The organism is Alsobacter sp. (genome assembly GCF_059501845.1).
On record NZ_JCACDK010000001.1, the window covers coordinates 167,698 to 277,418 of the forward strand.

A 109,721-nucleotide genomic window follows, 5' to 3' on the forward strand; every position below is an offset into this window, starting at 1 on the left:
CAGGCCGACCTGGTACACTGCCGTCCCGACGATGCACCAGGCGATCCTCGCCCGGGCCCCGCGCAATGCCGGCATCATCGCGGCGACGAAGCTGCGCTTCATCCGGTCCTCCTCGGCCTCGCTGCCGCCCCAGGTCATGACGGCGCTCGAGGAGACCTTCGGCGCTCCGGTCATCGAGAGCTACGGCATGACCGAGGCGAGCCACCAGATGACCTCGAACCCTCTGCCGCCGCTCGTGCGCAAGGCGGGTTCGGTCGGGCTCGCGGCGGGCCCGCAGGTGCGCACCGCAGATGAGAGCGCGGACACGTTGCTGCCGGACGGATCTCTGGGCGAGATCGTGATCTCCGGCCCGAACGTGACACCGGGCTACGAGGCCAATCCGGCAGCGAACCAGAGCGCCTTCTTCGAGGCCGAGGGCCAGCGCTGGTTTCGCACCGGCGACCAGGGCCGGTTCGACGAGGAGGGCTTCCTGCGGATCACGGGGCGCCTGAAGGAGATCATCAACCGCGGCGGCGAGAAGATCAGCCCGCTGGAGGTCGACGAGGTGTTCATGGACCATCCGGCCGTGGCGCAGGTCGTCACCTTCGGCATTCCCCATGACAGGCTCGGCGAGGAGGTGGGGGCGGCCGTCGTGCTGAAGCCGGAGACGAGCGCCACCGAGCAGGATTTGCGCAGCTTCGTCGCCGAGCGGCTCGCGGACTTTAAAGTGCCGCGCAAGCTCGTGATCCTGGACGAAATCCCGAAGGGAGCAACGGGAAAGCTGCAGCGGATCGGACTGGCGCAGAAGCTGGGGCTGACTGCTTAGGTCGAGAAGTCCGACACCTCGCGATCCGCGGGCGGCGCGGCTTTGCATGATGCCGTTTGCGGCCTGCCCAGAAGGACACGGATAGTCCGATGAAGATCTGCATCTACGGCGCCGGCGCGATCGGCGGGTTCATGGCCGCCAAGCTCGCCAAAGCGGGGGCGGAGGTAAGCCTCGTGGCGCGCGGGCCGCATCTCCAGGCGATGCGGGAGAAGGGCCTGACCCTCATCGAAGAGGGCGAGCGCTGGACCGTGCCTGTCCGCGCGGCCGAGAATCCCGCCGAACTCGGCGAGCAGGACTATGTCGTCGTCACGCTGAAGGCCCACTCCGTTCCCGGGGCCGTGCCCTCCATGCAAGCCCTTTTCGGACCGGACACTACGGTCGTGATGGGCGTCAACGGCGTCCCGTGGTGGTACTTCTACAAGCTCGGCGGCCCCTTTGAGGGGCGGCGCCTGCACGCCGTCGATCCCGGCGACGCGCAGTGGAACGGGATCGGCCCGGAGCGGGTGCTGGGCTGCGTCGTCTACCCGGCGGCGGAGGTCGTGGAGCCGGGCGTGATCCTGCACGTCGAGGGAAACCGGTTCAGCCTGGGCGAGCCGTCCGGAGAGAAGACCGAACGGTCCGAGACCCTGTCGAAGCTCCTGGCCGCGGCCGGCCTGAGGGCTCCCGTCCGGCCGAAGATCCGGGACGAGATCTGGGTGAAGCTCTGGGGCAACCTGTCGTTCAATCCGATCAGCGCCCTTACCCTTGCGACGCTCGACGTGCTGTGCGCCGATCCCGGCACGCGCGCGGTGGCCCGCAACATGATGCTCGAGGCGCAGGCCATCGCCGAGAGTCTCGGCGTCAAGTTCCCCATCGACGTCGAGCGGCGGATCGACGGCGGCGCGGCGGTGGGCGCGCACAAGACCTCCATGCTCCAGGATCTCGAGCGAGGCCGTCCGCTGGAGACCGACGCGCTCGTGACCGCAGTGCAGGAGATGGGAGCTCTGGTCGGCGTGCCGACCCCTACGATCGACACCGTGCTCGCGCTCGTCAGCCTGAAGGCGAGGACGGTTCAAGGCGGGTCCGTCCGGGATCCGGCCCGGCCCTGAAGGGGGCCCGGCATGGTGATGCCCCTGATCCTGGCCCGCGGTCCGGGACGCTGCGTGAGGCTGGACCCGCGCGGGCCCATGCCGCCAGTCTCTGACGCTGCCCAGGACGGGCAGAACGTCCGTGCTGATGCCAGGCTTACCTCACCCGCGGGCTGAGCATGACGATCTCGCGGATCTCCACCGGCCGGGCGAGGAGTTCGTCGGCGTGGTCCATCAGCGGCTTGAGATGGGACTGCGTGAGGTGCCAGTCGAGATCCGCGCGGCTGACCCAGTTCTCGTAGAAGATGAATGTGCATGGATCCTTGGCGTCGACATGAAAGTCATAGTCGAGGCAGCCGGGCTCGGCGCGGGTCGGTTCGACGAACCCCGCCAGGATCTCCTGCAGGCGCTCGCGTGTCTCGGGCTTGGCGACGACGGTACCGATGATCGTGCAGCCGGGCTTCATGGTCGTGGTCCTTCTTGCTCGAGGTCTCGATCAGGTGACGGCGCTCAGCGCCGGGCCTGGCTCAGCGCCACGGCCAGGATGATGATGCCGCCGCGGGCGATGAGTTGCTGGCTGAACTCCAGGCCCATCAGGATCAGGCCGTTGTTGATGAGGCCGATCATGAGGGCGCCGACGATCGTGCCGACGACGGTTCCCGCCCCGCCGAAGAGGCTTGTGCCCCCGAGCACGGCGGCGGCGATGACGGAGAGCTCGTCGCCCTCGCCGAGCTGGAAGCGGCCGGATTGCAGGCGGCCCGCATACAGCATGCCGGCCAGCGCCGCAGCCATCGACGAAATGACCAGGACGCGCAGCTTCACCGAACGCGTGTCGATCCCGGAATAGCGCGCGGCCGTCTCGCCGCCGCCCGTGGCAAGGACCCGCCGTCCGAAACTCGTGCGGCGCAAGACGATGTGGCCGATGACGCCCAGGACGAGCATCCAGATCAGGAGCACGGGGATGGCTCCGATCTTTCCACCGCCGAAGACCCAGGAGTATCCGGGGTTGATGATGGGGACCGCGGCCGTGTTGCTGATCCACATCGCGACGCCCTTGGCGATGCCCATCATGGCAAGCGTCGTCAGGAAGGACGGGATGCCGATGCGTGTCGTCAGGAGCCCGTTGACGAGGCCGACGACGAGCCCGGTGCCGAGGCCGGCGACGATGCCCGCAAAGGGCCCTCCGACGTCGATGGCCATGGCGGTGACGACGGAGGAGAGGCCGGCGACGGCGCCGATCGAGAGATCGATCTCGCCTGCCGACAGGACGTAGGTCATGGCAATCGCCATCACGGCGATCATGGCGGTCTGGCGAACGATGTTCAGGAGATTGTTCGGGTCGAGAAAACCCTTGTCGTGCAACGCCAGCGCGAACAGGGCGAAGATCACGACGAAGCCGATATAGATGATGTTCTGCCGCCAGTTGCCGAGGCCCGTGCGCTGCACGAGGGACGTGGCGGGCGAAAGCGCCTCAGTGGCCATGGCGAAGCTCCGGTGCTGGGGGACGCAGGAAGGGCGCGTCGGCGGCCTTGCGGGTGACGGACTGCTGGACGGCGATCTGGAGACGGCGCTCGGCCGCCTGGAGCCGCAGAACCGGGTCTTCATCGTCCGGACCGGCGTCGTCGAGGTCGCGCCGCTCGATCATCCCGGCGATGCGGCCGCCCGCCATCACCGCGATGCGGTCGGATGCGGCGAGGAGTTCAGAAAGCTCCGAGGAGATCATCAGGACGGCCTTGCCCGAGCGGGCGAGCTCTCGCACCAGGCCGATGATCTCGGCCTTGGAACCGATGTCGATGCCGGCCGTCGGCTCGTCGAGGACGAGGATGTCGGGTTCGGTGGCGAGCCATTTGCCGATGACGACCTTCTGGGCGTTGCCGCCGGAGAGGGTGCGGACAGGCGCGTCGCGCGACGCCGTCTTGACGCGCAGCCCCGCAATCTGCCGGTCGGTCAGGTCCCGGGCCTTCTTCCTGTCGAGGAAGGCAAAGCGGGACAGGCGGTCGACGACCGCCATGGTCATGTTTGTGGCGACGGAATGGGCCGGGATGAGACCCTGGCGCAACCTGTCCTCCGGCACCAGGGCAATGCCGCGCGCGATCGCGTCGGCCGGGTTGCGTAAGACGACGCGGGTGCCGTTCACCAGGACTTCGCCGGCCACGAGGGGATCGATCCCGGCGATCAACCGCGCGAGCGCCGAGCGGCCCGAGCCGAGGAGCCCGGCGACCCCGACCACTTCGCCCCGGTGGACGGTGAGGTCGATGTCGCGTGGCTTCTCGCGGCCGCAAACGCCCCTCAGCTCCAGCAGGGCTTCGCCCCGCGTGGCATCGCTGCGCGCCACGTCCGACAGACCGCGCGAGCGCTTGCCGACGATGTGCTCGATCATCGCCTCGAGCGGCAGGTCGGCAAGGCTGGCCGTGATCACCTTGCGGCCATCGCGCAGGATCGTCGCGCGGTCGGCAATGCGCGTGATCTCGTCCATGCGATGCGAGACGTAGATGATGGCCACGCCGTCCGCCTTCAGGCGACGCAGGAAGGCAAAGAGGCGGTCGACATCCTCGGCCGACAGCGCCGTTGTGGGTTCATCCAGGATGAGGACCCTGGCATCCTGCGAGATGGCCTTGACGATCTCGGTCAGTTGGCGCTGGCCAGCACCCAGCGAGCCGACGAGCGCGTCGGGATCGACCGATGCGCCAAGTGCCTCGAACCAGCGCTTGGCCCTCGTCACGGATGCGGCATCGTCGATCAGCCCGAGACGGGTGCGCGTCTCCCGGGTCAGGGCGATGTTCTGCGCGACGCAGAGCGTCGGGACGAGGCTCATCTCCTGGAAGATCATGGCGATCCCGGCCTTGCGGGACGTTTCCGGGTCGCCGTCGCCGAGCCTCACGCCGTTGGCCTCGACATTCCCCTCGTCGGGAACATGGACGCCGTTCAGCACCTTGAGGATCGTCGATTTTCCGGCGCCGTTCTCGCCGAGGAGGGCGTGGATTTCCCCGGCTTCGACCTCCAGGTCGACATCGACGAGGGCGCGGACGCCCCCGAAGGCTTTCGACACGCCGCGCATGGTGACGGCGTGGGCCGCCGCTGCACGGGTCACGGCAGCACCTTCACCCACTGGCCGCACTCTCCGGACGCGAGCAGGGCGTCGGCGATGCGGTTGATGCGATAGCCGTCCTCGAAGTTCGGCGAGGGCTGCTGGCCGGAGACGATCGCGGCCCAGAAATCATGCGCCTCGATGATCTTCGTCTCGGTGTAGCCGATGCCGAGCGCCGGGATCGGCCATAGCGCCGCGCCATAGGGGTGCGCCGGGCCGGTGAAGACGGTGCGAAAGCCGCGCGCGTCCGCCGGATCGTCGGCGAAGAACACCTGGAGCTGGTCACGCTTCTCGTAGTCGAAGGTGATCGAGCCCTTCGTGCCGTGGATCTCGAAGGTCAGAAAGTTGTTGCGGCCCCAGCCGTTGCGGGTGGCCTCGAGCGAGCCGACCGCACCATTGTCGAAGCGCAGGAGCGAGACGACCTCGTCATCGACATCGACCGGGGCGCGTTCGACGTTCGAGCGCTTCTCCGACGCGCCGAGCTTGTCGAAGCCGCCCGACTGCACCGGCCGCGCCGGTACGATCGTGCGCACGATGGCGCTGACCTCGCTGATCTCGCCGACGAGATAGCGGGCGATGTCGACGACGTGGGTGCCGATGTCGCCGACGGCCCCCGACCCCGCTACCGCTTTCTGAAAGCGCCAGGAAAGTGGTCCGTCCGGATCGGCCGACCAGTCCTGGAGATAGGTGCCGCGGAAATTGAGGATCTCGCCGATGCGGCCGTCCTCGATGTATTTGCGGGCGAGAGCGATGGCTGGCGTGCGACGATAGTTGAAGGCCACCATGTGGATCACGCCGGCCTTGCGGACCGCGTCCAGCATCGTCTTCGCCTCGTCGCCGGTGCGGGCGAGCGGCTTTTCCGAGAGGATGTGCTTGCCCGCCTGGGCGGCCGCGATGGCGATCTCGGCATGGCTGTCGTTCGGCGTCACGATGTCGACGGCATCCACGTCCGGCCGAGACACGGCTGCGCGCCAGTCGGTCGTCCATTCCTCGAAGCCGAACCGCTCCGCAGCCTCGCGGGCAAGCGCCTCGGTGACGTCCACCACCACTTTGCGCACGGGAATGGCCGGCGCCGGCCAGAAGAACATCGGCATGCCGGCATGGCCAAGGGCATGAGCCTTGCCCATGAAGCCGCCGCCGATCATTGCGAGGTTGAGAGGTTTGGTCATGGTGTCACCTGGCGAGAAGAATGGTCTGGCGAAGGAAGGAGCCGGCGGGCGCGACAGCGCCGCGCCGGCCCAGGCGTCGCGCCCGGGAGGGCGGCGCGGCGCTCAGTTCATGCTGCCCTTGATCTTGGACGTGGCCTCGGTGCGGTAGACGGTCTTCCACGCGTCGAGGAGGTTGTCCTTAGTGACGGGAAGCGCGTTGAGGGCCACGAAGTCCGGGGCCTTCTTGCCGAGCAGGCCGTAGCCGGCGAGCTTGGCCTCGGTCACGCCCTGATCGAAGGGACGCTGGGCGCCCAGACCCTTGACGAAGCCGCCCTTGGCGATGTCGATCGCGACATTCTCGCCGAGGTCGATCGTGGTGATGACGAGATCGTCCCGCCCGGCATTGCGGGCAGCCGAGATGACGCCCTCGGCCGGCACGTCCCACACCGCCCAGATGCCGTTCAGACCGGGGTTGGAGGTGAGGATGGCGGAGGCTGCCTTCTCGGCGTCGCCCGTGAAGTCCGGTCCGCCAATGCCCTGCTCGGCGACGATCTTGATGTCGGGATAGTTGTCGGCGATCGTCTTCTTGAACGCCGTGTAGCGCTGCTTCGTCACGAAGAAGTCGGCGGCGTGGAAGACGAGGCCGATCTTGCCCTTGCCGTTCAGGGCCTCAGCCATCAGGTGGGCGGCGGCGACGCCGTTGCCGTAATTGTCGGCCGATACGACGCTCACATAGTCCTGCCCGGCCTTCATGCCGGGTGGCACGTTCTCCATGAAGACGATCTTTGTGCCCGCGGCGGCGGCCGCCTTGTAGGCTCCTGCAGTTGCGGCGGGGTCGGTCGGCACGGAGACGATGATCGTCGGCTTCTGCGCCATCACCGTCTCGATGTCGGCGACCTGCTTCTCCGGCTTGAAGCCGGCATCGGTCACCGCGATGACCTTGATGCCCATCTTACCGAACTGGTCCTTGAGGCCCTCGACCTGGGCACGCGACCAGTCATTGCCGCCATAGTGCATGACGATCGCGGCGGTCGCGTTCATCGCCTTGATCTTTGCGATCTCGTCGTCGCCGAGGACGACCGAGGAGGCCGGCGAGGGCTGCTCGCCGAGTGGGCCGGTCGAAAGCACCTTTGTCTGGAGTTCGGCGAGCGCCGCCTTGGGGTCGGCGAAGGCGCTGGTGGAGAGGACGGTTCCGGCGAGCAGGGCCGCCGCCAGAACCGCTCTGCGGGTGACGTTGTTCATGGACGTGTTTCCTTCCCTCTGGTGATCGGCCGACAGGGCGGCCGCTTTCCGTCAGCCGAGCAGTTCGGCGAGGACTTTTCGGCTGCGGGCCGCGCCTTCGGCGGGATCCGGCCATGAGTCGAGTTCCGCGGTGATCCAGCCGTCGAAGCCGGTTTCGAGCAGCGCCCGGACAACGGCGCGGTTGTCGAGCGACCCGGCGTCGAGCGGCGTGAAGGCGAAGGGATCGGGCTGGAAGCCCTTCAGGTGGACGTAGCTGATGCGGTCGCGCAGCTCGCGCACTTGCCTCGCCGGGTCGCCGCCCGCGGCGGCCAGGTGGGCGGTGTCCGGGCAGAAATCGATCGAGGTGTGGTGGAAGACCTCGGTCACGGCCTCGGGGCCCTCCACGATGGTCGTGAGGTGGGGATGGTAGTGGGGGCGAAGCCCTGCCTTGCGGGCGATGGCGACGACCTTCTCCAGCGCAGCGCCGAGGCGCTCGATGTCGCCGGGCCTGGTTCCGCCCGCCCGCTTGGCCCCGCCGCCGACGACCAGATGCTCCGCGCCATGCCGCGCCGCCGCGTCCGCCGCGCGTTCGATGCGCGCCAGCTCCTCGGGGAGGATGTCATCGAAGATGAAGTTGCCGCCCGAATAGGCCGCCACCAGCTTGACCCCGGCCGCGTCGAGGGCACGGGTCAGATCCGCGGGACGATCGGCGTAGTCGAGGAGATTTCCGTCGAACAGCTCCACCCCGGTATAGCCGGCGGCACCGATATCGCGGATGGCGCGCTCCATGTCGCCAAAAGTCCGATAAGTCAATTGCGTGATGGACGTCACGCCGACGGCGTTCCCGCCGAGCGCGCCCCAGCAGTTGGCGTGATATGCCAGCTGTATAGCCATGACCGTTTCTCCCGTCCGAAGGCAAGTGACGTCGCGTTCTGCCAGGAATACTGGCAGATGAGCTTTCCGCACTGGTGCCTTCGCTTGATCCCCGGCAGTTTGTATTCTGCGGTGGTGATTGAGCATTGGACCCGGCGGCCCTTTTGGTCAATCGTCCTTTTGCCGAAAAGGCCGCCACCTTTTGCTGGAAAAATCAGAACCCTTTGCGGGAAAACGTTTTTTGATTAGGATCGAGACCCCGTGTGACGAGAGGATTGGGGAACTCTTGAGGCCTGAAGGGACAAGATCGAACGACGGCGCCTCGCCGAGCGGGCGCGGGCGGGGACGTCCCCGGGTCGTGGACGTGGGACAGGCGAGCCTTGCTGCCGTGTTCTCCACTGTCCGCGACGGCGTCGCCACGACCCGCCCGGCCGTGGAGGAGGCGACCGGCTTCAGCCGCGCGGTCGTCGTCGAGCGCCTGGCGACGCTGGAAGCGTTCGGCCTTCTCGGACCCGGCGATCTCGCGGCTTCGACGGGAGGCCGCGCTGCGCGGAACCTTCGCTTCAGGGCCGAAGCCGGCCTGATCCTTCTCGCCGTTATCGACCGGTCCTCGCTCGCAGTCGGTCTCGCCGATCTCGACGGCATCATCCAGATGGAGCACCACGAGGCCCTGGACGTCTCGGCTGGACCGGAGGCCCTCCTCGACCGTCTCACCATGCTGTTTGTCTGGCTGGGCGAAGAACAGGGGGGCAGGAACGCCGTGTGGGCAATCGGGCTCGCGGTGTCGGGCGCAGCCGCCGCCGACCTCGGTGGAGCCGGGGAGGCCGCCATTTTCGCGTCCGATCCCTCCGATCCCTGGTCCGCCGGCGATCTCGCCTGCGAGCTCGCTGCCCGCTTCGGCGCCCCTGTCTGGGCCCGCAGCAGCACCCAGATGATGACGATGGGCGAACTCCTTGCCGGCACCGGGGTGGGAATACGGGACCTGCTCTTCGTCAACCTGTCGCGCTCGGTCACCGCCGGGGTTGTCTCGGACGGCCGTCTGCACCGCGGCGCGCATGGCGCCACCGGTCTCATCGGCCACATGCCGACCGGCGAAGAGAGTGACGTTCCCTGCCGGTGCGGCATCAAGGGCTGCCTCGAATCCCTTGTCGGCAGCGACGCCGTGGCACGCGAGGGCGCCAGGGCCGCGGCCGACGGACGGAGCCCCTATCTCGCGCAGGTGGTGAAACGCGGCGACCCCATCGTGGCCGCCGATGTCGGGCAGGGTGCGCAGGTCGGTGATGCCTTCTGCGCCGAGTTCATGTCGCGCTGCGGGCGTCTCCTGGGCGCCGGCCTCGCCCCCCTCGTCAACCTCCTGAACCCCGCGCTCGTCGTCCTCGGGGGCAGCGTGCCGCAGACGGGCGACGTGCTGCTGGCGGCGGTTCGGGAGTCCATTTACCGGCTGTCGCACCCGCGGGCGACGCGCGAGCTGCGCATCCTGCGCTCCCAGATGGGCGGAACCGCGGGGCTCATCGGCGCCGGCCGGATGGTCGCCGACGCCCTTTTCGCTGCCGAATTTCTTCCCGACTGGATCGCGCTCGGCACGCCGCGGCGCCTTCCCAGTGTGCAGGCGCGCATCGATGCCTCGCGTGCCGCCCGGCGCCGCCCGCCTTCGCTGCCGGTCAGCGGGCAGGCGGCTGCGTCATGAGCTTGCGCGCCGCGGCAAAGACGGCGAACGTAACGGCGCCGGTCGAGGTGCTCCGGGATCCGGTGGAACGATGACCATCAGCGGGCTGGGACCCAGGGGTGAACGCGCGGTCTCCGCTGAGCAGATCGCGCTCACACAGGCCGAGCGCGATGCGGCGCTGGCGGCGCGCTTCAGCGTCGCCGTGGTCTTGCACACGACAACGAGCGACTGGTCCCGACAGGAACTCGCCGGCATCGTCACCACCCTCGGCGTGCATGGCGCTGCCGTGGTCGACGTCGTGGATTGCGGCTTCGATCGCGAGCGGCAGGCCCAGCAGCTGCGCCGCCTCGCAGGGGAGAGCGTGGACGCCGTCATCAGCATCCCCGTCGGCAACGTGTCCGTGGCGGACGCGCATCGCGCCGTGAGCAGGGCCGGCAAGCGTCTCATCCTGCTCGACAATGCGCCGACCGGCCTGATGCCCGGCACCGACTATGCCGCCGTGGTCTCGGCTGACAATTTCGGGCTCGGCGCCATCGCGGCCGAGCTTCTCTCGCCCTATGTCCCGGAGGAGGGCGTGGTCGGCATCCTGACCTATGCGACGGATTTCTTCGCCACCAACGAGCGCGAGATCGCCTTTCGCAAATGGGTCGCCGCAAACCGTCCGGACGTCACCCTGGTGCGTGGCCGCTTCGGCAAGATCGGCGAGGCGGGTGCGGCCTTCGACTCGTTGATCCTGGAGAACGACGACCTTGAAGGCCTCTTCGTCGCCTGGGACGTGCCGGCCATGAATGCACTTGCCGCCGTGGCTGCGACAGGCCGGCGCCTTCCCGTCACGACCGTGGATCTCGGCAATGCCGTCGCCGCAGAACTTGCCGACGACGGCGCACTCAAGGGTGTCGCCGCCCAGCGTCCCTACGAACAGGGGTCCGCGGCTGCGCTCGCCACGCTCATGGCCCTGACCGGCCGGCAGCCGCCCTCCTGGATCGCCCTTCCCGGCTTCGCCGTCACCCGCGAGAACGTCGTGGAAGCCTACCAGGTCGTCTGGCACCAGCCGGCACCGGCGGCCCTGCGCAAGCTAAGGCGGGAGTGATGGCAGTCATCGCGAGCGCGATGAGCCTCTAGAAAGCTCCCCCTAGGCTGGCGCGTCAGAAAAAATTTGGCAGTGAATGGGGCCACAAAGGCCCTGTCCGGGTACTGCTGCGCCGCAGCCAGCCTTTCCGTTCGAGCTGCCGCAGCACCCGGTGCCGCCCTGTAAACTCGCTGCAGCGTCACCTCAGTTCGCGTGCGGGTTTGGCTCCGCCGCAGGCGTCACCGGCTGTCGCGCTTGGCTTGCGAGACGCTGGCGGCCTTGCGCTGGCGGCCGAGTTCCATGGGGCGGGCGAGATCCTCGCGGCGTCCGCTTGCGACGTTGCGCATGCCCTGGTGGGCGTGGCGGCTGTTGGGCAGGGCCGTGCTTTGGCTTGCCTGCTTCATATCGAGCGCCTTGCGCGCGTTCTCTACGAGGGTGGCAGCGGCGGCGAGGCGGCGGCGGCGCTCGATCTCGCTGTTGAGCCTGCGCATCGCCATGGCCAGGACCTCGACCTTGAGATGTGAGCCGCTGTCGGATCGCGACGCTTCGGCACCCCTTGGGGCCGCCTTGCCGCGCATCTCGCGCCGGCGCTGGAAGGCCTGGGTGCGGGCCTTCTCACGGGCGCCGCGGAGCAGCTTGGCGAGATCGAGCAACTCCTGGTCGCTCAGGTCCTGCACGGCGGGATGATGCGATTTTTCCACCAGCTCACGCTCGCCGTCGTTCAGGGCACGGGCTTCTTCCTTCTGTGAAATGGCCATTGTGTCCCCGGAGTTATCGGCGGCACCCGTCGGCCGCTCCCACAATCATAGGTTGTGCCCCAGCTCGAGCCAAGCCCGGCGGGCTACGCCCTGGCGACCGGCGTGCTCCGGACCGCGTGTACGAGGTGGCTCCTTCGTCCGTCGCAAACGCCCGACAACGAACCCTTCTGCAGACGGCCGCGTTTGAAGCGTGGTCCGTGCAGGAGATCCAGATGCCGCCTCAGAGCGCCCCCATACCTTTCCAACCGTCCTTCGAGCAGGTCGAACCCGAGGCCGAGGCGAAGGTCGCCGCCGAACTCGCCGAGACGATGCTCTCCATCAGCCGCAAAACCTACGCCGATGGCGGTCACGGCCTGCGGAGCGTGCACGCCAAGAGCCATGCCCTGCTGCGCGGGTGGATCGACATTCTCCCGGATCTTCCTGCCGCCTATGCGCAGGGGCTTTTCGCCACGCCCGGGCGGCACGCGGTGGTGCTGCGCTTCTCCTCCGTGCCTGGGGATATCCTGCCAGACAGCATCTCGACGCCGCGCGGCCTTGCCATCAAGGTGCTCGACGTTGCCGGCGAACGCCTTCCAAGCGACGAGGCCGCGGACGTCCAGGACTTCGTGCTCGTCAATGCGCCGGCCTTTGCGGCTCCCTCGCCGAAAGCCTTTCTGGCAAATGCGAAGCTGCTTGCGGCCACCACGGACCGGGTCGAGGGCCTGAAGAAGGTCGTGGCCACCGTCACGCAGGCGACCGAAAGGGTGGTGGAGGCGTTCGGCGGAGAGAGCGCACTCTTGAAGACGCTGGGCGGCGAACCGCAGACCCATCCCGCCGGTGAGACTTACCACAGCCAGACACCGCTGCTGTGGGGCGAATACTTCGCCAAAGTCTCGGTCGCACCTGCTTCTGACCGTCTCAGGGCGCTCACGGGGCAAAGGGTCGCCGTCGGGGACGACCCCGATGGGCTCCGCCACGCCCTTGTCGAGCTGTTCGCCACCCATGGCGGAGAGTGGGATTTGCGGGCACAGCTGAGCACCGACCAGGACGCGATGCCCGTCGAGGACGCATCTGCGGTTTGGCCCGAGGAGAATAGCCCTCACGTTCCGGTGGCGCGGATCACGGTCGACGCCCAGGATGCGTGGACACCGGCCCGCTCCGGGGAGATCGACGACAGGATGGCTTTCAGCCCGTGGCATTGCCTCGCCGCGCACCGGCCGCTCGGGGCGGTGAACAGGGCGCGTCGCGTCGCCTACCCCCGTTCCGCGGCCTTCCGCATGGCGCCTGACCGGGCTTGATCCTCGTTTCGACAGGCGGGTGAGGCGCACAGCCGGACGCGGGTGGACATGATCCCCCGCGTCTTCGCGCCAACCCGGTCTCGCCACGTCCCCGGCCAGATTGTCCCCTCAGGTTGCGGCCCCTTTGGTGATTCACAGAGCGTTCGCATGCATGTCCGCTTCCTTGCTGCCTGCTTCACGGCAGCTTTCTCGTCCGTGCTCTTGGCTGGCGGACCGGCCAGGGCCGATGATTTCGAAACGCAGGCAAAGGCTGCCTTCGCCCCGGTCGTGAAGGAGTTCGACATTCCGGGGCTGGTGGTGGGCGTAACCCGCGATGGCGAGCACCGCTTCTATGCGACCGGCCTGTCGTCGCGTGCGGACGGGCGGCCCGTAACCCCCGACACGCTGTTCGAACTCGGCTCCATCAGCAAGCTCTTCACCGCGACGCTTGCGGCCCTGGCGGAGGTCAGGGGGACGCTGCGCCTCGACGACACCGTCGCGCGACACGTGTGTGCCGGTGCCTGCCGGATTGGAAACGGCCTGTCCCTGATGGACCTCGCCACGCATCACTCCGGCGGGCTGCCCCTGCAGGTGCCGGATACCGTGCCGGACGTGCCGGCTCTCGTGGACTGGCTGAAACACTGGACGCCCGCACAGACGGGGGCGCGGAGCTACTCCAACATCAGCATCGGATTGCTCGGCCATATCTCGGCAAAAGCGCTGGGGATGAGCTACAGCCAGGCGGCGGAGTCCATCCTGTTCCCGGCGTTCGGCTTGCAGAACACCTGGATCACGGTGCCCGAGCGGGCCATGCCGGACTACGCCTTCGGCTATGACCGCAAGACCGAACGGCCGATCCGCGTCTCGCCGGGCGTCCTGGATGCGGAGGCTTACGGCGTCAAGTCCACGGCCCGCGACATGCTGAAGGTGCTCGACGCGGAACTCGGCCTCGGTGAGATCCCGGCCGAGTTGAAGACCGCGATCGCCCGTACCCAGCAAGGCCAGTTCAGGACGGAATGGTTCACGCAGGACATGGTGTGGGAGCAGTATCCCTGGCCAACCAGTCTCAACGCGCTCCTGGCCGGCAATGGGACCGACGTGATCCTAAAACCGCAGCCAATGGAGGCGATCAGCCCGCCTTTGCCGCCGCAGACGAACGTCCTTCTCGACAAGACGGGATCGACGAACGGTTTCGGAGGCTATGTCGCGCTGATCCCGGGCCAGAAGCTCGGCGTCGTCGTTCTCGCCAACAGGAATTACCCGAACGATGCGCGGGTGAAGGCGACATACCAGCTCATCGAGGCGCTCCTGGCGCGGTGAGACAGAGCAGGCCGTGGCTGCGCGTGAGTGTCAGGCCACGGCCGCTCCCTGACCAGCCTAGCCGTCAGAAGCGTCGCGCCCGATGTATGGCCGATGACATTCTCCTATTTTGTAAATATTGACATGTCGAGTTTCGTACTTTAATTGGGAGTGCATGACCGACGAAGCCCTCACTCTCTCCCAACTCGCCGAGCGCAGCGGCGTGGAGGCGCGCACCCTGCGCAGCTGGATGCAGCAGGGTGTCATTCCCGGTCCGGAAAGTGCCGGACGCAACGCCCGTTATGCGGCCTCGACGTTGACACGCGTGCTGGCCGTGAAGGCCATGCGCGAAGTTTACGGCCTGTCGCTCGGCGAGATCCGGCGCGATCTCCTGGCCGCCGACGAGGGCCGGATCGCCGCCTATGCGGCGATGGCAGCGAGCGGAGCCCAGCCGGACGCCCGTTCGGCGTCAGTGCAAGAGGACAGGAGCCCGCCGAAGCCTGCGTCGCCGCCCGATCCTGCTCCTCCTCCGGCGGCGTCGTCGGCGGCCGACTACCTTCGCAGCCTGCGCTCGTTAGGGGTCTTCGGCAGCGCGCCAGGGGCCGCGCCTCCGGGGCCGAAAGCCGGCAGGGCGCTCGCCACGCATTCGTGGTCTTCCGCCGCACCGCTCCGGCACCGGGCGTTGCCAGTGGACAGCAGCGAGGCCGACGGCCCGGCTCCGGCACCCGCATCCCCGACCGGAGAAGAGCCTCACCAGGTCTTCGGCCCGAGCGGTAGCGGTTCGCGCCTTGCCAAGCTGGCCAAGGCCCTGACGCGCATCGCGGGCGCGCGCCCCACCCGCCGCAAGGCCCGCGGCGAGGTGCGCCTCCACATCCCTATCACCCCGGACCTCGACCTCGTCGTTCGTGGGAACCACTCACCCGAGGAGATTGCCCGCTTCGAGCAGGTGGCCGACCTCCTCAGAACAATCCTGACCGGAGGGAGCGACCATGACTGAGACCCTGACCTTGAAGGCTGCCGCCGACCGCTCCCTCGCCTGGGCCGAGGGCAATTCCGTGCGCTACATCGTGGCGACCGTCGAGGCCGCCAAGCCGGCCGAGACGGCGCACAAGCAGGCACCCAAGGTGAACCTGGCGCTCGTCATCGACGCCTCCGGCTCCATGGGTGGCGACAAGCTCGCCAACGCCAAGGCGGCCGCGCGCGGCGTCGCCGAGCGACTGCGCGAGGGCGACCGGCTCACGGTGGTGAGCTTCGCGGAAGACGTGATCGTCCACGCCGACGCGGTGCCGGTCTCCCCCGCGAACCTGCCCGGCATCCTCGACGCGATCCGGGCGCTGGACACGCGCGGCATGACCAACCTATCCGAGGGCTGGCTGACCGGAGCCGAGAAGGTGGCGCTCGCCGCGACCCCGGGCACGCTCAACCGCATCATTCTGCTCTCGGATGGCCAGGCGAATGCCGGCATCACGGCACCCGACGACCTCGCCACCCATGCCGCCGAGCTCGCCAGGCGCGGCATCGCCACGAGCACGGTCGGGATCGGCGACGGTTACGCGATCCCGGTGCTGCAGGCCATCGCCGAGCATGGCGGCGGACGCCTGCACGATGCCGAGCACGGGGCCGAGATCGTCGAGGTGCTGATGGGCGAACTCGGCGAGATCGGCGACGTCGCGGCGCAGAACGTCATCGTCACCCTGTCCGTCCCGGCCACTGCCCGCGCCGCCCTCGTGGGCTCGGCCCCGGTGACGGTCGGGGCAGGGACGCTCGCGGTGTTCGCCGGCACGCTGCTGGCGGGCCGTGCGCGGCAGTTCGTCTTCCGGGTGACGTTGCCGGCCGGGCCCATCGACGACACCCTGCTCTTCGGCGTGACCGCGCGAGGAACGTCCCCGGCCGGAGACGCCATCGAGGCCGCCTCAGCGGAAGTGCCCTTCACCTTCACCGAAGGCGCCCGCAACAGCCGGCAGTCCCGTGACGCCGACGCCACCATGACCGCCGTCCGGGCCTGGCACGCCGACATCGTGCGCAGCGCCGCGCGCATGAACCGTGAGGGCGACCGGCGCACAGCCAAGGCCTATATCGAGCGGGAACTCCGCCATTTCGAGCGCTACGCCGAGGGGCTTCCGGCAGCCCTGGACCTGCTGCGCGAAATCGTGCTCCTGAGGCAGAATGCGGACCGCACCTGGGACGAGCGCACCCGCAAGGAGATGGAGATGAGGTCCTACGTCGTCGCCAGCGCCGGCGCCGATTATCGCTCTACACCGCGCGCGAGCTGGTCGGAGCGGATCAGGAAGACTGCGCCGCGTGAGTGAACGCGAGTCGAGACCGCTCCCGTCGAATGGTACCCGGCCTATACGTCGGGAACGCTGGCGGCCAGGTCGAAGCCTGGTCGACCCGTGGGGTCTCAGGCCGTCTTGCGCGTCTTGACGTAGCGGTCGAAGGCCACGGCGGCGATGATGATCAGGCCGATGATCACCTGTTGGATGTAGGAAGAGACATTGTTCAGGACGAGGCCGTTGACCAGCACGCCGATCAGGGTGGCACCGACCACCGTTCCGGCGATGGAGCCGGCGCCTCCGAAGAGGCTCGTGCCGCCGATGACGACGGAGGCGATCACCGTCAGCTCATAGCCGATGCCGGCCACCGCCTCGGCCGAGTTGAGGCGCCCGTCGAGGACGAAGCCTGCGAGGCCGGCGAAGAAGCCGACGATCACGTAGACGGAGAGGATGATGCGGTCGACGTGCAGACCCGAAAGCCGAGCCGCCTCCGGATTGCCGCCGACGGCGTAGACGTGGCGGCCATAGCGCGTGTGCCGCAGAACGATGTGGCAGATGACGGCGCAGGACAGGAAAAGCACGACGGGAACTGGCACCGGCCCGATCAGACCCTGACCCCACCAGCGGATGTCGCGCTCGAAGCCGGAGATCGGCCCGCCTCCGGAGAACCAGAGCGTCATGCCGCGAAAGGCCGACAGGCCGCCGAGCGTGACCACGAAGGGCGGCACTTTCAGGCGCGTGATGCCGATGCCCTGCAGCAAGCCGCAGAGAACGCCGATGCCGATCGCCGTCAGCATGGCAAGGTACCACGGATTTCCCACAGCCTCGGTCGCATCCAGCGAGAGCGTGTTGCCCGTCGAGCCCTTGGCGACAGCGGCGGCGATGATGCCGGACAGGGCGAGAATGGAGCCGACGGAAAGATCGATCCCGGCCGTCAGGATCACGAAGGTCATGCCGAGCGCGATCAGCCCCGTAATCGAGATCTGCCGCATGACGTTGAAGAGGTTGGTCGGATCGAGGAATCGCGGCTCCAGCAGGGCGAAGACGATCATCATTCCGAGCAGAAAAATCAGCGGCGCGAAGCGGCCGAGCGTCCCCAGCTTGAACCGGGGCGACTTTCCGCCGGCCCCATCCGCCTCGACCCTGCTCATCGCGCCGTCTCCTTCGATCCCGCCGGACGCATCACGCCGCCGCCCCGTTCGTCCCGCCGTCGAGCGTCATCAGCGTCATGAGCTGCTCCTGCGTCGCCTCCTGCGGTGACAGCTCGCCGGTGAGACGGCCTTCCCGCATCGTGACGATCCGGTCGGCGATGGCGAGCACCTCCGGAAGTTCGGAGGAGATCGCGATCACCGCGATGCCGCGCGATGCAAGCTGGTCCAGCAGCTCGTGCACCTCGGCCTTGGCGGCGACGTCGATGCCGCGCGTCGGCTCGTCGACGATGAGGATCCTGGGGTCGAGCGCCAGCCAGCGGGCGAGCACGATCTTCTGCTGGTTGCCGCCGGAAAGATTGCCCACGATCTGGTCCGGCCCGGTCATCCGCACATTCATGGTGGCCTTGAACCTCGCGAGCTCGGCAGCCTCCTTTGTCTCGTCCATGAACCAGGCCGGGCTGAAGCGCTCGAGCGACGCGACGGAGAAGTTGCGCCGGATTGCCTGCTGCAGGAACAGCGCCTGTTGCTTGCGGTCCTCCGGCACGAGGCCGATGCCGTGGCGGATGGCGTCGCGCGGCGAGCGGATGACGACGGGCTGACCGTCGATCTCGATGCGGTCCACCAGAGCGGGATCGGCGCCGAACACGGCACGGGCAAACTCGGTCCGGCCTGCTCCCACGAGGCCGGCTATGCCGAGGATTTCGCCCCCGCGGACGTCGAGATCGATGCCCTTCAGCCTGATAGCGTGAGACGACCGGCCCTGGCCGGCGCTGCGCAGGCCCCGCACCGACAGACGCACCGGACCGGCCTGGTGGCGCACCGCGGGCCGGCGGTAGAGGTCACTGGCCGCACGCCCGACCATCAACTCGATGATGGTCGGGATCGTCAGCCCCTCGCGGTCCCGCACTGCGGCGAGCCGGCCGTCCCGCAGGATGGTGAACCGGTCACAGATGGCCATCGCCTCCTCGAGGCGATGGGTTACGAACATGATGGAGACGCCCTGGTCGCGCAGCGTCCGCATGATCGTCAGCAGGCGGGTGACCTCGGCCTCCGACAATGCCGATGTCGGCTCGTCCATGATGATGAGGCGGGCTCGGACGGACAGGGCGCGCGCGATCTCGACCATCTGCTGCTCGGCGACGGAGAGATCGGAGACGAGAGCCTCGGGGTCGATGTCGAGGCCGATGCGGCGCGTCAGCTCGCGCGTGTCGGCGCGCATCTTCGGCCAGTCGATGAATCCCCCGAAACGTTGCGGCTCGCGGCCGATGAAGACGTTCTCGGCGACCGTCAGCGTCGGAACGAGGTTGAACTCCTGGTAGATCGTGACGATGCCCAGCGCCTGGGCGTCGAGCGGCCGGGCAAGCGTGACCTGCTGCCCGTCCCAGATCACCGACCCCGCGTCCGGCGTCTGCGCCCCGGACACGATCTTCAAAAGGGTTGATTTTCCCGCGCCGTTCTCGCCGAGAAGGCCATGCACCTCTGCACGCCCGACATCGAAGGACACGTCGTCGAGCGCGAGCACGCCGGGAAATCGCTTTGTCAGGCGATCCAGGCGAAGGAGAGCGGGGGCTTTGTCGTTCATCGGCCCTCGCGCGACGCGATGGTCGGAAAGGGGGCGGGAGCCACGAAGGCTCCCGCCCGCGGGATCAGCTCATCTCCCCGACGCGCTCGGCCTTGTCGAGATTATCCTTGGTGATGGCGATCGGCGTCAGCAGCTTGACCTGCGACTCCGGCTTCTTGCCGTCGCGCACAAACGCCACCGCGATGCGCATCGCCTGGCGGCTCTGCTCGCCCGGGAACTGCTCGATGGTGGCCGCCATCGAGCCGTCCTTGACGGCCTTCAGCGCCTCGGGAAGCGCGTCGAAGCCGTAGATGGCGACACCCGTCAGGTTGCGGGCCTTCACTGCCTCGATGGCGCCGAGCGCCATGTCGTCATTGGCGCAGACGATCACGTCAGGCTTGCCCTTGCCGGCGATGCCGGCCTCGGTGACCGGAAGGGCCTCGGCGCGCGAGAAGTTCGCGGTCTGCTCGAAGATGATCTGGTACTTGTCCTTGGCCTTGTCGAGGACGTTGTGCAGGCCCTTGTTGCGGTCGATCGCCGGACCCGCGCCGGGCTGACCCTGCAGGTGGAAGATCTTCGCGCCATTCGGGAAGGCCTTCATGATGGCCTCGGCCTGGGCCTCGCCGCCCTTCACATTGTCCGCGCCGACATGGGCGAGGATACCCGGGACGTTGCGGACTTGGCGGTCGATGGTAACGACGGGCACGCCCGCGCCGACGGCCTGCTCAAGCGCCGGGGCCATGGCATTCACGTCGAGCGGCGAGATGACGATGGCGTCGACCTTCTGGGTGACGGCAGCCTCGACGTCGCCGGTCTGCTTGGGCACCTGGTTCTGGCCGTCGGTCTCGATCAGCTTGATGTCACCGAGCGTCTTGGCCTCGGCCGCAAGCTGCTTCTGCATGTGCACGAAGAAGGGGAAGGACAGGCTCGGCAGCGAGGTCGCGACTGTCAGCGACTTGGCGGCGAAAGCGCGATGGGCGGTGAGCGTCGCCACGGCAGCGATGCCCGTGGAGGCCAGGAAGTGCCTCCGGGTCAGACGATTGGCCATGTTTGGTTTCCTCCGCGGACTCGGCCCGGTTGATCCGTGCCGATTTCTGTAGGCGGGCAGCTTCCACGCACGAGGAGTCCATTGTCAACGCCAAGTCACGGGTACCCCTGCCATGCGACAGGCGCGTTCCACGCGCTGCGCTCCAAACGGGGGCAGTCGCTGGCAATGCCCGCAGCGCGACGCATGTCCGGCCGTGCAAGACGTCGCAGGAGAGACGGCGAGCAAGTTGCCGCGCTTGCCTCGGCTCCCGCGTGCCGGGCCATCTCCCGGCAATCGTCAAGCTTGCCTGCGTTAAGTGAGGATCGAGGTCACGACTGGGTAACCGTCCGTGGAACTTTGCCTCTCTCAACGGCCCCGATAGCGCATAAGGCGCTCGATATGCGTAGCTTTAAACGTCGCAATTAAGTGCCGGGTAATTCGCGGCGCTGATGGTGGTCCCGCCGCCAGGAAGGCGGTTTCGAAACTAGAAGGTTTCCCACCATGTCTGACATCACTCTCTCCTCACGCGTCCGCACGAACCTGCTCGCCCTGCAGGGCACGTCGGACCTGATGTCCATCACCCAGGGCCGTCTGGCCACGGGCAAGAAGGTGAACTCCGCTCTCGACAACGCCTCCGCCTTCTTTCAGGCGCAGGGCATGTCAGACCGGGCCAGCACGCTGAGCGGTCTGCTTGACGGCATCAGCACCGGCGTCAGCACCATCCAGGCTGCATCGAAGGGTCTCGATTCCATCTACAAGGCCCTTCAGGCGGTTCAGGGCGTCGTTGACAAAGCGAAGGCTGAGACTGACACCACTAAGCTAACGGGCTACCAGACGCAGATTGATGATCTGCTTTCGTCAATCGACGACACGGCCACGGATTCGACCTTCAACGGTGTGAACCTCCTGGCCAGTGCAACTCTGACCGTTAACTTCAACGAAGACGGAAGCTCGAAGATTGCCGTCGCGGGCATCGACGGTAGCGCCACTGGACTGGGCGCCTCCGCTGTCGTCAAGGCTGGTGCTACCTTGGCTGTTTCGGACTTCACTGATATCGAGGCTGACATCAAGACTGCGCAGTCTGCGGTTCGTAGCGCTCAGTCTAGCTTCGCAAACAGCCTGACGATCATGCAGAATCGTCAGGACTTCACGAAGTCGCTGGTGAACACGCTGAAGACCGGCTCGGACAACCTGACCAACGCCGATACCAACGAGGAGGCCGCGAACCTGCTCGCCCTGCAGACCCGCCAGCAGCTGTCGCAGACCGCTCTGTCGCTGTCGAACCAGGCCGACCAGGCTGTGCTCCGCCTCTTCGGCTGACGCTTCGGTCCATCACGAAAATCAGGGCGGCGGGGCAGAAGCCTCGCCGCCTTTTTCTTTGCCGGTCCTTAACCCTCAACGTGCGTGATGGGGTTAGGAGATTGCGCAATGGCCTTGCATGTCGAGCTCAAGCCCTTCGAGCGGTTCAACCTGAACGGCGCCGAGGTGGCCAACGGACCTCATCGGGTCCGGCTGCAGATCGAGTCCGGCGCGCGCATGCTGCGCGAGAAGGACATCATGCTCGAGCAGGATGCCACGACACCCGCCAAGCAGCTCTATTTCGCCCTGCAGAATGCCTACCTGAAGGACAGGTGGTCCGAGCGTCAGGCCGAAATCGCCGGGATGCTTCCGTCGCTCACCCGGTACAAGTCGTTCAGCACGTCGGACGTCGTTGCCAGGCTGTCCGAGGGCGACCTCTATCGCGCCCTTCGCGCCGTGCGCCAGCTGATCCAGGCGGAAGAGGACGGGTTCCTCAAGACTGGCTCCTGATCCGCACACCGCTTGCCGGATCGAACAGGCGGAGTTCGCCCGCCTCCACCCGGACGAAGACCTCCTCGCCCGGCGCCAGCGGCTGGCGGTCGGTGGTGAACAGCTTTATCACGTGCGGTCCAGCCTCCAGGTGGATGATCGTGCTCGCCCCCGTCGGCTCGACCAGCAGAACCGTCGCGGGCAGGCCTTCGCCGCGCGGGACGAGGCTGAGGCGTTCGGGGCGCAGGCCGAGTGTCACGTCGCGCCTCCCTGCGGCGGCGCTCCCCGTGCCGGGAAGCCGCGCGAGCACTGCGTCGCCAAGTCGTACTTCGACCTCGTCGCCGGTCGGGACGAGCGAAGCGGGAAGGAAGTTCATGGCGGGCGAGCCGATGAAGCCGGCCACGAAGACGTTGGCGGGATCGTCGTAGAGTTCGAGTGGTGTGCCGACCTGCTGAACCACGCCGCCGTTCATGGCCACGATCCGGTCGGCCATGGTCATGGCCTCGATCTGGTCGTGCGTGACGTAGACGGACGTCGCGCCGAGGTCGCGGTGCAGCTTGCGGATCTCGAAACGCATCTGCTCGCGCAGGCGGGCGTCGAGGTTGGAGAGAGGTTCGTCGAACAGGAAGGCCTTGGGGTGGCGCACGATCGCGCGTCCCATGGCGACGCGCTGGCGCTGCCCGCCGGAGAGCTGGCGCGGCTTGCGCTCCTGCAGCGCTTCCAGCCCGAGCTTCGCTCCCGCCTGCCTGACGGCGGCGGCAATCTTGTCGGCGGCCGTGCGCTTCAGGCGCAGGCTGTAGCTCATGTTGTCGCGCACGGTCATGTGCGGGTAGAGCGCGTAGGACTGGAACACCATGGCGATGTCGCGGTCCTTGGGCGGCAGGTCGTTGACGGTCCGCCCCGCGATCCTGATCTCGCCGGAGCTCAGCTCCTCCAGGCCGGCGATGAGCCGCAACAATGTGGACTTGCCGCAACCGGACGGGCCGACGAGCACCACGAACTCGCCTGACTGGATGGCGAGGTCGACCCCCTTCAGCACGGTGACGTCGCCGAAACTCTTGCGTACGTCGACGATATCGATGGCTGCCATGACGCCTCTCAGCCCTTGACCGCGCCGGCCGTGAGGCCCTGCACGAGATGGCGCTGGATCAGGAAGAAGAAGATGCAGACGGGAATGAGGGCGAGCACGCCCGCCGCCATCATCTGCCCGAAGTCGACCGAGAACTTGGAGACGAAGGTGAGCAGGCCGACCGGGAATGTCGTCGCGTCCTGCTTCGAGTTCAGCATCAGCGCGAAGAGGAGCTCGCTCCAGGCGGCGGTGAAGACGAAGCCGAGCGTGGCCGCGATGCCGGGCAGCGTCAGCGGCAGGATGATCTGGCGCAGCGCGGTGAAGCGCGTAGCTCCGTCCGTCATCGCCGCCTCTTCCAGCTCCTTCGGGATGCCGTCGAAGAAGGACTGCATGAGGAAGGCCGCGAAGGGTACGTTGTAGGCGGTGTAGATGATCACGAGCCCCGTCAGACTGTTGGTCAGCCCGAGCGGCGAGAAGATGCGGAAGATCGGCGCAATGATCATCACCAGCGGGAACATCTGGGTGACGAGCATCAGCCCCACCAGCCAAAGCTTGCCGCGGAACACGTAGCGGGACAGGGCGTAGCCCATGCCGGCCGCTGCCAGCGTCGTGAAGATGGCCGTTCCGGCCGAGACGATGACGCTGTTGCGGAAGAAGAGCGGGAAGTCCGTGTGGCGGATGACGGAGACGTAGTGCTCAAGGCTGGCCTGCGACGGCCACATCCGCACGCCCTCGGAATAAAGCAGCTTGTTCGGCGTCACAGACACCTTCAAAAGCCAGTAGAGCGGGAACAGCGCCAGCGCTACGTAGAAGGCGATGACCACGTAGTGGAAGGTCCAGAACAGGGCCTTGCGTCCAGGCGATCCGCGCATGGCTCAGCTCGCCCGGATCAGGCGCTGGCGCACGATCACCAGCACCAGCGCATAGGCCAGCATCAGGACCAGCAGCACGGTGGCGATGGCGGAGGCATAGCCGAAGTCGAGCCGCTGGAAGGCCTGCGTGAAGATGTAGCTCGCCACGATCTGGGTGGAGTCCGCCGGGCCGCCGCGTGTCATCACGACGATCAGGTCGGCTGCGTTAGCGATCCACACGGCGCGGAGCAGCACCGTGATGACGATGGTCGGCGCGAGATACGGCACGGTGATCGAGACGAAGCGCTGGAACGGGCCCGCCCCGTCGATCTCCGCGGCCTCGTAGACGTCCTTCGGGATGGACTGGAGCGCCGCGAGCAGGGTGATGGCGAAGAACGGGATGCCCCACCAGACGATGGCGACGATCGGGCCCCACAGCGCGTGGTCGGGGTTCGACAGGATATTCTCCGGAGAGCTGGCCAGCCCCAGGGCCACCGCCCAGTGCGGCAGCGGGCCGACGACCGGGTTGAACAGCCAGGCCCAGTTCAGGCCGGAGAGAAAGGTCGGCACTGCCCAGGGAAGGAAGACGAGTGCCTGAACCACGGCGCGGCCGGGGAAAGGGCGGTTCAGCATCAGCGCCAGGATGAGCCCGAGCACGAACTGGAGGACGACGGAGACGAGGGTCCACTCCACTGTGTTGCGCAGGGCGTTCCAGAAGTTGGGGTCGGTCCACAGCGTCTGGAAATTCTCGAGCCCGACGAAGTCGCCGCTCATCGGGTCGAGCAGCTGCATGTTGCGGAAAGCGTAGGAGAGGCCGATCCCGAGCGGCACCAGGAGCACGCCGGCGATCAGCAGCAGGGCAGGGGAGGCGTAGACCCAGGGCTCGACGGCAAGCGCGAGCCAGCGCCGTCCGCCCTTCTGTACCGCCCTGGCCTTCGCCGCCGCCATCGTTTTGTCCACTCGTGTGCGTGAGATGCGGTGCGCCGGAGGGCCCGGCGCACCGCTGGCTTCACTTCTTGGCTGCGAGGTACTTCTGCTGCGCCTTGGTGAGGTAATCGGCCCACTGCTTGGCCATTGCCTCGGGCGTGACCTGGCCGAGCAGCGCCTGCTGGGTCGTCTTCACCGCGATCGAGTCGGCGAAGAAGGCGAACTCGGACAGGTAGGTCGGCATCACCGTCGGTACGACGTCCTTGTCGGCGAGTTCCTCGAACCAGCCCTTGAACTTGGGATCGGCGTAGAAGGGATCCTTCTCGGCGCCCTTGTAGATCGGCAGCGCGCCGATCTTCTTGTTCCAGGCGATGTTGCCTTCCGGGCCCGCCAGCGTGGCGATCAGCTTCCAGGACAGGTCCTTGTCCTTCGACGAGGCGAACATCGACCACGAGCCATAGCCCAGCGTCGGGAAGGCCTTGCCGCCGGCGCCCTTGGGCATGGGAGCGACGTCGTAGTCGTCCTTGTTCATGCGCTCGGCGATGGCGATCAGGGCGTCGGGATCCTGGTCCAGCATGGCGCAGGTGCCGGAGTAGAAGCCCGAGACGATCTCGTTGAAGCCCCAGTTGACGCTGTCCTTCGGAGCCGCGCCGGACTTGTAGAGGTCGGTGAGCACGCTCATCCCCTTGACCCAGCCGGGCTCGGAGAGCGTCGACGTGCCATCGGCCTTGAAGAAGGTGTTGTCGCCGTTGGCGGTGGCGCCGAACATGATCCAGCCGTTCAGGCCGCCGGGGCCGCCGCGCAGGCAGTAGCCGTACTTGCCCGGCAGAGCCGAGACCTTCTTGGCGGCATCGACGAACTCGTCCAGCGTCTTCGGCGGGCCGGACAGTCCGGCTTCCTTGAACAGCTTCTTGTTGTAGAACATGGCCCGCAGGTAGAAGCCGTAGGGCAGGGCGTAGGCCTTGTCGCCGACGTAGCGGCCCATCTGCAGGGCGCGGTCGTTCAGGTCCTTGGTGTGCTCCCACTTGGCGAGCCACGGCTCCAGGCTCTCCAGCATGCCCTTGTTGGCATAGAGCGCCTGCCAGCGGTCCGGCATCTCGACGACGTCGGGCGTGTCGCCGGCCGAGACCATGGTGGCGAACTTTTCGAACGCCTGGCCCCAGGGCAGCGAGGTGATTTCCACCTTCACGCCGGGATTGGCCGTCTCGAAGCCCTTGACGATCTCCTTCAAAGTCTCCGTGCGCTCGGGGCTGGTGATCACCTCGACAAGCTTCAGCGTCGTGTCGGCACTGGCGGGCACCGCCAGGAGCAGCGAGGCCGTCGCCGCCAGCAGGATCTTTCTGAACATCGTCCTTCCCCTTCGTCCTCTTCGTTGTCAGGCCGGACTGGCCCTTGGTGCGGATCGGCGCGAGCCCACCCGGTTCCGGTCACCGCCTCGCGGCGGCAATCCCCTGGTCGATATCGCTCCACAGCGCGTCCGCGCCTTCCAGCCCCACATGGATGCGGACGGAGCGCTCGGGAACGCCGAAATCCACGGCCGAGTTCGGACCGGCGGCCTGCCCCCGCGTCACCATCGCGGGAACGACGAGGCTTTCGTGCCCGCCCCAGCTTACGCCCATCTTGAACAGGCGCAGGGTGTCGCAGAACCGGGGAATGTCGACGCTCTCGTCGAGTGCGAAAGAGAACAACCCCGACGTGCCCGACAGGCCCGGAGGGAGCGTGTTTCCGAGGCCGGGGTGATACACCTTCGTGACGTTGGGATGGGAGGCAAGCCGCCGGGCGACGGAAAGGCCGGCGTCGCGGTGTGCCTGCATCCGCAGCGGCAGTGTCCGCAGGCCGCGCACCAGCAGCCAGGCGTCGAACGGCGCCAGCTTGGCTCCGAGGTAAGGGTGGACGCTGGTCCGGATACGCTTGATCAGGTCGGCCCGGCCGGCGGCCACGCCCGCGACGACGTCGCTGTGGCCGCCGAGATACTTCGATGCCGAGTGCACGACGATGTCGACGCCGAGGCTGACCGGCTGCTGGAAGACCGGTGTCGCCCAGCTGTTGTCGATGACGCTGATGACGCCATGGCGGCGCGCGGCCGCAGCGAGCGCCGCAACGTCGTGGCATTCCATGAGCCAGGTGGTGGGGCTTTCCAGGTAGAGGAGCTTCGCGCCTGGCAAGGCCTTCTCGACTGCGTCCACGTCGAGCCCGTCCACATAGGTGGCGCTGATGCCGAACTCCTTGAGGAGGGTCTCGAACAGCCGGTACGCGTCGGGATAGACGTGCTTCACGCACACCATCCGGTCGCCGGGGCGCAGGAAGGCGAGCATCGCGCCGGAGATCGCACCCATGCCGCTGGCAAAGCCGATCGCGTCCTCCGCGCCCTCGAGCGCCGCCAGCTTCTCTTCGAAGGCGCGAACGGTGGGGTTCGTAGTGCGCGAATAGACGTAACGCGCGCGCTGCCCGGCGAAGGTCTCCGCCATCTCGTCGAAGCTGCCGAACGTGAACAGCGAGGTCTGCACGATGGGCGGGACGACGGCGTCGTAGGCGATCCCGCCATCATGCGCGACGATCATCGCGGCGCGGGCGATGGGGTCGCTGGAAGCGTCTTTCATTGCGACATGTCCCTGATGTCTTCCTCGACGATCGCGAGAATGGCGAGGGTCTTGTGGCGGGCGGTGGCCTCGTCGCCAGTGCGGATGGCGTCGAAGAGCTCGCGGTGAAACGGGAAGGAGCGGCGCGCGAAGTCCGGCCGGTCGAACGGTTTGTCCCAGAAGCGCTCGAAGGCCTCGCGCATCTGCTCGAGCAACTGCCCGAAGAGCGGGTTGTGGGTGGCATCGTAGATGGCGAGATGGAAGGCGAGGTCCTCGCGTCCCGCCGTGCCCTTTTCGAGATGGACGCGTTCCATCTCGTCCAGGCGCTCGGCCATGACGACGATGTCCTCGGGAGTCCGGCGCTGTGCGGCCAGAGCGCTCGCTTCCACCTCGAGGCCTCGCCGCACGTCGAGCGTCTGCAGGAGCCGGTCCCGCAGCGTCGAGGCGTCGATGGTGAGGGGCAGGTGGATGGCGTCGGCGGAGAGGGTCCTGACCAGGTAGGTGCCGCTTCCCTTGCGGGATTCCACCACCCCGAGCGCCTGAAGCTTGCGGATGACCTCACGCACCGTGGACCGGCCCACCGCGAGGGATGCCATGAGTTGTCGCTCGGTGGGCAGGCGGCTCCCGGGCTGGAGGTTCGAGCGTGCGATGAAGTCCGCTATGGCGCGCATCACGCCCTCTACGCGATCGGCCGACGGCAGGGGCGAGAGAGTGTGCGTGGCCACGCGCCTGAGCTCTGAATTGGTCTGACATCTGATTAATTCAGCGGGGCGCGAGCCGTGTCAATGCCCCGTCGGCACGAGTCCACCGATGGCTTACAGCCCCTCGGCGCAGCCTTGCTAAATCGCAACACCGGCGCGAGGCATCGGCCCGCAGCGGTGCCGCAGCTTTTCACGCTCGTCTGCCGGCAGGATCACCATCGCGACCTTCGGCTGTCCTGTTGCGCGGTCGAAAAAGGGGTGAGGCCACGCGCGGCCGGAGAGACGCCAGGACAAAACCTTGAAGATCGCGCGCGCCACGAGCCCCAGCGGCATCCCCTTCGAACCCGGGGGTGGCCCTCCGACGGCGTACTCGCCCTTGATCGCGCCGAGCGGCTTCCCGAAGACGGCGTCGGGCTGCTGGCCGTCCGTTGCGAAAGCCTGTGCCTCCACGCCCACGAAGGGAATGCGCCCACCGACCGTGTTGCCGAGCGGCGTACGGCAACACCCTGCGTAGAACCGGTACAGCCCGTTCGGCGACAGCCGTACCCCCGCGATCTTCTCGCTGCCCTGCGTAAGGACCATGGATGCCGGCGCCACTTGCACGATGTCCGACCCGCCTTTGGCGTCGAGGAGATCGGGCCGTTCGAGCCAATGTGCGAAGGCCTGGCAGTCGTCGCAGTAGCAGACGACGCGATTCACGGCGCGAGGCCCGGTGGACTCGACCTTGCCGCGCACTAGCCCGCAGGTGCAGGCGAAGGACGCGCCGTGCCCGTGGCCGGGTACTCCCCAGGTACGTCCGGAACTCGTCTCACCGTGCGCCATCGCGGTTTTCCCCAGCAGGCGGCTGAAACCCGCGTCATGGGATCTCCCGGGCCGGCATCGGTCAACCCTGCGAAGAGGCGCATTCGTTTGCTCCAGTGAGGTGCCAGCATCCTCCGGAGCCAGCCGGGAACCGTGCACTAAAGCGAGATGAGTTCGCCGACGTAAGCGCTATGTTGGGACTGCTGAACACGATGGGAAGGTTGAGTGTTCCGGAAGATGCGGCGTTGAGCCAAGCGCGCGGCGCGCCCGCATTTCGCATCCCGACAGTCACAACCCTGCGTCATCCCGCCACAGCGGGATTGCGGAGGTGTATTGCAGTCCGGGGACATTCAGAGTTCGTGCTTGGTCCGCCGTTTGCCGGCGGCTGCAGGACGACCTAAGCCCAGACGAGGTTTCGAAACGCGCTGCGCGTATCGCTCTGGGAGGCGAGGGCTGCGAAGAGGCGGACGCCTTCTTCCGTCGGGCGGCCTTCGCTGTCGATCCAGCCCCTCGACTGCGCAGTGCCGAGCGCTTCTGCGTCGGTCTCGCTGCGCGAAAGATACTTCTCGAAGGTCAGGATCGTCTGGACAACCAATTCCTCGTTCATGAAGTCCTCCCGTATTTCAGCGTTACGTGGGAGTGCGCGCGGCGGATCACCTTTCAGGGGGACTTCCGTGCGTCTAGCGGCTCCCGAACCAGCGGTCGTAGATCGTCTGGTAGGAGCCGTCCTCGCGCATGGCGAGCAAAGCGCGGTTGATGTCATGCCGGAGCTCGCTGTCACGCGGCAGGATGATCCCGTAGTCCTCTTTTCGGAAGGGCGTGCCGACCAGCGCCACCTTCCCCTTGCCGCCATGCTGGGCGTAATAGAGCAGCACCGGGGCGTCGAACACGATGGCGTCGACGTCCTTGTTGTCGAGCGCCGACCAGGCGTCCTCGATTTTCTGCACCTCGACAGCTTTCATGCCGTGCTGCGCGAGCCATGCCGCGGCGGTGCTGCCTTTCGTCGTCGCAATGCTACGCCCGGGCAGGTCGTCCGGCCCCCGGATCATCCCCTGCAGCTGCTGCAGCGTCATGCTCGCCGTCAGCTGCGCGGTGTAGAACGCGACGAAAACGACACCGACGAACATCCAGATCACGGCGACGAGGCGCGCCACCCAGTGCCGCGGCATCAGGTCGGCCTGGGTCGCCAGCGCCCCCGCCGCCCAGAACAGGGCGTGGAATATCCCTGGGAAATAGGCATCCGACGCAAGAGGGCTCGCGGGATGGCGGCGCTCGAAGAACCAGACGATATGGGCGGGCACGATGATGAGGAGCGCTGCTACGCCGAGCCACACCAGGATGGCGGGCGAGAGCAGGAGGCCCAGCAGTTCTCGCACCGGGTTCTGCGTGCTTGAACCGTCGGTCTCGCGTACCAGGATCTGCAGCCCGGCCGACAAGATCGGTTGCGAAAAGTCGAAATCACGGTCGCGCTCGGCGGTGATGGAAATCGCGGCGATGCCGAGATCTGCCCGGCCTTCCCTCACGGCGCCGAGAAGCGCAGTAACGTCGGGCTCGACCGTGTAGGTGGTGCTGGCTCCGATGCGCTTGGCGATGCCGTCCCACAGCTCGATGCTGAAGCCGTCCAGCGTCTCGCCCCGGGAGATGACGAGCGGCGGGACGATGCGCGTGGCGACGCGCAGGGGCTTGGAGGCCTCGGCGGCGTTCACCGGGGTACTGGCGGCCAGGAAGGCGAGAAGGCCGCCAAGCACGAGGAGCCAGGCGACCAATGGGGGCGAACGGCGCCCGTGCCCGGAGAGGCCGGATGGAAACCGTCGCCGCATGGAGATGGTACTCACTGACGTACTCGCCCGGCTCAGATTAAGCCGAGCAGCCTGCCGCCGGCAATCGCGGTGGTTGCCACTGCGCGATTGCCTTGAGCGTCTTCACACTGTCGGGAGCTTGCCCATCGCAGGTGGCGCGGGCGGGCGGAAGGTTCCTATGGTCCGCTTCTCACTCATTGGATCGGTGAAGTCATGATCAGGTTCGTTGCTCCGCTTGCCGCGCTTGTTTCTGTGGTTGCCACGCCTGCCCTTGCCGCCGAAGCACAGCAGGCCCGCGTGCACGCCACCGTCGTTGCAGTCACCGGATCCACGGTGAAGCTGGCAGCCCCGGACGGAACCGAGATCATGGCGCAGACTGCACCGGAGACACGCTACTCCGCCGTCCGGCGCGCCTCGTTGTCCGACATCCGTCCCGGAAGCTATGTGGGAGCCGCGGCACTGCCGGCGGCAGGCGGGACGCTCCGGGCCGTCGAGGTGCACATCTTCCCGGAGAGCATGCGGGGGGCGGGGGAGGGGCATCGGCCGATGGACCCTGCGGCCGGCAAGACGATGACGAACGGAACGGTGGGGGTCGTCGGCGACACGGGAGGCGGAGCCCTTACGGTCACCTATCCCGGCGGTGAGCAGCGCGTCCAGGTCACGGCGGACACGCCCGTCGTGGCGCTGGAGCCCGCTGGGCCCGACGGGCTTCGGCCGGGAGCCAAGGTCGTGGTCATCGGCCGGCCGGGCGCCACGGGGCTGGTGGCGGACCGGTTCATGATCGGGCTGGACGGGCTCGACCCGCCCCTGTGAGGGCAGGCCGGCTCTCGCCGTCGGGGGCAGGACCTGCCCCGGAGGGTCGGGACCGTGCCTGAAGGCAGCTTCCAGGTTCAGCCGAGATCGGGCGTTGTCTGGCGGTAGCTCGGGAGCGCTTCCACGCTGCTCCACCATTCCGCTAGCCCCGGCACGGCGAACAGCGTGTCCTTGTCGGGCGTGAGCGAGATGTAGAACAGGATCGGCGCGAGGTAGAGGTCGGCGAGGCTCAGGTCGCCGGCAATGAATTGGGAGGTGCCGCGCGTCTCCATGGCGAGCTCCAGCACCTTGCGTCCGGCGTCCACCCCGGCCTTGTGCATCGCCTCGTTCTTGCCGCCCACGAAGTCGGGGAAGAGGTGATAGGCCGCGACACCGCCGACCAGATTGCCGTAGCCGTAGGAGTCGACGAGGCCGACGATCATGTCCATCCGGGCCCTATCGCGCGGCGTAGCCGGAATGAGCGAGCGCCCCGGAAGGATGTCGTTGAGGTAGCGGCAGATCGCCGTTGTCTCCAGGATCCGCATGCCGTCGTGATCCAGCACGGGGACCTTGCCGAAGGGGTGGCGCTCGAGATGCTCCGGTGTCTTCGGGTCGCCGGCGAGCACGTTCAGCTGAACCTGCTCGAAGTCCGTGAAGTTCTTTTCGGCCAGCAGCATCTTGACGGTGCGGACATAGGTCGAGCCGTCAAAGCCCCAGAGTGTCATCGCGGCCATGTGCGTCCTCCTTCGTTGCCCGATAGGAGCACATAGCGTCGGCATGTGACATTCACAGTTGACGGCGTTGATGAGATCAAGCGGTCGCAGTCTTGGGATCTCGGCTGACACACAGGGCGAGCAGCGCCGCAGCAAGGCAGGCAAACCCCGCTGCGTAGAGAGCCGGCAGATAGGTCGTGAACGTCGTCCGCGCGAATCCGGCGCCGAAGGCCGCCGTGGCCGCGCCCAGCTGGTGGCCGGTGAACACCCACCCGAAAACGAGGTTGGCGCGCTCCCGGCCGAAGCGCTGGGCGGTGAGCTGGACGGTGGGCGGAACGGTCGCGACCCAGTCGAGCCCGTAGAAGACGGCGAACACGGACAGGCTCACGACGGAGAAGTCGGACGAGGGAAGGAAGATCAGCGAGACCCCGCGCAGGCCGTAGTACCAGAACAGCAGCCAGCGATTGTCGTAGCGGTCCGACAGCCACCCGGACATGACGGTGCCGATCAGGTCGAACACGCCGATGACGGCGAGGATCCCGGCCGCTCCGACAGGCGCGACTCCGTAGTCGCCGCACAGCGTGATCCAGTGCGTCTGGATCAGCCCGTTGGTGCTGAGGCCGCAGATGAAGAAGGTCAGGAACAGAACCCAGAAGACAGGGGTGCGCGAAGCGTCCCGCAGCGCGGCCAGTGGCGCGGTCAGAAGAACCGACAGACCCGGGGTCGCCGCCGGGGCCGGCACGATCTCCCGCTCGCCATAGGGTGGCAGCCCGACATCGGCCGGCCGATCGCGCATGAAAACGGCCAGCAGAATGGCCGCCAGCGCCAGGGCGGCGACCACCACCGTCAGCGCGATACGCCAGCCGAAATGGGTGGACAGCCCCGCCAGCAGGGGGAGGAAGACGAGCTGGCCCGTGGCGTTGCTCGCCGTCAGCAGGCCGACCACGAGCCCGCGCCGGTGCGAGAACCAGCGCGTCGCGACAGTGGCCCCCAGGACCAGCGCCGTCATGCCGGTGCCGACCCCGATCACGACGCCCCACAACAGTACCAGCTGCCAGATCTGCGTCATCGCGAGCGACCCGAGCACGCCGGCGGCGATCAGGGCGAGCGCGGTGAGGGCGACCGGACGCACTCCGAAGCGGTTGAGGAATGCGGCTGCGAAGGGCGCCATCAGGCCGAAAATGGCGAGGCGCAACGCCAGGGCGGCCGAGATATCCGCATTGCTCCAGCCAAACTCCTGCTGAAGCGGCTCGATCAGCACGCCCGCCGAGCCCATCGCGCCCGCCGTCGCGAGCATGAGCACGAAGGTGACGCCCACCACCACCCACCCGTAGTGGATGTCGCGACGCGCCAGGGCCGCCGCAACCGCGGTGCCCGCGGCGCGGCGGGGAGGGTGGGAGGCGGGGGATGCGTCGGCCATCGGTGGTTTCCTCCGGGTATATACCCGCATTAGGTCGAAAAAGAACTCACAAGGCGTCCGCGAGAGCGCGCAACCGTTCGGCTGCGTCTTCGCCCAGCGCGGCCTCAATATCGGCCTGGGCCATCGCCCAGAGCGGTTCGGCGCCGGAGAGAGTTGCGACTCCCTTCTCCGTCAGGCGAACCGTCGCCTCGCGCTGGTCTTTCGCCGCCACGAACTCGACGAGGCCCGCCTTGACCAGCACCCGCACGTTCCGGCCGACCGTCGAGCGATCGAGACCGGCCCTGCGGCCGATTTCCGTCAGGGATGGCTGCGCGGCGCGCTGGATCTTCCGCAACAGCGCGAACTGGGCGATCGACAGGCCCGTCGATTCCAGCGCCGCGTCGTAGCGGGCAGAGATCTTCCGGGCCGCCAGTCTGAGGACGTCGCAGTAGCAGGTCGCCATGGTGCGGGTATATGCCCGCTTGGCGGCCACCGCAAGTTCAGGCGCGTCATACAGCTGGATTGGGCGGGGTTGAAGAGAGTCAGGATCCCCCTGCGACCGGCACGCCGAACGCCATCACCAAGCGCATCCAAAAATAGATGTGTCCATTTCAATTGACGCTTGTCAACGTCAATCCAGGATGACATTGCTGTAGGTGCGGCTGTGACCAACTGTCGCATTCGGTGCCGTGCGGCTGCCTCTGCTTTGCAGTTCGCTCGAGAGCGATGTCTCAGGAGAGCTGAAGATGAATTATGATCCAAACAGGGTGTGGCCGTCCGGCCTGACTTTGCCAGAAGCTGAAGAACTCCACCGGCATATCATCGATGGTACGCGCGTGTTTGGAGTCATCGCGGTGATCGCCCATTTGCTGGCGTTCCTCTATTCGCCATGGCTCGGGTGAGGTTATAAATCATGAACAACGCGAAGATTTGGCTTGTAGTCAAGCCTACAGTCGGCGTTCCACTGTTCCTCACCGCAGTGGCTGTCGCGTCCTTCTCGGTCCACGTGGCCGTGCTGCGCAACACCACCTGGGTCGCCAAGTTCCTGGACGGCAAGAGCAAGGTGAAGACGGCGTCCAACGAGGCCGTCCCGCTGCCCGCGTCCGGAGCAACGGCCACCGTGACCTTCAGTGGCGGAAGCGGTGGGAATGCGGTGCAGGAGGCGACCATCGTCCTTCCCGACGGCAGGACCGGCAAGGTGGTGTTCCCGGCGCCCGGGGTTCCGGATGCAAAGGCCACTACGACAGCGATGGCGACCGACCTGATCATCCCGAAGTAGCGGGCGATCTCCCCAGCATGTCTGGCCCGTGGGGCGGACCTTGAGCGGCCCGCCCCCGAACACGGTCCTGCCTCCTTCAGCGAGCGCGACATATGAACCGGATGAGCCAAAAGGTTCTGCAGACGTGGGTGACGTTGGGGCCCGGCTTTCTACCCTTTGCCGATGCCGCCACGCCGGACCTGCCGCTGAGCCGGTTGCTGAGGCTGTCCCTGTTCCAGGTTTCTGTCGGCATGGCGCTCGTGCTTCTGATCGGCACGCTGAACCGCGTGATGATCGTCGAGCTCGGTGTCCCGGCGTCGCTCGTCGGGATCATGATCTCGGTTCCGCTTCTTTTCGCGCCGTTCCGGGCGCTGATCGGCTTTCGGTCGGACGTTCACGTCTCTGCGCTCGGCTGGCGCAGGGTTCCTTTCATCTGGAAGGGGACGATGCTGCAGTTCGGCGGGTTGGCCATCATGCCGTTTGCCCTGCTCGTCCTGTCTGGTGCGGGAGACTCGGCACGGGCTCCGGTCTGGGTCGGCCAGGCAGCCGCCGCGCTCTCCTTTCTTCTGGTCGGCGCGGGACTTCACGTGGTGCAGACGGTCGGCCTCGCCCTGGCGACCGACCTCGCGCCACCCGCATCGCGCCCGAAGGTGGTCGGCCTGATGTACGTCATGCTGTTGCTGGGCATGGTGGCCAGCGCCTTCATCTTCGGCGCGGTCCTCGATCCCTTCAGTCCCGGGCGCCTGATCCGGGTCATCCAGGCTGCGGCTGTCGCCACTATCATCCTGAACGTGGTGGCCCTGTGGAAACAGGAGACACGCCACTCCGCACGTGCGCGCGCCGCGGAGGCCGCACCAGACTTTCGCGCTTCGTGGCAAAGCTTTGTCCGAGGTCGCGATGCAAAGCGGCGGCTCGTCGCCATTGGTCTGGGCACGATGGGCTTTGGCATGGCCGACGTGCTTCTCGAGCCCTATGGCGGGCAGGTGCTGGGGCTCGCCGTGGCGGACACGACGAAGCTCACGGCGACGCTCGCTGTCGGCGGCCTGCTCGGCTTCGCGCTGGCCTCCCGGATCCTCGGCCGTGGTTTCGACCCGATGCGGATGGCCGCGATCGGATTGCTTGTCGGGGTGCCGGCGTTCCTGCTGGTCATTGCCGCAGGCCCGCTGCAGGCCGTGATGCCGTTTGCTTTGGGGACGCTGCTCGTCGGCATGGGCGCGGGCCTGTTCGGCCACGGAACGCTGACGGCGACAATGAACGAGGCGCCGGCCGAGCAGGCGGGCCTGGCGCTTGGCGCCTGGGGTGCCGTGCAGGCCACCGCAGCCGGTCTCGCCATCGCCATGGGAGGAGTTGTCCGCGACGTGGTCATGGGGTGGGCTGGCCCGTCGGCCCACCAGGGCGCGAGCGCTTTCCTGGTCGTTTATGCAGCGGAAGTCATCTTCCTGCTCGTTGCACTGGCCGTCGTGGCGCCGCTGGCCGTGCGGCGGCCGGGTCGGCCACAGTCGGAATGGCCCGAACAGGGGACGGCGGCGCGTTTTTCCGCGGGCGGGTCGGGCCAGAGGGTTGGATGAGGCTTAAGCCGGGGCAGGGAATCGGCCGGCGCAGTTCATGTTTTCAGGCTCAAAGGAATGGTCGGAGGGATCATGACGACGCTCATTACGCGGCTCTACCGGGCACTTGCCGATGCCGAGGCCGCAAAGAAGGCCCTGAATGCGGACGGCTGCCCGAACTCGGCGATCAGCCTCATCTACAAAGCAACCGAGGCCGGCGGGCGGCCGGTCGCGCACGATCTCGCTGCCATTGAGCAGGCGGGTGTCTACCCATCGGCCGCGGTCATCTACGCCGGGCATGTCGATGAAGGTGCGTCGCTGCTGGTTGTGCGCGCGCCGTTCGGGACGGCTTTGCGGACCCACGACATCCTGGCTGATTTCCCGGCTATGGATGTGGGCGTATCGCCAGCCGACGCCTACGTGGAGTCGCGTCCGTCCCCGCGCCGCTCGGCAGACCCACGTGCAACCCTGCTGGACAGCGACCTCCTGTTCCTCTCCGGCGATCTCATGCCCCCGGCCCTTACGAAGAGGGGATGGACGTTCTCGCACTATTTCGGGCTTCCCCTCCTGACCGGCTGGATGCCGACCCGTGGTGCTCTGCTGTCGGGCAGGACGACGATTTCGTCCTATTTCGGCCTGCCCCTGCTGACGAAAAGCCAAGAGCCATGGTCAAGCCTGCTGAAGACTGAGACGCCGTTGTCCTCGGCGCTGGGCCTGCCGCTGCTTTCGAAGGATCACGACACGCGCAATCCCTCGCCATGAAGGAAACGTTGACCTGGCGAGACCGCCCTTGGGATGGGCGGCGCCCGCCGGTGCTTCATCGGTAACCCGCCGCCTGCAACTCGAAGAGTTCGGCGTATCGGCCGCCCTTGCCGATGAGTTCGGCGTGCGAACCCTCTTCCAGGACCCGCCCGTCGCCCAGAACAACCACGCGGTCCGCAATGCGGACGGTAGAGAAGCGATGGGAGATCAGGACGACCGTGCGGCCGCGGCTCAGATCCCTGAAGCGCTGGAATACCTCGAACTCCGCCCTCGCATCCAGGGCGGCCGTGGGTTCGTCGAGGATCAGCACGTCGGCGTCGCGCATGTAGGCACGGGCGATCGCGATCTTCTGCCATTCGCCTCCGGACAGGTCGACGCCCTCGTCGAAACGCCGGCCGAGCGGCTGGTCAAGGCCGCGCGGCAGGCGGGCCACGACCTGGTCGGCGAGGCTTCGCGCGGCGGCGTCGCGCACACGGTCCCGGTCTTCGAGCTCGGACACGCGGCCGATGCCGATGTTCTCGCCCGCCGTGAAATGGAAACGGACGAAATCCTGGAAGATGACACCGACCTTGCGCCGCAGCTCCTCGGGGTCGTAGTCGCGTAGATCCTGGCCGTCGAGCAGGATGCGGCCTTCCGTCGGATCGTAGAGCCTGGCCATCAGCTTGACGATGGTGGTCTTCCCGGCACCGTTTTCGCCGACCAGCGCGAGCACTTCTCCGGCGGCGATGGAGAGGTCCAGGTGGCGCACCGCCCACGCATCCGACTGTGGATAGCGGAAGCCGACATCCTGGAAGACGAAGCCCGACCTGATCGGCGCGGGAAAGGGGAGCGGGTCGTTGGGTGACCGGATCGACGGGCGGATATCAAAGAACGAGAACAGGTCTTCCAGATAAAAGGCCTGCCCCGCCACCTGGGAGAACCCGAGAAGCAGGTTTTCCAGAAGGGTCCGGAGCCTGAGAAAGGATGCGGCGAGGAAGCTGAGGTCACCGATCGTGAAGTGGCCCGTCACCGTCTTCCAGATGATCGCGGCGTAGGCGCCGTAGTAGGTCAGAGAGGACAGGAGCGCCAGGACGCCTCCCCATGCCGTCCGGCGGATCGCGAGCCCGCGATTGTCGCGATACATGCTTTCCGCGAAGCCGCCGAAGCGTTTCACGAGGAAGTCGTTCAGCCCGAAAAGCTTGATCTCCTTCACCGTTTCGACGCTGGAGCCGAGATAGCGCAGATAGTCCAGCTGCCTGCGCTCGGGCGTTCGGAAGTAGTTCAGCCGGTGCCCCTGCGCGTTGAAGTGGAGCTCGCTGACGAGCGCGGGGAGGAGGGCCACCGTCAGCAGCGGGATCAGCCACGGCGCGTAGGCGAGGAGCCCCACCGTCAGCGACACCGCCGTGAGCAGGTCCTGCGCGAGGCCGAAGAGTTGGGAGAGCAGCGTCGTGCGGCCCGTCACCTGCCGGCGGGCGCGGTCCAGCCTGTCCTGCTGCTCGTTGTCCTCGAACTGCTCGAGGTCGAGCGTCGCCGCGTGGTTCATCAGGCGGATGCTGGCGTGGTTGCTGTAGCGCTCGGCCAGGAGGCTGTCGACGAGTGAGTTGGCGCGGGCCAGGCCATCGGTCGCGATCCCGAGCAGGAATTCGGTCCCGACGAGCGTCGCCAGATGGTCGAGGCGTCCGCTCTGCCACCAGGCGCTGAAACCGTCCAGTGGCGGCAGCCGCATCAGGACGACGACCTCGTCGAGGATCAGCTTGGCGACGTAAAGGACCATGAGGGGCAGGAGCGCGCGCGCAGTGCGCAACACGAAGCTCGCCACGGTCAGCGTCGGGCTGGCCTCGTAGACCATGCGGATGAGCGCCGGCACGAGCCGGAGGGATCCGAGCCTCGTCGCCTGCGGGACAGGAGTGGAAGACATCACTCCTAGATGGAGAGTTCGCACGGGCATGTCGAGGTGCCGTGCCGGGTTAGGCGCCTGCGAGCGCATCCTTGCAGTTCACAACCCTGGGTATAGGCTGGAAAAAAACGCCAAGCTGGAGGTGATGCCCATGATCCCGAATTCATCAACGCGGTGGCTGACTGCCGCCTCACTCGTTCTCGGGCTTGGCCTGTCCATTCCGGCACAGGCCGGCGAGGCGACGCTCGTGGCCGGCCTGCTGACCTGCAAGGGGGATCGGAACATCGGGCTGATCGTCGGCTCGCGCCAGCAACTCCAGTGCACGTTCGCCCCTTCCAACGGACTGCCTGAACAGGCCTACAGCGCCCGTCTCTCGCGGGTGGGGCTGGACCTCGGCATCCAGGGGCCCAGCGTCATGATCTGGCGTGTGGCGACCCACACGAACACGGTTCCGAGCGGGGCTCTCGCGGGACGATACTCGGGCGCCACCGCATCCGCGTCGGCCCTGGTCGGGGCGGGAGCCAATGTGCTCGTCGGCGGCTCGCGCAATTCATTCGCCTTGCAGCCGCTCAGCGCCCAGGTCCAGACCGGCGTCAATCTTGCTGCTGGCGTGGCTTCCCTTCGCCTCACCTACATGCCGCGCTGAGACGTGCGCAACTGGTGGCGCTGGCCCGCCTCGTGGCCGGCGCTGCGGGCCCCCGCCATTTGCGCGTAGACTGCATGGCGGAGACCTGCCATGGCGCTGACTGCCCGCTTCTCTCTCGCTGCCGTGGTGCTGCTCGCCAGCTGGCCGGCCATGGGGCACGACATCTACACCCCCCTGCGGTCGAACTCGGGCGTGCCTTGCTGCGGCGGGGACAAGACGACCGGAGACTGCGAAGCCGTGACCTACCGCCTGCTCCCGAACGGCGATGCCCTGGTGAACAGCAAGCGGTACCGCGCGCAGATCCGGGTCGCCAAGGGGCGCATCACCTGGAGCAGCGTGCCGGGGAGCAAGGAGGAGGCGCACTGGTGCGGCGTGCCGCGCACTGCGTATTACGGCAATGGCACAAGGCAGGCTCCCCTGCAGTATCCACCGGATGAAACGGATCCGAAGTTCGTCACGATCTGCGCGTTCATCGACCCCGGTTCCACCTGAGGCCGCCTCAAGATCAAGCATCTTGATGCCGGATCGAGTGAACCGGATTAAGTACAGAGCAGGGTCGAACGCTCCTGACATGTCGCGCCGACATGAGCCAAACAGGACAAAACACAACCTAAGGCTGTTGTTTGCAGCTGTTCTGCTCTACCAGAAATTTAACGCGTCAGGAGTATGAGATTGAGCTCTGCGCCCGAGCGATGTTGCTTGCCTGCTTCACGAGGGATGGCGGGATGAGAACGCAGCCGTGGAGGCCGCCCGGGCGGGCGATGCCGGCAAGGGCTTCGCGGTCGTGGCGGCGGAAGTGCGAACGCTGGCGCAGCGCTCCAGCCAGGCTGCCAAGGACATCGGCGGGCTGATTTCGTCGTCCGTCACGCAGGTGGCAGATGGGGTGAAGCTCGTGCGCGAGGCGGGGCAGACGCTCGAGCGCATCGTGGGCGCCTCGAACAAGGTCGCCGCCACGGTGAACGAGATCTCGGCGGCGACGGGAGAGCAGGCCAGCGGGATTGAGGAAATGACCCAGGCCGTGGCTCAGATGGACGATATTACGCAGAAAAACGCGGCCATCGCCGAGCGCAGTTCGGACTCCGCCCACTCTCTCGCGGATCGTATCGGCCACCTCACGGTGATGACGTCCAGCTTTATGACTGGCGGGCCGCAGGCCGACGGGGCGTTCCCGATGAGGGCGAGACGCCTCAGGGCATGAGCCTTCGCGGCTTCCCGGCCGTGTTCGGCCAGGCGGGCCACCGCGAGCCCTGAAACAAGCCGCTCAGGCTCCGCGTGGGTCCACCTCGCCCGGGTCCCTGATCCCGGATGGGCCCCGCATCGGACGTGCACCGAGGGCCGCAGCCACGCGCGAGAGCAGGGGCCGGACCGGCAGGAAGAGGCGGTAGCCGAGTTCCAGCAGGCTGACCGCCCCCGGCACGCGCGCCAGCCTCGCGGCGGGGCTCCAGGCGGGCAGCATTCCCCAGATCGCCACGAAGGCAGGGGCTCCCGAAAGCAGCCGGCCGTCGGCCTGCCGTACGTGGAACCGCCGGAGCGCAGCTTCCGTCGGTAGGTCAGTTCCCGCGTCGGCTCCAGGGGCCGAAACGTCGACAAAGCAAAGCCGTTCGCTCCCGGCGAGGCCGGAATAATGGCCGATTTCCGCCGAGCAGAGCGGGCACGACCCATCGAAATACACGGTGAGCGCTGCAGTCGGGTTCTGCTCGGCCGGCGGGACGAGCGGTGCCGTCTCCTGATCTTTTTCTGTCCGCACGGGAAACCTCTCGCTTTTCACCTCATCACTACGCGCGGGCCGCGACCCCGGACCTGCCTTGCGGCGACACGCCGCCGGGGCAGATGTCAGCGGACGCCCCCAGTGGCTCCCGGCGTGAAGCGTGCCGGGACTAGGATGACGGCCGCCCGCTGCTGGCCGCCTTCGGCCGGCTGCGTCGCCGTCACCCTGTTTCCGCCACGGACGGACGCGCTCAGGGGACGACGGTCAGGGTTGCCCACATGCCGGCGTGATAATGGCCGGGCTGGTTGCAGACCAGAAGGTACGAGCCCGGCTTCAGGCTGCGCTTCAGCGATCCCGACGATCCGGGCTCCAGGTCGGCGACCTCGCCGAGGTGCTTGACCTTGTCCTCGACGACCTTGTCTTCCTTGGCATCCATCGGCAGGGCGGCCTTTGGATCCTTGACCCAGATCAGGACCATCTCGTGCATCTGTGCCTTCGAGGCGTTATGGACGTGGAAGGTCACCGGACCCGCCTTCACGCTGTCGTGGTCGACAGAGGTCTTCATGGTGTTCGAGCCCGTCAGGCTGGCATCGACGGTTGCGTCGGTCAGTTCTACGTTCACGGTCTCGCCTTTCGCCTTGTCCTTGGCGAGAGCAGGTCCAGTGAGGCCCAGGGCAGCGACCGGCAGCAGGGTCAACAGAACCATCTTCATGGTGCTTTCCTCCATCCCCGCGACATCGCGGGGACATTCAAGAGGAACCTGAAGCGGAGCGCTGTCTTCGATCTGGATCAATCCCTGATTGCGCTTTCAGGTGAAAGGGGCCGGGCAACGGCGCCGCGTCTATCCCGGGAAGGGCGGCGGCTCCGTTCCCTCGAGACTGGCGCCGAGCTTGTCGAGCAGCCATCCGGTACCCAGCTCACGCCCTGCATTGCCGCTGGTCCCGAAACCGTCGAAATACACGCCGTACTCCGTCACCGTCAGGTGAGTACCCTCGCCGTCCGGCCGTATCTCGACGGTGGCCAGCGAGGAGGACATCGGCACGCCGTCGATCGCCATGCGGTAGGCGTAGACGATGCGCTCGTCCGGCACGATGTCATGGTACGTGCAGTGGAAGGCTGAAACGACGCCATTGGGGTGTCGGCCGACCAGCACTTCGACGCCGTCGACACGGAAGTCGAATGCTTTTTCCAGTTGCTGCCATCCGTCCGGTCCACCGAACCAGCGCTTCTTCGCCTCCTCTTCGGCAAAGGCGCGGAACACGCGGGCTGGCGATGCGCGGTAGCGGCGCTCCAGGGTGAAGGTCGCCTTGACGGTGCTGCGTTCGGTCATCGCTCAGTCCCTTCGTGCGGGGCGGTTTCGTCGAGGTAGGCGCCGAGGCGGTCGAGGCGCTGCTCCCACTGCGTGCGGCGGTCGTTGATCCACTGCTCCGCCTGCGACATCGCCGAGGTGTCGAGCGTGCAACTGCGCACCCGGCCGGTTTTCGCGGTCTTCACGAGACCGGAGGATTCCAGCACCTGGAGATGCTGGACGACGGCGGACAGCGACATGGCCAGCGGCGCGGCGAGTTCGTTCACCGAAGCGGGTCCGCTGGTGAGCCGGTCCAGCATGCTGCGCCGGCTGGGATCGGACAAGGCGTGGAAGATCCTGTCGAGTGCGGCGGCCAGCGGCGTCCCCGTCATCGTGGCACCAGGTGGAAGTACGGCTCGGCCTCGCGCAGGACGCGGGCGTAGGACGGCCTGGCCTTGAGCCGCTCGCAATAGGCGGCCAGCGCGGTACGGTGTCCGAACGGAACCCGCTGCCCGGCGTAGAAGAGGGCTGGGGCAGCGGCGCAATCGGCGAGCGAGAACGCATCTCCCGCCGCCCACTCCCGGCCCGTCATGCGGCTCTCCAGCAGGTCGTAGGCCGTCGCCAGTTGCAGGGTCGCATTGAAGACGGCGAGGGGATCGCGCTGCCCTTCCGGACGCAGAAGGTCAGCCGCAAAGGCCTGCATGGGCGTGTGGACATGCAGGTCGAAGATGCGGTCCCAAAGCCGCACCTCGAGGGCCTGGGCGGGGTCGCTCGGGATCAGCGTGCCGCCGGCCCGTGTGTTCAGCCATTCGATGATGATGCTGGCTTCCGGCAGCACGAGGCCGCTGGCCCGGTCTTCGAGCACCGGCATCTTGCCGATCGGCCAGAGGGCGTAGAAGGCGCGCCTCTGCTCGTCGCTGCCGAGGTTCAGGAACGAAAGCTCGAACGGAACCGCGAGTTCGTCGAGGGCAATCAGGACCTTGTGGCAGTAGGACGAGAGCGGACGGGCATGCAGGACGAGAGTCATGGGGCCGCTCCAACACTTAAGTGATATCTTAAGTATCAGCGCCGGGTTTGGTCCGCAAGCGAAGCCGGCACAGAGACCCAGTTACTGCTACGTGATGGGAGGGTTCCCAGACGATTGCAGGGTCCTGCCCTTCGGGATCGCGTCTCGAGCGAGCTAAGTTGAAGCTGCGGGCGACCTTTGCGGGACCATTCTCGCGCGCGAGTGTCCTCGTTCAAAAATCCTGGAGGCGCGACATGGGCGCGGTCATCAAAGCCGTCTTCAAGGGAAGTAGTTTCGATATCACCGGCGCGATAACCAGCCTGTTGACGATAGGCGACATCAATCCTGACTCTGTACATAAGCTCGTCAGTCAAGCCAAGGCAGAGGCGGGCCAACAGAAGATCGATAGGCTCGACTGGTATGCCCACGGTGGCCAGAACACAATCAATGCCGGAGACGAGGACATCAGCGAACTGACTCCGAAGGTTCACTTTCCCGTCCTGGCAAGGCTTAAGCCAAATTTTGACCCTGAAGGCTATGTCCGTCTGTTTGTCTGCAATGCCGGGCTCAAGCCTGCTTCGATGTGCGTGATCGCGCAGGCTTTCGGCGTCGAAGTCTATGGATGCGAGGGAGATGTACGCCCTGGACTATACGGAACGCCCTTTGTTGTGTCTGGACAGCTTGTTATGGCCACTCCGAAAGGACACTTCTTCAAGGGAAAGGGCGTCGAGAACGTCTTTTACTATTCCGATGATGACGAGTAGGTTCTTGGCCGCTGCAGCAAACGTAGACAGTGCACGATGGGGCATGGTGGCGAGTACCCCGATCCTCTATCTTGTCAAGACGCGACCATGGCTTTGCCGAAGCTCCAGCCGACCTCACGCTTGCGCTCAGGCGACGGACTGGTGAACCTCTCACACAATCGATTTCACCCTGCATAGCGTGGCAACCTGGAACGCGGAGCTTTCTTTGACCTCACAATCCTCCACCACGCTGGCCGGCAAGGTCATGATCATCACCGGTGCGAGTTCCGGCATCGGCCGCGCCGCCGCATTGCGCTTCGCAGCCGAGGGCTTGCAACTGGCCTTGGTGGCCAGGTCCCGCGACAGGCTCGAAAAGCTGGCGGAAGAGGTGAGCGGTGACCCGCTCGTCATCCCCGCCGATTTGACCGTTGCGGAGGAGGTCGGTGCAGTTGCCAAGGCGGTCGCGGACCGCTTTGGGCGCACCGACATCCTGTTCGCGAACGCTGGGAGCTATGTCTCCGGTGATGTCGTCGACGGGGATCCCGACACCTGGGACAAGCTGCTCCAGCTCAACGTCAACAGCGTGTTCCGGCTGGTGCACGCCATTCTGCCCGGCATGATCGCGCAGCGCTCCGGCGACATCGTCGTGACCTCGTCGATCGCCGGTCACCAGGCGATCCACTGGGAGCCGGTCTACTCGGCCAGCAAGCACGCGGTTCAGTCCTTCGTACACGGTCTGCGCCGGCAGGTCGCGCCACACGGCGTCAAGGTGGGCTCGCTCGCGCCCGGCATGGTCCTGAACGAGTTGTGGGGCATCACCGACCCCGCGGAAGTCGAAAGGCTGGCAGCAGCCCGCACCGGCCTGCGGTCCGAGGATGTTGTCGACGCGCTGCACTTCATGCTGACGCGCCCGCCGAACGCGACTGTCCGGGACCTTGTGCTCCTGCCGCAGAACCAGGATCTCTAGCCCGGATTCCGAGATCGGCTCTGAAAGCCCGCGAGCCTACAGGGTCAGCGGGAACTTGACTTCCGTTCTCGTGCCCTTGTCTCCGGGCGTCCGCTCAACGCGCCCGGAGATGCGCTGGGCGAACGCGTCGACGAGCCTCAGCCCGAGGCCGCCCTCGCGTGGCGGTCCCATGCCCCGCCCGTTGTCCTCGACGCTGATGCAGGCTTCGCCTGCTTCCGCCTTCACCTCGAAGCCAATGCGGATCAACCCCGGCTCACCCTCTGCGAAAGCATGCTTGAAGGCGTTCGTGACGAGTTCGTTGACGATCAGCCCCGCCGAGACGGCCCTGTCCAGCGGCAGCTTCGCATCGTCGGCGGCGACGGTGACGGTGACGCTTTCGCTGTAGGATCCGAGGGTGACGCAAAGGGCTTCGAGGTACTCGCCGAAGTCGACAAGGCTCATGCTGCCCTTCAGCGACAGCATGTCATGGGCGAGCGCGATGGCGTGCACCCTGTCAATGACGCTCGCGAAGCGAGCCTTGCCCTCCTCCGTGTCCACGCTCCGGCGCTGCAGCGAGAGGACGGAAATGATGATCTGGAAGTTGTTCTTCGTCCGGTGCTGCAATTCGCGGACGAGCGTGTTCCAAATCGTCTCCGCGTCGGCCTGCTCCTGGACCGTCTGCCGCAGCTTCTGATCCGCTTCGTAGCGCGCCAGCGCCGTGCCGATGATGTTGGCTATCGCGGTGAGGAAGCCGACATCGCCATCATCGAAAACGCGCGGGTTTTCGGCATCGATCTCGAACACGCCCCAGCATTGCCCGTCGATCATCACGGGAACATTCAGGACAGAGACAATCCCGTGTTCGCTCAGCAGAGGCGACATGCGAAAATCCGGATCGTCAGGAAGGTTTTCGATCACCACGGGGGCCGCGGTCTGGATTGCACGGCCGGGGGGAGAAGCCGCGTTGACGGGCAGCGTCGCCGTGCCGACGACCCCCGGCTTCCAGCCGACGCCTGCCACCACGAGCGCGTCGCTGGTGGCGGCCCGGTAGCGCAGCACCTTCGTATGCTTGACGTGGGTGAAACTCGACGCCTGTGCGCAGGCGTGCTGCATCAGCCGCTCCGGCGGTATCGTCTCCGCCGCAACGCGGCTGAAGTCGATCAGCGCCCGCTGATATTCGAGTATCCGGTTGAGCTTGGCCTCGATGTTCGACCCGGTCTTTGGCATCGATCAGTCTTCCATCCCCGTGATGCCAGCCTGGCCTGCCGCAATCCCGGAGCAACCCAACGGCCGCCCGGGAAGCGTGACTGTGCAAACGGGAATGCAGGACTGCAGCAATGGTTCGGCCGGACTGACGCCCGTTGACGTTCCGAAGCAGCTTCCGGAGGGGAATTCAGCTGCATGACGCCTGGAACGCCGACCGCGATGGGTGCAGCTAATGCGGCGCGCGGGAGATCAGAACAGCGTTCAGTCCGCCGAAGGCGAAGGAATTGGTCATGGCGACGCCAATGGGCGCTCGCCGGGCGGTGTTTGGAACGCAGTCGATGTCGAACTCGGGGTCGGGTTCAGAGAAGTTGAGGGTCGGCGGCAGGAGGCCCTCTCGCAATGCCAAAGTCGAGAACACCAGGCCGAGCGCGCCCGATGCGCACATCGTATGGCCGATCGTGCCCTTGCTGGACGAAACGGGGACGCCGGGAAGGCGGGAGCCGATCACCGAGCCAAGGGCCTTGGCCTCGTTCAGGTCGTTCAGGAGCGTCCCGGTTCCGTGGGCGTGGACATAGTCGATCTCGCTCGCATCCAGCCCGCCATCGGCGATGGCCGCGGTCATGGCTCGCGCCGCACCCGCCGGATCCGGCGCCGTGATGTCGCCGGCGTCCGAACTCATCCCGAACCCGACGATCTCGCCATGGATCGTGGCGCCCCTTGCGATCGCGCGCTGCATGGGCTCCAGCACGAGGGCTGCTGCGCCTTCGCCCATCACCAGCCCGCTGCGGTCGCGGGAGAAGGGGCGGCACGTGTCCCGGGCGACGGCCCGCAGGGCCTCCCAGCTTCGCATGAAGCCCAGTGTGAGCGGGGCCTCGCAGCCCCCCACGATCGCCACGTCGAGCATCCCCGACCGCACCATGTGGAAGCCCGTGCCGATCGCGTGGGTCGCAGACGCACAGGCGGAAGCGATGTTGAAGGTCGGACCGAGAACCCCGAGGTCCATGCCGATCTGGCTCGCCGGCGCACTCGGCATGGCGCGCGGAACCAGGAAGGGATGAACCCGCGACGCGCCCTCGCCATACATGCGCCGGTAGGCGTGCTCGACGGTGGTGTACCCCAGCGCAGCGCTGAACAGCACGCCGTGGCGCATCGGCGCCTCGTCGTCGAGAACGTTCCCCGCCTGCGAGACCGCTTGGCGCGCAGCGAAGACGGCCAGTTGCGACGCCCGGTCCATCAGGGCCAGCTGGTTGGCGGTGAAATGCGTCTCCGGGAGGAAGCCGCTCACTTCGGCGCAGGGAGAGCCGCTGCGTTCGGCCGATGCCGCGGGCCGGCTGATCCCCGACAGTCCCGTCTCCATGGCGGCGAGGTGCTCGGCGACGCCATGGCCGACGGCCGAGATCGCGCCAAGCCCCGTGATCGCGACCCTCATTCCACGGGCTGCCCGGCAACCGCCGGCTTGGCCCGGTCTATCCTGGCTAGCGCACCCCGGATCAGCTCTCCAAGCGTGGTGTCGGGCTTCTTGACGAACTGCTCCGTCGGGATCTCGACGTCGTACTTGCTCTCGATCTCGAACACGGCCTCGATCAGGGTGAGGGACGAGATGCTCAGCTCGTCGAGCGGGGTTTCCAGCCTCAGCGATGCCCGGTCGAGCCGCGCACTTTGCGCGATGATGTCGAGAATATCGTCGACACGTGGGTCCTGCATGGCGAGCCTGCTTTCCTGGGTGAACGCGGCCTTGAAGGAGTCCGGACGTTCGCGATGAGAAAGACATTGCACCTCAGAGGCCTGAAGCTCAACCGAAGAGGTCCGTGAGGGTCCGTTTCGGGCAGGAACTCCAGCCCCCCTAAGTGCCGGATACGGCGACGCCGGGATTGCCCGGGCTCCGGACACGGAGCATCATCCGGCTGCCAGATCCATTGGTCAGGAGCCCCGCATGAGCAGCCCGGCCTTCCACCACGTCTCCGTCATCACACGCGATGTCGATCACGCGCGGACCTTCTACACGGACGTGCTCGCTCTGGAGCCGGTTCAAAGGCCACCGTTTCCCCATCCCGGCGCATGGCTGCGGTCAGGGCCTCTGGAGATCCATATCACCTACTACCCCGCCGGCAATTTCAGGACCGGACCGGTCGATCCGAACGACATTCACTTCGCCATCAGGGTCCCGGACTTCGAGGCGACCGTTTCCGCCCTCGCACGCCACGGCTACGTCGAGGGCGGTGGCCAGGACGACCCCAAGCGGATCGTTATCAAGCGCGACAGCGTCACGGGCTACCCCCAGCTCTGGATCATGGACCACGACCGCAACGTCATCGAGATCAACGCGGAGGGCTAGGACCGCCGCAGCGCCGCTCCCAGCTCATCGAGCACGGCATCGATCTCGGCCGGCGTATTGTAGTGCACCGGGCCGACCCGAACGCCGCCGCCGGTGTCCAGGATGCCCAGCAGCCGGTTCGCCTCCAGCCCGTAATTGTGGCCGCTCCAGACCTGGAGCCCCCTGGCGGCGAAGGCCTTGGCGATGTCGGCCGAGCTTTTTCCTTCCGCCGTGAAGGTGACCGTCGAGACGCGCCTGTCGAACGCCGCGGGATCGGTGATGCCCATGACGCGCACGCTGTTGAAACCGAGGAGGCCGTCCACCAGGCGCCGCGCCAGCGCGTCGTCATGCGCCTTCGTCGCCGTATAGCCGGCGGCAAGGCGGGCGCGGAGGTCCGCTCCGGCCGGAAGGTTGCCGAAGGCATCTCCGAGCCAGGCGAGATAGTCGATCGCGGCGTGGACTCCGGCCAACTCCTCCCGGTTCGTCGTGCCATTGGTGAACCGCCAGGGCAGCTCTTCCGAGGCGGGACGCACCTTGTAGGCCCGCAGCCCCTCCAGGATCTCCTTGCGGCCCCAGAACAGGGCGTAATGCGGGCCGAAGAACTTGTAGGCGGTGCACACGAGGAAATCGCAGTCGAGCGCACGGACATCGATCAGCCCGTGGGGGGCGTATTGCACGGCGTCGACATAGACGAGCGCACCGGCCGCATGCGCCAGTTTCGAGATGCCCGCGATGTCGTTGATCGTGCCTGTGACGTTGCTGGCATAGCAGACGGCCACGAGACGTGTCCGGCTGTTGAGAAGCGAGGCTAGATTGGCGAGGTCGAACTCGAAGGTCTCGGGCGAGAAGTCGAGCCAGCGCACGACGAGGCCCTTGTCCTCCGCCAGCATCAGCCAGGGTGCGACGTTGCCATCATGGTCCATCCGCGACAGCACGATCTCGTCCCCGGCCTGCCACGCCGCACCGATGGAGCGAGCCATCATGAAGGTGAGGCTCGTCATGCTCTGCCCGAAGAAGACCTCGCCTTCGTTCCTCGCGTTCACGAAAAGCTCGCCGGCCCGGTGGGCCGCTTCCACCGCGTCCTCGGCTTCGACGGAGGTGTCGAAGTAGCCGCCAAGGTTGGCGTTGCGGTGGAGAAGCGCCTCGCTCATGCGCTCGGCCACCATGCGCGGAACCTGGGTGCCGGCAGGGTTGTCCAGGAACGCGACGCTGCGGCCTGCCTTGGTCCGGGCAAGTCCCGGAAAGTGCGAGCGCACGAGTTCGACGTCGTAGGCCATGGCGGTCCTCCCGTTTTGGGACCCGGGCGCTCGTTCCCGAGCTTTCTTCAGCCGTTATGGATCGCCACGGCGCGGGCGGGAAAGCCGGAGCCGTCCTTCGCCTTCGGCCAGGTCGCCATGATCAGCGCACCGGCCTCGGGCACCTCGTCGAGGCGCGCCAGGAGTTCGATCTGCCACCGGTCCAGCGAGAGCACGTAGTGCTCGAGAGCGTAGTCGCCTCGGGACGTGGCGATCCCGGGGTCGGTGTCGATCTGCTCGTGACCGACGGCCGTGATCCCGCGCTCGTCGAACAGGAAGGCGAGGACCTCCTTCGACCAGCCCGGGCAGTGCGACACGCCATCATCCGAACGGTTGTAGAACCGGTCGACGTCCGGCCAGCGGCGCCACCAGTCGGTCCGCAACGCCACGAAGGATTTCTCGGGGATCCGGCCGTGGCGCGCTTCCCAGCGCGCCACGTCGTCCAGTGTCGGGGTGGCATCGGGATCCGACGCGACCCGGCCCGATATGTCGAGCACGACCAGCGGCAGCAGCATCTCGGTCACGGGGATCTGGTCCACCGTCCGCCCGCCCTCGATGAAGTGGACGGGCGGGTCCACATGCGTGCCCCATTGGCCGACGAAGCCGTAATGGTGCACCTGGAACGCGTGCCCGAGCGGGTAGTCGAACACCATCCGACGTTCTTCGTCCGGGAAGTGCTGAAAGTGCGGCTGTCCCGGGTGAAAGGGGTGCGTCAGGTCGGTGAAGACCGCACCGGCGAGGTGGGACCTGTGCAGGTCCCAGAGGCTGCCGCCGGCCATGGTCAGGGCGCCGGCACGAAGCTGGGAGCCGCCTCGCTGGCGAGCGTCAGCTTTCCGTCCTTCACGCCGATCACGGTGACCGACTTGTCGGGAACGGCGATGCCGGGACGGTAGGAGATCGTGCCCGTCACGCCTTCGAGCCCGGTGGTGCCGGCCAGCGCCGTCTTGATCTTCTCGGGGTCGGTGCCTCCGGCCCGCTTGATGGCGTCCGCCATCAGCTTGATGCCGTCATAGGCGAGCGCCGCGAAGGTGTTCTCGGGGTCGTTGCCGGTCGACTTCTTATAGGCGTCCATGAACGCCTTCACCTTCGGGGTCGCGCCCTCGCCGATGAAGGAGTGGGTGGTGAAGTAGGTGTTCTCTGCCGCCTTGCCGCCGACCTGCAGCAGGAGCGGCGTATCGTAGCCGTCGCCGCCGACGACGGGAAGATCGATGCCGGCCTGGCGCAGTTGCTTCAGGATCAGCCCGATCTCCTCGTTGTTGGCCGAAACGAAGAGGAAGTCCGGCTTGGGTGACGCCGCCTTGACCTTGGCGACCTGCGCCGTGAACGTCTTGTCGCCGATCTTGAACGTGTCCTTTCCGACCAGCTTGCCGCCGCCCTTCTCGAAGGCCTGGGTGAAGTAGTCGGACAGGAGCGTCGTGTACTCCGTGCCGATGTCGGTCAGCAGGTAGCCGTTCTTGGCCTTCAGGTTCTTCAGCGCGAACTCGGCGCCGACGGCTGCCTGTACGTTGTCGCCGAAGCAGGCGAGGAACACGTATTCGCCGAGCTGGCTCGGCAGCTTGGGTGAGGTCGCGCCCGGCGTGATGAAGGGGATCTTGGCCTTCTGGATCTGCGGGCCGATGGCGAGCACCGAGTCCGAGTCGGCGAAGGCGACGATGCCGACCACCTTGTCGCTGTCGATCAATTGGCTGGCGACGGTGGAGATGGCGGTCGGGTCGGTCTTGGTGTCGTAGACGACGAGTTCGATAGGCCGCCCGAGTACCCCGCCAGCGGCGTTGATTTCGGCGGCCGCGAGCTTGGCACCGTTCAGCATCGGTCCCTCATAGGCCGACAGATTGCCCGTGAGGTTTGCGGGCACGCCGATCTTGATGGGGTCGGCGGCCAAAGCGGTACTGGCTGCGAGCGCGATGGAAGCGCCGAGCCCGAGGCCGAGAGCCCCGCGTCGAGTGAGCCTGGTCATGCGTCTTGTCCCTCTGCTTCGAGCCTTGCCGATTGTGTTTTGGCGGATCCGAGCGTGAGCTCGGCATCCCCCATGATCCCCTTCGGCCGGAAGATCATGACGAGGATGAAGATGAAGCCGAGCACGATCTGGCTCGCCCCGAACAGCGCCGGCACCGTGATCGGGCCCAGCGTGAACCCGCGCTCGACGCCGCGCAACAGTTCGGAAAGCACCGTGACGCACACGACGCCGATCAGCGCGCCCGAGAGCGATCCCATGCCTCCCAGCACGAGCATGGCGATGAGGTTCATCGTCATGGCGAAGTAGAAGGTGTTGGGCGAGAACGAGCCGAGATAATGGGCGTAGAGGCTGCCGCCCACGCCGGCGAAAAAGGCGCCGATGACAAAGGCGATGAGCCTGGCCCGCAGTACGCTGATGCCCACGGCGCTCGCCGCGATCGGGTCGTCGCGGACGGCCTTCATGGAACGGCCGAAGGGCGAGTAGACGAGCCGCGCGAGAACCAGGATCGTCACGCCGAGCCATCCGAACACCCATGGCAGGGAGGTATCGAGCGGAACTCCGGTGAAGGTGCGCGCCCCGCGCGTGAAGTCCGAGGCGTTGATGAGCACGACGTTGACGATGATGAGAAAGCCCATCGTCGCGACCGAGACGAAGTAGCCGGAGAGCCTCATCAGCGGATAGCCGACGACCACCGCGAGCAGGGCGGTGAACAACCCCGCCGCGAGCGTCGCGGGCAGGAAGGGCAGGCTGAACCAGTTGAGCACGGCCGGAAGATGCGGCAGCAGCGAGGCTTTCTGCTGCACGGTCAGGGACAGGATGCCGGAGACGTAGGCGCCGGCCCCGATGAAGCCGACATGTCCCAGCGAGAAGACGCCGGTGAAGCCGTTGCTGAGCGACAGCGACAGGACGAGCACGCCGTTCAGCGCCATCAGCAGCAGCACGCGCACGAGATAGTCGCTGAGGACGAAGGGCGCGCCCCAGGCGACGACCGCTCCGGCGATGCAGAGCGCGACGACCGCGACGAGCGTGCTGGTGTCGCGCTTCACAGCTTGACCTCCCGGTTGGGCTTCAGCAGGCCGCCGGGGCGCACCAGCAGGAAGGCGATGAGCACGGCGAAGACGATGGCGTCGCGGTAGGGAGAGACGGCGTCCGGCATGAAGGCGACGATGAAGATCTCCAGCGCACCCAGCATGTAGCCGCCCACCAGGGCGCCGGCAATCGAACCGAAGCCGCCGATGATGGCGGCGACGAAAGCCTTCAGCAGCGGGGTGAAGCCCATCTGCGGCTGCACGACACCGGCCTGCGCCGCCCACAGCACCCCCGCCAGCCCGGCATAGCCGGACGCAACGACGAAGGCGACGACGATGACCTTGTTGACGTCGAGCCCGACGAGGAGCGCCGCCGACATGTCCTCGGCGGCCGCGCGCATGCCGAGCCCGACCGTGGTGCGCGTGATGAACCAGCCGAGCCCGATCAGCGAGACGAAGGTCAGCGCGATGGTGAGGACGTTGATGTTGGTGAAGGTGATCGCCCCGTCGGCCAGCTGCCAGGCGCCATTCAGCCAGTCCGGAAGGGGAAAGTTCTTGGGTGATGAGGAGAAGATCAGGATGCCGAGATTCTCGAGGATGTAGGTGACCGCGAGGCTCGTCAGCAGCCGCGTCACGTCTGGCGCGTTGCGGATCGGCCGGTAGGCGATGCGCTCGATGAGGAAGCCCGCCAGCGCACCGGCCAGCACGCCGCAGGCGAGCGCCGGGACGAAGGGGACGCCGAGCGCGCCGAGGATGACGGTGGTGAAGGCGCCCACCATCATCACGTCGCCATGGGCAAAATTTGTGAGTTTCAAAACGCCGAAGACGATGGAGAGGCCGACGGCCACGAGCGCGTAGAGGCTGCCGAGGCTGATGGCGTTCACGATCTGCTGGACGATGTAGTCGAACTGGCTCATGCGGAGGCCCCGAGATAGGCCTGCGCGACGCGGTCGCTGTCACGCAGCTCCTCAGCGGTGCCCGACAGGGCCACCGTGCCGGTCCGCAGGACATAGGCGCGGTCGGCGAGGTCCAGCGCCAGCGCGATGTTCTGTTCGACCAGCAGCATCGTCATTCCCTGGCGCTTGAGCTCCGCCAAAGCGACGAAAATGTGCCTGACGAGGAGCGGCGCTACTCCGAGCGAAGGCTCATCCAGCAGAAGCAGCTTCGGCGCCGCCATCAGGGCGCGGGCAAGCGCGAGCTGCTGCTGCTCGCCGCCCGAAAGCGTTCCGGCGAGCTGAGACAGGCGCTCCCTGAGGATCGGGAACAGGGTGAACATCCGCTCGGTGTCCCGGGCGATGCCGTCCTGGTCAGAGCGCGTGCAGGCGCCGAGGCGGAGGTTCTCCGCCACCGACAGTCCACCGAACAGCCGGCGGCCCTCGGGAGATTGCGAGATACCCAGCCGAACGATCTGAGGCGCCGGCAATCCCCCGATAGGACGGCCTGCAAAGGTGATGGAGCCTGAACGGGGGGCCGACAATCCAGAGATCGTGCGCAGCGTCGTGCTCTTGCCGGCGCCATTGGCGCCAACCAGTGCGACGACCTCGCCGGGCGCGACGTCGAGGCTGACACCCTTCAGCGCCTGCACGGCGCCGAACTGCACCCGCAGGTCGCGGATCGAGAGGAGAGGCGTGGGATCAGGCATGGCCGAGATAGGCCTCCCGCACCCTGGGGTTGTTGCGCACCTCTTCCGGCGTTCCTACGGCGATGACTTCGCCCGTCGCCAGCACCTGGATGCGCTCGCACAGGGCCATGATCAGGTCCATGTCGTGCTCGACGACGACGACCGTCACCCCGTACTCGTCGCGGATCCGCCGGATGAGCGCGGTCAGAGCCTTTGTTTCGTTGGAATCGAGACCGGCCGCCGGCTCGTCGAGGAGCAGCAGCGATGGCTCGGTGGCAAGCGCGCGGGCGATCTCCAGGCGTCGCTGGTCGCCGTAGGGGAGATCGGCGGAGAGGCGGTCAGCCTGCCCGGTCAGCCCCATCAGCGCCAGCAGGCGGCGGGCGATCGTCTCTGCGTCCGCCTTTCGCGAGCGGTAGCGGCTGCCGCGGACGACTGCGTCGAACGGACCGATCGGGTGGCGCAGTTGCGCCGCGGCCAGCACGTTTTCGGCCACGGTGAGCGTTCCGAAGAGCCGGGAGCCCTGGAAGGTGCGGGCGATGCCGAGCCGAACGATCTGCTCCGTCGGCAGCCCGAAGATCGAGCGTCCCTCGAACTCCACCGTCCCGGAGTCCGGCCGCGAGAAGCCCGTGACGCAATTGAAGAACGTGCTCTTGCCCGAGCCGTTTGGCCCGATAACGCCGAGGATCTCGCCGACCTTCAGCTCGAGCCTGTGCTGCTTCAGGGCGACGAGGCCCCGGAACGACTTGGTCAGCCCCGAAGTCCGCAGCAGGATTTCGCCGGTCCCTGTCCGTGTGAGGGGCGCGCTCATCGTCCCTGGAACCGCCCCTTGTGACATTGATGCCGGACCGCAATCAAAAGTCGAATTGGAGGTGGTTCAACGGGCAGGCAATGCCTGAAGGCCGCTTCATCAAACCCGTCTCCCCCTGCTTGGACAACACGCTAGCATGCTGCCGCGACAGGCCGCAAGTCATTGAAAAACGGCAGAAAGATTTGGATTGCGGCAGGTTGTGCACAAGCTGTAGTCACGAATTGCCGACCGGCCGGAGGTTGTTCGATCTCGCCGCGCCCAATCATCCGCGCGATGCGTTGGGTACACGCACGAGCTCGCGATAGTGGTGTGTCAGCCGCATGCAGACGATGTCCTTGCGCCTGACCGTGTTTGAAGGGTAGCGGTTGTCGAGATTGGTCGTGTCCACCGTGGCCACGGCGATCCCGGAGGGCTCCGTGACGATCGCCTCGCGGCGCGGAAACTCGAACGTGTCCGGTCCGAAAACGCCGCTCAGTCCCTCGTACCCTCCCGCTTCGTCATGGACGTTGGCGAAGGCAAGGAAAACGTTGTTCTCGCCGGCCCGGACCCGGAAGTGATGCCAATGCAGCGGGTCCGCGCCCGTTGGGATCGGCCAGCCCTGAGCGACGGCCGTTCCCGGGTGTCCCGCCGCGAATCGGCCGGCGATCGCTGCCGGGCAGGCGACGATGTCGCAGCCCCGCAGCGCGAGGACGCGCGCGGCCTCCGGATAGAGCGCGTCGTGCCCGATCAGAAGTCCGATACGGCCCGCCGGGGTATCCGCCACGGTCCAGGCCTCGCCTGGTGCTGCCCAGTCGCGGTCTGCTTCACCCGGATGAAGCTTGCGGTGGACGGCGACAAGGCCCTCCGGTCCGACCAGCGCAGCGGCGTTGTAGACTGTGGTCCCTGCCTTTTCGGCGAATCCGGCCACGATGTGCATCCGCAGCTTCGTGGCCATCCTGATGAGTGCCGCGACGGCCATGCCTGAGGTGGGCTGCGCGGTCGCGGCGGGGTTCTCGAGCCCGTTGACCGCAAGTTCGGGAAAGACGACGAGTTCCGCGCCGGATCGCTTCGCGTCCTCGGCAAGGCTCGCAATCCGCGCGAGATTGGCCGACATGTCGGCGGAGGGCGTGAACTGAGCCGCGGCCAGCTGGCTCCGCCGCCCCGGCGGCAGGGGCCGGTGGCCATAGAGGCCGAAGAAGTCGCATGGATTCCAGAGAAACGTGTCGGACAGCAGCTCGCGGTAGAGCTCCGGGCGCCGGCGGTCCATGACCGGCTCGCCAAGCACGGTGCGTGCCCGCGCCTTGGCGAGGTCGATCTCGCCGTAGGCGATGCCGTCGCCGGCGTCGATGACGGCGGCTATCGACCCGTCCGGCTCGATGATGCAGCTGCCGCCGGAGAACTGGACCGTCCTCTCCAGCCCCCAGCGATTGGCCTCGATCACGTAGCAGCCGTTCTCGAAGGCGCGGCTGATCCAGTAGGGCGCCGGCGTGCGTTCGGCCAGCCAGTTGGAGATGTGGCAGATCACGTCGGCACCGCCGAGCGCGCACAGACGTGCCGTCTCAATGAAATGGATGTCCATGCAGATGAGGAGTGCGATCCTCCCGATCGGTGTCTCGAACACCTGGTGCCCGAGGTCGCCGGACGCCGCCCACTTCGGTTCGGCGATATAGGGATGGCTCTTGCGGTGGACGCCGACGACGCCCTCCGGCCCGATCAGCACCGCGCTGTTGAAGTAGACCCCGTCCGGATCGACCTCCGGCATGCCGATGACGACGTGGCAACCATAGGCGGCGCACAGCGCCTCGAAGCGTCTCGTCGTGGGGCCGGGCACGGGCTCCACCTCGCCGGCAACTTCCTCCCGATCGAACCAGCAATAGCCCGTCGTGCCCATCTCGGGCGTGACGATGAGCGCGGCTCCGGCTCGCGCCGCCTCCTCGCACAAGGCGAGGAGACCCTCGACGTTGCGCTCCTTCTCGAACATCGTCGGTTCGAACTGGACCGTTGCGACCTTGTGAACCGGAGCCATCGTCTCTTCCCGGCGTGCTGGAGCGGGGGCGTCTCAGAGCTTCGCGATGATGTCCTTCGTGATGGAGGCACCCAGCGTGTATTTCGGGTCGACCATGTTGCCGAGCCGGACACGTCCGCACTGGGTGAGCAGGAAGTAGGCCTCGAGCTCGTCGACGCCCCAGTCGGCCGACATCCACCGGATGAGGTCGCGATAGGCGCGCCGCGCCGCGTCCTCCATCGGCCGGCCGCTGCCGATCGACATGAAGAAGCGGTCGTTTTCGAGCCGCGGGTTGGAGAGCGCCCAGCCCTTGATGAGGTCGACCTGCACGGTCGTGACGGTGGGATGCTCGACGGCGACGCCGCAGAGCTCACCGTCGCCCTGGGCCGCGTGGCAGTCGCCGAGATAGAGCAGGGCGCCGGGCGAGTTGATCGGCAGGTAGATCACCGAGTCGACCGCCACGTCGGGCAGGTCCATGTTGCCGCCGTAGTAGTCCGGCTGCAGCGAGGTGATCGCCTCGATCTCCGGCGAGGTGCCGATCGTTCCGATGAAGGGCTCGTAGGGCAGCACCAGGTTCTTCGACCAGTGCACGCCCTTCTCGTCGATGACGAGCTTCTTCACCCGCTCGGGAAGGGGCGGGTTGAGCATGGCGGTGTCGGCCGTCGAGACGAGGCCGCCGAATTCCGGGATCAGGCAGGTCGTGCCGACCGGCTGCGGGCCGCGTGGCCTGATCGACTTGATGTAGACGGCGAGCGCGTCGCCCTTCTCGGCACCGTTGACGTAAACGGGCCCGTTCTGAGGGTTGAGATAGGGGAAGTTGAGGATTTCCGACGGGCTGTCCGTCTCCTTCTTGATGGCGCCCTCGAACGCGTCATGCGTCTCGGCGCTGATCACCGCGCCGGGGTCGACGCGCAGGACGGGCTCCGCATAGGGCCCATAGACGTAGTGGTACTTTCCCTGCGTCTCCTCGGTAATCGTGTAGCTCTGCCCGGCTTTTCCCCCGGCGACGCCCTTACGGGCCATGATCGATGTCTCGAGCCACGACATTCTCATTCTCCCACTTGCTTGTTGTCGTTCACACAGAGAGGTGCTTGCGCACGATCTCTCGGTCGTCGAGCGCCTCGGGGGTCAGCTCCGCGACGATCCTGCCCTTGTCCATGACGTAGCAGCGCTGGGCCATCGCCCGGATCAGGTCGAGGTTCTGCTCGACGAGGATCACGGTCAGGCCCATCTCGGAGTTGATGCGCTTCATCACCTCGCCGATCTCCCCGACGATGGAGGGCTGGATGCCTTCCGAGGGTTCGTCGAGGAGGATCAGGTCGGGGCGGCTCACCAGCACGCGCCCGATGGCGAGCTGCTGCTGCTGTCCGCCGGACATGGTGCCGGCCCGCTGTTTCCGCCGTTCGGCGAGGATCGGGAAGATGCCGAAGATGCGCTCGAACTCGGCGGTCTTGGAGGAGCCCTCGCCGCGATAGCCGACCGAGAGGTTCTCCTCGACGCTCATGCGCGGGAAGACCTCGCGTCCTTGCGGTACGTAGCCGATGCCGAGCCGCGCGCGAAGATGCGCGGGCATGGCGGCCACCTCCTGGCCCTTGAAGCGGATGGCGCCCGCCGAGGCCTGGAGAAGGCCGATGAGAGCCTTCATCAGCGTCGACTTGCCGACGCCGTTGCGTCCGATCACGGCGACGATCTCGCCCTTGGCGACGGAGAGGTCAACGCCCTGTAGCACGGGCTTGCCGCCGTAGCCGCCGCGCAATCCCTCGATGGCGAGCATGGTCTCAGCCATGGTGGTGATGCCCCAGGTAGATCTCGGCGACGCGCTCGTCGGCGATCACCTCGTCGATGCTGCCCTGCGAGAAAATCTTGCCGAAATGCAGGACCGTGACCCGCTGAGCGACCTGCCTGACGAAGTTCATGTCGTGCTCCACGGCGAGCACGCTCACGCCCTGCGCGTTGAGCGCCTTCACCAGTTCCCCCGTCTCATGAGTCTCGTCGGGCGACATGCCCGCCGTCGGTTCGTCCAGCAGCAGCAGGTCAGGCTTGAGGGCCAGCGCCATGCCAATCTCCAGCCACTGCTTCTGGCCGTGGCTGAGGCTGGTTGCCACCGTGTCGCGGGCCGGGCCGAGATGCAGGTAGTCGAGAAGGCGGTCGGTCTCGGCTTTCAGCCCGCCGGGGCTCACATGGTGCTGCAGCGCGATACGGAGATTGTGCTCGGCCGTCAGGGACCCGAACACGCCGGGGACCTGGAACTTGACGCTGATGCCGCGCTTGATGCGCTCGAAGGAGCGGAGCGCCGTGATGTCTGAGCCCTTGTAGACGATGCTGCCGGAGGACGGCGCGTGCTCGCCCAGGATGAGCCGGAAGAGGGTGCTCTTGCCCGCGCCGTTGGGGCCGATGAGGCAGTGGATCTCGCCCTTCTTCATCGCGAAGTCGACGGCATTGATGACCTGAAGTCCGCCGAAATGCTTGCTGAGGCTGCGCGTCTCGAGGATCGTCTCCATCACTCGCCTCCCTGCCGGGCGGCGCGGCCGGAGAGCGCCTCGATGCGCTTCCACACGGACAGCACCAGGCCTTCCGGTGCCACCAGAACGGTGATCACGAGCAGCGCCCCCATCGCGACGAGCGCGTACTGGCTGCCGTAGATGGTGAGGGCCTGGAAGACGGCGAGGATGATCAGCGTGCCGAACAACGTGGCCGTGAGATCACTGCGGCCGCTCACCGCCACCCAGACGACGGGCAGCGCCGCCGCCGTGATGCCCATGCTCGAGGGCGTGATGTACTGGCCCCACGCGGTGTAGAGCACGCCGCTCAGGCCGCCCAGGCAGGAGCCGACGGCGAAGGCGACGAGTTGGTACTTGCGGATGTCGTAGCCGAGCATTTCCGCGCGCTCGGGATTTTCGCGGATTGCGACGAGCACGTTGCCGAAGCGCGAGTTCACCAGCACGCGGAGCGCGAGGTAGACGACGATCAGGAGCGCGAGGATCGCGTAGTAGAGCCCGACGTCGGCGAAGAGGACGATGTTGCCGCCCGGCCAGGGAATGGTGAGCGGCGGCATGCCGCTCATGCCGTTGAAGCCGTTGAGGCGGGCGGTGCCGACCTTCCACTCCGGCCCGGCCGTCTGCGCCATGAAGCGCTCGAAAACCAGCGTCACCGACAGTGTGACGATGCCCAGGAACACGCCGGTGATGCCGCCGTAGAAGAGGAAGTAGCCGAGCACCAGCGCGAAGGCGGTGGCCACGACGAGGGCGAGGATGACGGCGACGAACGTGAAGCCGTAGGCGTCGCCGAAATTCAGCGTCAGGATGCCGTATCCATAGCCCGCCAGCCCGAACAGGGCCGTCTGGCCGAAGCTCAGCGCGCCGCCATAGCCCCAGATGAGGCAGAGGCCGAGCGCCATGAAGACCCAGACGAAGAAGTAGGCGGTGTTGCCGACCGTGTAGCCGTCCGCGAAGAGCGGGTAGGCGGCCGCCGCGATTACGACGAGGCCGAAAATCGACCAGAAGATCGGGCCGCTGCCCATGGTCTGCGGGCCGTTCAGGCGGCTCAGGAGCGAGGGACGGCTCATCAGCGGCGCTCCCTCAGGATCCAGCCGGAAACGCCGCGCGGCAGCACGCGGATCGCCACGATCACGGCGAGGAGAATGCCGATCTGGCCGAACAGCTGGCCCTGCCAGGCGGTCAGCCCCGCCTTGATGAGGCCCAGCATGCCGGCGGCCGGAGCCGTGCCCAGGAAGACGTCGGACCCGCCTACGACGACGGTCACGAAGGCTTCCACGATGAAGGTGCTGCCGATGCCGGGCGCCAGCGTCATGGTTGGCGCGTAGAGCCCGCCGGTGAGCCCCGCCAGGGCTGCGCCGAGCCCGAAGGTGAGGCTGTAGACGAGGCTCGTGTTGACGCCGAGCGCCCGGGCCATTTGCGGCCCCTGGATGGTGGCGCGTGCCAGGATTCCGAAGCGCGTGGAGCTGAAGAGGAAGTAGAGGGCGAGCAGCAGGATGGCCGCCACGGCCATGAGCACCACGCGATAGGCCGAGTAGGAGTACTCGCCGATGGTGATGCCTCCGAGCGGCGTTCCGATGCCGGGAAAGGACGGTCCGATAAGGATCAGCGTTCCCTGCGTGACGATGAGGCTGATGCCCCACGTGGCCACGATGGTGTCCAGCGGACGACTGTAGAGCCTGCTGATGACGAGGCGCTCGATGATGATGCCCGCGATCCCGGCCGCCAGCGCCCCGCACAGGATGGCGATGGGCAGCGGCAGTCCGGCGCGGAAGCTCGCGGCCGTGACATAGGCCCCGCACATGATGAACTCGCCATGGGCGAGGTTGATGACCCCCATCATTCCGAAGATGACGGCGAGACCAATCGAGGCGAGGACGAGAAAGGCGAAGGCGTCGCCGAATTGATAGAGGAAGCCGAGGATCAGGTTCACTGTCAGCACCGAGGTCCGCCGCGGGGAAGCCGGCGGGCCGGGGCAACAAGGCCCCGGCCCGTTTGCGCCTTACTTCGGCGGCGGATTGCTCGGCGTGTACTGCGCGCTCGGGTCGTTCTTGGTGAGGTCGCAGCCGGCCTCGCCCAGCCAGTACGGCTTGATGTCGTTCCACACCTTGGGGAAGCTGATCTTGTGGTTCTCGTCGACCCTGGCGAGATAGATCGTGTGCGAGGCGTGCTGGCTCTTGGGGTCGATGCACACCTTGCCCTCGGGGGCGTCGACGCAGACGTCGCCCTGGGCGATGACCTTGCGGATCTCGTCGCGCTTGGTCGACTTCGCCCGCTCCACCATCTGCTTGTAGAGGTAGATGGCGTGGTAGGAGTTCTCGGCCTCCTGGTTCACGTAGGGCTCGTTCGGGAACTTGGCCTTCCACTTGGCGAGGAACGCCTTGCTCTCGGGCGTGTCGATTTCCTCGATGTAGTTGGTCGTGACGTACATGTTGGCGAGGCTGGGCGGGGTGAAGCGCTTGTGCTCGTAGCCCTGTCCGACGTTGACGGAGCTCGCCATGGGCAGGCCCACCTTCGCGGAGCCGGCCTGCTCGTAGTAGGAGGCCTGGGCCGCGCCGACCAGCAGCGTCACGACGAAGTCGGGCTTCGCCTTCTGGATGTTCTGGATCGTCTGCGAGAACTGCGAGACGCCGAGCGGGATGAACTCCTCGCCCACCATCGTGCCGCCGTTCTCCTTGACGATGTTGCGCACCCATTCGGCCGAGATCTGGCCGAAATTGTAGTCTGCGGCGATCGTGTAGACCTTCTTGCCGTACTTCTCCATCATCCAGGGGATGAGGGTCGAGAACTGCTGCTCGGGCACAGCGCCGGTGACGATCATGTTGGCGTCGCAGACGCCGCCCTCGTACTGGTTGTTGTAGAAGGCGAGGCCGTCGAGCTGGTTGACGATCGGCCGATAGGCCTCACGCGAGGCGCTGGAGAAGCCGGCGAACACAACGTCGACCTTGTCGCGCTGCAGGACGCGGCGCATGAACTCCTGGTAGCGGGTGTTGTCGGACTGGGTGTCGTAGATGACCAGTTCGATCGGCCGGCCGGCGATGCCGCCAGCCTTGTTGATCTCGTCGGTCGCCAGCTGGATGCCGTGAACCTTGCCGATGGTTGCCAGGGCGAAGTCGCCCGACTGGTCCTCCAGCACGCCGATCTTGATGGGGTCGGCGGCGAGCGCCGGCGCCGCCACGCAGGCCAGCGTCAACGACGCGAGCGCAGTCCCGATTTTCAGAAACTCTTTCATGATCCATCCCTCCACGATCACAGGTGTCTCTTCGACGGCGCTGGCGCCGGCGCCGCCGGAGATTCAGTTTCGGTCGCGGCGTCGAGCCGCCCGATGAAAGCTTCGCTGTAGGCCTCGACGCTGAGCCGCTCGCGCATGGCCTCGCGCCGCAGCATCTCGTAGGCAGCGTCGTCGTCCATGCCGCGGCTGACGAGGGCGAGGATTGCCTTGACGAGGCCGCGCCGGCCCCGCCGGCGCTGCTCGTGGTCGGCGATGATCTCGCTCAGGTGCCGGCGCATGCGATACTGGTTGGTCCCCAGGAACAGCGCGGAGTAGACGCCCGACGGCTGCACGGGCTTGCGGATGAAGGCCGTCGCGCCGAGCGCGATGAGCGCCCGCAGCCGGCCGGGCGCCTCGACGCCGACGAGCGCGATGACGGGGGCGGCCGGCATCTGGCCGGCACGCCCGAGCGGCGGGACGCCGGGAACATCCGTGTCGCCGTCGACGATGATCACGTCCCGGTCGGCCTGGACACTTGCCGCCGTGTGCTCCAACGAGGCCTCGACGGCGGCAACGCGCTCTGCCGTGAGGCCGAGCCGTCCCAGAACGGTCTCCAGCGTCGCCGCCGTGGGATCGGCGATGCCGACGAGCAGGGCACGGTTGCCGCTGAAGTTTTGGACGAGGCGGGGGAGCGTCATCGGACCAGCCTCAGGCGGCTCGCCGGGCGGTCGAAGACGAAGCGGGGAGAATTGTCGAGCAGGTAGGGATCCGGCGCGGCCGGTGCCGATGCCTCGCGTACGATGTCGAAGCGCCCCTGCATGTTCGATACTCCGATCCGCGGCGTCAGCCAGGCGTGAAGCGTGTCGGGGTCGATGTGGACAGGGCCCTGCGGCGCCTGCAGGCGGAGCTTCACCACCGCCGCGCGCACCGCCTTGACGTTGTCGGTCCCGGCCTCGGCCAGCGCACCGCCGAGCAGCATTGCCGCGACGAAACTTGCCTCGGCGTCGGCAGAAGCCGCGGGGCCTCCCGGGAACCTGCGCTCATAGGCGGCCAGGAAGCGCTCGTTCTCGCTCGACCGTATCGATGAGAAGTACACGCTGGAGCTGATGTGGCCGGCGACTGCATCGCCGCCGATCGCCTCGAGCTCCGGCTCAGACAGGCTGCAGCTCGCCACCGGGCAGTCCGCGGGCTGGTCGACGCCAAGCTCTGCACAACGGGTCCGGAACTGGCGAAAAAAGGCGTATGCCGACGTGCCGATCAGGGTGTTGAAGACGAAGGCCGGCTGCAGTGCCAGGATATCCTCGATGATCGAGGCAAAGTCGGTCTCGCCGACCGGGACGTAGCGCTCGAAGGGCACCGTGCCGCCGCGCGTGAGGATCGTCTCGCGCATGATCCGGTTGTTTTCCCAGGCCCAGATGTAGTTGGACCCGAGGCAGACGACCCTGTCGCCGTGACGGGCGACCATGTGCTCGATCAGCGGGACGATGTGCTGGTTTGGAGCGGCACCCGTGTAAATGACGTTGCCCGACGTCTCGAACCCCTCGTAATGCGAGGGATACCAGAGCAGGGCGTCGTGCTTTTCGATGAGAGGGATGATCTCCTTCCGCGAGGAGGAGGTGTAGCATCCGACGACATGCCGGATGCCGTCTGCCAGCAATTCCGCGCAGAGCGACTGGTAGCGTTCCAGGCTCCCGCCGGGATTGGCTTCCACGGCTTCGAGATGCACATCGGACTGGGCCGAATTGAACTCCTCGATCGCAAGCAGCGCGCCATTCAGCATGGACTTCGCGACGACACCGTAAGATCCGGTCGTCGAGAACAGCAGTCCTACTCTGTATTGCCGACGAGTGGCCATGAACCGTCCATGCAAAAGCCCCCGCCGGCTCAAAAGCCGAAGGGGGCGACATTGCCGATTATGTGTCCCAGGAGATGCGACGACTATCAGGCGATCATTGCCCAGTGTCACGATTACAAGGATTGGCCACTCGTCCGCATTCTGTCAAGCCCAAAAGCGGGCCCGCCCGTTCTTCGAGCGCTGTGCGCCGGCCGTGGGCAATCAAGCGTGATCTTTGCCGTCTTTCGCAGCGGCTTCTGTCGTCCGGATGGGCATTGTGAGGAGCCGCGCGGAAGAATTCAATCGATTCAGATGCGGAGTGTGATAGCGGAGCGGAGGGGAGTGGCAGCCTGCGACAATCCGCGCGGGGCGGCTCGGCCGGGCGGCCGGCGTCACGCCAGCCAGCGCTTTATTGCAAATGGTCGATCAAGAGCGCGAAAACGAGTGCGCAACCGGACGCGGCGCCGGCCAGACCCCAGGCGAGAAACAAAGCGGCGGGCATTGCGATCTCCGTGTCGCGGACGACCGTAGCCCAGCCCGGACGGCAGCGGCGTGCGCCGTGGCACACCGCTGCCGCGATTCACCCGCCGCTGGACGTTGCCTGCCGGATCAGCGCGAGGGCCCGATCAAAATCGGGGGCCGTGCCGCCCTGACGTGAGAAATGCCCGCCTTCGCCGAAATCGGCGGGGAACAGCCGTGCCGCTTCGGAAAAGAACTCCTGCTCTGCCGCAGCATCGCCGCCGCGGGCCTGATCAGCGAGGGATTCAAATTTCTGCAGAGTGTCGCTCATGGGCGCACCTCCTGTCCGGTTTGCCGCTCGCCGCCTCAGGCCACCGGCGTTCCCGGCTCTTCCTCCTCGAGGGACACGGCGACGTCGGCATTGGCCGAGAGACGAACCCGGTTGCCTTCGACCTCGGCAACAATTCCGAGCGGCACAAAGTGATGGTGCCCCTGGTGCGACCCTTCACCGCTGTCGGCCTTGGTCAGCTTGATCCGATCGCCCTCGATCCGGTCGACAGTGCCGACGTGAACTCCGTCAGCGCCGATCACTTCCATATGCTCCCTGATCTGGTCGGTCGCGGCCATGCTGCTCTCCTTTGTTTGATTGCTCAGGGAGAACGGGCGGTGCGCGCTAAGGTTCGCCGTGACGCGAAGGTAAGTTGCTGTCTGGCGCGGATGTGAAGTCAGACAGAGAGCGGCACCCCGAGCCGTCTCGCCGACCCAAGGATATGTGCGCGCATTGCTGCTGCCGCCGGCTCCGCGGTTCCCTCCCGAACGGCGTTCAGGATGGCGAGATGCTCCTCCAGCGTCTCGGCGAGCGAGAGGCGGGATGCCATGGGTGCGCGCTGCGTCGCCTCCATCGCGTCCCGCGCGGAGTGATACATGGCGGCGATCAGGGGATTGCGCGCGGCATCGATGATCGCGTCGTGGAACAGGCTGTCGGCCCTGGCCATGGCAACGAGGTCGCCTGCCTCGACGGCTGCTTCGAGGGCCGCGACGCTGCCCGCCATCCGCAGCAGCTCGGCGTCGTTGCGCCACAGGGCCGCGAGGGCCGCAGCCGTCGTTTCGAGAGCGAGGCGGGCCTCGTAGACGTCCCGCGGTTCAAAGCCGGATTGGGCGAAATGGCGGAGAGGCGGGGCAGGGACCTCGGACACGAAAACTCCGAGCCCTGGCCTGATGTCGACGAGGCCGAGCGTCTCCAGAACCGACAGTGCCTCCCTCAGAGAGGCCCGGCTGATACCCCAGTGTTCGGACAGCGTGCGCTGCGAGGGCAGCCGCTGCCCGGGCTCGAGCTCACCTGCACGGATCTTGTCCTGGATGCGTGCGGCCACGTCGTGCGGCACCATTGTTGCCGAACGCCGCCCGCCTTTCGTGAACCCGTCCAGCACCGCAGGCCTCCGCGCTGGTCCCGCTGCCCAACTCTGCGTCGTCGCGCCACCCGAACCGCCCAACGAAGCAGCTTGACCTGCTCAGCCGCAGCCGGTCAACTCTGCTGGTCAGACCGGTCTGACCGCAGCTGTCCAGCGTTGCGATGTGAGAAGGGAAGGGACCGCATGCTTCGCCACCTGAAGTCATTGACCATCGGCCTGGCCGTCACGGCCGTCCTCGGATCCGCCGCGCTGGCGGAGGGAAGCCTCAAGGTCGGAGCCAATGTCGGCAACGTGCCCTGGGAGTTCCAGGACGCCAGCGGCACGATCGTCGGATTCGAGATCGACCTCGTCAACGAGGTCGGCAAGCGCAACGGCAAGAAGGTCGAGATCGTGAACATCCCCTTCCAGGGCCTGTTCGCGGCTGTCCAGTCGGGCCAGATCGACGCTGCCGTGTCCTCGATCACCATCACCAAGAAGCGGCTGGAGAGCGTCTCGTTCGCTCAGCCCTACTATGACAGCGACCAGTCGCTCACCGTGACCAAGGCCTCGGGTATCAAGAACCTGGCCGGCATGGACGGCAAGACCGTGGGCGTCGACACCGGTTCGACCGGCGACATGTGGGCGACCCAGCACCAGGCCGATACCAAGATCAAGGAGATCCGCCGCTACGAGGGCCTCAACCCGGCCATGCTCGACCTCGCGGCCGGCCGCATCGACGGCTACATCTCCGACATCCCGGCGCTGCTCTACTACGTGAAGGACAAGCCGCAGTTCGCCGTGATCGAACGCATCAAGACCACCGAGCAGTACTCGGTCATGACGGCCAAGAACTCTCCGCTCCTCGCCAAGATCAACGACACGATCACGGCGATGAAGAAGGACGGTTCGCTGGCGGCCATCCACAAGAAGTGGTTCGGTACCGACCCCGATGCGGGCATGGCGACGGCGACGGTCCTCGACATTCCCAAGCTCTGACGCCAAAAGCAGCCTCGCGGTCGCGGAACGTCTCCGCGGCCGTGAGGCGGCTGGCAGCTCATGAACATCTTCGACACCTTTCTCAACCCGCGCGTCTTCGTCGAGACGTTGCCCCTGATCCTGTCGGGGCTGTCGACGACGATCCTGCTCGGCATTGTCAGCATCGTCTTCGGCTTCGCGATCGGCCTCGCCTTGGCGCTCGCGCGCCTCTACGCCCGCCTGCCGCTCCGCTGGCTTGCGATCGCCTACATCGACTTCTTCCGGGCGATCCCGATCCTCGTCCTGCTGATCATCGTCTATTACGCGCTGCCCTTCGCCGGCCTCCGGCTGCCCGCCTTTACGGCCGCGGCGACGGCCATTTCGATGGTCGCAGGCGCCTACAGTGCCGAGATCATCCGGGCGGGCATCGAGGCCGTGCCAAAGGGGCAGTTCGAGGCAGCGCGCGCGCTGGGGCTGCACTCTTGGCTCGTCATGTCCAAGGTGGTGCTGCCGCAGGCGCTGCGCATCGTCGTGCCGCCGATGACCTCGAACGCGATCAATGTGATGAAGGACACGGCGCTCGCGTCCGTCGTCGCCATGCCGGACCTTTTGAAGCAGGCGACGCAGGCACAGGCCCTGGCGGCCAACCCGACGCCGCTGATCGTCGCTGCGGCGATCTACGTCGCCATCCTCCTGCCCCTCGTGAGGCTCGTCGGCCACATGGAGAAGGGCTGGGCGAAGGGCAGGGCCTGACGCCCCCGCAACCGGGCCCCGCCCGCTACGTTCCGGAACACCGCATCAGAACGGACCAACGACAATGACATCCATGTCGGCTCCCGCCCTCGACCTCGCCTTCGTGCGCTCGCAGTTTCCGGCCCTGCAAGCGAGCGACTGGGCCTTCTTTGACAATGCCGGCGGATCGCAGGTGCTGCGCAACGTCGCCGAGCGGGTGGCGGACTACATGCTGACGACGAGCGTCCAGCTCGGCGCGAGCTACGACGTTTCCGCCGAGGCCGGCGCGAAGGTGCGGGAGGCCCGCTCGCGTATCGCGACCCTGCTTGGCGCCTCGCGTCCCGAGGAGATCGTGCTGGGACCCTCGACGACGCAGATGATGCGCAATCTCTGCGCCGCGATGGCGGGGCAGTTCGCGCCGGGCGACGAGATCGTGCTCACCGATTTCGACCACGAATCCAACATCGGCCCGTGGCTGCCGCTGCAGGAGCGGGGCGTCGTCGTGAAGTGGTGGTCCATCCGCCCCGACATGACCGTCGACCTAGCGGATCTCGATGCGCTGCTGACGGACAGGACGCGCCTTGTCTGCGTGACGCACACTTCGAACATTCTGGGCACCATCAATCCCATCCGGGAGATTGCCGGGCGCGTGCATGCCGCGGGAGCGCGGCTCTGCGTCGATGCCGTCGCCTATGCGCCGCACAGGGCGGTCGACGTGGTGGCGAGCGGGGCCGACTTCTACCTCTTCTCCTTCTACAAGGTGTTCGGCCCGCACTTCGCCGTGATGTGGGGCCGGCACGAGCAACTGCTGGAACTCGACGGCCTTTACCACTGGTTCTACGGCCGCGAGATGGTGCCGATGAAGCTGGAGCCGGGGAACACCAACTACGAGCTCGCCTGGGGAAGCGCCGGCATTCTCGACTACGTAGAAAAGCTGGGCGGAGCGACTGGCCGTGACGGCGTCACGCGAGGGTTCGACGCGATCGCCCGGCACGAGGAGACGATTGCCGCCCGTCTCCTCGACTATCTCGGCTCGCGCAACGACATCACGCTGGTCGGCGAGAGGACCGCTGACCGGGCGGTTCGCGTCCCCACCGTGTCGTTCAAGGCGGCGGGGCGGAATTCGGCCGAGATCGTCCGCGCCATCGACCCGCACCGCATCGGCATCCGCTTCGGTGACTTCCACTCCCGGCGGCTGGTCGAGCGTCTCGGCCACGCATCCGACGCTGGCGTCCTGCGCGTCTCCATGGCGCACTACAACACGGTCGAGGAGGTCGACCGGCTGGTTCATGCGCTCGACGAAGCGCTGCGCTGATTGCTGGCGAAAGCGGGCCTGCCGGCCTGATCCCGGTCTCAGGTCCGGATCAGGAACCCCCTCGCGATGTGATTGCGCACGAACCAGAGCATTGCGAGGCCGGGGATCAGCGACGCGATGGTCATCGCCATCACGAGCCCCATGTCGGTCCGGAAGCCGAACAGCGCGTTGATCGCCATGGTGATCGGCTTGCCCGCTGTCACGGTGAGGATCCGCGCCAGCACGACTTCGACCCAGGAGAAAACGAAGCAGAAGAACGCCGCGATGCCGATGCCCGGCGCTATCGCGGGGATGAGATGGCGAACGAAGAAGTGCGGCAGGGAATAGCCATCGAGAAAGGCCGTCTCGTCGAATTCCCGCGGAACTGCGGAGATGAAGCTCTCCAGGATCCAGATCGCGATGGGGATGTTGAACAGGCAGTGCACGACCGCGATCCCCACCGGCGAGTTCACCAGCCCGTACTGTGCAAAGACGATGAAGATCGGCAGGGACAGGACGACCGGGGGCGTAATGCGAAACGCCAGCAGGACGAAGAAGACGTGCCTGTCGCCGAGGAAGCGGTAGCGCGAGAAGGCATAAGCGGCCGGAAGGCCTGCCGCGAGGCAGAGCGCGACATTCAGCAGCACGTAGACGAGCGAGTTCAGGATCGCCTCGCGGAGCGCCGGTGTCGTTGCGATGGCCCGGTAGTTGACGAGGCTGAGCGTCCCTTCGGGGATGCCGTCCCGCGGAATGGTGGACGTGAAGCTGACCATAAGTGCCTGGGTCAGCGGGAGCAGGACGAACAGGCCGAGCAACGCGACCACCAGGATCGAAAGAGCTCTGCCGCTCCAGGACCTGGCGGCCGAGGACCCGGCGGCCGAGACGCCGGATCTCATCGTGCGAACTCCTCGCCCGCTGTCCGGCGCGCCTCGATTGACGTGCGGAAGGCCCAGGCCACGGTCAGCACGAGCAGGAAATAGACGACCGACCTCGCAGCAGCGGGGCCATAGCTGAAAGCATTGATCTCCTCGCCCAGGTCGAGCGCCAGGAAAGCCGTGGCCTCGTGGGGCCCGCCGGCGTTGATGCGGAACGCCTCGGTATAGACCATGAAGCTGTCCATGAAGCGCAGAAGCACCGCCATGGCGAGCACACCGCCGATTTTCGGCAGTTCGATGTAGCGGAACACCTGGAAGCGCGAGGCGCTGTCGATGGCGGCGGCCTGGTAGTACACGGCTGGAATGCTGGAGAGGCCTGCATAGGCGAGCACGACAACGAGGCCCAGCCAGTGCCACGTGTCCATCACGACGAGGACGATCCATGTATGGAACGGGTCGAATTTGTAGTCAAAGCCGGTACCGAGCACCTGCAGCGCGTGTCCCAGGCGTCCGCGCGCGGGATCGAGGAGGTCGATCCACAGGATTGGGATCATGTTCCACGGCACGAGCAGCGGCACGGCCATGAGGAGCAGGACTGCGATGCGCCAACGCCCGAGCCGCTGGATGAAGAGCGCGATGGCCACGCCGAGCGGGATCTGGACGCAGAGCACGATGAGCGAAAAGGCGAGGCTTCGGCCCAGGCTGGCGTAGAAGCGCTGTGACGAAACGATCGCCTCGTACCACTGCACGCCGACCCAGAACGGGTTCTGGATCGTGAAAATGTCGAGGAAGGAGTAGTTGACGACGGCGACGAGGGGGATGAGGCCGACGAGAAAGAGAAGAAGGCCGGCCGGGATCAGGAACAGCCACGCCCGATTGTCATAAGGTCTCATGCAGGTGTCCTGATCCGGCCATCCAGCCGCGCTGCGTCCGGCCATGTCCCGGGAATTCCCTGGGACTATCGCTTCCTTGGCTTTGGCCGGCTAGATCCACCCGCCGCCTGAGTGCCTCGCAGCGTCGAACGGCTGTGCCTCACTCCGATGCCGGCTGAGCCTTGTCCGGGGCGTTGCCCGGCGCCGCTTCGGGCGGGAGCGACTGGAAGTACGCCGAGACCGCCCGCATGTCCTCATCGCTCAGCTTGCCGGCGATCTCGCGCATGACCGCGGCCTGGTCGTTGTGGCGCTGTCCCGCCTTGAAGGCCTGGAGCTGGGCCGCCGTGTAGCCCTGCCATTGCCCCGCGAGCGCTGGATAAAGCGGCGGCTCGCCGCGGCCGCCGGGACCGTGGCAGTTGCCGCAGGCCTGGACTCCCCGTGCGCCGTCGCCGATGGCGGTGCGCCCGATGATGGCGAGCATGCGTCCGGCGGCAATATCGCCGTCCCGATCGCCTGATGCGGCCGTTTTGCCCTGCGGCTGCGGCTTAGCGCCACCTTCCGCCGCACCGGGATCCTTCCCCGACGCGGTCGCCTGCTCGTCCTTGTCGCCGGCCGGCTTCGCCGCGCTGGCCTTCAGGCCCGCGAAGTAGGCCGACGTGTCGAGCCGCTCCTGCTCGGTCAGCGCCTGTGCGATCGGCGTCATGATGTCGTTCGGGCGGGTGCCCGACGCGTAGTCCTGCAATTGTTTCCAGAGATATGCGGCGGGCTGGCCTGCAAGGCGGGGGAATGGGCCGTCGGGATCGCCGCCGCCCTGTGCGCCGTGGCATTGGGCGCACGGCGCCGCGCCACCCTGGGTACCCTGCGCTGCGATGGTGGAGCCGCGCTGAGCGTCCGGCGGCGTGCTGGCCTGCTGCTGCGCCATCGCCGCCGGCGCCGTCAGCGCGAGTGGCATGGCCAGGGCGGCCAGCATGGGAAGGCCGCGCATCCTCACGGTTGCACCAGCGGCCCGGGCGAGCGCAGATACTGGCTCTTGAGGGCATCGGCCGCCCAATAGGCGAGGGCACCGACGGTGTCGGTGGGATTGTAGGACGCGTTCTGCGGGAACAGGGCCGCTCCCGTGACGAATACGTTCGGCACGTCCCAGCTCTGGCCCCAGCGATTGGTGGCGCTCGTCTTCGGGTCGACGCCCATGATGGCCCCGCCTGTGTTGTGCGTGGTCTGGTAGGGCACCACGGAGTAGGGCCCCGTCCGAGGATTTGCAGTGAGCCTCGGCGCCCCCATCCGCTGGCCGATCTCGGCCGCCCGCGCCGTCACGTAGCGCGACATCCGCAGGTCGTTTTCGGGGAAGTCGAACGTGATGCGCAGGAGCGGTTGGCCGAAGGCGTCCTTGTAGGTCGGGTCGAGGTCGACGTAGTTGGAACGCCGCGCCGACGATTGCCCGTGCACCTGCAGGGCGCCGGTTGAGTTGTAGTGCTTGGCCACCGCCTTCTTCCACTCGGCTCCCCAGCGTGGTGTGCCCGGCGGGGTCGGATGAAACTCGATGGGCCGGGCGCCGCTCGTGTATGCGCAGATATAAGACCCGCCGACGAAGCCGAGGCCCGAATGGTCGAAATTGTCCCCGACATAGTCGGAGATGACAGTCCCGAGGGCGCCGGCGCCCATGAACTGGTTCAGTGCGACGTCCTCGTCGAAGAACAGCGTCACCGAGCCCATGGTCTGGTAGGCGTAGTTGCGGCCGACATTGCCCTCTCCGGTCTTCGGATCGTAGGGCGTGCCGATGCCCGACAGCAGCATCAACCGCGGATTGTGGAACGAGAACGCCGACAGCACGACGAGGTCGGCCGGCTGCTCGATTTCCTCCCCCGTCGCCACGTCCACATAGGTGACACCGGTCGCGTGCTTGCGGTCGGCGGTCAGGTTCACGCGCGTGACGTGTGCGCCGGTGCGCAGTTCGAAGTTCTTCTGCTGCAGCAGGACGGGCAGCAGCGTGGTCTGCGGGCTCGACTTGGCGAAATGCTCGCAGCCGAAGCGCTCGCAATAGCCGCACACCATGCAGGGCTCGAGCCGCACGCCCTCGGGATTCGTGTAGGCGCGCGTCATGTTGGCGCTGGGAACCTGGTAGGGGCTGTAGCCGAGCTCCATCGCCGCCCGCGCGAAGAGCGCGCCGAGATAGGCGGGTTCGGTCGGCGGGTTGGGATAGTCGCGGCCGCGCGGCTCCTCGAACGGATTGCCGCCCGGGCGCTTCTCGCCCTTCACATTCCCAGCGTAGCCACCGACACCGAGAAGGTACTCGAACCGGTCGTAGTGCGGTTCGAGATCGGCATAGGTCAGGCCCCAGTCCTGCACCGCGAGCTCGGGGTCTAGCGCATTTTTCCCGTATCGCTCCTCGTTGTGGGTGCGCATGCGGAAGTCGAAGTCCTGGAAGCGGAAGGTCTGGCCGTTCCAGTGGACGCCGGCGCCGCCGAGATCGGTGCCCGGCAGGAAGGAGCCGAGCTGCCGCATGGGCAGCGCCTTCTGGTCCGGCGTGTTGCGGAAGGTGACCGTCTCCTGCGACAGGTCCTGCATCAGGCCGTGCCGCACGGCGTAAGCGAGTTCGTCGTGCATGCCGGGGGACTGGAAGTCGGGGACCGTCTGGCGGTTGCGTCCGCGCTCGAGCCCGACCATCTCGACCCCGCTGTCCTTCAGTTCGCGCGCCATGATGGCGGCCGTGAAGCCCACGCCGACGAAGACGACGTCCTTCCGGGGGAGGGTCCTAGCCACGATTCTCGTCTCCCCTCGTGTGGGTCGGGCCGCCGTGAACGGGGCCCGGCTGGTGCTCGTGCCCGCCGTCGGCGATCGACATCGGCTCGCGCGTGAAGGGCTGGCCGTGATTGGTGTAGACGCCGAGATAGCTCGCATACGCGCCGGGGAAGCCGATCATCCGCCATCCCGCCATGTCGCGGTTGCCGCCATAGACGGGGTCCGAGAGAAAGCCCTCGATCGTGTTGGCCAGCAGGGTTTCGAAGAAGATCGCCGACGGGATCGACGCGAGCTCGACGCGTCCCCCTTCGAGATCCGAAAGCAAGGCATCCTTCTCGGCGTCGGACAGCCCGGCGAAGGCCGACGAGGCTCGCCGGCCCGGGCGGGCCCTGGCCTGCTTCGTGTTCCCTGGTTCGCCGCCACCGTCGCCCGCCCGCCGGCGTGCCTCGTCCTCGATGGCCGGAATGGCGCGACGGTAGAGCTGAGCGGGGGTGAGCGCGAGCTGGTAGCCCTGGGTCGGGAGGCCTGCCTCCCAGGGTCCGGACTTGTAGAGGCGCGCGCCTTGTCCGTAGGCCCCTGCGAGCTGGCGGTCGATGTAGGTGGGGACGCCTGCGTCGACCGCGCCGGGCCACTTCTCATCGGGCGGGATCAGCCGGTCCACCGCGGCTTCCAGGAACGCCGCCTCAGCTGGATTGAGAAAGAGATAGGGCTCGGCCCGGGTTCGCTTGCCGGCGCGCGACGCTTTTCCAGCCGGGTCGCCGTGATGTTCGTGTCCATGACCATGGCCGTGAGGATGGCCGTGTGGATGCCGTTCACGCGCCTCGAGGCCGGCGGGGAGCGCCGCGCTGGCCCCGATGGCGCCGGCGACCTGGAACAGGGTTCGGCGGGAGACGTCAGTCATGCGGGGCTCCGATTTCAGCCGGGCGACAGATGTCGAGTTCGCGACGCAGCCTGCCGGGATGCGTGATCACTGGGCAGCGTTTCCGGCAGGGAAGGTTGGCGGCGGACCTGCCTTGCCGCGTTCGGTGCAGGTACGCCGGGCCGCTTCGTCCTTGATCGGGTCGCAGCCGAAGGTGACCTGGCCGATGGCGATCGGCCCCGCCGGAGCGTAACCGGCGGCCTGCCGCGGGCGCATCGAAGCAGGCAGGGGAATGCCCTCGATGATGTCGCCGGAGGGAACCGAGGTGACCGAATCCGTGGACAGCACAGGGACCGGGTGGCCACTGGTGTGCGGCGCCTGCGCCGAGGTGCTGCTGTCCTGGCCTTGTGCGAACGCCGGGACGGGTCCGGCGAGCAACGGCACGAGGACGGCGAACGCCGGGCCGAGCCGTGAGCATCGCGCCAAGGCGCGCCTCGTTTGGGATGTCATGGCGGCGCCCTGCTTCGGTCGTTGCCCGTGACTGCCAACGGTTCAGCCCATTGATCGATCCCGCTCGTGCGGTCAGCTGGAGCCGTTTGTACGTCATCCGGCATCACGCTTTCGTGGGTCGCGCCGGTTCGGTTGGGGCAGGAACCAGCCCAGCCCGGCGGATGTTGACGCCGCGGAGGGACGATGGCCGCTGCGCGTGATTCCAAATGGGTGGTGTACGCGGCGCTCGCCGGCAATCTCGCTATCGCTCTCACCAAGTTCGGCGCCGCGTGGTGGACGGGCTCCAGCGCGATGCTGAGCGAGGCGATCCATTCGTCTGTGGACACCAGCAACCAGGCCCTGCTGCTCCTCGGCATGCGGCGTTCCGCCCGGCCCCCGGACCGTACCCACCCCTTCGGCTACGGCATGGAGCTGTATTTCTGGTCCTTCATCGTCGCCCTGCTGATCTTCGCGTTGGGTGGCGCATTCTCGATCTACGAAGGCATCCACCGGCTGCGTGAGCCAGAGCAGATCGACGACGCTTGGGTTGCGTTCGCGGTGATCGCGGCCTGCGTGGTATTCGAAGGTCTGTCCTTCCGGGTCGCCTGGCGTGAACTCAAGCGCCGCTACCCCGGCCTTTCTCCGCTCGGCGCCGTGCGGGCGAGCAAGGATCCCAGCGTCTTCGCCGTGCTCCTGGAGGACGGCGCGGCGTTGGCGGGGCTCGCGGTCGCGGCGGCCGGCACCGGCCTCGCGGTGTGGCTCGGCGACCCCCGTTTCGACGGCGCAGCCTCGATCCTGATCGGGTGCCTGCTCGTTGCCACCGCCGCCCTCCTCGCGCGCGAGACGCTGAGCCTCATCACGGGGGAAAGTGCATCGCGGGACGTTCTGGACCGCGTTCGCACAGTGCTGTCGCAGGATGCGAGGGTGGAGCGCGTCGACGACCTGCTCAGCATGCATCTGGGCCCTGGCAACATCCTCCTCGCAGTCTCCATCGACTTTCGCGACGATCTCACCAGTCCGGAGATCGAGGACGCTGCCCGGGCCCTGGAGGCAGACCTCCGCAAGATCCATCCGTCCATCGGCAAGGTCTTCCTGCGCCCGGTGGATGGCCCGCCTCCCGCGGCTGCTCCGGAGGGAGACCGGGCGGAAGTGCTCACCGGGACGGTCTGACCGCACTGCGGCGAACGGCGTCCGGGCTGGCGGTTTGGTCCGCCACACCGTGCGTTAGCATGCTAAGGACGCCGCGCAGCGAGAGGAGGTCCGCTATGGGACTGGTGGCATTCGTGGTCGAGCAGGTGGGCGGGGAAACCGGCGCCGCGATCGTGCGGGTTGGCGAGGCTTCCGGGCCGGACGCCTTCTCGCGCGCGGTGGACGAGATGCGCGCCACCGGTGCGCTGTCTGACCCCTCGGCGGTGTCCATGGTGTCCGACCATTTCGCGGAGGTCGCGCTCTCGGCGTGGCTGGTTCGCGAGGAGGAGAAGGCCGAACAGGCGGCCGCAGCACTTCTGTCGGTGCGCGGTCAGCCTCACCTCATCGTCAGAGCGAGCCGCCTGCAAGGTGACATCGAGATCACCGCCATCGAGCCCATCGACGCCAAGAGCGACGACGAGGCGGAGGACGTGTTCTCCGCGACGGTGGAAAAGGCGCTGTCGACCAAGCCGGGGCAGTGAGTCCGCCGCTGGCCGTTCAGTCCGCAGTTTCGTCTCCGGGCACGGCGCGGGAATTCACGCAGCGCTTCGCGGCTCCTCCATCACAGCTGGTTCGGGCGCTTGTTCGCCGTGCGAGACGGCGCGTGGCAGCAGTGCCGCGACCTCGGCGAGCAGCCATGGCCGGTCCGCCTCGAACGCGGCGACCTCGTCCTCGCCGGCGATGAAGCGGTGCATGGCGTGCTCGCCAAGCGCGCGGTAGGCCTCGAGCTGCTCCTCGCTGAAGAGCTGGTCTGCCGTGCTCTCCTGCGGGAAGTCACGGTGCCGCGTCTTGTAGCCGGCCACATAGTCGTTTTCGTCACCCGTGACGGACGCCTTGACGTAGACGAGCACGCCACGCTCACGCGGGCCTTCGGGATCGCGGGACGGCGGATAGTCGATCACGCCGAGTGCGACATGAGGGCCGTGCCGGCGCTCCGGGAAAGTACCCTGCCGGATGCTGGCGTCGACGGCCCGAATGGCCTCAGCGATCGGCCTGACATCCATGATGATCCTGATGCCGAGGTCGATCCGCGCGAACCGCTCGAGCTGCTGGAGGGACAGGCACTTTCCCTCTGGATCGGCCTCGCCGTCGACGATCACGATCAGACGGCAGCGGCGGCGCAGGAGCTCGTAGGCGCCGAGGTTCTCGATGTGCCCGCCATCCGTGAGGAAGACGAAGTCCGAGGGCCGCCCTCCGCGCCGCTTCCACCGCATGGCACGGTCCGGCACCCATGGCCGGAAACCGGACTTGGCGAACGCCTCGCGCAGCAGGTAGCGCGGGCCGGGACGCGTCGACCGGACACCGAGTTCGGCGTCACGCTCGATGGCGAGCGGGTGCGTGACCCAGCGCCCCAGCCTGACATTGAGAAAGGCGATGGTGGGCGACAGGGGGCGGATCGAGGCCATCCCCATGTTGGGTGCCGCCGCCGCGCCTGAGATAGCCATGGCCGTGCCGATGTTGAGGCCGTCGACGACCCGCTCCGCTGCCGCCGTGGGAACGTAGCCGGTCAGCCGGCTTCCGATGAAGAGGGGGCTGAAGAGGAAGAAGTCGGCATTGCGTCCACGCTCGTTCGCCTCCTTGGCGCCGGGCACGTTCAGGGCGGTGTTGACGAGATGGTAGGGGGCGTGCGGCGTCACCGCCGACAGGGGGAACTCGTCCTCCTGCACGATCCGCCCCTGCTCGTCGCTCGACACCAGGAAGGCGCTTCCGAGCCGGTCGCGGTAGAGCTGGTGCAGCGAATTGGCGTTGACGCTCAGGAACGGCCATGTCGCCAGGCACACGGCCGCCAGGGCAGCATAGGCTATTCCGGGCCCGACGGCGGTGAACGCCCAGGCGATCGAGGCGGGAACATTCGACCAGCGAAGCACGGCGTCGCAGGATCCGCAGTCGACGCCGAGTGCCCACAGGGCCAGCTGCATGGTGCAGCCCCATAGCAGCACCGGCACGATCAGCGCGATCGCCAGAAGCACGACCCGGCTGAGGATGCGCTTGCCGAGGTCGCCCCATGTCTCCAGCACGTCGGTGGCCGCCTTGGCCGCGATCGGTTTGAGGTAGGGCACGACGAAAGCGAGGAGTGGCGCAAGCGCCGAAAGCCAGAGCCAGCCCCAGCCGAAAATCGAATTGTCGATGAGTTCGGGCATCGACCGTCCGCCGGGTACGACCCTGTCCCGGGCTTCCCGGAGGATGAGGGGGTGCAGGTCGAAGATGACGAAAACGCCGATCAGGAGAGCCAGAATGCCTCCGGCCCAGGCCGCCACCCTGCGCCTCTGCCCGGCGATCCTGACGAGGGAAACAAGGATGGCATAGCCAACCAACGCAAGCCCCGCCGCGGGCAGCAGCAGCGTCGAGAACGGGAGCATCCTTCCGGCCAGCCAGTCCGGCCCGGCCTCGCCGGCATAGAACCGCCTGTTGATCTCGAAGGCGCCGACAAGCACCAGCGCCGCGAGCAGCATCAACGGCAGGAGCGTGAGGGCGTTCACGGTCATTCCGCGCAGATACACGGCGAGGAAGCTGAGCACCGAGGGGAGCCCGTCCTTCACGAGATAGCGGGAATTGTCGCGCAGGTGCTGCGTCTCTGGCGTTTCACCCGGGTCGGCGCCTCCGCGGCAGAACGGAAACAGCCCGGCTTTGCGGGTCATGCCGATCGTCGTGGCGGTGCCGACATAGCCGCCGCCCGACACGGTTGAGAGGTAGTCCACGTGCCGCAGGCCGACGAGGCAGTTCAGCGCCTGCAGCACGCCGAGAGCGAACGATGCGGATCTCACGCCGCCTCCCGACAGCGCGACGCCCGTCAGGCCGAGTTCGGCGGAAGGTGCCGGCGCCTCGGCCGGAAGGCCGGGGCGGCCTGCGAGGTCGCGCCGGCGGCTCAGCCACTCGAGCTCCCGTGGAAAGATCGTCTCGAAGGTCTCGGGCATGCGATCCTCCTCACTTCAGGTCGAAGGTGCGCCAGCCGCGACACTGCAACGGCTGTGGCTGGTCATTGTCGTAGGTGAAGCGGCTGCGTGTCCGGAACGTCACCGGCACGGGCTGGGGCCAGTTGCCTTCGCGGATCCTGTCATCGCCGGGCTTTCTGATCCGGCCTTCGAGGATCGGGCACAATCCGGCCAGCACGTAGTTCACGGCGCCGGCGCCGATGGCAGCGGTGCGGGCACCGTAGAGGTCGCCGTCGAGAAGGTAGGTGTTGGCGAGCCGCTGGATCGCCCAGGCGCGGTCCGTTGCGGACGTCTCGTTCTGGATGCGGTAGTCCAGGCAGGCGCGCACCCGCGACAGCCGGTCGGGATGCCTTGCCGTCAGATCCGCCAGCGTGAGCAACTGGTCGGGAGTCCATTCCACGATGGCGGCCGGGCACCTGGCCTCGGCCGGGGCGCACAGAAGCTGCTCGGTGAAGCGGTCCTGAATGTCGGGCAACCCGGCGAGCTGCGCCGCCTTGGCGAGTTGCAACCACGCGCCGGTCGCTTCGCGGTCGCCGGCCACGAGCGTGCATTCCATGGGGCCCTGCTCGCCGGAGGCGCGCGTGACCAAATCGGCGCCGCGGCCCTTATGACCGACCCTTTTCAGCATCTCCACGGCGGTCCAGAGGTGTTCCAGCCGGATCTTGCCGGTGCAGGTGCTGGCCGGATCGCACTCCGCCGCAAGGCGCTCCTGCGCCAGCGCGATGTCGGTGGCGAGCGTGGCCAGTGCAGGTCCTGCTGAGCGCTTGTTTTCAGCTTCGCGATAATAGACGTCGATGACCGGCCAGAGCACGCCGTCGCCGGCCGTGTCCACGGTGTGCGGGAGATTCCGGGCCATTTGCTGCACGGTGTGCACGAGCGGGTCGTCGGCCAGCGCTTCGCCGGTGACCGCGAGTTGGATCGCCGCCGCCTTGGCCACGCGCCGCCGTGCCGACGACGAAACGCGGCAGGCGTTTTCGGCCGCATGCATCTGCTGTTCGAGCGTGCCTGCTGCATCGAAACCCGTGCCTCGGCAGGACTTCGCCAGCGTCGAGGCGTGCCGGGGCAGAAGCTTGTCGACGACCCGGATGTACTGCGCGTTGCCGATGGCCGAACCGATCTCTTCGACCGCGGTCTGGACAGCCGTGCAGCCCCGTGGAACCGGGGCCGCATGGAGCAGGTCGGCCAGCTTGGTCATGGCCGACGCGCAAGATGTCTCTGCCGTTTCGGCATCTCTCGCCAGGGCCCCAGCCGCTCCGTCCGTCCCGTCGCGCGCCAGTGCGAGGAGGTTCATGGCGGTGTGCCGCCGTTGCGCCTGCTGGTCGGGGGGCTGGTCCGGCGCCTCGTCCCACGTCAGCACGTCGTAGCCGGTGTCGGTGAGGAAGGCGCGGATCCAGGGAGCCGTGCCGTCTTGCTCACCCTTCCCGCAGCTGCCGTTCCGCGCCGCTGCCGCCTTTGCCGCGACCGTGAGGGCTATGTCGGGCAGCGAAGCGGCCACGGCGATCTGCGCCGTCATGCGCGCGGCGGCATCAAGGTCCGTTTCCGCGCAATCGAGCTGGTTCCAGCGCGTCGCCGCATCGATCGCGTCGTCCTTGGACACGGATCGGCCGGCCGCCACGCGTCCGGCCATCCAGCTCAGCCGGGCCAGCGCCTCCATGCGGCGCTCGCTCTCCTGGTCCGGTGCGGCTCTCCGGCTCAACGCCGTGCGGCTGCCACCAAACTGCTGCGGCTGCCCGGCGAAGCCGGCGATGAAGGCAAGGCGCTGCGCCGCGACGGCCCGCGCGTTCGGCTCGACGAGTGCCTCGGCAGCGGTGCGCGCCACGTCGGAAGCCGGATCGCTGGCCGCCAGCCTCGCGAGGAATGCGCCGACCACCGGGCTGTCGCTGGTGGCGAGTGCGCCCTGCCGCGACGGATGCTCGGTGATGAAGCGGACCTGCATCTCCGTCCGGAGCGGGCGGACCAGCGTCATGTAGCCCACGAGGCAGGTCGTGAAGACGGCGAGGCACCCGATATCTGCCATGATCACGCGCGACCAGTGAAGAAGCATGTGCCGCTGCTGCCTGGATGCATTCGGCTCGTACACACCCTCCCGAAGCGGGGGATGCTCATGCTTCACATCCGGGTCGAGGATGCGGGCTGCGACACAGTCGAGAACCTCGGCGCGGGCCAGCCTCGGCGGGTCGTTCCCGGGGCCTTCCTCGGTGAAGTAGGAGGTATGGATGACGGCGTCGAAGGACAGCCTATGGGCGAGTTCGTGGACGGCCGCGTCGATGTCCCGGTTGACATACGCAGCTGCCAGCCACTGGCGCAGCTGGCAGAGCAGGTCCGCTCCCTTGCGATTGGCCGCGTCGCTCACGGCATTCCCCAGAAGACGCTCGACCCGCTCGCAGCGCTTGGTGAGGACCCGGGGGGCCACGCCGCTGGACCGGACATGGGCGCCGGGGAGGTCGTCTCCCTGAACGCCGGTCATCGCCGTTTCCCAGACGAACTGGTCGGCGAGCAGCCTCAGGACCTCGATCGGGGCGAGGATCAGGCGCGTCGGCCTGTGGTCCGCATAGGCCCGGGGCCGGGGAACGATGCTGGGTGCCGGCAGAAGTGCGCAGCGCAAGGCCGCAATGGCCTCGTCGTCGGGATGATAGATCGGCAGCCAACGATCGCCATAGGCGTCCGCGGCATCCCGCTCGGCCTGCCGCTGCTGGGCGCGCCACCAGCCCAGCCCAGTGGTCCAGCTGAACCAGGTCGCCCCCACGCAAAGCGCAAGCGAGCCCACCGTCGCCAAGGCCAGTGCGAGCGCCTTGATGGCCTCCCCGGCCACCAGGAAAAGGAAGACGGACAGGAACAGCCAGCCGATGATGGCCGCGGTGGTTACGGGGACGGTCGGAGGATCGGGCGGTGCAGGAGCGGCCCGACCGGTGGTGACATAGCTGAGGGGTTGCAGCAGCCCCAGCACGGTGAGGGCCAGGGCGACGGCGGCGGACGCCACAAAGGCCGCCAAAATCAGTCGGAAGAAGATCTCGCCGGGGTCCAGCGCCATGGCCCTGCTGGCGAGGACAGAAAGGCTCTCGAACTGCCATGGGACGGCATGCCGCAACACGGTGCGGGCACTGTCCCCGTCGAGGGCCAATGTGCCCCAGGCCCCGACGCAGATCGCGAGCCAGATCAGGACGAGCACCGCCGCGATGACGGCGCCGACCAGTTCGACATGGGCGGGCACGAAGTCCTGGAACGGCGTCCCGACCGTGGTCCAGCTGCGCAACCTCTGCAGCGTGCGAGGGCCGTCGCCCCGGCGCGCGGCTGCGTAGACCAACGCCTGCCAGATCACCGATCCGCCATGGCTGTGTCCGACGAGGTGATAGTCGCGGCCTTCTTTCTCCAGGCTGTGCAGCATGTCCAGGAGGTCGCGCGCGCCCTCGCGTCGCAGCGTTTCCGAGTTGGCGCCACCCTTGCCCCATCCGAAGTCGATCACCTCCGCCCCGGTCGCCTCGGCGAGCCGCGAGCGGAAGGGACTGCCCTCCTGCCACCAGGTTTTTGGCTTGCCGTCGCCCGCAGGATGGCCTGCGAACGTTCCGTGAAGGAGAATGACGAGGGGAGGCTTTCGTGAAAGCGCGTGCATGAATTCCTCCGGCTACGCGCGAGCCGCATATGGCCTTCGCGCAGTCAAAGACGTCGGCGCTCCATTCCCTTCCGGATTCCAGACACGTGATGCCAGCCGGGAGACCTGCGTCAGTGTCGGCAGGATTCCAGACAGTCGTCTGGATCTATTCTTTTCATGTTCTGCCTCCTGCGTTCCAATCAGATCAGCGTGCAGGAGCTTCGGTTCACCGATGTTTTCGGCGCGGTATGATTTGTTTTGACCGCTCTCGAGTCAATACGCTGAAAATCTTTCAAAATTTACTTAAGTGTTAAGCCGACTTTATTCGATAAGCCAGAAGTGACTGATATTACTATAAATTCGGCATACTTAACGTAATTGTCAGGCATCATTCTGGTATGTGCGTTTTATCACATCCTGATTTCGAGTGTTGATCCAGAATAGGTGACCTTTGCGATGGAGCACGCGATGTCGACGACTCTGTCCAGACCCGCCATCCGGCTGCTCGACTTCATCGCCTCGTTCGAAGCTCCACAGGGCTACGGGGTCATCTTCGGGAATAACCAGCGACGGCTTCCCAGCCCGCTGACCAGCATGACGCTCGGTGAGGTGATCGCCGCACAGGCGACGTGGACCAAACTTTTCGGGTCGTCCGCGGCAGGCCGTTACCAGTTCATGCGGGCGACGCTCGTCGGGCTTAAGAAGGAGCTCGGGCTGGCCGACAGCCTGGTGTTCGGGCCCGACCTGCAGGACCAGCTCGGATTCCGGCTCCTGCAGCGCCGCGGCTTCGACGCGTTTATGGCGCGTCGCGTCTCGATGGCGGGCTTCGGGCTTGCCCTCGCGCAGGAATGGGCGTCGTTGCCGGTGCTGGAAGGTACACGCGGCCAGCAGCGGTTCGTGTCGAGGGGCCAGAGCTACTACGCGGGCGACGGCCTCAACAAGGCGCTCGTCAGCCCCGAACGCGTTGAGGCCGCCCTGGTCGAGGTGCTGGCGCTCGCAGGCGCCGCTTCCGTTCCATCCGCCGTCACTCCCGCCGTCGACATCAGACCGGAGGCCCCGATGACCACCAGTCCCGTTCCCATCGCCGCTGCGCCCCTCCCCGAGCCGCTGGACCCGAAGCCCTGGTACATGTCCAAGGGGGTTGTCGGCGGTCTCGTCGCGGCGGCCGTTCCCCTGGTCTCTCTGTTCTTTCCCGCGGCACGCGTCATCGACCCCGTCACCGCGACGGACTGGCTCATGAAGATCGTGCAGGTGGGAGGGCCGGTGGCCGGAGGCCTGCTGGCAGTGCTGGGCCGCGTCCAGGCCACGCGCCCCATCTCGGGGACGGCAGCGGTCGACACGATGCGGGAGGCGGTTGCGGAGGCCACGGTACCGGGCGCTCAGGTGGCGCCGGACCTCCTGTCCATGAGCGTCACCCAGATCGAGCGGCAATTGCCGGTGCTGCTGCAGAGCCTGCAAGGCATCGGCGCTGTCGCGCAGTCGGCACTCGCCAACCAGCCGGGTGCCGCGCCGGCGGCAGACATCCGCCCCGCGCCGGATCCAAGACCGGTGGCGCCACAGGACGATGGCGACGGCCTCTCCGCCGCGCAGATCAAGGCGGCGCTGCAGCTGTTCCGGGAGGTCGCCGCGAGCGCCCCGGTGCTTGCCGGCGCGCTAGCCGATCGGAAGGTTTCCAACCGCGCTCAGATCGGCGCGATCGGGAAAGCACAGGTCGCCGGGTAGCACTGCAGGCCTCTTGCGATAGCGATTGACACCTGAGAAGTTGCCCACGCGAAATGTTCAAGATTGAACATCGCGGGGGCAACGCCGATGCCGCAGAGGAAAGCCCGGGAAGCCGCGCAACGCATTTCAGCGGAGCAGGCCGCCGCTCTCGTTCGCTCGGGAATGTGGCTCGACTACGGGGCCTGCCTGGCCCAGCCTGACGTTTTCGACAAGACACTGGGCGAGCGCATCCAGTCCCTCACCAACGTGAAGATCCGCAGTTGCCTGTCGACCCGCCCGAGGGCCGTGATAGAGGCCGATCCGGATGGGCTGCACGTCCATCTTTTCAGCCTCCACTTCTCCGGCTACGACCGCAGGAAACACGATCTCGGACGGTGCAACTACCTGCCGGTCAATCTCGGCGAGATCCCTGACTACTACCGCCGCTTCATCGACCCCGTAGACATCGTCGTTCTGAAAACGCGCCCGGTGGATGCGAACGGCTTCTTCAATTTCGGCGTCTCTAATCTCTGGCACCGCGCGGTGCTGGAGCGCGCCAAGCTCGTCATCGTGGAGACCTGCGAGGCCGTTCCGCACGGGCATGGCGACGAGAACGGCATTCACGTCAGCGAGGTCGACTACATCATCGAAGGCGACGGGGCGCCGCTGAGCGAACTGCCCAACCCGCCCCCAAGCGCAGCCGATCGCGCCGTGGCGAAGCTGATCGCGGCGGAGGTGGAAGACGGCTCCTGCCTCCAGATCGGGATCGGCGCCATGCCCAACGCGGTGTGCGGGCTCATTCTCGACAGTGGCGTGCGGGATCTCGGGATCCAGACCGAGATGCTGACCGATGGCCTCGTCGATCTCTACAAGACCGGCCGTGTGACGGGCAGCCGCAAGGCCGTCGATCCCGGGAAGGTCACCTACACGTTCGCACTGGGATCTGCCGAACTCTACCGCACCATCGACCGCAACCCGGATTTCCATTGTTGCCCGGTGGATCACACCAACCTGCCCGAAAACATCATGCGCAATGACCGGGTGGTCTCGATCAACAACACGACGCAGATCGACTTGCAGGGTCAGGCTGCCTCGGAGTCCGATGGCCACCGGCACATCAGCGGCACGGGCGGACAGCTGCAGTTCGTGCGCGGGGCCTATGCTTCAAAGGGCGGCAAATCGTTCATCTGCATGTCCTCGACCTACGACAAGAGGGGCGAGCCGCGCAGCCGCATCGTGCTGAGCCTGACGCAGGGGAACATCGTGACGACGCCGCGCTCCGACATCATGTACGTCGTGACCGAGTACGGCATCGTGAATTTGAAAGGGAAGTCCGTGCCGGAACGGGCCAGGGCGCTCATCGGCATCGCCCATCCCGACTTCCGCGAAGATCTCGAGCGGCAGGCCTACGAACACCGCCTCATTCCGCGGGGCGTGACCTTCTGACGATCCGGCATGACGCGGGATGTGAGCAATCCCGATTTTCCGCGGTCGCTGCCACGTCAGCCGCGGTCGAAGTGACCGCCCGGGTTCACTCGCCGGACGATCAGCGGATCGTTCGGTGTGTCGGGGAAAGGCGGCAGCCTGTCGCGCGGCAGGTCCAGCGCGGCGGCCAGCACCACCTGCGGGATGGCTGAGGCGGAAGCGCGGTAGCCGATGTCCCCGGGCGCGTCCTGGTCGAAGAAGATCAGGAAACGGATGTCGTCGTCGTCCAGCACCTCGATGTGGTGGGGATATGCGGGCGGAATGAAGTAAACGTCCCCCGGCGCGAGCTCCCACGTGTCGGTTTTGCCGCCAGGATGCAGCAGCGTCATGCGGGCGTGGCCCGCCATGACGTAACCCATCTCCGCCGTCCGCGGATGCCAGTGCGGCTCGCGCATGCCGTCGCGTGTCACCTGCAGCGAGTACATCGCGATGTTCTTCAGCACCGGCCAGAACTGGCTGCGGGCCAGCCGCGCCCGGCCGTAGCCGAGCTCGATCGGGGCGGACTCGCCCTCTATGTCGAACCTGTGCGGGTTGCCGCGACTCGCATCCGGGGGAATGACGGCCGGGCCTGCCCGGCGCACGATGTAGGCGCCTTCGGTCGTGCGCGGCATTGCGGCGAAGGCGGAGGCGGGAAGGGAATAGGCATTGCCGAGCACGGCGTCGCTCATGGCCCCGATGGCGCCCTGGAGCATGAAATCTTCGGGCCGCTCATGGCGGAAGGCGATGATGAACTCCGCCGCCGAAGTCCCGACATTGTCGATGGCGTGCAATGCGCCGCTCTCGACGAAGAACATCTGGCCGGAAGTGACCGTGAACGAGGAATACGTGCTCTCGTTGCCGAGAATGGTGACGATCGCCTCGCCGGTCACGCAATAGGCGAGCTCGGCGCAGTTGGCGTGCCAGTGCGGCGCCCTGACGGCGCCAGGCGACAGGACGAGCCGCTTGATGGACAGGCTGCGGAGGATGGGGAGTTCGTCCGCGGTCACACGGGTGACCTCGCCCAGCTCCGACCGGAATACGGTGCGCCCGGCGGTCAGCGAGGTGTAGGGTGCGTCCTTTTCCGACATGGGCATCTCCGGCCGGGGTCAAGCCACTCTATCGGGCGCGTTCGTCATGTCACGGTCATCGTGTGGAGCAAATGTCCGGAGCCGCGCCTTTTCGGGCTGCGACGTCGCGCCCGTGCATCGCCAGCCGGCTCATGAGCGTTATAATCACGGGGGGCTTCACTGCCCCCGCCTCACGACAGAAGGCGCTGCCGCGCCGTCTCCGACACTGCCGGAGGCGCCATCGAATTCACCCGGAGTTGTCCTTGAACGACCTCGTCGAAAAGATCGCCCGCCGCCTCGCGCCTCTCGTCCAGGAGGGCGTGGTCGCAGGCCACACGTCCCGCATGGTCTCCGCCAGCCTCACGGAGGTCACCGTTTCGCCGCGCCCCGGCTCGTCCCAGACGACGGGCGCCATCAAGACGCAGGTCGAGGACGCGTTGCGCGATCTTGCCCCCGCGGTGGTGGTGGAGGTGGCCGAGGCAACCCATTGAGATCCCGGATCGGCTGCTGCCTGCTGCGGGCGGCAGACCGGTTTCAGTCGCTCGTGGCGTGATCCAGCGGGGCATCGATCCGGCAGACCAGCCCGCCGGGCTCAAAGCCCATCACGACCCGGGCGCGCATCTCCGCGGCAAGGCCGCGCTCCAGCAGGCGGGAGCCGAAGCCCCTCGTGGTCGGGACCGTCACCGGCGGCCCTCCCGCCTCGGTCCAGACGATGCTCAGCGTCGGAGAGGCGTCCGGCTCCCAAACCTGCCACCTGATGTCCACCTGCCCGCGCTCGGAAGACCAAGCGCCGTGCTTGGCAGCGTTGGTGGCAAGTTCGTGCAAAGCGAGCGATAGCGAGAAGGCCGTCCGGGGTCCAAGTCGGACGGATGGACCGCGGACGGTGAGGCGGCCCGGATCATGCTCGACATGGACGAGCGTCGCGGACTTGACCACGTCGGCGATGTCGGCTCCGGACCAGTTGCCGGCCGTCAGCAGGTCGTTGGCGCGGGAGAGCATCGCGATCCGGTCGCTGAGCCTGCTCTGGGCGTCCGAGAGGTTTGTGGCGTTGCGGAAGGTCTGGCTGGTGAAGGCCTGCACCATGGTGAGACTGTTCTTCACGCGGTGATTGAGCTCGCCCACGACGAGCTGCAGGTGCTCCTCGCTGAGCACCCGCGCCGTGACATCCTGGCCCTCGACGAAGATGCCCGTGATATCGCCGGACGCGTTGGCGATGGGCTGATAAATGAAGTCGAGAATGCGCTGCTCGGCCGGAGCTTCCGGCGTCCGCCTCAGCATCACCCGGGCCCCGGCCCCGATGTGCCGTTCGCCCGTCGCCATGATGCGATCGAGGAGTTCGAAAAATCCCTGCCCCTCGACTTCCGGCAGCGCCTCGCGAACCGTCCGTCCGATCAGATCGCGATCGCCCACGAGTCGGCGATAGGCGGCATTGACGAGCCGGAACCGGTGCTCGGGACCGACCAGCATCGCCATGAAACTGGGCGCGTCTTCGAAGAGCTGCTGCAGGAATTCGGACTCGGCGCTCAGGCGGCGATTGGCCTCCTCGATCCTGGCGGTCTGTTCGGCCAGCGCGCGTTCCGTCAGCACTTTCGTGGTCGTGTCCACCACGACGGCGAAAACGCCAACGGGTGTGCCGTTCTCGTCCAGGACGGGGCTGTAGTCGAGGTCGAACCAGAACTCCTGGGGACTGCCGGACAGATGAAGCGTCAGTGGCTGGTCGCGGTAGGATAGCGTGCCGCCTGCCAGCACCGTTGCGATCACCTGCCGGTTGAAGCTCGCCACTTCCGGCCAGGCCTCGGCGGCCGGCATGCCGAGGATGGCGGGGTGCCGGCGATCGGCAATCCGCGAGTACCCGTCATTGTAGAGCAGGACGCCATCCCGACCCCACAACAGGGCGCATGGCACGGGAGACTGCAACATCAGCGTCAGGGCGTGCCGCAGCGCGGGCGGCCAGCCCTCGATAGGGCCCAGCCGGGTCGAGGACCAGTCCCGCTCCCGGATCCGGCATCCCACCTCTCCTCCGCCGGCCGGAAAGGCGCGCGACGGTTCGTTCCGGCTGTCCGACAAATCGTCTCGTCCCGCTTCCTGGATCAGATCGCCCGCCTATCGCCGGGCCGCAACGCTTCGCAAGCCATGCAGATGGCCATGCCGCGTCGTTCGCGCATCGGTATAGAAACTTATGATTGGCGCAAGTTTGCAACCTATCCGCGTTGGCAGGTTGAACGTGACCGTACCAGGAGGCTTACCATGGTTTTCCAGATCGTCCGGTGCAGGATGGCGGGCAAGGCCGTCGCGGAGCGCTCCGTTGTAGCGTCCGAGCCGACGACCCCGGCGGCCGAAGGATTTGCCCAAACTGCAGCGGCGCAATTCCCGGAGTCTGGATTCGACAAGGATTTCGGCTTTTGGTGGGGCCGTGACGCGGCGGGAACCGAGTTCCGGTTCTATATCGAGGTGGCCGACGACGGAAATGAAGAGGACGAGTGAGAGGGCAAACCGCCGTTCAGCGTTCGCTTTCGCGGATGCCTTTCGCGATGAGCTTCTGGCGCCGGTACTCCTCTCGCAGCCGCTCGATCTCCGGCGCCGGGATTTTTTCGATGTTCATGTAGTCGAGCTTCCAGCGCGGATCGTCGCTCCAGCGCAGCGGCGACACCACCGTGGTGCGCGCACGGGTCGCACCTTCGAGAAGGTCGAGCGCGAGCCCGAGTGTCAGCGCCTGGGAGGCGGTGTCGCGTGGTCGTCCCGCGCTGTTGCCGAGCGGGAAGTCGGAGAACACGAAGCGGGGAACGCCGACATGCTCGACGATGTCCTTGGCGCAGCCCATGACCACGGTGGCTATGCCCTCGCTCTCCAGCGCCCGGGCGGCGAGGCTGACGCTCTGGTGGCAGACGGGGCAGTTTGGGACGAGGATCGCCGCGTCAACTCCGTCTTCCCTGCAGCGCGAGACCAGGTCGGGACAGTCCGTTTCCAGCGTGGCGCGCTGGCTCCGGTTGGTGGGCAGGCCGTGGAAGCGGGACGCGACTTCGCCGACCCGTCCGGCCGCGGCCGCGGCGCGCAGGGCCGCCAGCGGGAACCACGTTGCCGGATCCTCCGCGGTCGTGTGCGCCCGGTCGATGGCGATGTGCGAAATGCGGAGATCGTGGTCGTGCGCCGTGTCGCCGGAGTAGACATTGTAGAACTTCGCGGCCGCGTTGTAGGGCGCCCCTGGCCCCTGCTCGCCCTTGCCGGGCTGGTAAGGTGCCGCCGTCGTGACGATCGCCACCCGGCTCTCCCGCAGCGGACGATCGAGCGGAGCGAAGGGGACATCCTCAAAGTGCGCCCAGACATAAGGCGCGTATCCGAGGGCGGCATAGTAGTCACGAGTGCGCCGCATGTACGGGATGGGCTCGTCCGGAGCCATGGTCAGACCGCCGCCGCTAGCCGCCGGGTCCGCGCCACTTCGGGGTCGGGAACCGGCACCGCGGCCAGCAAAGCCCTTGTGTAGGGATCACGCGGGTTCTCGAAGACCTCGCGGCGCGTGCCGCTTTCAACGATCTGCCCGCCCCGCATCACCGCGACGTGGTGGCTCATGCGCTCCACGATGGCCATGTCGTGGGAGATGAAGAGGTAGGAGAGCCCAAGCGTCTCCTGCAGTTCCAGCATGAGGTCGAGCACCTGCGCGCGCACCGAGACGTCGAGGGCGGCGACGCTCTCGTCGGCGACGATGAGGCGCGGCTCCAGCGCGAGTGCCCTGGCGATACAGATGCGCTGGCGCTGGCCGCCCGAGAATTCGTGCGGGTAGCGCTCCCGGTGTTCCGGCAGCAGCCGGACCCGGCGCAGCAGCTCCGTGACCCGTTCCTTCCTTTCGGCGGGCGTGCCGACGCCATGGATGGCGAGCGGCTCCGCGATCAGCGAGCCCACGCTCATGCGCGGGTCCAGCGACGCATAGGGATCCTGGAAGATCATCTGCACCGTGCGGCGCAGGCGCTTCAACGCGCTGGCCGAGCGGTCGCGGATTTCTTCGCCTCCAACGACGATCCGGCCTGTCCAGGGGACGAGGTCGAGAAGCGCCTTTCCCGTCGTCGATTTGCCGGAGCCGCTCTCGCCGACGAGACCCAGCGTCTGGCCGGGTGCGATGAACAGCGACACATCCTTGACGACATGCACCGGCTTCGGCCGGACAAGGAATCCCCCCTCGCCGGGGAAGCTGACGTTCAGGCGCTCTACCTCGAGGATGGGCCGCTGGCCCGGATCAACCGCCGCGCGGGGCGTGGCCGTGACGCGGGGCGGCCCGTTCGTGCCGGCAAGGGATCCCAGCCTGGGCACGGCGGCGAGGAGATCGGCGGTGTAGGCCTCCTTCGGCCGGGCGAAGATCTGCCCGACGGGTCCGGCCTCGACGATGCGCCCGGCGCGCATGATTGCGACGCGGTCCGCCATTTCTGCGACGACGCCCATGTCGTGGGTGATCATGATCACCGAGGCACCGAATTCGCCTTTCAGCTCGCGGATGAGCTGCAGGATCTGCGCCTGCACCGTGACGTCGAGGGCCGTCGTCGGCTCGTCCGCGATGAGGACCTTGGGGCGGCAGGAGAGCGCCATGGCGATCATGACGCGCTGGCGCATGCCGCCGGAGAGCTCGTGTGGATACTGGCCGAGGCGCCGGGCCGGCTCGGTCATGTGGACGGCGTCCAGCATGTCCCGCGATCGGGCCATGGCCGTGCGCGCGTCCACCCGCTGGTGGATGCGAATGGCCTCCGAGAGCTGGGCGCCGACCGTCATCACCGGGTTCAGAGACGTCATCGGCTCCTGGAAGATCATCGCGATCTCGCCGCCGCGGACGTCGCGCATCTCCCGCTCGCGGAGGGCGGGGAGATCCGTACCCTCCAGGCGGATCCGCCCGGCCGAGACCTGCAGCCCCGGCTTCGGCAGGAGCCGCATGATGGCCAGCGACGTCACCGACTTGCCGGACCCGGACTCTCCCGCGAGGCACAGCGTCTCGCCGGGTGCGAGGTCGAAGCCGATCCCGTCCAGCACACGGAGCGGGCCAGCCTCGCCGCGGGCCTCGACGCAGAGGCCCTGGACGGACAGGACGGGGACCGCTTGTGCCGTGGCAGGGACGGGATCCTGCCTCATGTAAAGACGATCCTCGGGAAGTAGAACGACACGACCCAGTTCGGCATGTCGACGATCTCGCTGATCCGGAGGTCGCCGCACACCGAGCAGAGCATGTAGGCGTCGACGGCGGACAGGCCGTGCTCCTTGCCGAGAAGGTCGACCATCCGCATCACGCTCTCACGTGCGCCGGTCATCAGGTCCGGACCGATGCCCGTCGTCACCTCGTAGCCCTCGCCGTCGAGGTGGCGGGTGGGGGGCGAGGGAAGGGTGAAGCGCGGTGTCTCCAGCCGGGCGTCCTTGATCAGGTCGAGCGTGACCGCCACGTCCATCCGGCTTTCGATGGCCGTGCCGCAGACCTCGCCGTCACCCTGCGCCGCATGCGTGTCGCCGATCGAGAACAGCGCGCCCGGAACCTCGACGGGAAGGTAGAGGGTCGTGCCCGCGGCGAGATCGCGGATGTCGAGGTTGCCGCCGACCCGGCGCGGCGGCACGACGGAATGCAGGCCGGGCTCGGCGGGGGCGAGCCCGATCGTACCGGCGAAGGGTTTCAGCGGAACGCGGCCGCCCGGGCCGAAGAGCGCCGGGGTGAGGCTCTGGCTGTCGTAGGTCCAGACATGGATCGCCGGATCGGGGAACTGGTCCGCCAGGAGGCCGAAGCCCGGGATGTTCGCCGTCCAACCATGGCCCGAGGGCTTGAAGTGGCGGATCGACACCTTGATCGCGTCACCGGGCTCGGCACCCTCCACGTAGACCGGGCCGGAGACCGGATTGACCTTGGAGAAATCGAGCGTTCGCACGCTCTCGACATTGGCATCGGGGCCGAGTTGGCAGGCGGAGGAATCCTGGCATTCGAATTCGATGGTGGCGCCGGGTTCGCAGCGCAAGGCGGGCGGGAAGTCCCTGTTCCAGCCGAAATTATAGCTGGCGCGGTGGATCGTGTGGTCGCAGACCACGCACATCGGGCGCTCTCCTGGTCGAACGGAAGATGCGGGAGGGGAGGGCGCGCCGGCGTGGGGCGCCCTCGTGTTGCGTCAGCCCTTCACCCAGAGTGCGTCGTAGTTCAGCACGCGGGTGGGATCGATGTAGATCTGCGGCTCGCCGCCCATGCGCTTGGACCGCACGACGACGCGCTGCTCGTTGAAGATCGGGATCCACGGCGCGTCGGCCATGATGTCCGTAAAGATCTTGCCCCACGCCTTGGCGCGCTCCTCGCGCTTGGCCGGGTCGGACATCGAGTCCGCCGCGACGGCGCGCTCGTCGAACGCCTTGTTGCAGTACCAGGACCAGTTCCAGCCGCCCTGCACGGCACCCGAGCAACCGAGGATCGGGCCGTAGAAGTTGGAGGGATCCGGGAAGTCGGCGATCCAGGCCATGCCGCCCGACCAGATCATCGGCGCCTCGCCCTCGGTGCCGCCTGCTGCGATGACGTTGGCCTGCGCCAGTGACTTCACCTCGGCCTTCACGCCGATGGCCGCGAGGTCCTGCTGGATCGCCTGGGCGATCCTCGGCTGCGGGTCGGTGTTGGTGGCGTAGAGCACGGTCGAGAAGCCGTCCTTCACGCCTGCCTCTGCCAGCAGCGCCTTGGCCTTGGCGACGTCGTAGCCGTAGCCCTTGAAGTCCTTGTCATAGCCCGGCATCAGCGGCGGGAGCGGCTGGTTGGCGGCGGTCGCCCGATTGTTGATGATGCGGACGATGCGGTCCTTGTTGATGGCGTAGTTCAGCGCCTGGCGGACCTTAACGTTGTCGAGCGGCTTCACCTTCGTGTTCAGGGTGACGTAGCCGGTGTTGAGCTGGTCGCCGACGATGACCTGGTCCTTGTAGGCCGGGTCGTTCTTCAGCTCGAGGTACTTGGCGGGCGGGATACCGTCGCCGGCGATGTCGACCTCACCCTTCTGCAGGCGCAGCAGCGCGACGAGCGGCTCCTGGCCGACCTCGATGGTGAACTTGTCGAGGAAAGGCGCGGCCTTGTCGAAATGGTCGGAGTTGCGCTCGAAGACGAGGCGCTGGCCGAGCGTCCACTCGGTCAGCTTGAACGTGCCGGACCCGACGGGCTTCTTGCCGAAGTCACCGGCAGCCTTCTCGACCTCTTCCTTCGGCACGATCGAGGCGAAGTTGATGGCCATGACGTGCAGGAAGGTCGCGTCGGGGCGCGAGAGGGTGAAGACGACGGTGTAGTCGTCAGGCGTCGCGATGCCCTCGAGCCCCGCCGCCTTGCCGCCCTGCAGGTCCTCGTGGCCCTTGATGGCAGAGAAGAAACCGGCACCGGGCCCCTGCGTCTTCGGGTCGACGGCGCGCTCGATCGAGTACTTCACGTCCGCCGCCTTCAGTTCGCGGCCGTTCGTGAACTTCACGCCCTTCTTCAGCTTGAAGGTGTAGGTGAGACCGTCATCGCTGACGGTGAAGCTTTCGGCGAGCGAGGGGATCAGCTTGTCGGTACCGGGCGTGTAGTCCATGAGCCGGGAAAACAGGCTCTTGATCATCGACCAGTTCTGCCAGTCATAGCCGACGGCGGGATCGAGCGTGCTCACGTCGTCCTTGAACGTGACCGTGATCGCGCCGCCCTTCTGCTGGGCCCAGGCGCTTCCCATGGCGAGTGGCGCGAGAACCAGCGCCGACGCGAAGACCGTGCTCCTCAACAAATGCTTCATGTGGTCCCTCCGGAAAATGCCCCTCACCGCAGGCGGATGCGGGGGTCGATGAACGGGGTGATGCAGTCGGCCAGCAGATTGCCGAGCACGATCGCCAGGGCCGAGACGAGGGTCACGCCCATGATGATTGGAATGTCGACCTGCTGGATGGCCTGCCAGGCGAGCTGGCCGATGCCCGGCCAGCCGAAGACGGACTCGACGACGACGAGCCCGGCCATGAACTGGCCGATGTCGATGCCGACCATGGCAACGATCGGCAGCAGCGCATTGGGAAGGGCGTGGCGCAGCACGACACGCCGCTCGGCGACGCCCTTGGCGCGCGCGGTGCGGACGTAGTCCTGGCCGAGCACGTCGATCATCGTCGAGCGGACGATGCGGGCGTACCAGCCTGCGCCGAGGATGCCGAGGGTGAGCGCGGGCAGCACGACATGCGCCGGCGTGCCGAAGCCCGACATGGGGAACCAGCCGAGCGTCGCGGCGAACACGTAGAGCAGGCAGAGCGCGACCAGGAATTGCGGTGCGGACACGGTGACGAAGCTGGCGATCATGACGCCGCGGTCCACCAGCGAGTTGCGCCTTGTGGCAGCGATGAGCCCGAGCGTGAGGCCGATGACGAGCTCGCAGGCGATTCCCGCTGCCATCAGCAGCAGCGAGGCCGGCAGCCGGGCCTCGATGAGGGCCGCGACTTTCGTCTTCTGCGCGAAGGATCGGCCGAGGTTTCCCTGGAGGAGGCCGGTCAGGTAGCGCCAGAACTGGAAGATCAGCGGCTGGTCGAGGCCGAGTTCCCTGCGGATGGCGGCGACGGTAGCGGGCGTCGCGCTGCGTCCGGCGAGCTGGACGGCGGGATCGGCCGGCAGGCAGTAGAGCAGCACGAAGGTGATCGCCGCGACGCCGAGCAGGATCAGCACCGTCTGGATGACGCGGCGGAGAAGATAGATCGCCATCTCAGCCCTTCCCACGCTGGGTCGGGTCGAGGATGTCGCGAAGCGCGTCACCGACGAGGTTGAAGGCGAGTGCCGTCAGCAGGATCGCCGCGCCGGGAATGAAGACGAGCCATGGCGCCGCGGTGAAGTAGGTCTGGCTTTCGAAGATGATGTTGCCCCACGAGGGCTGAGGCGGCTGAACGCCGATGCCGAGATAGCTCAGCGTCGCCTCCAGAAGCACGGTCGTCGCGATGCCGAGCGTGCCCCACACGATGGCGGTCGGGACGAGGTGCGGGGCGATGTGCAGCAGCAGGATCCTTCCGTGGCCGGCTCCCAGCGCGCGCTCGGCCTGGATGAAGTCGCGTTCCACCAGCGCGGACGTCTCCGTGTAGGCGATACGGGCGACCTGCACCCAGTTCACGAGGGCGATGACGAGCGCCACGATCCAGAGGCTGGGCTTGAGGATAGCCGCGAGCACGATGGCGAGGAGCAGGGCCGGAAAGGCCATCATCAGGTCGGTGAAGCGCATCATGACGCTGCCGACCGGGCCCTTGAGATAGCCCGCCGTCATCCCGATCAGCAGGCCCAGAGCCACGGCCGTGCCGTTGGCGACGAGGCCGATGATCAGCGAGGTCCGCGCGCCGAAGAGCATGCGGGAATAGAGGTCGCGGCCCAGCGTGTCCGTGCCCAGCCAGAACGATCCGCCGGGGGGCAGGGGAGACCCCTCCAGCGTCAAACCGTCGAAGAGCTGGTCATCCGGCGCGTAATGGGTCAGCCACGGTGCGAGAACGGCGGCAAGGATGACGGCGAGAATGACGAGCAGGCCCATGAGGGCCAGCGGCCGGCGTGCCATTTCCCGCAGGACGCGCATCAGGCGCTGTTCCGGAAGCCGGTGCCGGCAAGAAGCGAGGCTGCAACCTGTTCCAAAGGCTGGCGCGCCGCCATGGCGAGGTCGCGCAGCAAGGCATGCGCGGCATCCTCCTCGATGCCGTTGCGGGCGGCGAGCGTGCGGACTGCCTGGAAGACGACCGGCCGCAGGCGCAGCCGCTCCTCAGCCCTGGCCAGCTTCTCGCGTGACGCGATGCGCTCGGCATGCAGGCTCGAGGCGAGGACCAGCGCGGGATAGACGGCAGACGTCTGCAGCGGCTTTGCCAGAAAGGCGCTCGCGCCGCGTTCGATGGTCCAGGCGATCCGGCCGGGCGCCTCCGAGCGCAGCAGCCCGACGACGGGGCAGGGCGGCTCGCGGCCGCTCCAGGGCAACAGCTCGTCATAGCCCTGGTCGCCGTCGACCATGACGAAGTCGGGTCTGTCGGCGGGGGTGAGAGGCTCCCAGCGCACCTCGCCCGTCATGCCGAGGCGTTCCAGCTGGCGCATGAGCCGGTCCATGCTTTCATCCGGCCGGTGCAGGATGACAGCGTGAAGGCCGCCGAAGGAGGGGACGAGAAAACTCACGACACGACCCTCAAATGCTGCCCGCCCTGGCCCCGGGCAGGGCGTTCACGCGCCAGATAGGGGTCTGCGACGATCGACTGGCGCGACGCCACAAGCTCAAATCCTGTCCCGGCTATCCGCCCGAGTTGCACGGGCAGGGTCGCATGGTTCGTGACAGGGTCGATCGCGATGTCGCCGAGAACGGTGTCGTGGGTCCCCTCGGCAAGACGGTCCCGCACGTCGCCCGGTTCATCCGTGCCGAGGCCGGCGATGGTTTCGACGAGGATGCGGGCGGACGCATAGGCCGCGGCCATGAAGGCGGAGATCGGCCGGCCAGCACCCAGCCTCGACGCCATGGCCTGGCGGAACGCAGCGTTGCGCTCGCCCGGCACGCTTTCAAAATAGGTCGAGGCGGAAATGTTGCCGTCCGCGATGCCCGCCCCGATGGCGGGAAGCTCGCACTCCGTGAGGTTGCAGCTCACCACGGGGCGGCGCTGCGGGCGGAAGCTCTCGTCGCGCTCTCCGAGGGCCCGGTACGCTCGCAGGAAGGCGTAGCTCGACGGTCCGACGAGATTGTTGAGGACGAAATCGGGTTTCTTGGCGGCGATCTCGGCGATGACGCGCTCGATCTCGGTGTCGTCCAGCGGGAGGTAGCGCTCTCCCAAAACTTCGCCGCCGGTCTCGCGCAGGATCTGGCGGGCGAGGCGGTTCGTCTCCCAGCCCCAGACATAGTTGGCGCCGACCAGGAAGGCGCGCGCGCCGTAGCGCGGCATCACGTGGTCGAGCAGCGGCAGGAGATGCTGGTTCGGGCAGGCGCCGGTGTAGATGACGGAATCGCTGGCTTCGAACCCCTCGTACGGGCAGACGTACCAGAGCAGCCCGTCATGCTTCTCGACCAGAGGAACCACCTCCTTGCGCGCGGCCGAGGTGATGGTGCCGAGTATGTGGTGGCAGCCTTCCTCGCGCAGCAGCCGCCGGGCTTCGACGGCGTAGCGCTGCAGGTCGCCTGCGGGGTCGACGAAGACCGGCTCGATCTCGGGAGCGCCCGGACCGCACGCCGCTGCGGCGTCCTCCAGGCCCAGACGCGCGCCGTCGAAGCAGTCCCGGCCGATGGAGGCATAGGCCCCCGCCGTCGAGTACAGCACGCCGATCCGGATCCGCTGGCCCAATCCCGTCCCCGCAAAAAAGAAAGCCCCACGGCCGCATGGCGGGTCGCCGATGCGGACGCGGGGCTCTGTTGCCCGTCGGCCTCTGGGCCGGATGTCACAGAGATGGTGAACGAAGTCCGGCCGGGAGGCAAGATAGTCCCGAAAGGGTGCGGCGACCCGTCCCCACTTCGGCCTTAATGCCGTTGAGGCTGGAACGAAGCCGGGAGAACTGCTTTAACCCGGACCATGTAGCATCGCGTCGATGCACCACTGCGATGGATGGACCCGATGATCTCAGCCGCAAAACGGCTCTTTCCCGCCCTCGCCATGGTCCTTGGCCTCGCCTCGGGGGCAGTCGCCGCGGAATGCGGCAACAATTCCTCTGGTTTTGACGCCTGGAAGCAGGACTTCTCCGGCGAGGTCAGGGGCAAGTTCCAGCCCGATACGGTCGAGGCCTTGATGGGCACGACCTATTCACGGGCCACGATCGGCGCGGACAGGGGCCAGAAGAGCTTCAAGCTCACGCTCGACCAGTTCATGGCCAAGCGGGGCGCCACGGCGGTGGCATCCAAGGGCAGGTCGATGAAGGCCGCGAACGCGCAGCTCTTTGCCAACATCGAGCGCCGCTTCGGCGTGCCGCCCGGCCCGCTGATCGCGATCTGGGGCATGGAGACGGCGTTCGGCTCCTTCATGGGGAACCAGAACACGCTCTCCGCCGTCGCGACGCTCGCCTATGACTGCCGCAGGACGGAATACTTCACCGACCAGTTGATGGCGATGCTGAGCCTGCTCGACCGGGGCGTGCTGTCCCCGAATTCCCGCGGCGCGATGCATGGCGAGGTTGGCCAGACGCAGTTCCTGCCGAAAAACGTCATGCTCTACGGCGTCGACGGCGACGGCGATGGCCGCATCAACCTCGACACGAAGGCCGACGCGCTCGCTTCCACCGCCAACTTCCTCAAGGCCCATGGATGGCAGGCGGGCGCCGGCTACCAGCCGGGCCAGCCCAACTTCGCCGCCATCGAGGGCTGGAACGCGGCAACGGTCTACCAGCAGACGATTGCGATCGTCGGCGCGCAGATCGACGGAAACCGTTCCGCCGAAAGCAACTGAGGCGGTTCAGGACGCCGTGACGAGGGTCGCCTTGATGCGGCCCTCGATCGGCCCGCTGCCATAGCGGAGCGCCAGGGCTTCCTCGACACGCGATGTGACCTCCTCCAGTCCGGAAGGGTCGCGCGCCTCGATCTCGCCGCGCACGGGGGTGCCCTGGCAATAGCCGACAGCGGCCTCGCGGGCGGTCGGCGCCCGGCTGGTGGATGCGACCGTCTCGAAAGCGATGGACGTGAAGCCCGCTTCCTTCAGTGCTCGCTCGATAGGAGCCTGCGCATAGTGTCCGTGCGGCGTGCGGGCGATAAAGCCGGGCGGATCGGTTGGGAAGATGAGCGCCAGGGTCTCATGGACAGTCCGGGCAAAGTCGTTGTCCGCGATCCCGTCCCAGACGCTGAAGAGATAGCGGCCGTCCTGCTTCAGGGTCCGCCGCGCCTCCTTGAAGGCGGCGACCTTGTCGGGGAAAAACATCACTCCGAATTGGCAGATGATGGCGTCGAACTCGGCGTCGCCGAAAGGAAGCTGCTGGGCGTCTGCCGGCTGGAACGTTACTGCGCGGCCTGAAAGCGCGGCCCGCGCCCGCTCCAGCATAGGCGGATTGAGATCCGTCGCGACGATCTCGACGGTCTCCGGCAGCGTGCGGGCGAGTTCCCGCGTCACGGCTCCCGTTCCGGCCGCGATCTCGAGTACGCGCCCGGATGTCAAATCCCGCAGCCGGGCAGCGAGGTCGACGGCATAGGGCTCGAAGATGAGCGGCACCATGATGCCGTCGTAGATGTCCGGGATCGACCCGACGAAAGCCTTGTCCGTCTCGCTCATGGTCTCATCCTCGATTGCGGGGTCGCTGCCTCGTCCGATCCTAGGTGCGGCGCCCGGGCCTGAACAGAACCGTCGTGCCCTCCCACGGCAGAAACACCGCCGTGGACTGCCATCCGCCGCCTTCGATCGGCCGCTGGTCCTCGGTGGAGTATTGCTGCGTGATCGTGGCAGCGAGCACCTGGATGCCGAGCGCGTCGGCGATGGACTGGCACAGCCGGGTCCCGGAGTATTCGCCGGATCCGCCGGCAGCCGCGGCGTCGCAAACCCACAACTCCGCCTGTGCACCGGAACTGGACTTGCGTCGCAGGTCCGGAAGGTTGCGGGCATTGATCGGGGTGATGTCGGAGGCGCCGATGACGATGCCGGTTGTCACCTGGACGTAGCCCGCCGGCACCGCGGCGTTCACGACGCGCCCGTGACCGAAGATGATGAAGCGGTCGAGCTTGCCCATCTTCGTCGCGGCGTCTCCCATCGCCTTGAAGTAGTCCTCGGGCGACGTTGCCTCCCGGATCGGAAGCAATTGGTATGGCTCCGGATACCCGTTGGCGCGAAGTTCCGCCGTTCCCGGCGTGTTCAGGATGGGACCGTCCGCGACCCTGGCCCGGGGGAAGGCGGCGTCGTAGACGAGCAGCGTTCCGGCCATGGCCGTATCCTCCGCGGTGAGCCGACTTCGCCACTCTTCTAGACCTGCGGGTGATCCTGTTCTGTGTTCCAGGTCACCTGCCGTGCAGGTTTCGGGGATGACGGATTTCGTCATGCCTGCGCGAAAAGATCCGGGCGTGGAGTTGCGTGAAGGAGAGTGGGATGAACGATCTGGTTCGGGTGATGAAGGCGTCCGACGCCGCGGCGCGCTGGCATGTCGACCAGCGGCGCAAGGGCGCGGCCCGAGAGCCCTATATCAACCATCTCCTCGAAGTGGCGAGCCTCGTGGCCGAGGCGACCGGCGGTGATGATCCCGACCTCGTCGTCGCGGCGCTCCTGCACGACGCCATGGAGGACCAGGGCGTGAGCCGGGAGGAGCTTGCACGGGAGTTCGGTGAGGCGGTCGCCGGCGTTGTCGCCGAAGTCACCGACGACAAGGCGCTGGCGAAGGCCGAACGCAAGCGCCTGCAGATTGAGCACGCGCCGAAGAAGTCGCCCCGGGCCGCGATGGTCAAGCTCGCCGACAAGACCAGCAATCTCAGGGCGGTTGCCCGCAGCCCGGCCGAGAACTGGTCGACAGAACGGCGTCTGGACTATGTCCGGTGGGCGCGTGACGTCGTCCAGAACCTCCCCAAGGCGAACGCCTGGCTCGAGGCGGAGTTCGCCCGTGCGGCCGAGGACGCCGAGCGTGCGGCGCGTGAGTCGGCATGAGCGTGGCAGCGATGAGCGGCATTCCGGACGCGGTCGCGGACCGGGCTCTCGGTGCTCTCGTGGGGCTCGCCGTCGGCGATGCATTGGGCACGACCATCGAGTTCTCGCAGCGGGACGCCTCTCCGCCGGTCACCGGCATGGTGGGGGGAGGCCCGTTCGGACTGGCCCCCGGCGAGTGGACCGACGACACGTCCATGGCCCTGTGCCTCGCCGACAGCCTGATCGCCAATGGCGGCGCGCTCGACAGTCACGACCTCGCCCGCCGCTTCGTGCGCTGGTGGCGCGAGGGCGAGAACAGCGTGACGGGCCGCTGCTTCGACATCGGCAACGCGACCAGCGCCGCGCTGGGAGCATTCCTGGAATCCGGCGATCCCGTCGGCGACACCGACCCCTGGAGCGCCGGCAATGGCGGCATCATGCGCCAGGCACCCGCTGTCCTCGTGGCCTGGCGCGACGTCGAGCGCGCGGTGGGGCTTTCCCGCGACCAGTCGCGGGTGACGCACGCCTCGGCCGAGTGCCTTGACGCGTCCGAGGTTCTTGCGCGGATTCTGCATGCTGGCATCACCGGGTTCGGCACAGCCGCGTTGCATGCCGCTTCCGGCCTCGCCATCGCATCGCCCAAGGTGGAGGCCGTCGCGACGGGGGGTTGGGATGGCAAGCCCCGCCATGCCATTCGCTCGACAGGCTACGTCGTTGACACGCTGGAGGCGGCACTGTGGGCGGTGGGGACGTCCGGCGACTTCGGCGAAGCGGTGCTCAAGGCCGTCAATCTCGGCCATGACGCCGACAGCGTCGGGGCCGTGACCGGGCAGGTGGCCGGGGCCATCTGGGGCTATTCCGCGATCCCGGCGCCCTGGCGGGAGCGGCTTGCCTGGCACGACGGCATCGTCTCGCGAGGGAAGGCTTTGATTGTTTCGACGCAGGCCACCTGAGCCAGTGACGTGACGGTCCTGAGGGCGCTGCCCGTTACCGGCCGAAATACCAGACCAGGGCGAGCAGCACGACGACCGCAATCGCGCCCGCGACCAGGACCGTGCCGTTGGCGTAGCGCGGTCCGGCACCGGACGCGGGCACGGGTGCCGGGCGCTGACCCGTTCCGGATCCGGACGCGGCACTTCGTACCGCCGGCGCCGGCGGGTCTTGCTTCCGTTGCGGAAGCTCGATGGCAGGCGGCGGAGGCGCCGGGCCGCCCGGGGCGGGCCGCAGCAGGTTCTCGTCGAGGGTCACGGTGATGCCGGCCTCCTCGAGATGGGCAATGACGAGCGCAAGCTCCTCGGGATCCATCGCGTCGACGGGCAGTTCCGCCGCGAGGTCGGCGATGGTGAGCTGCCCTGCGGCACGGCCGCGCTCCTTGAGGCGCAGGAGGCTGTCGGGTGGAATGATCGTGGCCATGCCTGATTGCAGCACAGTCTGTCGCATCCTGCACGCTTTGGTTGTGTTCCCCGTCCGGTGGTGTAGTGGACGCCGTGGACCGGGAACTCAGCCAGCGTCTCCGAGCCGGTAGAACCGGGAAGCGGAGCCGCGAAGAAGGTCGTCCTTCTCGGTCTCGCTCGCCTGTTCGCAGAGGCGCTTGCAGGCGTTCCAGAACACGCCATAGGCGTAGGCGCCCTTGTCGACGGGAAAGTTGCTCTCGAACATGCAGCGCGACGCGCCGAAGAGTTCGATTGCGTTCTCCACCCACGGCTTCATGGCGGCGGCGAGATCGAGCGAGGTTGGGGGCCGTTCCCGCTCCTCGAACCCCAGGCCGATGAAGCGCTGACCCAATCCGCCCAGCTTTACACAGACGTTGGGGCAGCGCGCGAGATCCGCCATCGCCGAGCGCCAGTCCCGGAAGACGTCGTCGCTGCGGCCGCGGTAGCCGCGCGCTCCCAGCGGCCCGCCGAGATGATCAAGGACGATCCCGGTGCCCGGGAAGGCTCGGGCGAGATCCGTCAGATGCGGGATCTGTGGGTGGTAGAGCCAGGCGTCGAAGGTGAGCCCCCGCGGAGCGAGCCGCGCAAACCCCCGCCGGAACTCCTCGCGAGCCAGGAGGTCCGGAGGCGAAACGTAGGCGGGGTGGTGAAAGGCAGCGTCCGGGTCCCATACGGTGATGTGACGGATGCCTCTGAGCCGATCTCCTCCGGCGCGCTCATGAGCGGCCAGGACGGGTTCCACCTCGTCGCCCAGGCGAAGGTCGGCGTGGGCGACGATCCCGGCCGCGATCCGGGTCGGGCCGTAAAGTCCGGAGGCGCTCATTGCCGCGACACCGTTGACGAATTCCGTCTCGCCGGCAGGCTTCATGGCGTCCGGCCCACCGGCGCGGTGCATGGCCCGGCACTGGAGGAACACGGTCGCTGTGATGCGGTGCCCGCAATCGAGGTCGGCGAGCAACTCCGGCAGCAGATAGGGAAAGCCGGGACGGTCCCAAAGATGATGATGCGGATCGACGATGGCCCGTTGCGGGTCGATCGGGTCCTCGCTGTGGAGGTCCAGCCAGGCGCGGGTTGCGCGCGCGGTGTGCAGGTCATCTTCGTCGCGCGCCATGCGGCTCTCCTGTCGGCCCCTGCGCCATCAGATGGCAGCGGGGAAAGGATGCCAAGCAGAACCGGTTTATGTTCAATCTCCAGCTTGGCAATTGCGCAATCGTCGCGGTTCCGACATCACGGTGAAAGCTGCCGGGAGCAGATGGCGGTCGTCCGAAAGGAGACTTCATCATGCGACTTCGTACCCTTGCTGCTCTTTCTGCCCTCGCCCTTCTCACCTGTGCCGCGCCGGCTCTCGCCGCCGGTTCGCTGTCGGCCAAGCAAGGCAACTCGGCTTGCGGCAAGTCTCCCCGCACCGTGTTCTGCGCCAATCGCGGCTTTGACCCCAAGCCGCTGAAGGACACGCCCATGCCGTTCGAACTCGGCTCCGGCAAGAAGGACGGCTGAACCGATCACGCGAGCGGGGCGGCGGCGCTGACCAACCTGTGATCAGGCCGCCGCCGTCCTTCTTGGCGCTCCCCCATGCAGGCTGTACCGTTGCCGCACCCAATGTGTGCGCGCGAGGACGTGATGGCCGAGCTCCAGTTTCTCGAAGTTCCGAACTTCTGGCTCCAGAAGGGCGGGTTCCTGCCTCTGGCGCGCATGGGCTACCGGACTGTGGGCCAGCTGAACGCGGCCAGGGACAATGCCGTGCTCGTGCCCTCCTGGTACACCGGCACGGATGCCGACAGCGAGATGTTCATGGCCGGGGACGGCCGGGCACTCGATCCGTCGAAATATTTCCTGATCTTCACCAACCTGCTGGGCAACGGGATCTCGTCCTCCCCCAGCAACACGCCTGCGCCCTTCGAGAAGGGCAGGTTCCCCAAGATCACCATCCACGACAATGTCCGCCTGCAACACCAACTCGTGACGCAGACGCTGGGTCTCGCGAGCCTGCGGCTGGTCACCGGCTGGTCGATGGGGGCCTGCCAGGCCTACCAGTGGGCAGCTCAATACCCCGACATGGTGAAGGCGGCTGCGCCCATCGCAGGCTCCGCGAAGACGGCGTCGTACAACAAGGTGTTCCTGCTGGCCCTCAGGCGTGCTCTCGAGCTCGATCCCGCATTCGCGGACGGGTTCTACGACAGGCCGCCGATCGAGGGACTGCGCGCCTTCTCCGCGATCTATGCGGGCTGGGGCCTCTCCGAGCCGTTCTACCGGACGGAGGCGTTCCGCGGCTTCAGCGCGCACGACCCGGAGCAGTTCGTGCAGTACTTCTGGGAGCCCTTCTTCCAGAAGTGCGACGCCAACAACCTGCTCTCGCAGCTGTGGACCTGGGACCGCGGCGATATCAGTGACAATCCGGTCTACAATGGAGACTACAAGGCCGCACTGCGGGCCATCACGGCTCGCACCATCATCCTCCCCGTCGACCTCGACCGCTATTTCCCGCCGGCGGACGCCAAGGTCGAGGCTCGCCACATTCCGAACGCCGAGTGCAGGGTGATCCGGTCCGACTGGGGCCACATGGCGCCCATGAATCCGGCCGATGTTCCTGCCATCGATTCGGCGTTGCGCGAGTTGCTGGAGGGGTAGGGCCGCCCGCGCCCAAAAGGGCGCGCCCCAACGAGGCTGGCGAATGACCTTGATCGGCCGGAGCTGGATCTACTGGCTGACGATGTTCGTGCTGAGCGCGGCGGCGGGCGTTGCCTATTCGCATCTGTTCGCCGGGACAGGCACGGCACTGTCCTCGGCCGTGTACGGCGTGTTCATCGGTGCCGCTGTCCTGACGATGGATGCGACGCTCCGCTCTGCACCCGCGCTTCGCGGCTTCCGTGCGCAGGCGTCCTACATCTACCTTCCGGTGGCGGAAGCGGCGATGCTGGTCGCTGTCGTCCTCGGCAATGCAGCAGGCGGGGTCGTCTCCTGGTCCCTCGGGCTCGTCGGCTGGAGTTTCGCGGAGGCCGTCCTCCCCACTCCACGTGTCGTGGCCTATTCGCTCGTGGTGACAGCGATCTTGGTCTTCATGATCCGTGTGCGTGACCTCATCGGCAGCACGATCTTCCTCAACCTTCTGTTCGGCCGTTACCACCGCCCGATGGAGGAGGAGCGCGTCTTCCTGTTCGTCGATGTTGCGGGCTCCACCGCCTTCGCCGAGAACCACGGCGACCTCGCCGCCCAGAAATGGCTGAGCGCGGTGTTTTCGGCCATCGCCGAGCCTGTGCGGCGCCATGGCGGCGCGGTGGAGGACTATGTGGGCGACCTCGCCATTATCTCCTGGCCGATGGCAAAGGGTGTCGCGGATGGACGCTGCGTCTCCTGCCTTTTCGACATCGCGGCCGAGCTGGCCCGCGGCCCGGAGCTATGGCGGGAGCACCACGGGCAGGTGCCACAGGTGCGGGCCGCCCTGCATGGAGGCTCTGTGGTGACCGCCGAGATCGGCGTGGACCGGCACAAGATCGCCTATTTCGGCGACGTCGTGAACACGACCGCCAGGCTGGAGGGCCTGAGCCGGGCGGTCGGAGAACGCTATCTCATCTCGGGCGACCTGCTGTCGCGCATCGATACCCTGCCGGACGGAATCATTGCGCGCGAGCTCGGAGCGCATCGTCTGCGCGGCAAGGACCAGCTGCTGACCGCATACGCACTGTCCGGCGTGGCGCAGATGCTTTCGGATGCCCGCCCCGCCGGAATGCCGGCAAGGCCGGCCGTTCAGGTGGCAAGGTAGCGGCACAGACTTGGCGCTCCGTCGCGCTGCTGCCCACGGCTGTCGGGCAGGCAGGGACGCAGAGGCCGCCGAAGCTTTGTGACCGATCAAGCTCCGCTATGTCTGCCCGGGCTCTTCATCGTCCAGGCACCCCAAAGCCAGGCGCGCGGCCAGGCCCGCAAGCAATCCGTGCAGCAGAACGCATCCAACTGCGCCGGGGAGGCCTGAGCCGCCAAGGTCGGCCATCAGACCGAAGCCGCTGAAGGACAGGCCCGAGCCGAAGACGACGGCGGAAGTGGCGGACCTGCGCGACAGGAAGCCTGTAGCCCGGCCCATGCGGGTAGCCAGGGAAGGTTGTGTGGTTGATGAGCGTGCCATGGATGCGCCCCCGATCATGGGACGCATGCTGGCCGGTCGGCGCGGCCGCCGCTGTGAAACAGTTCACTGCCCGAGGCGATCCGGCTGCGCGGTTACCTCCCCCGTCGCGCGAGGCTCAGGCCGCCCGCACCTTCTTTGTCGTCTTGGCCGGAGCCTTCTTCGCCTTCGCCGCCAGGGCCTTGGCTGCCTTGATCGGCTCCTCGAGGAGTTCGCTCTCCGCCTTCAGCCAGAATTCGAGGTCGCGTCCACCGGGGCATCCCTCGTCCTGCCACATCTCGAATGCGCGGCTGCGGATGCGGTCCTCGACGTCACTGCTCATGGGGGGCCTCCTCAGGTTGCACCGCAACATTACAGCGATTCGCACAAAGGCGCGTACTTGGGCCGGACACGTGGCAGCAGTAGCGTTTTCACGTCGATCGCCGCGGTCGTGAAGCCCAGCTTGCCGCCGGCCCCGATGGCCAGGTTGCACGGCACACTTGGATGGCTGGTGTCCCCGGTGCAGTTTGGTCCGGAGCCGATCGAGCCGGGATTGACTGGTCAGCGCCGGCTGTCAGCCACCTGGAAACGGTGGCCGGTCCTGTGCGCAGGTGGCGCCCAGAGCGGGCAATCTTCCCTCGATCAAATAGGCGGCCATCGCCTCCTTCGCGCAGGCGCTCGGGTTGAGGAGAGCGGTGTGGCCAAAGCCGTGCACCGTCAGCAGCCTCGCATTCGCTAGCTCCTGCGCCATCCGCACGGACGATGGGAACGCCGTCGCGGGATCGTAGGTGTTGCCGATTACCAGGACCGGCACCGGTGTCGGCTTATCCCACGGCCCGGAATAGGGCGCCGCTGCCCGGGCGGTCCAGCCGAGGCAGGAGGCAATGAAGGGCCAGGGGGAGGGGCCTGCCCGCCGGTAGCTATCCTCCGCCTGCGTGCGCACGGCCTCGGCTGTCTGCGGGTTTGGACTCTCGCCGCAGATGACGGCCAGCTGACGACCGACACTGGTGACGTATGCCTCCGGCGGAGACTGACCACCGGTTGTCCGCTCCGCGGGTGGCGCAGAGGACGCGGGCGGCGCAGCCGGCTTCCCGCTTGCGTCCCACGCGTCCTGCAGCATGCCTGCAACGGCCAGCCATCCGGGAAAGCGTGCAAACCCCGGGAGAGGCTCAACGAGATAGATCGAACTCGCCACATCGGACAGCAGCGCCCTGTCGTTCAGCGTCTCGCCGTCGACCACGACCCCGCCGCGGGTGCGGGCGAGGAGTGTCGACCACTTGTCCCGCGTCGCGGCCGGGGAACCGGCCGAGAACGGGCACGCCTTGGCGTCGACGGCCCCGCATTGGTCCATGAAGGCGGTGATGGTGTCCCGCGCACCGAAATCAGAGCCGAGGCGTACGAAGGTGCTAACACCTGTGTCCCCGTCCGGGCCGCCGGCCCAGGCCGAGGGAGCCACGGCCCCGTCGAGGATGGCGGCCCTGACCCGGTGCGGGAACATGTTGATGTAGGTGGCGCCCAGGAGCGTCCCGTATGACGTGCCGTAATAGGACAGGCGCTCCTCACCTACCGCCTCACGCAGGAGATCGAGGTCGCGGGCATTGTCGGCCGTCGAGACATGGGCCAGGAGATCGCCCGCATGGCGGACGCAGCGGCTGTTCAGGTCAAGTCGCGCGGCTGCGTCGGCGGCGAACTGCTCGGCCGTGACCGGCAACTCCTGCATGCGGGCGGAAAGGAAGGCCTGCTCCTCGGCAGCGCTGTCGAAGCACTGGATGACCGGCGTGGTGCGTCCGCCCATGCCGCGCGGATCCCAGCTGATGATGTCGAAGCGGTCGCGCACCTGCTTCGGGAAGCCGCC

The 109,721-nt window shown here is 67.0% G+C and carries 110 protein-coding genes (2 of these 110 only partly in view); 36 read left to right on the forward strand and 74 right to left on the reverse strand.

What is annotated here, in order from left to right; all coding sequences use genetic code 11:
- Both AC5JCN_RS00815 and AC5JCN_RS00820 read left to right on the forward strand, forming a co-directional pair.
- Positions 1-805 carry the 3' portion of an acyl--CoA ligase gene (locus tag AC5JCN_RS00815; RefSeq protein ID WP_495753100.1) on the forward strand. Its footprint begins 734 nt before the window's first position, so only the last 805 of its 1,539 coding nucleotides appear in the window; its start codon lies off the left edge, out of view; its stop codon occupies positions 803-805.
- A gap of 89 nt (positions 806-894) precedes the next feature.
- Positions 895-1,893, forward strand: coding sequence for a 2-dehydropantoate 2-reductase (locus AC5JCN_RS00820; protein WP_495753101.1), 999 nt, complete (start codon positions 895-897; stop codon positions 1,891-1,893).
- 136 nt (positions 1,894-2,029) lie between these two features.
- Here the strand turns inward: AC5JCN_RS00820 and AC5JCN_RS00825 are convergent, their stop codons facing one another.
- The 6 genes from AC5JCN_RS00825 to AC5JCN_RS00850 form a co-directional block, all read right to left on the reverse strand.
- On the reverse strand, positions 2,030-2,338 hold the full coding sequence (locus AC5JCN_RS00825) for a putative quinol monooxygenase (protein WP_495753102.1): 309 nt from the start codon (positions 2,336-2,338) through the stop codon (positions 2,030-2,032).
- Between the two features lie 44 nt (positions 2,339-2,382).
- A complete protein-coding gene (locus tag AC5JCN_RS00830; RefSeq protein ID WP_495753103.1) occupies positions 2,383-3,354 on the reverse strand; it encodes an ABC transporter permease in 972 nt (323 codons plus the stop codon).
- Positions 3,344-4,930: a sugar ABC transporter ATP-binding protein gene (locus tag AC5JCN_RS00835; protein ID WP_495753721.1), complete on the reverse strand. Its 1,587-nt coding sequence runs from the start codon at positions 4,928-4,930 to the stop codon at positions 3,344-3,346. The genes AC5JCN_RS00830 and AC5JCN_RS00835 overlap by 11 nt, the downstream gene beginning before the upstream one ends.
- Positions 4,931-4,959: 29 nt before the next feature.
- Positions 4,960-6,129 (reverse strand): levoglucosan dehydrogenase, encoded by a 1,170-nt coding sequence (locus AC5JCN_RS00840; RefSeq protein ID WP_495753104.1) that lies wholly within the window; start codon positions 6,127-6,129, stop codon positions 4,960-4,962.
- Positions 6,130-6,231: 102 nt separating this feature from the next.
- Positions 6,232-7,350: a substrate-binding domain-containing protein gene (locus AC5JCN_RS00845; RefSeq protein ID WP_495753105.1), complete on the reverse strand. Its 1,119-nt coding sequence runs from the start codon at positions 7,348-7,350 to the stop codon at positions 6,232-6,234.
- A gap of 51 nt (positions 7,351-7,401) precedes the next feature.
- Positions 7,402-8,223, reverse strand: a complete 822-nt coding sequence (locus AC5JCN_RS00850; RefSeq protein WP_495753106.1) for a sugar phosphate isomerase/epimerase family protein — start codon at positions 8,221-8,223, stop codon at positions 7,402-7,404.
- A gap of 337 nt (positions 8,224-8,560) precedes the next feature.
- On the opposite strand from AC5JCN_RS00850, the gene AC5JCN_RS00855 reads away from it, so the two are divergent.
- Together AC5JCN_RS00855 and AC5JCN_RS00860 are read left to right on the forward strand one after the other, a co-directional pair.
- Complete coding sequence (locus tag AC5JCN_RS00855; RefSeq protein WP_495753107.1) at positions 8,561-9,889, forward strand: ROK family protein; 1,329 nt, start codon at positions 8,561-8,563, stop codon at positions 9,887-9,889.
- Between the two features lie 70 nt (positions 9,890-9,959).
- The gene (locus AC5JCN_RS00860) at positions 9,960-10,958 is read left to right on the forward strand and encodes a substrate-binding domain-containing protein (RefSeq protein WP_495753108.1); all 999 of its coding nucleotides are present in this window, start codon (positions 9,960-9,962) and stop codon (positions 10,956-10,958) included.
- A 218-nt stretch (positions 10,959-11,176) separates the two neighbouring features.
- On the opposite strand, the gene AC5JCN_RS00865 is transcribed toward AC5JCN_RS00860, so the two are convergent.
- Positions 11,177-11,695, reverse strand: a complete 519-nt coding sequence (locus AC5JCN_RS00865; RefSeq protein ID WP_495753109.1) for a hypothetical protein — start codon at positions 11,693-11,695, stop codon at positions 11,177-11,179.
- A gap of 212 nt (positions 11,696-11,907) precedes the next feature.
- On the opposite strand from AC5JCN_RS00865, the gene AC5JCN_RS00870 reads away from it, so the two are divergent.
- The 4 genes from AC5JCN_RS00870 (at position 11,908) to AC5JCN_RS00885 (ending at position 16,559) form a co-directional block, all read left to right on the forward strand.
- Entirely contained in the window at positions 11,908-12,972 is a 1,065-nt protein-coding gene (locus tag AC5JCN_RS00870) for a catalase family protein (RefSeq protein WP_495753110.1), read from the forward strand.
- A 147-nt stretch (positions 12,973-13,119) separates the two neighbouring features.
- The gene (gene ampC / locus AC5JCN_RS00875; RefSeq protein ID WP_495753111.1) at positions 13,120-14,271 is read left to right on the forward strand and encodes a class C beta-lactamase; all 1,152 of its coding nucleotides are present in this window, start codon (positions 13,120-13,122) and stop codon (positions 14,269-14,271) included.
- A 154-nt stretch (positions 14,272-14,425) separates the two neighbouring features.
- Positions 14,426-15,247 (forward strand): helix-turn-helix domain-containing protein, encoded by an 822-nt coding sequence (locus AC5JCN_RS00880; protein ID WP_495753112.1) that lies wholly within the window; start codon positions 14,426-14,428, stop codon positions 15,245-15,247.
- Positions 15,240-16,559: a vWA domain-containing protein gene (locus AC5JCN_RS00885; protein WP_495753113.1), complete on the forward strand. Its 1,320-nt coding sequence runs from the start codon at positions 15,240-15,242 to the stop codon at positions 16,557-16,559. Before AC5JCN_RS00880 ends, AC5JCN_RS00885 begins: the two co-directional genes overlap by 8 nt.
- Positions 16,560-16,651: 92 nt before the next feature.
- On the opposite strand, the gene AC5JCN_RS00890 is transcribed toward AC5JCN_RS00885, so the two are convergent.
- The 3 genes from AC5JCN_RS00890 to AC5JCN_RS00900 form a co-directional block, all read right to left on the reverse strand.
- Positions 16,652-17,674: an ABC transporter permease gene (locus AC5JCN_RS00890; protein ID WP_495753114.1), complete on the reverse strand. Its 1,023-nt coding sequence runs from the start codon at positions 17,672-17,674 to the stop codon at positions 16,652-16,654.
- 31 nt (positions 17,675-17,705) lie between these two features.
- The gene (locus AC5JCN_RS00895) at positions 17,706-19,256 is read right to left on the reverse strand and encodes a sugar ABC transporter ATP-binding protein (protein WP_495753115.1); all 1,551 of its coding nucleotides are present in this window, start codon (positions 19,254-19,256) and stop codon (positions 17,706-17,708) included.
- Between the two features lie 64 nt (positions 19,257-19,320).
- Positions 19,321-20,283, reverse strand: coding sequence for a substrate-binding domain-containing protein (locus AC5JCN_RS00900; protein ID WP_495753116.1), 963 nt, complete (start codon positions 20,281-20,283; stop codon positions 19,321-19,323).
- A gap of 480 nt (positions 20,284-20,763) precedes the next feature.
- Between AC5JCN_RS00900 and AC5JCN_RS00905 the strand changes: the two genes are divergently transcribed.
- Entirely contained in the window at positions 20,764-21,582 is an 819-nt protein-coding gene (locus AC5JCN_RS00905; protein WP_495753117.1) for a flagellin N-terminal helical domain-containing protein, read from the forward strand.
- Positions 21,583-21,690: 108 nt separating this feature from the next.
- Positions 21,691-22,071 (forward strand): flagellar biosynthesis repressor FlbT, encoded by a 381-nt coding sequence (locus AC5JCN_RS00910; protein WP_495753118.1) that lies wholly within the window; start codon positions 21,691-21,693, stop codon positions 22,069-22,071.
- On the opposite strand, the gene AC5JCN_RS00915 is transcribed toward AC5JCN_RS00910, so the two are convergent.
- The 9 genes from AC5JCN_RS00915 to AC5JCN_RS00955 form a co-directional block, all read right to left on the reverse strand.
- On the reverse strand, positions 22,055-23,140 hold the full coding sequence (locus AC5JCN_RS00915) for an ABC transporter ATP-binding protein (protein ID WP_495753119.1): 1,086 nt from the start codon (positions 23,138-23,140) through the stop codon (positions 22,055-22,057). The genes AC5JCN_RS00910 and AC5JCN_RS00915 overlap by 17 nt on opposite strands.
- Positions 23,141-23,148: 8 nt before the next feature.
- Positions 23,149-23,991 (reverse strand): carbohydrate ABC transporter permease, encoded by an 843-nt coding sequence (locus AC5JCN_RS00920; protein ID WP_495753120.1) that lies wholly within the window; start codon positions 23,989-23,991, stop codon positions 23,149-23,151.
- A 3-nt stretch (positions 23,992-23,994) separates the two neighbouring features.
- Complete coding sequence (locus AC5JCN_RS00925; protein ID WP_495753121.1) at positions 23,995-24,918, reverse strand: carbohydrate ABC transporter permease; 924 nt, start codon at positions 24,916-24,918, stop codon at positions 23,995-23,997.
- 61 nt (positions 24,919-24,979) lie between these two features.
- Positions 24,980-26,245 carry an ABC transporter substrate-binding protein gene (locus AC5JCN_RS00930; RefSeq protein ID WP_495753122.1) on the reverse strand — a complete coding sequence of 422 codons (1,266 nt, stop codon included), beginning with the start codon at positions 26,243-26,245 and terminating at the stop codon, positions 24,980-24,982.
- A gap of 79 nt (positions 26,246-26,324) precedes the next feature.
- A complete protein-coding gene (locus tag AC5JCN_RS00935; RefSeq protein WP_495753123.1) occupies positions 26,325-27,497 on the reverse strand; it encodes a PLP-dependent transferase in 1,173 nt (390 codons plus the stop codon).
- Positions 27,494-28,147 (reverse strand): FadR/GntR family transcriptional regulator, encoded by a 654-nt coding sequence (locus AC5JCN_RS00940; protein WP_495753722.1) that lies wholly within the window; start codon positions 28,145-28,147, stop codon positions 27,494-27,496. Before AC5JCN_RS00940 ends, AC5JCN_RS00935 begins: the two co-directional genes overlap by 4 nt.
- Before the next feature lie 168 nt (positions 28,148-28,315).
- A complete protein-coding gene (locus tag AC5JCN_RS00945) occupies positions 28,316-28,999 on the reverse strand; it encodes a DUF6151 family protein (RefSeq protein WP_495753124.1) in 684 nt (227 codons plus the stop codon).
- 376 nt (positions 29,000-29,375) lie between these two features.
- Positions 29,376-29,585, reverse strand: coding sequence for a hypothetical protein (locus AC5JCN_RS00950; protein ID WP_495753125.1), 210 nt, complete (start codon positions 29,583-29,585; stop codon positions 29,376-29,378).
- 73 nt (positions 29,586-29,658) lie between these two features.
- Positions 29,659-30,813 carry a transporter substrate-binding domain-containing protein gene (locus tag AC5JCN_RS00955; protein WP_495753126.1) on the reverse strand — a complete coding sequence of 385 codons (1,155 nt, stop codon included), beginning with the start codon at positions 30,811-30,813 and terminating at the stop codon, positions 29,659-29,661.
- 177 nt (positions 30,814-30,990) lie between these two features.
- Between AC5JCN_RS00955 and AC5JCN_RS00960 the strand changes: the two genes are divergently transcribed.
- Positions 30,991-31,590 carry a hypothetical protein gene (locus AC5JCN_RS00960; RefSeq protein ID WP_495753127.1) on the forward strand — a complete coding sequence of 200 codons (600 nt, stop codon included), beginning with the start codon at positions 30,991-30,993 and terminating at the stop codon, positions 31,588-31,590.
- Between the two features lie 77 nt (positions 31,591-31,667).
- Here the strand turns inward: AC5JCN_RS00960 and AC5JCN_RS00965 are convergent, their stop codons facing one another.
- From AC5JCN_RS00965 to AC5JCN_RS00975, 3 genes are all read right to left on the reverse strand, one after another.
- Positions 31,668-32,303 (reverse strand): glutathione S-transferase family protein, encoded by a 636-nt coding sequence (locus AC5JCN_RS00965; RefSeq protein ID WP_495753128.1) that lies wholly within the window; start codon positions 32,301-32,303, stop codon positions 31,668-31,670.
- Positions 32,304-32,379: 76 nt separating this feature from the next.
- A complete protein-coding gene (locus AC5JCN_RS00970; protein ID WP_495753129.1) occupies positions 32,380-33,702 on the reverse strand; it encodes an MFS transporter in 1,323 nt (440 codons plus the stop codon).
- A 46-nt stretch (positions 33,703-33,748) separates the two neighbouring features.
- The gene (locus AC5JCN_RS00975) at positions 33,749-34,144 is read right to left on the reverse strand and encodes a MarR family winged helix-turn-helix transcriptional regulator (protein WP_495753130.1); all 396 of its coding nucleotides are present in this window, start codon (positions 34,142-34,144) and stop codon (positions 33,749-33,751) included.
- Positions 34,145-34,427: 283 nt separating this feature from the next.
- Here AC5JCN_RS00975 and pufB point away from each other — a divergent pair, with 283 nt between their 5' ends.
- From pufB to AC5JCN_RS00995, 4 genes are all read left to right on the forward strand, one after another.
- Complete coding sequence (pufB, locus tag AC5JCN_RS00980) at positions 34,428-34,583, forward strand: light-harvesting antenna LH1, beta subunit (protein WP_495753131.1); 156 nt, start codon at positions 34,428-34,430, stop codon at positions 34,581-34,583.
- Positions 34,584-34,594: 11 nt separating this feature from the next.
- On the forward strand, positions 34,595-34,960 hold the full coding sequence (locus AC5JCN_RS00985) for a light-harvesting protein (RefSeq protein ID WP_495753132.1): 366 nt from the start codon (positions 34,595-34,597) through the stop codon (positions 34,958-34,960).
- A 92-nt stretch (positions 34,961-35,052) separates the two neighbouring features.
- Positions 35,053-36,507 (forward strand): PucC family protein, encoded by a 1,455-nt coding sequence (locus tag AC5JCN_RS00990; RefSeq protein WP_495753133.1) that lies wholly within the window; start codon positions 35,053-35,055, stop codon positions 36,505-36,507.
- 72 nt (positions 36,508-36,579) lie between these two features.
- The gene (locus AC5JCN_RS00995) at positions 36,580-37,248 is read left to right on the forward strand and encodes a hypothetical protein (RefSeq protein WP_495753134.1); all 669 of its coding nucleotides are present in this window, start codon (positions 36,580-36,582) and stop codon (positions 37,246-37,248) included.
- 55 nt (positions 37,249-37,303) lie between these two features.
- On the opposite strand, the gene AC5JCN_RS01000 is transcribed toward AC5JCN_RS00995, so the two are convergent.
- On the reverse strand, positions 37,304-39,145 hold the full coding sequence (locus AC5JCN_RS01000) for an ABC transporter ATP-binding protein (RefSeq protein WP_495753135.1): 1,842 nt from the start codon (positions 39,143-39,145) through the stop codon (positions 37,304-37,306).
- A 130-nt stretch (positions 39,146-39,275) separates the two neighbouring features.
- Between AC5JCN_RS01000 and AC5JCN_RS01005 the strand changes: the two genes are divergently transcribed.
- The 3 genes from AC5JCN_RS01005 to AC5JCN_RS01015 all read left to right on the forward strand — a co-directional run bounded on the left by AC5JCN_RS01005 (position 39,276) and on the right by AC5JCN_RS01015 (position 40,968).
- Positions 39,276-39,770, forward strand: a complete 495-nt coding sequence (locus AC5JCN_RS01005) for a DUF992 domain-containing protein (RefSeq protein ID WP_495753136.1) — start codon at positions 39,276-39,278, stop codon at positions 39,768-39,770.
- 90 nt (positions 39,771-39,860) lie between these two features.
- Positions 39,861-40,262 carry a hypothetical protein gene (locus tag AC5JCN_RS01010; RefSeq protein ID WP_495753137.1) on the forward strand — a complete coding sequence of 134 codons (402 nt, stop codon included), beginning with the start codon at positions 39,861-39,863 and terminating at the stop codon, positions 40,260-40,262.
- 247 nt (positions 40,263-40,509) lie between these two features.
- The gene (locus AC5JCN_RS01015) at positions 40,510-40,968 is read left to right on the forward strand and encodes a methyl-accepting chemotaxis protein (protein WP_495753138.1); all 459 of its coding nucleotides are present in this window, start codon (positions 40,510-40,512) and stop codon (positions 40,966-40,968) included.
- 63 nt (positions 40,969-41,031) lie between these two features.
- On the opposite strand, the gene AC5JCN_RS01020 is transcribed toward AC5JCN_RS01015, so the two are convergent.
- The 5 genes from AC5JCN_RS01020 to AC5JCN_RS01040 form a co-directional block, all read right to left on the reverse strand.
- A complete protein-coding gene (locus AC5JCN_RS01020) occupies positions 41,032-41,517 on the reverse strand; it encodes a thiol-disulfide oxidoreductase DCC family protein (protein ID WP_495753139.1) in 486 nt (161 codons plus the stop codon).
- A gap of 211 nt (positions 41,518-41,728) precedes the next feature.
- Positions 41,729-42,190, reverse strand: a complete 462-nt coding sequence (locus tag AC5JCN_RS01025) for a sulfocyanin-like copper-binding protein (protein ID WP_495753140.1) — start codon at positions 42,188-42,190, stop codon at positions 41,729-41,731.
- A gap of 129 nt (positions 42,191-42,319) precedes the next feature.
- Complete coding sequence (locus AC5JCN_RS01030; protein WP_495753141.1) at positions 42,320-42,808, reverse strand: SRPBCC family protein; 489 nt, start codon at positions 42,806-42,808, stop codon at positions 42,320-42,322.
- Positions 42,805-43,158, reverse strand: a complete 354-nt coding sequence (locus AC5JCN_RS01035) for an ArsR/SmtB family transcription factor (protein ID WP_495753142.1) — start codon at positions 43,156-43,158, stop codon at positions 42,805-42,807. Before AC5JCN_RS01035 ends, AC5JCN_RS01030 begins: the two co-directional genes overlap by 4 nt.
- Positions 43,155-43,793: a glutathione S-transferase family protein gene (locus AC5JCN_RS01040; protein ID WP_495753143.1), complete on the reverse strand. Its 639-nt coding sequence runs from the start codon at positions 43,791-43,793 to the stop codon at positions 43,155-43,157. The genes AC5JCN_RS01035 and AC5JCN_RS01040 overlap by 4 nt, the downstream gene beginning before the upstream one ends.
- A gap of 233 nt (positions 43,794-44,026) precedes the next feature.
- Here AC5JCN_RS01040 and AC5JCN_RS01045 point away from each other — a divergent pair, with 233 nt between their 5' ends.
- Entirely contained in the window at positions 44,027-44,536 is a 510-nt protein-coding gene (locus AC5JCN_RS01045; protein ID WP_495753144.1) for a hypothetical protein, read from the forward strand.
- A 205-nt stretch (positions 44,537-44,741) separates the two neighbouring features.
- Positions 44,742-45,482 carry an SDR family oxidoreductase gene (locus AC5JCN_RS01050; RefSeq protein WP_495753145.1) on the forward strand — a complete coding sequence of 247 codons (741 nt, stop codon included), beginning with the start codon at positions 44,742-44,744 and terminating at the stop codon, positions 45,480-45,482.
- A 36-nt stretch (positions 45,483-45,518) separates the two neighbouring features.
- Here AC5JCN_RS01050 and AC5JCN_RS01055 read toward each other — a convergent pair whose 3' ends face one another.
- From AC5JCN_RS01055 to AC5JCN_RS01065, 3 genes are all read right to left on the reverse strand, one after another.
- Positions 45,519-46,688 carry a sensor histidine kinase gene (locus AC5JCN_RS01055; protein ID WP_495753146.1) on the reverse strand — a complete coding sequence of 390 codons (1,170 nt, stop codon included), beginning with the start codon at positions 46,686-46,688 and terminating at the stop codon, positions 45,519-45,521.
- 208 nt (positions 46,689-46,896) lie between these two features.
- The gene (locus AC5JCN_RS01060) at positions 46,897-48,096 is read right to left on the reverse strand and encodes a beta-ketoacyl-[acyl-carrier-protein] synthase family protein (RefSeq protein WP_495753147.1); all 1,200 of its coding nucleotides are present in this window, start codon (positions 48,094-48,096) and stop codon (positions 46,897-46,899) included.
- Positions 48,093-48,371, reverse strand: coding sequence for an acyl carrier protein (locus tag AC5JCN_RS01065; RefSeq protein ID WP_495753148.1), 279 nt, complete (start codon positions 48,369-48,371; stop codon positions 48,093-48,095). Before AC5JCN_RS01065 ends, AC5JCN_RS01060 begins: the two co-directional genes overlap by 4 nt.
- A 229-nt stretch (positions 48,372-48,600) precedes the next feature.
- On the opposite strand from AC5JCN_RS01065, the gene AC5JCN_RS01070 reads away from it, so the two are divergent.
- A complete protein-coding gene (locus AC5JCN_RS01070; RefSeq protein WP_495753149.1) occupies positions 48,601-49,002 on the forward strand; it encodes a VOC family protein in 402 nt (133 codons plus the stop codon).
- Here AC5JCN_RS01070 and AC5JCN_RS01075 read toward each other — a convergent pair.
- The 19 genes from AC5JCN_RS01075 to AC5JCN_RS01165 all read right to left on the reverse strand — a co-directional run bounded on the left by AC5JCN_RS01075 (position 48,999) and on the right by AC5JCN_RS01165 (position 67,103).
- Entirely contained in the window at positions 48,999-50,258 is a 1,260-nt protein-coding gene (locus AC5JCN_RS01075) for a cysteine desulfurase-like protein (protein ID WP_495753150.1), read from the reverse strand. The two genes, AC5JCN_RS01070 and AC5JCN_RS01075, sit on opposite strands and share 4 nt — an antisense overlap.
- Positions 50,259-50,305: 47 nt before the next feature.
- A complete protein-coding gene (locus AC5JCN_RS01080; protein WP_495753151.1) occupies positions 50,306-51,055 on the reverse strand; it encodes a cyclase family protein in 750 nt (249 codons plus the stop codon).
- A 2-nt stretch (positions 51,056-51,057) separates the two neighbouring features.
- Entirely contained in the window at positions 51,058-52,233 is a 1,176-nt protein-coding gene (locus AC5JCN_RS01085; protein WP_495753152.1) for an ABC transporter substrate-binding protein, read from the reverse strand.
- A complete protein-coding gene (locus AC5JCN_RS01090) occupies positions 52,230-53,279 on the reverse strand; it encodes a branched-chain amino acid ABC transporter permease (RefSeq protein WP_495753153.1) in 1,050 nt (349 codons plus the stop codon). Before AC5JCN_RS01090 ends, AC5JCN_RS01085 begins: the two co-directional genes overlap by 4 nt.
- Positions 53,276-54,178, reverse strand: coding sequence for a branched-chain amino acid ABC transporter permease (locus AC5JCN_RS01095; RefSeq protein ID WP_495753154.1), 903 nt, complete (start codon positions 54,176-54,178; stop codon positions 53,276-53,278). Before AC5JCN_RS01095 ends, AC5JCN_RS01090 begins: the two co-directional genes overlap by 4 nt.
- The gene (locus tag AC5JCN_RS01100) at positions 54,175-54,903 is read right to left on the reverse strand and encodes an ABC transporter ATP-binding protein (RefSeq protein ID WP_495753155.1); all 729 of its coding nucleotides are present in this window, start codon (positions 54,901-54,903) and stop codon (positions 54,175-54,177) included. Before AC5JCN_RS01100 ends, AC5JCN_RS01095 begins: the two co-directional genes overlap by 4 nt.
- Entirely contained in the window at positions 54,896-55,690 is a 795-nt protein-coding gene (locus AC5JCN_RS01105) for an ABC transporter ATP-binding protein (protein ID WP_495753156.1), read from the reverse strand. The genes AC5JCN_RS01100 and AC5JCN_RS01105 overlap by 8 nt, the downstream gene beginning before the upstream one ends.
- Before the next feature lie 262 nt (positions 55,691-55,952).
- A complete protein-coding gene (locus AC5JCN_RS01110; protein ID WP_495753157.1) occupies positions 55,953-57,695 on the reverse strand; it encodes a nitrilase-related carbon-nitrogen hydrolase in 1,743 nt (580 codons plus the stop codon).
- A 33-nt stretch (positions 57,696-57,728) separates the two neighbouring features.
- On the reverse strand, positions 57,729-58,721 hold the full coding sequence (locus AC5JCN_RS01115; protein WP_495753158.1) for an acetamidase/formamidase family protein: 993 nt from the start codon (positions 58,719-58,721) through the stop codon (positions 57,729-57,731).
- A 28-nt stretch (positions 58,722-58,749) separates the two neighbouring features.
- Entirely contained in the window at positions 58,750-59,460 is a 711-nt protein-coding gene (gene urtE, locus AC5JCN_RS01120) for an urea ABC transporter ATP-binding subunit UrtE (protein ID WP_495753159.1), read from the reverse strand.
- The gene (locus tag AC5JCN_RS01125; RefSeq protein ID WP_495753160.1) at positions 59,453-60,175 is read right to left on the reverse strand and encodes an ABC transporter ATP-binding protein; all 723 of its coding nucleotides are present in this window, start codon (positions 60,173-60,175) and stop codon (positions 59,453-59,455) included. Before AC5JCN_RS01125 ends, urtE begins: the two co-directional genes overlap by 8 nt.
- Positions 60,175-61,239, reverse strand: coding sequence for an ABC transporter permease subunit (locus AC5JCN_RS01130; RefSeq protein ID WP_495753161.1), 1,065 nt, complete (start codon positions 61,237-61,239; stop codon positions 60,175-60,177). The genes AC5JCN_RS01125 and AC5JCN_RS01130 overlap by 1 nt, the downstream gene beginning before the upstream one ends.
- On the reverse strand, positions 61,239-62,111 hold the full coding sequence (locus AC5JCN_RS01135) for an ABC transporter permease subunit (protein ID WP_495753162.1): 873 nt from the start codon (positions 62,109-62,111) through the stop codon (positions 61,239-61,241). The genes AC5JCN_RS01130 and AC5JCN_RS01135 overlap by 1 nt, the downstream gene beginning before the upstream one ends.
- Before the next feature lie 60 nt (positions 62,112-62,171).
- Entirely contained in the window at positions 62,172-63,401 is a 1,230-nt protein-coding gene (locus AC5JCN_RS01140; protein ID WP_495753163.1) for an urea ABC transporter substrate-binding protein, read from the reverse strand.
- Positions 63,402-63,418: 17 nt separating this feature from the next.
- On the reverse strand, positions 63,419-64,078 hold the full coding sequence (locus AC5JCN_RS01145; RefSeq protein WP_495753164.1) for an ANTAR domain-containing response regulator: 660 nt from the start codon (positions 64,076-64,078) through the stop codon (positions 63,419-63,421).
- Complete coding sequence (locus AC5JCN_RS01150) at positions 64,075-65,235, reverse strand: transporter substrate-binding domain-containing protein (RefSeq protein WP_495753165.1); 1,161 nt, start codon at positions 65,233-65,235, stop codon at positions 64,075-64,077. Before AC5JCN_RS01150 ends, AC5JCN_RS01145 begins: the two co-directional genes overlap by 4 nt.
- A gap of 559 nt (positions 65,236-65,794) precedes the next feature.
- Complete coding sequence (locus tag AC5JCN_RS01155; RefSeq protein WP_495753166.1) at positions 65,795-66,004, reverse strand: hypothetical protein; 210 nt, start codon at positions 66,002-66,004, stop codon at positions 65,795-65,797.
- Positions 66,005-66,039: 35 nt separating this feature from the next.
- Positions 66,040-66,300: a DUF2171 domain-containing protein gene (locus tag AC5JCN_RS01160; RefSeq protein ID WP_495753167.1), complete on the reverse strand. Its 261-nt coding sequence runs from the start codon at positions 66,298-66,300 to the stop codon at positions 66,040-66,042.
- Between the two features lie 98 nt (positions 66,301-66,398).
- On the reverse strand, positions 66,399-67,103 hold the full coding sequence (locus AC5JCN_RS01165) for a FadR/GntR family transcriptional regulator (RefSeq protein ID WP_495753168.1): 705 nt from the start codon (positions 67,101-67,103) through the stop codon (positions 66,399-66,401).
- Positions 67,104-67,268: 165 nt separating this feature from the next.
- Here AC5JCN_RS01165 and AC5JCN_RS01170 point away from each other — a divergent pair, with 165 nt between their 5' ends.
- The 3 genes from AC5JCN_RS01170 (at position 67,269) to AC5JCN_RS01180 (ending at position 70,086) form a co-directional block, all read left to right on the forward strand.
- Positions 67,269-68,060, forward strand: coding sequence for a transporter substrate-binding domain-containing protein (locus tag AC5JCN_RS01170; protein ID WP_495753169.1), 792 nt, complete (start codon positions 67,269-67,271; stop codon positions 68,058-68,060).
- Between the two features lie 60 nt (positions 68,061-68,120).
- Positions 68,121-68,792 (forward strand): amino acid ABC transporter permease, encoded by a 672-nt coding sequence (locus AC5JCN_RS01175; RefSeq protein WP_495753170.1) that lies wholly within the window; start codon positions 68,121-68,123, stop codon positions 68,790-68,792.
- A gap of 73 nt (positions 68,793-68,865) precedes the next feature.
- A complete protein-coding gene (locus AC5JCN_RS01180; RefSeq protein ID WP_495753171.1) occupies positions 68,866-70,086 on the forward strand; it encodes a cysteine desulfurase-like protein in 1,221 nt (406 codons plus the stop codon).
- A 38-nt stretch (positions 70,087-70,124) separates the two neighbouring features.
- Here AC5JCN_RS01180 and AC5JCN_RS01185 read toward each other — a convergent pair whose 3' ends face one another.
- The 6 genes from AC5JCN_RS01185 to AC5JCN_RS01210 all read right to left on the reverse strand — a co-directional run bounded on the left by AC5JCN_RS01185 (position 70,125) and on the right by AC5JCN_RS01210 (position 75,896).
- Positions 70,125-70,961, reverse strand: a complete 837-nt coding sequence (locus AC5JCN_RS01185; RefSeq protein WP_495753172.1) for a carbohydrate ABC transporter permease — start codon at positions 70,959-70,961, stop codon at positions 70,125-70,127.
- Positions 70,958-71,833, reverse strand: coding sequence for a carbohydrate ABC transporter permease (locus AC5JCN_RS01190; RefSeq protein ID WP_495753173.1), 876 nt, complete (start codon positions 71,831-71,833; stop codon positions 70,958-70,960). Before AC5JCN_RS01190 ends, AC5JCN_RS01185 begins: the two co-directional genes overlap by 4 nt.
- Before the next feature lie 139 nt (positions 71,834-71,972).
- Entirely contained in the window at positions 71,973-72,782 is an 810-nt protein-coding gene (locus AC5JCN_RS01195; RefSeq protein ID WP_495753174.1) for a c-type cytochrome, read from the reverse strand.
- A gap of 17 nt (positions 72,783-72,799) precedes the next feature.
- A complete protein-coding gene (locus AC5JCN_RS01200; protein WP_495753175.1) occupies positions 72,800-74,572 on the reverse strand; it encodes a GMC family oxidoreductase in 1,773 nt (590 codons plus the stop codon).
- Positions 74,565-75,452, reverse strand: a complete 888-nt coding sequence (locus AC5JCN_RS01205) for a gluconate 2-dehydrogenase subunit 3 family protein (protein WP_495753176.1) — start codon at positions 75,450-75,452, stop codon at positions 74,565-74,567. The genes AC5JCN_RS01200 and AC5JCN_RS01205 overlap by 8 nt, the downstream gene beginning before the upstream one ends.
- Before the next feature lie 66 nt (positions 75,453-75,518).
- Positions 75,519-75,896 (reverse strand): hypothetical protein, encoded by a 378-nt coding sequence (locus AC5JCN_RS01210; protein ID WP_495753177.1) that lies wholly within the window; start codon positions 75,894-75,896, stop codon positions 75,519-75,521.
- Between the two features lie 207 nt (positions 75,897-76,103).
- Between AC5JCN_RS01210 and AC5JCN_RS01215 the strand changes: the two genes are divergently transcribed.
- Positions 76,104-77,069: a cation diffusion facilitator family transporter gene (locus AC5JCN_RS01215; RefSeq protein WP_495753178.1), complete on the forward strand. Its 966-nt coding sequence runs from the start codon at positions 76,104-76,106 to the stop codon at positions 77,067-77,069.
- Between the two features lie 95 nt (positions 77,070-77,164).
- Entirely contained in the window at positions 77,165-77,569 is a 405-nt protein-coding gene (locus AC5JCN_RS01220) for a hypothetical protein (protein WP_495753179.1), read from the forward strand.
- Between the two features lie 54 nt (positions 77,570-77,623).
- On the opposite strand, the gene AC5JCN_RS01225 is transcribed toward AC5JCN_RS01220, so the two are convergent.
- Together AC5JCN_RS01225 and AC5JCN_RS01230 are read right to left on the reverse strand one after the other, a co-directional pair.
- Complete coding sequence (locus AC5JCN_RS01225; protein ID WP_495753180.1) at positions 77,624-80,002, reverse strand: patatin-like phospholipase family protein; 2,379 nt, start codon at positions 80,000-80,002, stop codon at positions 77,624-77,626.
- 10 nt (positions 80,003-80,012) lie between these two features.
- Positions 80,013-83,630, reverse strand: coding sequence for a hypothetical protein (locus AC5JCN_RS01230; protein ID WP_495753181.1), 3,618 nt, complete (start codon positions 83,628-83,630; stop codon positions 80,013-80,015).
- A 447-nt stretch (positions 83,631-84,077) separates the two neighbouring features.
- On the opposite strand from AC5JCN_RS01230, the gene AC5JCN_RS01235 reads away from it, so the two are divergent.
- Entirely contained in the window at positions 84,078-85,331 is a 1,254-nt protein-coding gene (locus AC5JCN_RS01235; protein ID WP_495753182.1) for a lysozyme family protein, read from the forward strand.
- Positions 85,332-85,418: 87 nt separating this feature from the next.
- The gene (locus AC5JCN_RS01240; RefSeq protein WP_495753183.1) at positions 85,419-86,756 is read left to right on the forward strand and encodes an acetyl-CoA hydrolase/transferase family protein; all 1,338 of its coding nucleotides are present in this window, start codon (positions 85,419-85,421) and stop codon (positions 86,754-86,756) included.
- 56 nt (positions 86,757-86,812) lie between these two features.
- Here the strand turns inward: AC5JCN_RS01240 and AC5JCN_RS01245 are convergent, their stop codons facing one another.
- Positions 86,813-87,862 carry a cupin domain-containing protein gene (locus AC5JCN_RS01245; RefSeq protein WP_495753184.1) on the reverse strand — a complete coding sequence of 350 codons (1,050 nt, stop codon included), beginning with the start codon at positions 87,860-87,862 and terminating at the stop codon, positions 86,813-86,815.
- A gap of 242 nt (positions 87,863-88,104) precedes the next feature.
- On the opposite strand from AC5JCN_RS01245, the gene AC5JCN_RS01250 reads away from it, so the two are divergent.
- Positions 88,105-88,332 (forward strand): hypothetical protein, encoded by a 228-nt coding sequence (locus AC5JCN_RS01250; protein WP_495753185.1) that lies wholly within the window; start codon positions 88,105-88,107, stop codon positions 88,330-88,332.
- A gap of 43 nt (positions 88,333-88,375) precedes the next feature.
- Here AC5JCN_RS01250 and AC5JCN_RS01255 read toward each other — a convergent pair whose 3' ends face one another.
- Positions 88,376-89,908: a sensor histidine kinase gene (locus tag AC5JCN_RS01255; RefSeq protein ID WP_495753186.1), complete on the reverse strand. Its 1,533-nt coding sequence runs from the start codon at positions 89,906-89,908 to the stop codon at positions 88,376-88,378.
- 180 nt (positions 89,909-90,088) lie between these two features.
- Between AC5JCN_RS01255 and AC5JCN_RS01260 the strand changes: the two genes are divergently transcribed.
- A complete protein-coding gene (locus AC5JCN_RS01260) occupies positions 90,089-90,325 on the forward strand; it encodes a hypothetical protein (RefSeq protein ID WP_495753187.1) in 237 nt (78 codons plus the stop codon).
- A 16-nt stretch (positions 90,326-90,341) separates the two neighbouring features.
- Here AC5JCN_RS01260 and AC5JCN_RS01265 read toward each other — a convergent pair whose 3' ends face one another.
- The 8 genes from AC5JCN_RS01265 to AC5JCN_RS01300 form a co-directional block, all read right to left on the reverse strand.
- Positions 90,342-91,238 (reverse strand): glycine reductase, encoded by an 897-nt coding sequence (locus AC5JCN_RS01265; RefSeq protein WP_495753188.1) that lies wholly within the window; start codon positions 91,236-91,238, stop codon positions 90,342-90,344.
- A 2-nt stretch (positions 91,239-91,240) separates the two neighbouring features.
- Complete coding sequence (locus tag AC5JCN_RS01270) at positions 91,241-92,950, reverse strand: ABC transporter ATP-binding protein (RefSeq protein ID WP_495753189.1); 1,710 nt, start codon at positions 92,948-92,950, stop codon at positions 91,241-91,243.
- Complete coding sequence (locus AC5JCN_RS01275) at positions 92,947-93,891, reverse strand: acetamidase/formamidase family protein (RefSeq protein ID WP_495753190.1); 945 nt, start codon at positions 93,889-93,891, stop codon at positions 92,947-92,949. Before AC5JCN_RS01275 ends, AC5JCN_RS01270 begins: the two co-directional genes overlap by 4 nt.
- Before the next feature lie 72 nt (positions 93,892-93,963).
- The gene (locus tag AC5JCN_RS01280; protein WP_495753191.1) at positions 93,964-95,580 is read right to left on the reverse strand and encodes an ABC transporter substrate-binding protein; all 1,617 of its coding nucleotides are present in this window, start codon (positions 95,578-95,580) and stop codon (positions 93,964-93,966) included.
- A 23-nt stretch (positions 95,581-95,603) separates the two neighbouring features.
- Positions 95,604-96,524 carry an ABC transporter permease gene (locus AC5JCN_RS01285; RefSeq protein ID WP_495753192.1) on the reverse strand — a complete coding sequence of 307 codons (921 nt, stop codon included), beginning with the start codon at positions 96,522-96,524 and terminating at the stop codon, positions 95,604-95,606.
- A gap of 1 nt (position 96,525) precedes the next feature.
- On the reverse strand, positions 96,526-97,374 hold the full coding sequence (locus tag AC5JCN_RS01290; protein ID WP_495753193.1) for an ABC transporter permease: 849 nt from the start codon (positions 97,372-97,374) through the stop codon (positions 96,526-96,528).
- Positions 97,374-97,955 carry an ANTAR domain-containing response regulator gene (locus AC5JCN_RS01295; RefSeq protein WP_495753194.1) on the reverse strand — a complete coding sequence of 194 codons (582 nt, stop codon included), beginning with the start codon at positions 97,953-97,955 and terminating at the stop codon, positions 97,374-97,376. The genes AC5JCN_RS01290 and AC5JCN_RS01295 overlap by 1 nt, the downstream gene beginning before the upstream one ends.
- Positions 97,952-99,103, reverse strand: coding sequence for a transporter substrate-binding protein (locus tag AC5JCN_RS01300; protein WP_495753195.1), 1,152 nt, complete (start codon positions 99,101-99,103; stop codon positions 97,952-97,954). The genes AC5JCN_RS01295 and AC5JCN_RS01300 overlap by 4 nt, the downstream gene beginning before the upstream one ends.
- Before the next feature lie 258 nt (positions 99,104-99,361).
- Between AC5JCN_RS01300 and AC5JCN_RS01305 the strand changes: the two genes are divergently transcribed.
- A complete protein-coding gene (locus tag AC5JCN_RS01305) occupies positions 99,362-100,195 on the forward strand; it encodes a lytic murein transglycosylase (RefSeq protein WP_495753196.1) in 834 nt (277 codons plus the stop codon).
- Between the two features lie 6 nt (positions 100,196-100,201).
- Here the strand turns inward: AC5JCN_RS01305 and AC5JCN_RS01310 are convergent, their stop codons facing one another.
- Both AC5JCN_RS01310 and AC5JCN_RS01315 read right to left on the reverse strand, forming a co-directional pair.
- Positions 100,202-101,008 carry a class I SAM-dependent methyltransferase gene (locus tag AC5JCN_RS01310; RefSeq protein WP_495753197.1) on the reverse strand — a complete coding sequence of 269 codons (807 nt, stop codon included), beginning with the start codon at positions 101,006-101,008 and terminating at the stop codon, positions 100,202-100,204.
- A gap of 40 nt (positions 101,009-101,048) precedes the next feature.
- Positions 101,049-101,651, reverse strand: coding sequence for a hypothetical protein (locus AC5JCN_RS01315; RefSeq protein WP_495753198.1), 603 nt, complete (start codon positions 101,649-101,651; stop codon positions 101,049-101,051).
- Between the two features lie 161 nt (positions 101,652-101,812).
- On the opposite strand from AC5JCN_RS01315, the gene AC5JCN_RS01320 reads away from it, so the two are divergent.
- The gene (locus AC5JCN_RS01320) at positions 101,813-102,361 is read left to right on the forward strand and encodes an HD domain-containing protein (protein WP_495753199.1); all 549 of its coding nucleotides are present in this window, start codon (positions 101,813-101,815) and stop codon (positions 102,359-102,361) included.
- Complete coding sequence (locus AC5JCN_RS01325; protein ID WP_495753200.1) at positions 102,358-103,293, forward strand: ADP-ribosylglycohydrolase family protein; 936 nt, start codon at positions 102,358-102,360, stop codon at positions 103,291-103,293. The genes AC5JCN_RS01320 and AC5JCN_RS01325 overlap by 4 nt, the downstream gene beginning before the upstream one ends.
- 34 nt (positions 103,294-103,327) lie before the next feature.
- Here the strand turns inward: AC5JCN_RS01325 and AC5JCN_RS01330 are convergent, their stop codons facing one another.
- Both AC5JCN_RS01330 and AC5JCN_RS01335 read right to left on the reverse strand, forming a co-directional pair.
- Complete coding sequence (locus AC5JCN_RS01330) at positions 103,328-103,753, reverse strand: RNA polymerase sigma factor region1.1 domain-containing protein (RefSeq protein ID WP_495753201.1); 426 nt, start codon at positions 103,751-103,753, stop codon at positions 103,328-103,330.
- An 87-nt stretch (positions 103,754-103,840) separates the two neighbouring features.
- Positions 103,841-104,884 carry an amidohydrolase family protein gene (locus AC5JCN_RS01335; protein ID WP_495753202.1) on the reverse strand — a complete coding sequence of 348 codons (1,044 nt, stop codon included), beginning with the start codon at positions 104,882-104,884 and terminating at the stop codon, positions 103,841-103,843.
- A gap of 170 nt (positions 104,885-105,054) precedes the next feature.
- Between AC5JCN_RS01335 and AC5JCN_RS01340 the strand changes: the two genes are divergently transcribed.
- From AC5JCN_RS01340 to AC5JCN_RS01350, 3 genes are all read left to right on the forward strand, one after another.
- The gene (locus AC5JCN_RS01340; RefSeq protein ID WP_495753203.1) at positions 105,055-105,270 is read left to right on the forward strand and encodes a hypothetical protein; all 216 of its coding nucleotides are present in this window, start codon (positions 105,055-105,057) and stop codon (positions 105,268-105,270) included.
- A gap of 123 nt (positions 105,271-105,393) precedes the next feature.
- Entirely contained in the window at positions 105,394-106,401 is a 1,008-nt protein-coding gene (locus AC5JCN_RS01345; protein WP_495753204.1) for an alpha/beta fold hydrolase, read from the forward strand.
- Between the two features lie 43 nt (positions 106,402-106,444).
- On the forward strand, positions 106,445-107,533 hold the full coding sequence (locus AC5JCN_RS01350; protein ID WP_495753205.1) for an adenylate/guanylate cyclase domain-containing protein: 1,089 nt from the start codon (positions 106,445-106,447) through the stop codon (positions 107,531-107,533).
- A gap of 472 nt (positions 107,534-108,005) precedes the next feature.
- On the opposite strand, the gene AC5JCN_RS01355 is transcribed toward AC5JCN_RS01350, so the two are convergent.
- Together AC5JCN_RS01355 and AC5JCN_RS01360 are read right to left on the reverse strand one after the other, a co-directional pair.
- Positions 108,006-108,209 (reverse strand): DUF2934 domain-containing protein, encoded by a 204-nt coding sequence (locus AC5JCN_RS01355; protein WP_495753206.1) that lies wholly within the window; start codon positions 108,207-108,209, stop codon positions 108,006-108,008.
- Between the two features lie 231 nt (positions 108,210-108,440).
- Positions 108,441-109,721 carry the 3' portion of an alpha/beta hydrolase gene (locus AC5JCN_RS01360; protein WP_495753207.1) on the reverse strand. Its footprint extends 330 nt past the window's final position, so 1,281 of the gene's 1,611 nt are visible here — the last part of the coding sequence; its start codon lies beyond the right edge, outside the window; the stop codon is at positions 108,441-108,443.

Excerpts from the sequence above, each read along its gene's own strand:
- AC5JCN_RS00820 (WP_495753101.1), top strand. The coding sequence starts at position 895 with ATGAAGATCTGCATCTACGGCGCCGGCGCGATCGGCGGGTTCATGGCC.
- AC5JCN_RS00825 (WP_495753102.1), bottom strand. The coding sequence starts at position 2,338 with ATGAAGCCCGGCTGCACGATCATCGGTACCGTCGTCGCCAAGCCCGAG.
- AC5JCN_RS00830 (WP_495753103.1), bottom strand. The coding sequence starts at position 3,354 with ATGGCCACTGAGGCGCTTTCGCCCGCCACGTCCCTCGTGCAGCGCACG.
- AC5JCN_RS00835 (WP_495753721.1), bottom strand. The coding sequence starts at position 4,930 with ATGCGCGGCGTGTCGAAAGCCTTCGGGGGCGTCCGCGCCCTCGTCGAT.
- AC5JCN_RS00840 (WP_495753104.1), bottom strand. The coding sequence starts at position 6,129 with ATGACCAAACCTCTCAACCTCGCAATGATCGGCGGCGGCTTCATGGGC.
- AC5JCN_RS00845 (WP_495753105.1), bottom strand. The coding sequence starts at position 7,350 with ATGAACAACGTCACCCGCAGAGCGGTTCTGGCGGCGGCCCTGCTCGCC.
- AC5JCN_RS00850 (WP_495753106.1), bottom strand. The coding sequence starts at position 8,223 with ATGGCTATACAGCTGGCATATCACGCCAACTGCTGGGGCGCGCTCGGC.
- AC5JCN_RS00860 (WP_495753108.1), top strand. The coding sequence starts at position 9,960 with ATGACCATCAGCGGGCTGGGACCCAGGGGTGAACGCGCGGTCTCCGCT.
- AC5JCN_RS00865 (WP_495753109.1), bottom strand. The coding sequence starts at position 11,695 with ATGGCCATTTCACAGAAGGAAGAAGCCCGTGCCCTGAACGACGGCGAG.
- AC5JCN_RS00870 (WP_495753110.1), top strand. The coding sequence starts at position 11,908 with ATGCCGCCTCAGAGCGCCCCCATACCTTTCCAACCGTCCTTCGAGCAG.
- ampC (WP_495753111.1), top strand. The coding sequence starts at position 13,120 with ATGCATGTCCGCTTCCTTGCTGCCTGCTTCACGGCAGCTTTCTCGTCC.
- AC5JCN_RS00880 (WP_495753112.1), top strand. The coding sequence starts at position 14,426 with ATGACCGACGAAGCCCTCACTCTCTCCCAACTCGCCGAGCGCAGCGGC.
- AC5JCN_RS00885 (WP_495753113.1), top strand. The coding sequence starts at position 15,240 with ATGACTGAGACCCTGACCTTGAAGGCTGCCGCCGACCGCTCCCTCGCC.
- AC5JCN_RS00890 (WP_495753114.1), bottom strand. The coding sequence starts at position 17,674 with ATGAGCAGGGTCGAGGCGGATGGGGCCGGCGGAAAGTCGCCCCGGTTC.
- AC5JCN_RS00895 (WP_495753115.1), bottom strand. The coding sequence starts at position 19,256 with ATGAACGACAAAGCCCCCGCTCTCCTTCGCCTGGATCGCCTGACAAAG.
- AC5JCN_RS00900 (WP_495753116.1), bottom strand. The coding sequence starts at position 20,283 with ATGGCCAATCGTCTGACCCGGAGGCACTTCCTGGCCTCCACGGGCATC.
- AC5JCN_RS00905 (WP_495753117.1), top strand. The coding sequence starts at position 20,764 with ATGTCTGACATCACTCTCTCCTCACGCGTCCGCACGAACCTGCTCGCC.
- AC5JCN_RS00910 (WP_495753118.1), top strand. The coding sequence starts at position 21,691 with ATGGCCTTGCATGTCGAGCTCAAGCCCTTCGAGCGGTTCAACCTGAAC.
- AC5JCN_RS00915 (WP_495753119.1), bottom strand. The coding sequence starts at position 23,140 with ATGGCAGCCATCGATATCGTCGACGTACGCAAGAGTTTCGGCGACGTC.
- AC5JCN_RS00920 (WP_495753120.1), bottom strand. The coding sequence starts at position 23,991 with ATGCGCGGATCGCCTGGACGCAAGGCCCTGTTCTGGACCTTCCACTAC.
- AC5JCN_RS00925 (WP_495753121.1), bottom strand. The coding sequence starts at position 24,918 with ATGGCGGCGGCGAAGGCCAGGGCGGTACAGAAGGGCGGACGGCGCTGG.
- AC5JCN_RS00930 (WP_495753122.1), bottom strand. The coding sequence starts at position 26,245 with ATGTTCAGAAAGATCCTGCTGGCGGCGACGGCCTCGCTGCTCCTGGCG.
- AC5JCN_RS00935 (WP_495753123.1), bottom strand. The coding sequence starts at position 27,497 with ATGAAAGACGCTTCCAGCGACCCCATCGCCCGCGCCGCGATGATCGTC.
- AC5JCN_RS00940 (WP_495753722.1), bottom strand. The coding sequence starts at position 28,147 with ATGCGCGCCATAGCGGACTTCATCGCACGCTCGAACCTCCAGCCCGGG.
- AC5JCN_RS00945 (WP_495753124.1), bottom strand. The coding sequence starts at position 28,999 with ATGGCGCACGGTGAGACGAGTTCCGGACGTACCTGGGGAGTACCCGGC.
- AC5JCN_RS00950 (WP_495753125.1), bottom strand. The coding sequence starts at position 29,585 with ATGAACGAGGAATTGGTTGTCCAGACGATCCTGACCTTCGAGAAGTAT.
- AC5JCN_RS00960 (WP_495753127.1), top strand. The coding sequence starts at position 30,991 with ATGATCAGGTTCGTTGCTCCGCTTGCCGCGCTTGTTTCTGTGGTTGCC.
- AC5JCN_RS00965 (WP_495753128.1), bottom strand. The coding sequence starts at position 32,303 with ATGGCCGCGATGACACTCTGGGGCTTTGACGGCTCGACCTATGTCCGC.
- AC5JCN_RS00970 (WP_495753129.1), bottom strand. The coding sequence starts at position 33,702 with ATGGCCGACGCATCCCCCGCCTCCCACCCTCCCCGCCGCGCCGCGGGC.
- AC5JCN_RS00975 (WP_495753130.1), bottom strand. The coding sequence starts at position 34,144 with ATGGCGACCTGCTACTGCGACGTCCTCAGACTGGCGGCCCGGAAGATC.
- pufB (WP_495753131.1), top strand. The coding sequence starts at position 34,428 with ATGAATTATGATCCAAACAGGGTGTGGCCGTCCGGCCTGACTTTGCCA.
- AC5JCN_RS00985 (WP_495753132.1), top strand. The coding sequence starts at position 34,595 with ATGAACAACGCGAAGATTTGGCTTGTAGTCAAGCCTACAGTCGGCGTT.
- AC5JCN_RS00990 (WP_495753133.1), top strand. The coding sequence starts at position 35,053 with ATGAACCGGATGAGCCAAAAGGTTCTGCAGACGTGGGTGACGTTGGGG.
- AC5JCN_RS00995 (WP_495753134.1), top strand. The coding sequence starts at position 36,580 with ATGACGACGCTCATTACGCGGCTCTACCGGGCACTTGCCGATGCCGAG.
- AC5JCN_RS01000 (WP_495753135.1), bottom strand. The coding sequence starts at position 39,145 with ATGTCTTCCACTCCTGTCCCGCAGGCGACGAGGCTCGGATCCCTCCGG.
- AC5JCN_RS01005 (WP_495753136.1), top strand. The coding sequence starts at position 39,276 with ATGATCCCGAATTCATCAACGCGGTGGCTGACTGCCGCCTCACTCGTT.
- AC5JCN_RS01010 (WP_495753137.1), top strand. The coding sequence starts at position 39,861 with ATGGCGCTGACTGCCCGCTTCTCTCTCGCTGCCGTGGTGCTGCTCGCC.
- AC5JCN_RS01025 (WP_495753140.1), bottom strand. The coding sequence starts at position 42,190 with ATGAAGATGGTTCTGTTGACCCTGCTGCCGGTCGCTGCCCTGGGCCTC.
- AC5JCN_RS01030 (WP_495753141.1), bottom strand. The coding sequence starts at position 42,808 with ATGACCGAACGCAGCACCGTCAAGGCGACCTTCACCCTGGAGCGCCGC.
- AC5JCN_RS01035 (WP_495753142.1), bottom strand. The coding sequence starts at position 43,158 with ATGACGGGGACGCCGCTGGCCGCCGCACTCGACAGGATCTTCCACGCC.
- AC5JCN_RS01040 (WP_495753143.1), bottom strand. The coding sequence starts at position 43,793 with ATGACTCTCGTCCTGCATGCCCGTCCGCTCTCGTCCTACTGCCACAAG.
- AC5JCN_RS01045 (WP_495753144.1), top strand. The coding sequence starts at position 44,027 with ATGGGCGCGGTCATCAAAGCCGTCTTCAAGGGAAGTAGTTTCGATATC.
- AC5JCN_RS01055 (WP_495753146.1), bottom strand. The coding sequence starts at position 46,688 with ATGCCAAAGACCGGGTCGAACATCGAGGCCAAGCTCAACCGGATACTC.
- AC5JCN_RS01060 (WP_495753147.1), bottom strand. The coding sequence starts at position 48,096 with ATGAGGGTCGCGATCACGGGGCTTGGCGCGATCTCGGCCGTCGGCCAT.
- AC5JCN_RS01065 (WP_495753148.1), bottom strand. The coding sequence starts at position 48,371 with ATGCAGGACCCACGTGTCGACGATATTCTCGACATCATCGCGCAAAGT.
- AC5JCN_RS01070 (WP_495753149.1), top strand. The coding sequence starts at position 48,601 with ATGAGCAGCCCGGCCTTCCACCACGTCTCCGTCATCACACGCGATGTC.
- AC5JCN_RS01075 (WP_495753150.1), bottom strand. The coding sequence starts at position 50,258 with ATGGCCTACGACGTCGAACTCGTGCGCTCGCACTTTCCGGGACTTGCC.
- AC5JCN_RS01080 (WP_495753151.1), bottom strand. The coding sequence starts at position 51,055 with ATGGCCGGCGGCAGCCTCTGGGACCTGCACAGGTCCCACCTCGCCGGT.
- AC5JCN_RS01085 (WP_495753152.1), bottom strand. The coding sequence starts at position 52,233 with ATGACCAGGCTCACTCGACGCGGGGCTCTCGGCCTCGGGCTCGGCGCT.
- AC5JCN_RS01095 (WP_495753154.1), bottom strand. The coding sequence starts at position 54,178 with ATGAGCCAGTTCGACTACATCGTCCAGCAGATCGTGAACGCCATCAGC.
- AC5JCN_RS01100 (WP_495753155.1), bottom strand. The coding sequence starts at position 54,903 with ATGCCTGATCCCACGCCTCTCCTCTCGATCCGCGACCTGCGGGTGCAG.
- AC5JCN_RS01105 (WP_495753156.1), bottom strand. The coding sequence starts at position 55,690 with ATGAGCGCGCCCCTCACACGGACAGGGACCGGCGAAATCCTGCTGCGG.
- AC5JCN_RS01110 (WP_495753157.1), bottom strand. The coding sequence starts at position 57,695 with ATGGCTCCGGTTCACAAGGTCGCAACGGTCCAGTTCGAACCGACGATG.
- AC5JCN_RS01115 (WP_495753158.1), bottom strand. The coding sequence starts at position 58,721 with ATGTCGTGGCTCGAGACATCGATCATGGCCCGTAAGGGCGTCGCCGGG.
- urtE (WP_495753159.1), bottom strand. The coding sequence starts at position 59,460 with ATGGCTGAGACCATGCTCGCCATCGAGGGATTGCGCGGCGGCTACGGC.
- AC5JCN_RS01125 (WP_495753160.1), bottom strand. The coding sequence starts at position 60,175 with ATGGAGACGATCCTCGAGACGCGCAGCCTCAGCAAGCATTTCGGCGGA.
- AC5JCN_RS01130 (WP_495753161.1), bottom strand. The coding sequence starts at position 61,239 with ATGAGCCGTCCCTCGCTCCTGAGCCGCCTGAACGGCCCGCAGACCATG.
- AC5JCN_RS01140 (WP_495753163.1), bottom strand. The coding sequence starts at position 63,401 with ATGAAAGAGTTTCTGAAAATCGGGACTGCGCTCGCGTCGTTGACGCTG.
- AC5JCN_RS01145 (WP_495753164.1), bottom strand. The coding sequence starts at position 64,078 with ATGACGCTCCCCCGCCTCGTCCAAAACTTCAGCGGCAACCGTGCCCTG.
- AC5JCN_RS01150 (WP_495753165.1), bottom strand. The coding sequence starts at position 65,235 with ATGGCCACTCGTCGGCAATACAGAGTAGGACTGCTGTTCTCGACGACC.
- AC5JCN_RS01155 (WP_495753166.1), bottom strand. The coding sequence starts at position 66,004 with ATGAGCGACACTCTGCAGAAATTTGAATCCCTCGCTGATCAGGCCCGC.
- AC5JCN_RS01160 (WP_495753167.1), bottom strand. The coding sequence starts at position 66,300 with ATGGCCGCGACCGACCAGATCAGGGAGCATATGGAAGTGATCGGCGCT.
- AC5JCN_RS01170 (WP_495753169.1), top strand. The coding sequence starts at position 67,269 with ATGCTTCGCCACCTGAAGTCATTGACCATCGGCCTGGCCGTCACGGCC.
- AC5JCN_RS01175 (WP_495753170.1), top strand. The coding sequence starts at position 68,121 with ATGAACATCTTCGACACCTTTCTCAACCCGCGCGTCTTCGTCGAGACG.
- AC5JCN_RS01180 (WP_495753171.1), top strand. The coding sequence starts at position 68,866 with ATGTCGGCTCCCGCCCTCGACCTCGCCTTCGTGCGCTCGCAGTTTCCG.
- AC5JCN_RS01185 (WP_495753172.1), bottom strand. The coding sequence starts at position 70,961 with ATGAGATCCGGCGTCTCGGCCGCCGGGTCCTCGGCCGCCAGGTCCTGG.
- AC5JCN_RS01190 (WP_495753173.1), bottom strand. The coding sequence starts at position 71,833 with ATGAGACCTTATGACAATCGGGCGTGGCTGTTCCTGATCCCGGCCGGC.
- AC5JCN_RS01195 (WP_495753174.1), bottom strand. The coding sequence starts at position 72,782 with ATGCTGGCCGCCCTGGCCATGCCACTCGCGCTGACGGCGCCGGCGGCG.
- AC5JCN_RS01205 (WP_495753176.1), bottom strand. The coding sequence starts at position 75,452 with ATGACTGACGTCTCCCGCCGAACCCTGTTCCAGGTCGCCGGCGCCATC.
- AC5JCN_RS01215 (WP_495753178.1), top strand. The coding sequence starts at position 76,104 with ATGGCCGCTGCGCGTGATTCCAAATGGGTGGTGTACGCGGCGCTCGCC.
- AC5JCN_RS01220 (WP_495753179.1), top strand. The coding sequence starts at position 77,165 with ATGGGACTGGTGGCATTCGTGGTCGAGCAGGTGGGCGGGGAAACCGGC.
- AC5JCN_RS01225 (WP_495753180.1), bottom strand. The coding sequence starts at position 80,002 with ATGCCCGAGACCTTCGAGACGATCTTTCCACGGGAGCTCGAGTGGCTG.
- AC5JCN_RS01230 (WP_495753181.1), bottom strand. The coding sequence starts at position 83,630 with ATGCACGCGCTTTCACGAAAGCCTCCCCTCGTCATTCTCCTTCACGGA.
- AC5JCN_RS01235 (WP_495753182.1), top strand. The coding sequence starts at position 84,078 with ATGTCGACGACTCTGTCCAGACCCGCCATCCGGCTGCTCGACTTCATC.
- AC5JCN_RS01240 (WP_495753183.1), top strand. The coding sequence starts at position 85,419 with ATGCCGCAGAGGAAAGCCCGGGAAGCCGCGCAACGCATTTCAGCGGAG.
- AC5JCN_RS01245 (WP_495753184.1), bottom strand. The coding sequence starts at position 87,862 with ATGTCGGAAAAGGACGCACCCTACACCTCGCTGACCGCCGGGCGCACC.
- AC5JCN_RS01260 (WP_495753187.1), top strand. The coding sequence starts at position 90,089 with ATGGTTTTCCAGATCGTCCGGTGCAGGATGGCGGGCAAGGCCGTCGCG.
- AC5JCN_RS01265 (WP_495753188.1), bottom strand. The coding sequence starts at position 91,238 with ATGGCTCCGGACGAGCCCATCCCGTACATGCGGCGCACTCGTGACTAC.
- AC5JCN_RS01270 (WP_495753189.1), bottom strand. The coding sequence starts at position 92,950 with ATGAGGCAGGATCCCGTCCCTGCCACGGCACAAGCGGTCCCCGTCCTG.
- AC5JCN_RS01275 (WP_495753190.1), bottom strand. The coding sequence starts at position 93,891 with ATGTGCGTGGTCTGCGACCACACGATCCACCGCGCCAGCTATAATTTC.
- AC5JCN_RS01280 (WP_495753191.1), bottom strand. The coding sequence starts at position 95,580 with ATGAAGCATTTGTTGAGGAGCACGGTCTTCGCGTCGGCGCTGGTTCTC.
- AC5JCN_RS01285 (WP_495753192.1), bottom strand. The coding sequence starts at position 96,524 with ATGGCGATCTATCTTCTCCGCCGCGTCATCCAGACGGTGCTGATCCTG.
- AC5JCN_RS01290 (WP_495753193.1), bottom strand. The coding sequence starts at position 97,374 with ATGCGCGTCCTGCGGGAAATGGCACGCCGGCCGCTGGCCCTCATGGGC.
- AC5JCN_RS01305 (WP_495753196.1), top strand. The coding sequence starts at position 99,362 with ATGGACCCGATGATCTCAGCCGCAAAACGGCTCTTTCCCGCCCTCGCC.
- AC5JCN_RS01310 (WP_495753197.1), bottom strand. The coding sequence starts at position 101,008 with ATGAGCGAGACGGACAAGGCTTTCGTCGGGTCGATCCCGGACATCTAC.
- AC5JCN_RS01315 (WP_495753198.1), bottom strand. The coding sequence starts at position 101,651 with ATGGCCGGAACGCTGCTCGTCTACGACGCCGCCTTCCCCCGGGCCAGG.
- AC5JCN_RS01320 (WP_495753199.1), top strand. The coding sequence starts at position 101,813 with ATGAACGATCTGGTTCGGGTGATGAAGGCGTCCGACGCCGCGGCGCGC.
- AC5JCN_RS01325 (WP_495753200.1), top strand. The coding sequence starts at position 102,358 with ATGAGCGTGGCAGCGATGAGCGGCATTCCGGACGCGGTCGCGGACCGG.
- AC5JCN_RS01330 (WP_495753201.1), bottom strand. The coding sequence starts at position 103,753 with ATGGCCACGATCATTCCACCCGACAGCCTCCTGCGCCTCAAGGAGCGC.
- AC5JCN_RS01335 (WP_495753202.1), bottom strand. The coding sequence starts at position 104,884 with ATGGCGCGCGACGAAGATGACCTGCACACCGCGCGCGCAACCCGCGCC.
- AC5JCN_RS01340 (WP_495753203.1), top strand. The coding sequence starts at position 105,055 with ATGCGACTTCGTACCCTTGCTGCTCTTTCTGCCCTCGCCCTTCTCACC.
- AC5JCN_RS01345 (WP_495753204.1), top strand. The coding sequence starts at position 105,394 with ATGGCCGAGCTCCAGTTTCTCGAAGTTCCGAACTTCTGGCTCCAGAAG.
- AC5JCN_RS01350 (WP_495753205.1), top strand. The coding sequence starts at position 106,445 with ATGACCTTGATCGGCCGGAGCTGGATCTACTGGCTGACGATGTTCGTG.
- AC5JCN_RS01355 (WP_495753206.1), bottom strand. The coding sequence starts at position 108,209 with ATGAGCAGTGACGTCGAGGACCGCATCCGCAGCCGCGCATTCGAGATG.